A 96,752-nucleotide genomic window follows, 5' to 3' on the forward strand; every position below is an offset into this window, starting at 1 on the left:
ACCGGACGGCCTCGGCCGGCCGCCCAACCCGGCCCGCCGACCGGAGCGCGCGGGCGGCCTTCCCGTTCCGGCTCACCGTGCTCGCCGATCGCGGCCGGCCCGCTGCCGGGTCGGCGTCACCCGCGCCACCCGATGACGTTGGGGCCCGGGTCGTGTCCGGCGGTGTCCGCCCCGGGTGCGATCACCGGGTCGACCCCCTCCGCGACCTGCCACGGGTTGTCCGGGTCATAGGTCTGCTCACCGTCGCGCGCACGGCGATCGCCACGCGCGCCGCCGGCCAGGCCGGGCAGGCCGGGGTTGCCCGCCGCGCGGCCCGCCCCGACCGGCTCGTCCGGCAGCCAGGACGGCCGAGGCGGCCGGACCGGCTCGTTCCCCCGCCCCTGACCAGCCGTCCGGCCGATCATGCCGCGCCCTTCGAAGCCGCCCGGACCGCCGCCCCGGCCCGCGCCACCGCGGCCGCCGCCTGCGCCGCCGCCCCGACCCGCAGCACCATGATCAAAACCTGCGCCGCCACCCCGGCCCACGCCCCCACGATCGGCGCCTGCGCCGCCCCGGCCCGCACCGCCACGACCGGCGACACCACCCGGACCACCCGGACCGGCCCCGCCACGCCCGGCGGCCGCGCCGCCACGCCCCGCGACACCACCCGGACCGCCCACGCCGGGCCCGCCCACGCCGGCACTGCCACGCCCCGGACCACCGGGCCCGCCCCGGCCCCCACCGGCCACCGACTCCCCGATGACCGCGCCGGACGGCAGCGCCTGACGGCCGGCAGCACCGGGACGCGCACCGGGTCGCGCACCCCGGCCGACCCCGCCGAGGCCTCCCGCGCCCAGCCCACCAGCACCCGAACCGCCCGCGCCGGCGCCGGCTGTCCCGCCACCACCGCCGACGCCCAGCCCCGGCTCACCGCCCACGCCGGGCCCCCGTACCCCCGGAACCCGGCCGCGCGGCCCGCCCGGCCCGGCGCCACCGGCCCCGGGGCCGACGATCGGCGGAACAGGCGGCACCAACCCTGGCCCGCCCCCGCCTCCGGGCGGAAGCACGCCACCCCCGGGCGGTGCGGCGACCGGCGGCGGGCCGGCCACCGGCGGATTGATGACCCCGGCCAGGCCCGGACCGCCGCCGACGATGCCGGCGCCCGCCGGACCCTCCGGGACGGTTGGCTCATGGCCGGGCAGCGGCGGCACCGGATCGTGCGGCACGGGCACGGTCACCCCGCCGCCCGCCCGGGCGCCGGCCGCCGCGCCCGCGCCCACGGCTCCCGCCGGCGCGCCGCCCCGGCCGTCGTCGTCGGAGAACGGGACCGGCTGGTAGCGCGGGTCCGTCGGCTCGAGGGCGTACGGGTCCGGGACCCGCAGCCGGGCCACGTTGTCCTGCACGATCTGCTCGGCCGTGATCATGTGCGCGCGGGCCTGCTCGTCCAGCTCGTCCTCGGCGTTGTCCCACCACGCCGGGACCAGGTCGTCGCTCTTCTGCCGGTACTGCTGCCAGAGCGGCTCGATGTGCTGCTTCGCCTGGCGCAGCGCCTCCAGGATGTTGGCCAGGCCGGTCGCCGTGTCGTCGGCCTCGGTGCGGGCCGCGTCCATCCGGGCGATCAGCTTGTCGACCTCGCCGACGAAGGCGGCCGCCGACTCGTTCTGCTCCGGCGGCCACGCGGCCGCCAGGTCGTCGCGGGCCTTGAGCAGCAGGGCCCGCTGGTCCTTCATCGCGCCCGAGATGGCGCCCCAGGCCGCGACCTGGCGCCAGGCCTCCGGATCGTCCTCGTCCTTGACCATCGCCCACAGCCGGGGCGTGTTGTACGACCCCCAGGCCGTGCACCAGCTGCTGGTCGGCACCGGCTCACTCACAGCGCCACCGCCCGGCCGCCCGGGTGGCTCGGGTGGGCCGCCTGCTCGGCGGCGAGCCGGGCCAGCCGCGCCTCCTCGGCCGCCGCGAACATGGCCTGCTCGACCCGCTTGGTGCCCGCGGCCGAGCGGGCGTCGCTGGCGTCGAGTTCGGCGGCCACCTTCGCCGCGGCGGCGGCGAGCAACCGGGCGGCGGCCAGGAAGTTGCCGAGGTTCTCGGTCGACGCGCTCAGGCTGCGGGCGTACCGCTGCTTGGCGGCGTGCACGCCGCCGCCGGCGTTCCGCGCGCCGAACGGCACGCTGTCGAGCGGCATCGTGGCCCGACCCACGGCCGGCCCGGTGATGAAGTCGACGTCCGCGCGGACGTCGGCGGCGAACTTCGTCAGCCCGCCGGTCTCCACATTGATGCCTGGTTCGCCCACGACAAACCTCCCCGTAGCCGCGCCGTCACAACGCCACGAGCGTAGCGACCACGAGCGATACGTGGGGGGCCGAGCGACCGGCGACGGTCAGGCGGTGAGGCGGGCGACCGCCGCCGCGACGCGCTCGTCGGTGGCGGTCAGCGCGACCCGTACGTGCCGGGCCGCGGCCGGGCCGTAGAAGGCGCCCGGCGCCGCCAGGATGCCGCGCTGGGCCAGCCAGTCCACGGTCGTCCAGCACTCCTCGCCGCGGGTCGCCCAGAGGTAGAGCCCGGCCGCCGAGTGCTCGATCTCGAAACCGGCCTTGAGCAGGGCCTCCCGCAGCGACTCCCGGCGGGCCGCGTAGAGCGCCCGCTGGGCCGTCACGTGCGACTCGTCGCCCAGGGCGGCCACCATCGCCGCCTGCACGGGAGCGGGCACGATCATGCCGGCGTGCTTGCGGACCGCCAGCAGCTCGCCGACCAGGGCCGGGTCGCCGCCGACGAAGCCGGCCCGGTAGCCGGCCAGGTTGGAGCGCTTGGAGAGCGAGTGCACGGAGACGATGCCCGTGTAGTCGCCGCCGCAGACCTCGTCGGAGAGCACCGACACCGGCGTCTCGTCCCAGCCCAGCGTCAGGTAGCACTCGTCGCTGACCACGACCGCGCCGCGCTCGCGGGCCCAGTCGACCACCTTGCGAAGGTGGTCGACCGGCAGCACGCGGCCGGTCGGGTTGGACGGCGAGTTGATCCAGACGAGCTTCACCCGGGGGTCGGGCCCGAGGGCGACCAGCGAGTCCGAGCGGACCACCTCGGCGCCGGCCAGCCGCACCCCGACCTCGTACGTGGGGTAGCAGACGGCCGGGATGACCACGACGTCACCGCGGCCGACCCCGAGCAGCGTCGGCAGCCAGGCGACCAGCTCCTTGGACCCGATCGTGGGCAGCACGCCGGGCCGGCCGGTGGCGCCGCAGGTGCGGGCCAGCCAGCCGGCGATCGCCGCGCGCAGCGCCGGCGTGCCGGCGGTGAGCGGATAGCCGGGCGCGTCGGCCGCGCCGGCCAGCGCTGCCTGGATGACCGGCGGGACCGGGTCGACCGGGGTGCCGATCGACAGGTCCACGATGCCGTCCGGGTGCGCCGCCGCAACCTGCTTGGCGGGCTGCAGCAGATCCCACGGGAAGTCGGGCAGCGAGGCCGACAGCACGGTCAGTGCGCGTCCCCGCGCGGCGGCTGCGCCGTCACGAACGGGGTGTCCTTGTCGATCTTGCCGACCTTGGAGGCGCCACCGGGCGAACCGAGATCCTCGAAGAACTCGTAGTTCGCGTTGGTGTACTCCTTCCACTGCTCCGGGACGTCATCCTCGTAGAAGATGGCCTCCACCGGGCAGACCGGCTCACAGGCTCCGCAGTCGACACACTCATCGGGGTGGATGTAGAGCATCCGGTTGCCCTCGTAGATGCAGTCGACCGGGCACTCTTCGATGCATGCCTTGTCGAGCACATCGACGCAGGGCTCAGCGATGATGTAGGTCACGGTCTTTCCCTTCCAGAGCCACGCCGCGGGACACCGCGGCGTTACGGGCAGAGCCTAGTATCTCGCCGGGAGGAGGTGGCACGTGCTCCGACGGCAGGATGTGGGACACCGGGTGGTGGTCCGCCGAATTGTAGGCGTTTCCCAGGATCGCCCACTTTTCACGGACGCGCTCGGCGAGCTCGTCGAGTTGACCGAGACGGAACTCACTCTCGCCACCGCCCAGGGCACTCTGCGCGTACCGCTGCGGGAGGTGCACCGGGCCAAGCGGGTGCCGCCCGCCCGCCGCCCGCCCGCCGCCGACGTGATCGCCCTCGAGCTGGCCGCGAACGACGCCTGGCCGGCCCCCACGCAGGCCCGCCTGGGCGGTTGGATCCTGCGCGCGGCGGAGAACTGGACCGGCCGGGCCAACGCCGCCCTCGCGGTCGGCGACCCGGACCGCACGCTCGAGGCCGCCATCGACGCCGTCGAGCAGTGGTACGCGACCAAGGGCCAGCAGCCCATGATCAACACGCCGATGCCGCTGGCCGCCCCGGTCAACGCCGCCCTCGACGCCCGCGGCTGGACCGCGCGCCCCCTGGTGCTGGTGCAGACCGGCGCCGTGCAGTCGCTGATCACCGACGTCGGCGCCCGCCGCGACCTGCCCCCGGTGGAGCTCGCCGACTCCCCCACGGACGCCTGGCTGGCGATGGTCTCGGCGCACAAGGGTCAGCTGCCCGCCGCGGCCCGGCACGTTCTCACCGCCGTACCGGACGTGGTCTTCGCCTCCGTCCAGGACGAGCACGGCGACCTGCTCGCCGTCGCCCGCGGCGCGGTGACCGGCCCCGCCCCCGGGCGCTGGCTCGGCGTCTCGCTGGTGCAGACCGCGCCGGCGGCCCGCCGGCGCGGCCTGGGCCGGCACCTGATGCGCGCGGTGGCGCAGTGGGCCGTCCAGCGCGGCGGCGTGCGGGCCTACCTGCAGGTGGAGGAGCGCAACACCGCCGCCGTCGCGCTCTACCAGGGGCTCGGCTTCGCCACCCACCACACCTACCTGACCCGCGAGGCGCCGGTCTAGCGGCGGACGACCCGGCGCGGCTTGGTCAGCTTGGCCTTGGCGAAGGCGGCCAGCGACTTGGAGCGGTAGTCCCGGCCGAGCATCGTGGCGATCCAGTAGCCGAGCAGCGTGCCCACGATGGCGAAGCCGCCGTAGAGCCACACCTGCGAGAAGAAGTTGCCGGCGCCGGCCGCGAACGGGCTGTCACCGCTGACGAACGGCCCGACCAGGATGGTCAGCAGCATGCCGCCGATCGCCGCGGCGGCCAGGTCGGGCAGCCAGCTGCTGGGCGGGACCCGCTGGGCGCGGACGAAGGTGACCACCGCCAGCACGATGCCGATCACCGCGAACATGACGAGCGAGACCCTGTTCTGGGCCGTGTCGTCGTCGTTGAACCAGATGCGGCTCACCACCCGCGCGATCACGTTGATCGCGAACAGAGCCGCGGCCAACAGAGCGATCCGCACCCAACGCTGCCTCATGCGTCCTCCCCGGACGTGCCCGGACTGCTACGGCTTCGCGCCGCAGATGAATCTAGGCTCGGGATCGTAGCGCCAGGTGAACTTCTCGCGCGCCACCTCCTTGCCGTCCTTGCGGATGACGCGCCACGCGTCCTGGGTGAAACCGGGAAGTCCGCTGCTGGTGATGCACTTCGGGCCGGGCTCGCGGTAGACGGTCGGCGGCGAGGTGATGGTGCGGCGCGGGCTGCGGACGGTCCTGACGCTGTCGTAGACCTTGGTGCTCCACATCGACACGGTCACCGACCTGCTGGTGTACGACGTGTCGATCAGGATCCCGTACGGCGTGGTGTTCCGGAACTTGAGATCGAGGGTCGGGTAGAAGATCGTCGACTCGATGACCGCCGGATAGCGGGAGAAGTAGAACGAGTGCGGCTTGTGCTCGACGTCCTCCAGGCCCGCGTAGTAGGCGGCGTTGAACAGCGTGGTGGTGAACTGCGAGGCCCCGCCGCCGACGCCGGGCTCCAGCCGGCCGCCCACGATGACCGGCGCGTCCCGGTAGCCGGCCGCGTAGTTCCGCTCGCCGGTGTGCCCGTTGAGCGAGAACGTCGCGCCGGGCCGCACCACGGCGCCGTCCACCGCCCGGGCCACGGTCATGATGTTCTGGCTCCGCGGCGACCGGCTGCCGCCGGTGAAGTAGGTGGTGAAGGTCGACACCTTCTCCTTGACGCCCAGCTCGGCCAGGTCGTCCTCGGTGGTCGCGCCCTCCTGCCGGGAGAGCACCGCCGCGACCGTGCGGGGCGCCGGGTCGGGCAGCACGGCGAGCAGGGCCGGCCCCAGCCGGGCCAGGTCGACCATGTCGCCGGGGGTGCCGGCCAGGATCTTCGGCCGGCCGCCGGCCACCGTGATCGTCGCCTGCTCCGGTTCCCGCTCCACCGCCGCGAACTCCCGGGCCGCCGCGGCGTGCAGTTTCCCGCCGTCGATGGCCGGGGTGAGCAGGCCGTTGTCGTCGGCCCGGAAGACCAGGCCCCGGGCGATGGCCCGCGGGCTCAGCGTCAGCGACTTGTCCCCCACCGTCACGGTGACCGGGGCCGCGACGGCCGGGGTGGCCAGGTCGGCGACCAGGGCGTCGACCTGCTCCCGGCTGGTGGCGGGCGGCCGGGACACCAGGGTGACGGTGGCGGTGCCGCCGGCGAGCCAGGCCCGCCGGACCGCGGTCGCGGCGGCCGCCACGTCCAGGTTCCGCCCGGTCGCCGGGTACGTGGGCTTCGGCGTCAGCCCGGCGAAGACGATGCCCGGCTTCTTCAGCGTGATCCGGGCCGGGTCGAGCCGCGCGCGCAGCGCCTCCTCGAGCCTCGCCTCGTCCAGCTCGATCACCGGCGGCACCGTGCGCTCGCCGGTCAGCCGTGGACGGCCCTTGATCGCCCGGCCGACGCTGAGGTCGACGTCGAGCCGCAGCGCCAGGTCGGCGGCCTCGATCGAGAACTTCTCCCCGTCCAGGTCGACGGCCACCGGGTCGCCGGTGCGCGGGCCGATCGCCTCGGTCAGTGCCCGTTCGGCCTCGCTGCGGGACTTGCCGCCCAGGTCGACGCCGAGGATGCGGGTGCCGCGGGGGACGTCGCCGGCGTAGGCCCACGCGGCCGCGCCGGCGCCGGCCAGCAGGACGGCGGCCGCCGCGCCCACCGCGACGATCCGCTTGCGGCTGACCGGGCTCTCCGCGGCCGGCCCGGCCGGCGGAATCACCGTCGTGGGGGGCTGGCCGGTCGGGGTCTCAGAGGCGAACACGGCGCAAGTGTGCAGGCCACGGCCGGACACCGACAATCGACACGAGCGGCCGTCACTGCTTTGTGACAGGCGGGCGCCGCAATATCAACTTGTAGGTGTACGCGGCGAAGGTCAGGCTCCCGACCAGGATCATCACCAGCGCCACCCAGTCCTCGCCGCTGATCAGATAGTCGCCCTCGGTGGTCCGCGTCCCGGCGGCGAAGAACATGATCAGGGTCCAGACCGTCCACGGCGGCGCCAGCGCCCAGCGCCGGCCCACCGTGGTCACGGCGAACCAGGAGATCGCCACGTTGGCCACCGCGGCCAGCAGGATGGCCGCACCGACCGGCACCCCGCCCAGCCGCAGCGGGGACAGGAAGATCTCCAGGGCCGCGGTGAGCACCGTCGCCAGCACGGCGAGGGCCAGGCCGGCCGCGCGGACCACGACCTCCAGCGCCCGGCTCGGCGGCGCGGGCGGCAGCTCGTCGGCGGGCGCGGACACCGCGGGCGCCTCGGTCGTCATCGTCCCACCACGTTGCTGAACAGGTCGTCCTCCCACTTGTGGGGGCCGCTCACCTCGCCGCGCTCGCCCTTGACCAGGGTGAAGTACTCCACGCCCATGAACTCGCCGCCGAAGTCGCCGGCGATGCCGTACAGCCAGGAGTTGTCCGGGATCTGGGTGGCGTGCGCGCGCATCGCGGCCACCTTGCGCTCGTGGAAGTCCGTGCCGTCGATACGGGCGGCGATCTCGTCGTCCGGGTGCCCGAACGGCAGGTCCTCGACGTTCTGCACGTCGGCGAACGGGTTGTCGTCCATGCCCTGGAAGGCCTCCATCCCGCCCTCCAGCACGCTCAGCGGCATGGCGGTCCAGTAGATCTTCTCCGGCCCGAACCCCTCGGCCTCGGCCAGCTCCGCCGCGCGCATCGCCACCCGGTGCGCCTGGATGTGGTCCGGGTGGCCGTAGAAGCCGTTCTCGTCGTACGTGATCAGCACCTGCGGGCGTACCTCCCGCATGATCTCCAGGCAGTGCCCGGCCGCCTCGTCGAGGTTCGCCCGCCAGAAGGCCCGGGGGTGGTTGTTGGTCTCCAGCCCCATCATCCCGGAGTCGCGATAGCGGCCCGCGCCGCCGAGGAAGCGGTGATCGGTGACGCCGAGCGCGGCGCACGCCCGCCGCAGCTCGGCGATCCGCCAGCCGCCGAGCTGGTCGGCCTGGCGCGCCTCCAGCTGCGCGAGCTCGGGCACGTGGATCTCGCCCTCCTCACCGAGCGTGCAGGTCACCAGGGTCACCCCGGCGCCCTCGGCGGCGTACCGGGCCATCGTGGCGCCGGTGCCGGTCACCTCGTCGTCGGGATGGGCGTGCACGAGCATGAGGCGGCGTGCGGGCAGGGCGTTCGTCACGCGCGCAACTCTACGCGGGAGCGCTCCGCGGCTCCGCGTGTGCGGTTTGCCGGGCGCGAGGGGCCGTCGATCAGCGATGCTGGTCAGCGTGGAGTATCCCGAACTCTCCGACCGCACCGGCCGGTTCCGCTTCGGCGCCCCGCACGCCCTGACGGTCGGTGACGACGGCGCGCGGGTGGCCTTCCTGCGCTCCGCCGGCCCGTACGACCCCGCGGCGGCGTTGTGGGTGCTCAACGTGGCCACCGGCGCCCTCACCGAGATCGCGCCGGGGCCGGTCGACTCGTACGCCGGGTCGGCCACGCTCGACGTGCTGGCCTGGGCGTACGAGGGACAGCTGCACTCCTCCACCGCCGGCCGGATCGCCACCGCGGAGCCGGTGCGGGACCCGCGCCCCGACCCGGCCGGGCGGCACATCGGCTACGTCACCGCCGACGGCTGCCTGCGAGTGGTCACCGACGGTGACGATCAGCTGCTGGCCGGGGAGCCGGGCAGCGGCGTGTCCTGGGGCGTGGCGGGGCCGGTGGCCGCCGAGTTCGGCCGCGATCGCGGCTGGTGGTGGGCCCCGGACGGGAGCCGGATCCTGGCCGTACGCGGCGCCGGCCGGTCGTCGAGCCTGCACCTGCTCGACCTGTACGGCGGCTGGGTCGACGTGCACTGGGACCGCGAGACGTACCCGTACCTGGTCGACGTGCACTGGCGCGGCCCGGGCAACGCCCTGATCACCGTGCTGCGCCGGACCCAGCAGCACGGCCTGGTGCTCTCCGTCGACCCGCGTACCGGCGAGACCCAGGTGCACGCCGAGCTGGCCGACGCGCGGTGGGTGGAGCCCGTGCCCGGCACGCCCCGGCAGCTGCCCGACGGCCGCGTCCTGGTCGGCGGCGAGCTGGCCCACGACGGCTTCGACGCCCGCTGCCTGTTCGCCGACGGCAGCCTGATCACCCCGCCGGGCCTGTACGTCCGCCGGGTCGTCGGGGTGCTGCCCCGCCCGTCCGGCGGCCCCGAGCTGATCGTCGAGGGCACCGACGGCGAACCGTCCGAGCAGCACGTCTTCGCCGTCCGCACGGCGCTGGCCGGAGGCGGCGCGAGCGCCCGCCGGCTGACCACGGCGCCGGGCCGGCACACCGCGGCCGTCGGCGGCGACGTGCTGGTCCTCGACCTGACGGTCATCCGCGGCGCGGCCGAAGTGCTGACCCTGCCGTCGCTGGCCGCGCCGCTGCCCTACGAGCCCCGGCCGGTGCTGGCCCGGGTCACCGACCGCCGGCTGCCCTCGGCGGTGCTCCATCCGAGCGGCCACGTCACCGGCACGCGGCTGCCGGTCCTGCTGGAGCTCGGCCCGGGACCGGGCCACCAGCAGGTGGTCACCGACCCGGCGGCGTGGCAGGACCGGCAATGGTGGGCCGACGCCGGCTTCGCCGTGGTCAGCGTCGACACCCGGGGTACGCCCGGAGTCGCGCCCAGCTTCGAGAAGGTGGTCTACCGCCGGCTGGCCGACGTGGCCCTGACCGACCAGATCGACGCGCTGCACGCCCTCACCGGCAAGCACCCCGACCTGGACCTGAGCCGGGTCGCCGTACGCGGCCGCGGGCTCGGCGGCTGGCTGGCGGCGCTGGCCCTGACCCGCCGCCCCGACCTGTTCCGCTGCGGCGTGGCCCGCGACCCGGTCACCGACTGGACCGCGCTGCCGCCCGCGTACGCCGAGCGCTACCTGGGCACCCGCGCCGACAACTCCGACGTGTACGACCACCACAGCGTCACGCCGCCGGCGACGCTGCTGATCTCCCCCCACGGGGACCTGTCCGCAGAACTCGCATTCGTGACCCGGGAGTGTGCATGACGTCAGCCCTGATCGGCCGCAGCCTGCCCATGGAAGCCCTGGCGACGACCGAGTCCGACTACCTCCAGCTGGGCGAGACCTCGGCGCGCACGGAACTGTGGGACGGCGGGGTCCTGACCTGCCCCCGGGACACCCCACGGCACCAGCTGATCCTGAACGCGCTGGCCAACGCGCTGCGGGCCAACCGCACGGACCTGAACGTGATCTCCGGGGTGCCGGTGCGGCTGGGCCCGGGCCGGATCGCGGTCCCGGACCTGATCATCGCGGGCACCATCGACCTGGACCAGCCGCTGGTCGAGGCCCAGTCGGTCCGGCTGGTCTGCGAGATCACCTCCGCGGCGAGCGCGACGGTGGACTGGACGCTGAAGATGCACGCGTACGCCCAGGCGCGGATTCCGTGCTACCTGGTGGCGGAGCCGGAGCGGGGGCTGCTGCACAGCAACATGCTGTCGGCCCAGGGGTACGTGGAGCAGTCGGTGATGCAGCTCGTCCGGGTCACGGGCCTTGACCTGTGACTAGCCTGATCATGAATTGATGTGGGAAACTCGCACCATGATGCCCGCCATCCTGGACCGGGGAACACCGGTGACAGAGGAGGAGTTCTTCGCGCTCGGCGAGACATCCAAGCGCATCGAACTTTTCGACGGGAGCCTGTACGTGACCCCCGCCCCCACACCCCAGCACCAGCACATCGCCAGCGAGATCAAGTTCGCGCTCCGGAACGCGGCCCGCGATGCCGGCCTCCACATCCATGAGGCAGTCAACGTTCGGCTGCAGCCCGGACGGATCCCGATCCCGGATCTGGTGATCACCAGGAAGATCAACTTCAAGGAGTTGGTCATCGACGCGGAGGCCGTGGTGTTGATCTGCGAGATCGTCTCGCCGTCGAACGCCTCCGCCGACAAGGTTCTCAAGATGCATTACTACGCCGCTGCCGGCATTCCGTGGTATCTGCTGGTGGAGCAGGACAGCGCCACCCTGCACCTCTATCAGCTGGCCGGTAACCACTACGTCGAGCGTTCCGTCACCAGGCCCGGCGAGGTGCTGCATCTGGCCGCCCCTCTGACTGCCGACCTCGTCCCCGACGAATTGCTGCCGCCGGACTAGGCAGCGGCCAGCTGGTTGCGGCCGGCTCGTTTCGCCGTGTAGAGGCGGGCGTCCGCCCGGTCGTAGAGATCACGCCCCGGCTCCCCGCTCCGGCACGCCGCCAGGCCCATGCTCAGCGTCACCGTCAGCCCCGGCGCGACCGTGCTCCAGTCCCGGGCCGAGATCACCCGCCGGATGCGCTCGGCGATCTGCCGGGCCTGGTCCTCGCCGGTGGTCAGGAACAGCGCGAACTCGTCGCCGCCGAAGCGGATCGCCACCTTGTCGTGCCGGCAGTGCGCGCGCAGCACCGCCGCGATCTCGCCCAGCACCCGGTCGCCCACGCCGTGCGAGAAGTGGTCGTTGATGTCCTTGAAGCGGTCCACGTCGATCAGCAGCAGGCAGCCGCCGTCGGCCACCGTGTCGATCCGGCGGTCGAACATCCGGCGGTTGCCGAGCCCGGTGAGCGCGTCCGAGGTGGCCGCGAGGTCCGCCGTGGTCCGCGCCGCCTCCAGCTCCACCCGCCGGTACGCCTGCCGCAGCATCGTGCGCCGGTCCAGGCGCAGCTGCCAGAGCGCCTCGACGTGGCTGCGCAGCGACTCGAGCACCGCCTGCGTCGCGTCGCCGGGGAATTCCAGGACGGCGGTCATCGCCAGCTCGTACTGGAACAGCAGCCGCTGGGACCGCAGGACCGCGAGTTCGAGTCCGGCCCGGAACTCCCGGCGGGCCGCCCGCCACTCGCCGGTGGCCCGCAGGGCCATGCCGTGCGCGAGATGCAGCAGGCGGGCCTCGTGCTGCTGGCCGGCGTCGCGCATCCTGGGCAGCAGCTCCGCGACGAGCCCGAGAGCCTCCGCGAGCCGGCCGGTCCGGGCGTGACAGACCGCCAGCACCGCCACCCCGACCGGGGAGTCGATGCCCTGGTCGATCCAGAACTCGAGCACCGCGACGCTCTTGTCGATCAGCGCCGCCGCCTCCTCGCCGCGACCCACCTGGGCCAGCCGCAGCGCCCACTCCACCCACAGCTCCGCCTGGGTCAGCTCGGCAGCGGACCGGTACAGGTCGTCCGGGGACTCGAACGACTCCAGACCGCGGCGCATGGCGTCGTCGGCGAGCTCGAACAGCTCCGCGCCCCGGGCGGCCTCGCCCAGCGACGACATGGCCGAGAAGTACCGCAGGCCCTTGCGCGGCGCCACGTCGAGCAGGGCCATCGCCCGGGCGACGTAGTGCAGCCCGTCGTCGATGCGGCCCAGGTTGATCAGCACCTCGGCGGTGTCGGCCAGGATCTTCGCGTCGGTGGCCCGGGGACCACGCACTGCGGTCCGTTCGCCGGTCAGCTCCTCGGCGATCACCAGGGCCTCGTCCAGCCGGCCCAGGGCGCTGAGCGCGTACATCCGGCCCAGCCGGCTGACCCGGTGGGTCCGGCGGTCGCCGAGCACCAGCGTGATCGCCTCCGCCTCGTCGGCGGCGAGCAGGGTCTCGGTGTGGTGGCCCCGGATGGTCAGGTCGTGCACGTGCAGGGCCAGGTTCGCGAAGGCGCCGTACGGCGACACCAGCACCGGCAGGCGGTTCATCGGCATCGTCGGTGTCCCATGGCCCTATGGTCGGCGGCGGCGTCCCCGATGTGAGGCGTTGCCCGGCGCACGGGCAGAGAATGTCGGTGGGGTCGCCTAGGGTCTCGGGCATGAGCGTGGATCACTTCGACGAGGCCGGCACGGCGGTCCAGGCCGCCCTGGACGCCGGCGCCCGTTATGCGGACGCCCGGGTGATGCTGCGGCGCACCGAGACCATGAGCGCCCGCGACGGCGAGGTCGAGGACCTCAGCTCCGACGAGAGCGCCGGCATCGGGGTGCGGGCCCTGGTCGGCTCCAGCTGGGGCTTCTACGCCGTGCCCGACCTGTCCGGCGCCGCCGCCCGCGCCGCCGGCCGCCGGGCCGCCGAGATCGCCGCCGCCAGCGCCCGCGTCCCCGGCCCGGCGATCGATCTGGTCCCGGCCGGCGCCGGCACGGCCAGCTGGGCCAGCCGGTGCGAGATCGACCCGCTCTCGGTGCCGCTGTCGGTCAAGGGCGACCTGCTGGTCGCCGCCACCGCGGCGGCCCGCGACGCGGGCGCCGACCTGGCCGAGGGCATCTACCAGATCTGGGACACCCGCAAGTGGTTCGCCTCCAGCGACGGTCACCGCATCGACCAGCACATCCGCGAGTGCGGCGCGGGCATCACCGCGAGCGCGTACGGCGACGGCGAGATCCAGCGCCGCTCCTGGCCCTCGCACCGCGGCCAGTACGGCACCCGCGGCTGGGAGCTGGTCGACGAGCTGGCCCTGACCGACAACGCCGCCCGGATGGCCGACGAGGCGCGGGCGCTGCTGACCGCCCCGCTCTGCCCGTCCGGCGAGACCACGCTGATCCTCGGCGGCGAGCAGCTCGCCCTGCAGATCCACGAGTCGGTCGGGCACGCCATCGAGCTCGACCGCATCCTCGGCTGGGAGGCCGCGTTCGCCGGCACCTCCTGGCTCGACCTGGACCAGCTCGGCACCCTGCGGTACGGCTCCGACCTGATGAACATCACCATCGACCCGACGATCCCGGGCGCGCTGGGCAGCTTCGGCTACGACGACGAGGGCTCGCCCGCGGTCAAGCGTGACGCCGTCCGCAACGGCCGCTGGGTGGGCGTGCTGGCCGGCCGGGACTCCGCCGCGATGGCCGGGCTCGACTACGCCGGCAGCGTGCGCGCCGACGGCTGGGCGCGGCTGCCGATGGTCCGGATGACCAACGTGGGCCTGGAGCCGGGCCCGCACACCCTGGAGGAGATCATCGCGGCGACCGACGACGGCGTCATGATGGACATCAACCGCTCCTGGTCGATCGACGACCGCCGGCTCAACTTCCAGTTCGGCTGCGAGATCGGCTGGGAGGTCAAGAACGGCCGGCGCGGACGGATGCTGCGCAACCCCACGTACACCGGGATCGGCCCGAAGTTCTGGCAGTCGATGGACATGCTGTCCTCGGAGTCGGTCGCCTGGGGCACGCCGAACTGCGGCAAGGGCCAGCCCGGCCAGATCGGGCACACCGGGCACCCGGCCGCGCCGGCCCGGTTCACCGGGGTCCGCGTGGGGGTGCGGGGATGAGCCGGCACGAGCAACTGCCCGACCAGCGATGCGGAGGATCCCGATGAGCGCCGAGCTCGACCTTGCGGCCCGGGTCATCGAGCTGATCCGGCGACTGGCCGGCGCGGGGGCGCAGGCCGAGGTCGTCGCCGCCCATTCCGCCGAGGCGCTGACCCGCTTCGCGAACTCGGCGATCCACCAGAACGTCGCCGACGCCACCACGACCGTCCGGCTGCGGCTGCACCTCGACGGGCGTACGGCCGGCGGCTCCACCACCGTGACCGGCCCGGCCGGCCTGCAGGCGCTGGTGGAACGCACGATCGCCGCCTCCCGCCTCTCCCCGCCCGACCAGGCGTGGCCCGGCCTCACCCCGCCCACCGCGCTGCGCGCCGCGCCGGCCTTCGACGAGGCCACCGCCGCCGCGGGCCCCCACGAGCGCGCCGACCGCGTCCGTGACTTCGTCCGGGCGGCCGACGGGCTGGAGACCGCCGGCTTCTGCCGCACCTCGTATCACTCCGCCGGCTTCGCCAACACCGCCGGCCAGGCCGTCGAGGGCCGGTCGGCCGACGCCGCGATGGACGGCATCGCCCGTCTCGACGGCGCGGACGGCGTCGCCCGCCGCGCCGGCAGCCGGCTGTCCGAGCTGGACGGCGCGGCCCTGGGCACCCGGGCGGCCGCCAAGGCGCGGGCGGGCGGCCGGCCGGTCGAGCTCCCGCCGGGCCGCTACGAGGTGGTGCTGGAGCCCACCGCGGTCGCCGACATCCTCGACAACCTGGCGACCTTCGGCTTCAACGGCAAGGCGTACGCCCAGCACCAGTCGTTCGCGGAGCTGGGCGTCCCGCAGTTCGACCCGGCGGTGACCATCCGCGACGAGCCGCTGGGCGCGACCCTGCCGTTCGACCAGGAGGGCACCCCCCGCGACACCCTGGTCCTGGTCGACCGCGGCACGACGACGGCAGTCAGCCACGACCGCACCTCGGCGGCCGAGGCGGGCGCGGCGTCCACCGGCCACGCCGGCGCGGCCTCCCGCTCCTGGGGCCCGATTGCCTCCAACCTGGGTCTGGCGCCCGAGCCCGGCGGGCACGCCGCCCCGGAGACCGGCGAGGGCCCAACGGCAGCGTCGGCCCGCACCCTGGTCGGCGGTGTGCGCCGGGGCCTGCTGATCACGGACTTCTGGTACACCCGGGTGCTCGACCAGAAGAGCCTGGTCATCACCGGCCTGACCCGCAACGGCGTCTGGCTGGTCGAGGACGGCGAGGTGACGGCGGCGGTGGGCAACATGCGCTTCACCCAGTCCTACCCGCAGGCCCTAGGCCCGGGCGCGGTGCTGGGCGTGGGAGCCGAGGCGATCGCCCTGCCCGACCGCTGGTCCGGGGTCCGCTACACGGCGCCGGCCCTGCACCTGAAGTCCTGGAACCTGACCGGCAACGCCTCGGGCTGACCGGCCGGCAACGAGCACCGAGCAGCCCGGCTTAGGTGGGCCGCCACCATCGCTCGGTGGCGGCCCCAGCCCGAACTCATGGCGGAGTCAGGCTGGGCGCGTCGCCCCGGTGCAGGACCAGCCGATCTTCTCTCCGGGCCTCAACCGCTGGTTCAGCATCAAGATCGCTCGTGAGGGGAACGAACCCGCTGAAGGCGCCGGCTACCTGGCCCCTGCGAGTCGTGGCGCACCAACCCTACGGAGCTGCCGGTCGCCTTCGGCGCGCCACCGACGTGCGCGGACGACAATGGCCTCGACGCTGCTGCCATGATGGCGCGATGCCGCTGTTCGAGATGACCTCCGATGTGCTGGAGCCCGTGCCGTCGACCACGTTCGCGGCGGAGCAGGTGTTGGAGCGGGCCGACTTACAACGGCTGCTGCGCTCGCGAATCGACATGATCGTCGACGGCGTGATGGTCGTCGCCGAGGAGTTCGGCGCCTTCACCGATGCACGCCGGCGAATCGACCTGCTCGGTGTCGACCGCGACGGCCGGCTGGTGGTCATCGAGCTCAAGCGCACCACAGACGGCGGGCACCTGGAGCTGCAGGCGCTGCGGTACGCCGCAATGGTGTCCGTCATTACCTTCGACGACCTCGTCGAGCATCACGAGCACTACCTGGCCCAGGTCGAGCCGGAGGCGATCGACGAGGCGCGCAGCCGCCTGGCGGACTTCCTGGAGGACGTCGGTGGGGAGGACGCGGTACTGAGCCGGGAGGTTCGCTTGGTCCTCGTAGCCGCCGGCTTCGACCGCGAAATCACCACCACGGTGCTATGGCTCACCGATGTGTACGGAGTGGACATCCGGTGCGTCAAGCTCACTCCCTACAAGATTGGCGAGCGCCTGCTCCTGGACGTCCAGCAGATCATCCCGCTGCCCGAGGCCAGCGAGCTCACCGTGCAGATCCGCCGCAAGCAGACCCAGGCGCGGACCGTCGGCGCGGACGGCCGCGACTGGACCCAGTACGAGGTGGTCACCCCCGAAGGCCGCAGCGGTCCGCTGCGCAAGCGGTGGGCGGTGCTCACCATGGCAACCGCCCTGCACCGGGCTGGTATCACCGCGCACCAGCTCACCACGGCCTTGCCGCGCTCGCGGTTCCTCCCGGTCGAGGGCACGTTGACGGGCGAGGAACTGGCCGCGGCCTTCCTGGCGAGATACCCCGGATCGACAAAACGCCTCGGTCGCTGGTTTCTCGACTCACCCCTGCACGACCAGGGACGCACCTGGGTGGTCTCCAAGATGTGGGGCACCAACACGGAGCCGGTCCTTGACCGGCTCGTCGCCCTGGCGGGGACTTCGGACTTCGGCTACGAGCCAGTGGACGCCGAGGCGTGACGCCGGCCGCACGCGCCGGCCCAGGGAGCGGCCCGGAATCCTCGATATGATCTTGGAATGTTCGTGGTGACCCTGACCTACGTCGCCGACCTGGCCCAGGTCGACGACGCCCTTCCCGACCACATCGCCTGGCTGGACCGCCAGTACGCCGACGGCGTCTTCGCCGCCTCCGGCCCCCGGATCCCCCGGGTCGGCGGCGTGATCCTGGCCCGTGACCTCACCCGCGAGGACCTGGACCGCCGCCTCGCCGCGGACCCCTTCCACCAGCGGGGCATCGCCGAGTACGCCGTGACCGAGTTCGCCCCCTCCCGCGCCGCCGAGGGCCTGGAGCCTCTCCTGCCGCGACCTTGAGCCCTTCCCGGCGGGCGCGGCATTGACCGGCGTGTTTCACTGGGCCGGTGAGCGCTGGATCGATGAGTGACGGACCGCGTGACCACGCACCCGACGACTACTCGGCGGCGGACGAGCCGACCACCGGCCCGCCGGCCGGCGCTGTCTCCGCGGGCAGCTACGGCACCGGGGCCGATCCCGGCACCACAGCCGACCTCGGCCGCACCACGCCCTCCCGCCCGGACACCGGCGCCGGCGCCGGCTTCAGCTCCGGCTCCGGCTCCACGACCGACCCGAGCCTCACGACCGACCCCGGCTCCGCGACCGGCTCCGGCTCCGCGACCGGCTCAAGCCTCACAACCGGCTCCGGCTCCGGCTCCGCGACCGGCTCAAGCCTCCCAACCGGCTCAAGCTTCACCACAGGCTCCGGCCCGACGGCCCGCTCCGGGTCCACGACCGGCTCCGGCCCAACGGCCCGGCTCGGTTCGCCGGCCCGCTCCGGCCGCGCCAGGGACTCCCGTCCCACCGAAGGCGCCACCTCCGCAGCCGGCACCAAGACCGCCGGCGTCCCGGGCCGCCGCGACGCCGAACCCGCCCGGCCGGATCCGGAAGCCCGTAAGCGCCGCAAGCGCCGCCTCCTGGTAGCCGGCATCTCCGTGGCCGCCGCGCTCGTCGTCATCGCCCTCTGCGCCGGCGGGCTGGCCGTCCTGCGCGCCGTCTCCGGCTTCCGGGACGACGCCTCCGACGCCCGGGACAGCAGGCAGCTCCGGGACGGCGCGTGCCTGGAGCTCGAAGGCCGGCTCAACAAGCTCGTGCCGCCCGGCGCCACCGCCACCCCGCAGGCCCGGGCCACCGCGGTGCGGGACGAGAACGCCGCCACCCGGGTCTACGTCGGCCGGCTGGAGAACCGGCGGGTGTCCGACGGGTGGCGGGAGCTGCTGGACGCGCGTACCGCGTTCGCCGAGGCGCTCGACGTTCAGGCGAAGTCCCGTACCCCCGCGTTTTATGTCGCTCCCGCGCCCCGCGACGGGGTCTCTCTCGCCGATCAGCTGGCCCGTTGGTCCCCCGCGACCTGCGCCGGTCCGATCCGCCGGCTGGCCGCCCCGGACCTGTAGCGCGGTAAGCCTTCCCTTACACGGCGCGAAGCTGACCTTCGTTGTAACGTGTGCCACACATTGCGGACGCACACCCCCAGCAGGCGCGCCCGCCGGCAGATGCAGGTCACCGTCAGGGAGACGTCAATGACGACGACGGCAACGAAGCCGGATCCGGGGCGCTCACGCGCCTCGATCGCGGCCAGGACGTTGCGCACGGACCGGTGGTGGTTTCCACCACTGATCACCTTCGTGGGGTTGTCCGCGTGGGTCATCTACGCGACCGTCCGCGTGTTCATGCACAAGTGGTATTTCGTCGAGGAGCACCACTATCTGACCCCGTTCTACTCACCGTGTCTGACCGACCGGTGCGTCGAGGGGTCCGACCTGTTCGGCACCCCGCTACCCAAGTTCTGGTTGATTCCGGAAGCGGCCCTCACGCTGCCGTTCCTGTTGCTCTTCCGCCTCACCTGTTACTACTACCGCAAGGCGTACTACCGCGCCTTCTGGCTGTCGCCGCCGGCCTGTGCCGTGCCCGACGCGCACGAGAAGTACACGGGTGAGACGCGGTTCCCGCTGATCTTCCAGAACCTGCACCGGTACGCGTTCTACGCCGCGGCCATCATCTCGGTGATCAACACGTACGACGCCATCATCGCGTTCCGCTCCGGTGACGAGTTCGGCTTCGGGCTGGGCAACGTGATCCTGCTGATCAACGTGATCATGCTGTGGGCGTACACGTTGTCCTGTCACTCCTGCCGGCACATCGTCGCCGGGCGGTTGAAGCACTTCTCCAAGCACCCGGTGCGGTACCGCTTCTGGCTCTTCGTGTCGAAGCTCAACGCCCGGCACATGCAGCTCGCGTGGATCACGCTCGGCACCCTCGCCCTGACCGACTTCTACATCATGGCGGTCGCGGCGGACTGGTGGCCCGACCTGCGATTCATCAACTAGAGGGCCCCCAATGACGACTCGAATCGAACGACACCACTACGACGTGGTCGTGATCGGCGCCGGCGGCGCCGGGCTGCGGGCGGCCATCGAGGCCCGGCTCGCGGGCAAGCGCACCGCGATCATCAGCAAGTCGCTGTTCGGCAAGGCCCACACGGTCATGGCCGAGGGCGGCGCGGCCGCCGCCATGGGCAACGTGAACAGCCGCGACAACTGGATGGTGCACTTCCGCGACACCATGCGCGGCGGGAAGTTCCTCAACAACTTCCGGATGGCCGAGCTGCACGCCAAGGAGGCGCCGGAGCGCATCTGGGAGCTGGAGACCTACGGCGCGCTGTTCGACCGCACCAAGGACGGCAAGATCTCCCAGCGCAACTTCGGCGGCCACGAGTACCCGCGGCTGGCGCACGTCGGCGACCGGACCGGCCTGGAGCTGATCCGCACCCTGCAGCAGAAGATCGTCTCGCTGCAGCAGGAGGACTTCGCGGAGACCGGCAGCTACGACGCCAAGATCCGGGTGTTCTCCGAGACCACGATCACCGAGCTGCTGCTCGACGGGGACAAGGTCGCCGGGGCGTTCGGCTACTACCGCGAGTCCGGCGAGTTCATCCTGCTCGAGGCGCCCGCGGTCGTGCTGGCCACCGGCGGCGTCGGCCGCTCCTACAAGGTCACCTCGAACTCGTGGGAGTACACCGGCGACGGCCACGCGCTCGCCCTGCGGGCCGGCGCCACGCTGATCAACATGGAGTTCCTCCAGTTCCACCCGACCGGCATGGTCTGGCCGCCCAGCGTCAAGGGCATCCTGGTCACCGAGTCGGTGCGGGGCGACGGCGGCGTCCTGAAGAACACCGACGGCAAGCGGTTCATGTTCAACTACGTCCCCGACGTCTTCCGCAAGCAGTACGCGGAGACCGAGGAGGAGGCGGACCGCTGGTACAAGGACCCGGACAACAACCGGCGCCCGCCCGAGCTGCTGCCCCGCGACGAGGTCGCCCGGGCGATCAACAGCGAGGTCAAGGCCGGCCGGGGTACGAAGGCCGGCGGCGTCCTGCTCGACATCGCCAGCCGGCTGCCCGCCGAGGAGGTCCAGCGCCGGCTGCCCTCGATGTACCACCAGTTCAAGGAGCTGGCGGACGTCGACATCACCAAGGAGCCGATGGAGGTCGGTCCCACCTGTCACTACGTGATGGGCGGCGTCGAGGTCGACCCGGACACGGCGGCGGCCTTCGGCCACGTCGAGGGCCTGTTCGCGGCCGGCGAGGTGTCCGGCGGCATGCACGGCTCCAACCGGCTCGGCGGCAACTCGCTGTCCGACCTGCTGGTGTTCGGCAAGCGGGCGGGCGAGCACGCGGCGGCCTACGTCGACGCCGTCGGCAAGCGGCCCAAGGTGACCACCGGCGACGTGGAGTCGGCCGTGGACGCCGCGCTGGCCCCGCTGAGCCGCGAGGGCGGCGAGAACCCGTACACGCTGCAGCAGGACCTGCAGGCGGTCATGGGCGACCTGGTCGGCATCATCCGCCGCGAGGGCGAGCTGACCGACGCGCTCAAGCGGCTGCAGGAGCTCAAGCTGCGGGTGGCGAACGTCGGCGCGGCCGGCGGGCGCCGGTACAACCCGGGCTGGCACCTGGCGCTGGACCTGCGCAACATGCTGATCGTCTCGGAGTGCACCGCGAAGGCGGCGCTGGAGCGCGAGGAGTCGCGCGGCGGGCACACCCGGGAGGACTTCCCGAAGATGAGCCCGCAGTGGCGGCTGATCAACCTGGTCTGCTCGCTGGACGAGGCCGGCGACGTGCTGCTGGAACGCAAGCCGGTGCCGACGATGCGCCCCGAGCTGCTGGGCCTGTTCGAGCGGACCGAGCTGAGCAAGTACATGACCGACGAAGAGCTCACGGAGGTGAAGTGATGAAGCGTCACTTTCGGGTGTGGCGGGGCGACGCGTCGGGCGGCGAGATCCAGGACTTCGACGTCGAGGTGAACGAGGGCGAGGTCGTCCTCGACATCATCCACCGGCTCCAGGCGACCGAGACGCCGGACCTGGCCTGCCGGTGGAACTGCAAGGCGGGCAAGTGCGGCTCCTGCTCGATGGAGATCAACGGCAAGCCGCGGCTGGGCTGCATGACGCGGATGTCGACCTTCGAAGAGGACGAGACGGTCACGATCACGCCGCTGCGCACGTTCCCGATCATCCGGGACCTGGTCACCGACGTCTCGTTCAACTACGAGAAGGCCCGGGAGACGCCGGCGTTCGCGCCGCCGCCGGGGGTCAAGCCGGGCGACTACCGGATGCAGCAGGTCGACGTGGAGCGCTCGCAGGAGTTCCGCAAGTGCATCGAGTGCTTCCTGTGCCAGAACACCTGCCACGTGGTCCGCGACCACGAGGAGAACAAGCCGGCGTTCTCCGGGCCGCGGTACTTCATCCGCGCCGCCGAGCTGGACATGCACCCGCTCGACGACCGGACGGACCGCAAGGACTACTCCCAGCAGCACCAGGGCCTGGGCTACTGCAACATCACCAAGTGCTGCACCGAGGTCTGCCCCGAGCACATCAAGATCACTGACAACGCGATCATCCCGATGAAGGAGCGCGTGGTCGACAACCGCTACGACCCGCTGGTCTGGCTCGGCCGCAAGATCTTCCGGCGGGACCAGCTGAACGGCAACGGCTCGGGCAACGGCTCCGGCGGCGAGAACATGGCGCCCAGCAGCTCCGAGGGCGTCACCGGCGTCGCGGCCGGCCTGGGCGGCGCGGGCACCCGGCCGCCGGAGGCCCCGGCGGTGAACGCCGACGGCCGGCTGGACGTGGCCGAGTTGCTGTCGCATCAGGCGGGCGGGCCGTCACCGTTCGGCGACGACCAGGAGTTCCCGCTCCGCGACGGGATCACGTACCGGCATCCGGCGCCGGACAAGGACTGAGCAGCATCACGAACGGCCCGCCTCGGCGGGCCGTTCTGCTTGTCCGCCCGGGGTCGCGGAGCCGGCGGCGTCGGCGAGCGCGGCGGCGAGCAGCGCCCGGGCCGTCCAGCGCATCCGCTCGGGGATCTCGGACCGCGGCACCCCGGCCACGTCGGTGAGCCAGACCAGCGCCTCGATGCCGGTGGCGGCCCTGATGGTGCCGGCCAGCCGGGGCACGTCGAGGCCGGGGTGGGTGGCGCGCAGCGGGTCGAGCGCGTCCTCGATCCAGCCGATGGCCCGGCCCTGCCGCAGCGCGGGCCCGTCGCTGTCGGGCCCGGGGGTCAGCGACAGCCGCAGCGCGGCCCGGAGCTGGGGCTCCCATTCGAGGATGATGCGGGCGAACTCGGCCATGGTCAGGTCGAGGCGGGCGAACGGGTCCGCGGGGGCGCCGGCGGGCAGCAGCGAGCGCTGCCGGGTCTCGGGATGGGCCGCCAGCACGAGGGACCGCTGGTTCGGGAAGTAGCGGTACGCCGTCGTGCGGGAGATGCCGGCGGCCTGCGCGACCTCCTCCACGGTCGGTTCCGGGCCCCCTCCGCGCAGCAGCTCACGCGCGGCCAGCAGCAGCGCCTCGCGGGTCCGGAGCTTCTGCCGGGCTCGTCCCGTCGACTCATATGGTACTGGCATACCGTAATGGTACTGTGGTCCCACGAAGCCCGCCGAACCCGTCGAGGTGTGCCATGAGCGATGACCCAGCCGTCAGCAACCCGGACCTCTACCGCGTGGTGATGGAGAACGACCGCGTGCGCGTCCTTGCGTACGCCGACAAGCCCGGCGACCGCACCACCCCGCACCGGCACCCCGACAGCGTGATGGTGACGATGAGCGGCTTCCGGCGGAAGCTGTCCTCCGGCGGCCGGGAGACGGAGGTCGAGCTGGCCGCCGGCGAGGTGCGCTGGCTGGCCGCGCAGGAGCACTCCGGGGAGAACATCGGCGACACCGAGTGCCGGAGCCTGTTCATCGAGCTCAAGGAGCCGGCGCCGACCGCGGCGGCGGACGGCGAGCAGCCCCTCGGGCCCAGCCCCGCCTGAGCACCGCTTCAGGCCGTCCGCAGGAAGCCCGCCACCGTGGTCACGAACCGGTCCGGGTCGTCGAGCCACGGCTGGTGACCGGCCCGCGGCTGGACGACCAGGGTCGCGTCCCCGAACAGCGCGGCGATACCGGCCACGGCGGCGGGCGGGCTGTTCAAGTCGTACTCGCCGGCGAGCAGCAGCACCGGCGTCGGGAAGGAGGCCAGCGCCGCCCGCGTCGCATCCGGCGTGAAGCCCTCGACGTACCGGTCGGCGGCCTCGGCGTTGACCTGGGCCTCGTGCTCGGCGTCCAGCTGCCGCGCGGCGTCGTCCCACCGCCCGTGCCGCAACGGCGCGATCGCGTCCCAGTCGGCCGCCCCGGCCCGGCCCTCGGCGATCCTGGTCAGCGCGGCGGACGCGGCCGGATACCAGGGCTCGTCCCGCCGCAGGTCGGCGACCGCCCGCCGATCGGCCGCGGTGACCGGCACGCCGACGCCGGCGACGCTCGGCGTGATCAGCAGGAGCCGGGCCACGGCGTCCGGGTGCCGGGCGGCGTACTGGGCCACGAGGTTGGTGCCGGCGGAGTGGCCGAGCAGGTCGATCCGGCGCAGGCCCAGGTGCGCCCGCAGCGCGTCGAGGTCCTCGACCAGGCGGTCGCACCGGTACGAGGTGGGGTCCGCCGGCCGGGCGGAGCGCCCGGTGCCGCGCAGGTCGAGCCGGATCAGGCGGCGCCGGGCCGACAAGCCGCCCAGGTCGCCGAGGTAGGCGGCATCCCGCATCGGGCCGCCCGGCACGCAGATCACCGGGTCACCCTCCCCGAGCGAGCGGTACGCGAGCCTGGTGCCGTCCGGCGCGGAGAAGATGGGCATGGCGGGCAGCCTGACAGCCCGGCGCACCACCCGGCAGTCATTTAGCACGCACGTACGAAGGGGCGGTAGAGTGGCGGCGTGACCGCCTATCAGCCGTCGATGCTCGACCTCATGGCCGGCCCGTCCGCCGCCCTGACGCCGCTGCCCGGCCGCCTGGTCCGGCACCGGCTGACCGCGGGCGCCTGGGTCGACGTCTTCCCGGGCTGGGTGCAGGGCTCCGACGCGGTCTTCGAGACGCTGCTGAGCGAGGTCGACTGGCGCGCCGAACGCCGCCCGATGTACGACGGCGTGGTCGACGTCCCCCGCCTGCTGCGCTGGTACGCCGGCAGCGAGACCCTCCCGCACCCGCTGCTGACGCGGGCCCGCGACCAGCTCTCCGCGCACTACGAGCCGGAGCTGGGCGAGGGTTTCGTGACCGCGGGCATGTGCCTCTACCGCGACGGCCGCGACAGCGTCGCCTGGCACGGCGACACGCTGGGCCGCTCGTCCCGCGAGGACACGATGGTGGCGATCGTGTCGTTCGGCTCGCCGCGCAACCTGCTGCTGCGCCCCCGCGCGGGCGGCGCCGAGACGCTGCGCTTCCCGCTGGGCCACGGCGATCTGATCGTGATGGGCGGCTCCTGCCAGCGCACGTGGGAGCACGCGATCCCGAAGACGGCCCGGCCGGTCGGGCCGCGGGTCAGCGTGCAGTTCCGCCCGGTCAACGTCGCCTGACCGGGCCCACGCCGGCCGGATCCCAAACGATCAAGAGCACGGACCGTTGCCAAATGATCGACCTTCGGTAATGTTTCGGGGGCATTGACAAGGCGTCTCAAGAATCTACACTCCAAGTGTAATAACTGCCGCCGACTCATCCTCCATCCCGGACGGTGCGGCGCCCCTCAGTGCCGAGGTGACGATGACCCGACCCGCGCCCGCCACCGACCCCGCCCCCGACGAAGGCCTTTCCCTGCACCGGATCGGCGTCCGGTTCGGCGGGCTCGTCGCCCTCGACGACGTCTCGCTGCGGGTGCCGCCCGGCCGCACGGTCGGGGTCATCGGGCCCAACGGCGCCGGCAAGACCACCCTGTTCAACGTGGTGTGCGGCTTCGTCACGCCGACCTCCGGCCGCATCACGCTCGACGGGCGCCCGCTGCGCCCCCGCCCGCACCGGCTGGCCCGCCTGGGCATCGCCCGCACGCTGCAGGGCGTCGGCCTCTTCGCCGGCCTGACGGTCCTGGAGAACGTCATGGTCGGCGCCGAGCACGCGGGCCACCGACCGGAGAGCGCGTGGGAGGCGCTCGAGCGCTGCGGGGTCGCCCCGCACGCGCACGCCCATCCCGGCGGGCTGCCGTACGCGGTCCGCAAGCGGGTCGCGCTGGCCCGCGCCCTCGTCGCCCAACCGCGCCTGCTGCTGCTGGACGAGCCGGCCGGCGGCCTCGGCGCCGACGAGATCGGGGAGCTGGGCGAGCTGATCACCGGTCTGTCCTGCGCGGTGCTGCTGGTGGAGCACCACATGGACCTGGTCATGGCGGTCTGCGACGAGATCCTGGTGCTGGACTTCGGCAAGCCCGTCGCGCACGGCACGCCGGCCCAGATCCGCACCGACGAGGCAGTGGTCGACGCCTACCTCGGTGCTGCGGCATGAGCGACTGCACCGCAGCGAAGCAAGGGCCAGGAGCGCATGCCCAGGCAGGCCCAGCATGAGCGACCGAACCGCGGCCCGGTCGGGGTCGCTGCTGGAGGCCGAGCAGCTCACCGTCGGGTACGGAGCCGCGCCGGTGCTGCGGGACGTCGGCCTGACCGTGGCCCAGGGGTCGATCACGGCGGTCCTGGGCGCCAACGGGGCCGGCAAGACGACGCTGCTGCGTACCCTCTCGGGCCTGCTCCGGCCGACCGCCGGCCGGGTCGTGCTCGACGGGCAGGACCTGCGCGGGGTCAAGGTCGAGCAGATGGTGCGTCGCGGCGTGGCGCACGTGCCCGAGGGCCGCGGCGTCGTCACCGAGCTGACCGTGGACGAGAACCTGCGGCTGGGCGGCCTGTGGCGCCACGACCGCGCGGACGCCAAGCGCGCCCTGGACGAGGTGTACGAGCTCTTCGAACCGCTCGCCCGGCGCCGGCGCTTCCCCGGCCACCAGCTCTCCGGGGGTGAGCGGCAGATGCTCGCGCTCGGCCGGGCCCTGGTCGGCCGGCCGCGGCTGCTGCTGCTGGACGAGCCGTCGCTGGGCCTGGCGCCCCGGGTGACCGCCCAGATCATGGGCCTGCTGCGCACCCTGCGGGACCGGACCGGGCTGACCGTCCTGCTCGTGGAGCAGAACGTGCGCAGCGCCCTCTCGGTGGCCGACACCGGGATCGTCATGTCGCTGGGCCGGGTCGTCGCCAACGCGGACGCCGCCACCCTGCGCGACGACGAAGACATGCGGCACGCATACCTCGGTTTCTAGCGGAAGGAGGGCGATGGACCGGTTCGTGTTCCTCACGTTCGACGGCCTGAGCCGGGGTGCGGTGTACGCCGCGTTCGCCCTGGCCCTGGTCCTCATCTGGCGAGCCACCCGGATCGTCAACTTCGCCCAGGGCGCGATGGCGGTCGCCACGGCGTACGTGGGCTATTCGGTGTCCGCCGCGACCGGCTCGTACTGGCTCGGCTTCGTCGTCGCGGTGCTCGGCGGGCTGGCCCTGGGCGCGGTGACCGAGCGGGTGGTGATGCGCTTCGTCGACCACTCGTCGCACCTCAACGGGGTGGTCGTGGCGCTCGGCCTGGTGCTGGTCATCCAGGGTGTGCTCGGCATGATCTACGGCAACGAGTTCCGCCCGGCCGAGGCGCCGTTCAGCCGGGACGCCTTCACCGTGGGCGGGATCGCGCTGCTGTCCCGCTTCGACCTGTTCGTCTTCGGCGCCGTCTTCGTCGTGGTGGCGCTGCTCGCCGCGCTGTTCACCCGGACGTCCGTGGGCCTGCGGATGCGCGCCTCGGCGTTCGCGCCCGACGTGTCGCGCCTGCTCGGGGTCAACGTCGGCGGGATGCTGACGCTGGGCTGGGCGCTGGCCGCGGGGGTCGGCTCGCTGGCCGGCATGCTGGTGCTGCCGACCGAGCTGGGCCTGCACCCCAACGCGATGGACATCGTCTTCGTGTCGTCGTTCACCGCGGCCGTGGTGGGCGGGCTGGACAGCACGATCGGGGCGGTCGCCGGCGGGCTGATCGTGGGGCTGCTGCTCTCCTACGTCAGCGGTTACCTGGGCGCCACCGTGGCCCCCATCGCCGTCCTGATCCTGCTGGTCGTGGTGCTGCTGGGCCGGCCCGGCGGGCTGTTCTCCCGATCGGCGGCGAGGGCCGTATGAGCGTGACGCTGGCTCCGAAGGTCTCCGCCGCCCCCCGGCTCACCAGGCAGGCGCGCAAACACCGTCACCTGTTGTGGACGGTGGCCGCCGCCGTGCTCATCCTCGCGCTGACCTATGTCCTGCCGCCGTTCCGCAACTACCAGCTCGCGACCGTCGGGGCCTACCTGTGCGTCACCGCGGGGCTGACCGTCCTCACCGGACTCAACGGGCAGCTCTCGCTCGGGCACGGCGCGCTGATGGCCACCGGGGCCTACACGGTGGCGATGGTGCAGGAGAAGCTGTCCGGCCGGGGTCAGTGGACGCTGCTGGTCGCGGTGCTGGCCGGGATCGCCGTGGCGACGCTCGCCGGCGGGATCGTCGGGCTGGCGGCGGCCCGGCTGCGCGGGCCGTACCTGGCCGGGCTCACGCTGGCGGTGGCGGTGGTGGTGCCGGCCGTGGCCAGCACCTTCGACAAGACCTTCAACAGCGACCAGGGCCTGTCGGTGTACGTCGATCCGCCGCCGCTGGCGCTGGGCGCGACCTTCCCGTACGAGCGCTGGCAGGCGTGGCTGGCCTGGGCGGGCGCGCTGATCACCGTGTTCGGCCTGGCGACGCTGGTCAGCGGCCGGTTCGGCCGGTCGCTGCGGGCCGTACGCGACGACGAGGCCGCCGCCCGCATCGCGGGGGTGAACGTGGCCCGTACCCAGGTCCTGGCCTTCGTGGTCAGCGCGGCCTGCGCCGGGCTCGGCGGCGGGCTGTTCGCCGTGCTGGCCCAGAGCGTCTCCCCCGGCGCGTTCCCGCTGTCGCTGTCGCTGTTCCTGGTGATGGCGATCGTGATCGGCGGGCTGGGCCGGCTGGCCGGCGCGGTCTGGGGCGCGGTGCTGCTGGTGGCCCTGCCGGCCCTGACCCACTCGGTCACCGACTCGATCGACGTCTCGCCCGCGGTCGCCCAGCGCCTGGAGGGCAATCTGCCGCTGGCCCTGTTCGGCATCACTCTGATCATCGTCATGCTCGCCGCGCCCGGCGGTATCGCCTCACTACGACCCAGAAGGAGAAAGGCATGAGACGCATATGGTCCGCGCTCGCCGCGGTCGCCCTGGTCGCCGCCGCCGCCGGTTGCAGCGGTGACGACGGCGGAGGCGGCAGCGGGGGCGGCAACGTGCCCGGTGTGACCGACACCGAGATCCTGGTCGGCACGCACATGCCGCTGACCGGCCCGGCCGCCGCCGGCTACTCGAAGATCGCCCCGGCCACCAAGGCCTACTTCGACTACGTCAACGCCAACGGCGGCGTGCACGGCCGGAAGATCAGCTACAAGATCATGGACGACACCTACAACCCGGCGACCACCCAGCAGGTGGTCCGCGAGCTGGTGCTGCAGGACAAGGTCTTCGCGATCCTGAACGGCCTGGGCACCCCGACCCACACCGGCGTGCTGGACTTCCTCAAGACCAACCGCGTCCCCGACCTGTTCGTGGCGTCCGGCAGCCGCAGCTGGAACCAGCCGGACAAGTACCCGGGCACCTTCGGCTTCAACGTGGACTACACCGTCGAGGGCAAGATCCTGGCCACCCACGTCAAGCAGACCCAGGCCGGCAAGAAGGTCTGCTTCCTGGGCCAGGACGACGACTTCGGGCGGGACGCGCTGGCCGGCATCGAGAAGGTGCTCGGCCCGGTCGCGGCGAAGCAGTCGTACGTGACCAGCAACCCGAACGTCGGCCCGCAGATGGGCGCGCTCAAGCAGGCCGGCTGCCAGGTCGTCATGCTGGCCACCGTGCCCGGCTTCACCGCGCTGAGCCTGGGCACCGCGGCCAAGATCGCCTTCAAGCCGCAGTTCGTGGTCTCGCAGGTCGGCGCCGACCTGGGCACGCTGAGCAAGCAGCTGGGCGCCGCCGCCCCGCTGACCGAGGGCCTGATCTCGGACAACTACCTGCCGCTGAGCAACGACGAGGCCAACCCCTGGATCCAGCTCTACAAGAAGGTCAACGCGGCGCACAACGGCAACGCCGAGTTCGACAACAACATCGTCTACGGCATGTCCGTGGGCTACCTCTTCGTGCAGAGCCTGCAGGCGGCGGGCAAGGATCTGACCCGGGAGGGCCTGATCGCGGCGATCGAGAAGGGCGGCTTCCAGGGACCGGGCCTCGCGCCGCTGCGCTACTCGGCCGACAACCATGCCGGGTACGGCGGCATGCGGCTCTCCAAGGTCGCCGGGGGCAAGCAGACCTATTTCGGCGAGACGTTCGAGACCGACGACGCCGACGGCCCGGTGGCGCCGTACAGCACCCCACCGGCGGCCCCGCCGGCCAACGGCATCCCGGCCGCCTCATAGCACACGGGCCACGCCGGCGAAACGGTTGCGACTCGCCGCCAACCGATGCAGGGTTGGCGGCGAGAGGGTTACTCACTAGTAGGAGGTTCTGACCGGATGACGAAGCTCAGCGGTGCCGTGGCCATCGTGACCGGGGCCAGCCGGGGGATCGGATTCGCCATCGCCCAGCGCTTCGTCGCCGAGGGCGCCCGGGTCTGCATCACCGGACGGGACGCCGGCGCGCTGGAGACGGCGGCCAAGGACCTGGGCGGCCCCGAGGTGGCGATCGGCGTCGCCGGCAAGGGCGACGACCCGGACCACCGCGCCGCCGTCGTCGACACCGTGCTCGGCGCCTTCGGGCCGGTCACCGTGCTGGTCAACAACATCGGCATCAACCCGGCGTACGGGCCGCTGAGCACCCTGGACCTCGGCGCCGCCCGCAAGATGATCGACGTCAACGTGCTGGGCACGCTGGGCTGGGTGCAGGAGGCGCTGCGCGGCGGCCTGGCCGAGCAGGGCGGCTCGATCGTCACCATCTCCTCCATCTCCGGCATCCGGCCCGCCCCCGGCATCGCGTTCTACGGCACCACCAAGGCCGCGCTGATCCACCTCACCGAGGAGCTGGCCGTGGAGCTGGCCCCGCGGATCCGGGTCAACGCGGTCGCCCCGGCCGTGGTCAAGACCCGCTTCGCCACCGCGCTCTACGAGGGGCGCGAGGAGCAGGTCGCGGCGACGTACCCGCTGGGCCGGCTCGGCGTGCCCGAGGACGTGGCCGGCACGGTCGCGTTCCTGTGCTCGGCCGACGCCGCCTGGATCACCGGCCAGACCGTGGTCATCGACGGCGGCGTCACCCTGACCGGCGGGGCCCAGTGAGCGGCCCGGCCCGGGTGGTCGTCACCGGCGCCGGCGGCGGCATCGGCGCGGCCCTGGCCCGCCGGTTCGCGGCCGACGGCGCCCGGGTGGTCGTCAACGACCGGGACCCGGCCGCCGCCGAGGCCGTGGCCGCGGAGATCGGCGGCCTGGCCGTGCCGGGCGACGCCGCGAACGAGGCGGACACGCGCCGGCTCGTCGACACGGCCTGGGCCGAGTTCGGCGGCGTCGACCTGTTCTGCGCCAACGCGGGCGTCCTCACCGCCGGGTCGGCCGACGCGACCGACGCCGCGTGGGAGCGGGCCTGGCAGGTCAACGTCATGTCCCACGTGTACGTGGCCCGCGCGGTGCTGCCCCGCTGGCTGGCCGGGGGCGGCGGGCGACTGCTGTTCACCGTCTCGGCGGCCGGGCTGCTGACGCTGCTGGGCAGCGCGCCGTACTCGGTCACCAAGCACGCGGCGCTGGGCTTCGCGGAGTGGCTGCGGGCCACGTACGCCCACCGCGGCATCACCGTCCAGGCGCTCTGCCCGCAGGGCGTGCGTACCGACATGCTGCTCGGCAGCGGCTCGGACAGCGCCAGCAAGGCCCAGCTCGCCGCCACCGCGATGGAGCCCGCCGACGTGGCGGGCGTGGTGGCCGAGGCCCTCAAGGGCGACAACTTCCTCATCCTGCCGCACCCCGAGGTCGCCGAGTACTACCAGCGCCGGGCCACCGACCCCGACCGCTGGCTGGCCGGGATGAACAAGATCCAGCGCGGCTTCGACGCGGCGGCCCCGGCATGACCGGGCCGCGGGGACTCGACCTGGAGCGGCTCCGGGCCCACCTGGGCTCCGGCCCGCTGACGGCCACCATGTTCGCCGGCGGCCGGTCCAACCTCACGTACGCGGTCACCGACGGCACCCAGCGCTGGGTGCTGCGCCGCCCGCCGCTCGGCCACGTGCTGCCGACCGCGCACGACATGGTCCGCGAGCACAAGGTGCTCACCGCGCTCTCGACGGCCGGCTTCCCGGCGCCGCAGCCGGTGCTGCTCTGCACCGACGTGGACGTGATCGGCGCGCCGTTCTACCTGATGGAGCACGTCGACGGCACGATCTACCGGGACGTCGCCGACCTGGACGCCCTCGGCCCGGCCGCGATGCATTCCCTCGTGCTGGCGCTGGTGGACACGCTGGCCGACCTGCACGCGCTGGACCCGGCCGCGATCGGCCTGGCCGACTTCGGCCGGCCGGAAGGCTTCAACGAGCGCCAGGTGCGCCGCTGGAAGAAGCAGCTCGACGCGTCCCGCAGCCGCGAGGTGCCGGGCATCGAGGAGCTGCACGCCCGGCTGGCCGCGGACATCCCGGACGGCGCCGGCGCGGTGGTGCACGGCGACTACCGGCTGGACAACGTGCTGATCGGGCCGCGGCTGGAGATCAGCGCGGTGCTGGACTGGGAGATGTCGACGCTGGGCGACCCGCTCAGCGACGTGGCCCTGATGCTGGTGTACGCGGGCCGGCCGTTGCTCCTCGAGGGCCGCTCGTCGATCTCCGTACCGGGGCATCCGAGCCTGTCCGAGATGGCCGACCACTACGCCAAGCGCTCCGGCCGGGACGTATCCGACCTGCACTGGTACGTGGGCTTCGCCGCGTTCAAGCTGGCGGTGATCCTGGAGGGCGTGCACTACCGCTACGTTCAGGGTCAGACCGTCGGTGCGGGGTTCGACACCGTTGGCGCGCTCGTCGCGCCGCTGGTGGCTCAGGGACACGAGTCGCTCGACGGCACGCTGGAAGGGAACTGATGGACTTCGCGTTCGACGCGCACACCGAGGACTACCGCAAGCGGCTGCTCGCCTTCCTCGACGAGCACGTCTACCCCGCCGAGGCGACCTTCGACGAGGACTACGCCGGCGACTGGTCCCCGCCGCCGGTCATCGCGCGGTTGCAGGCCGAGGCCCGCGCCGCCGGCCTGTGGAACCTCTTCCTGCCCGGCGAGCACGGCGCCGGCCTGAGCAACCTGCAGTACGCCCCGCTGGCCGAGCTGACCGGCCGCAGCCCGGCGATCGCCCCGCCCGCCCTCAACTGCGCCGCGCCGGACACCGGCAACATGGAGGTGCTGGCCCAGTTCGGCAGCCCGGCCCAGCGGGAGCGCTGGCTGCGGCCGCTGCTGGACGGCTCGATCCGGTCCGCCTTCGCCATGACCGAGCCGCAGGTGGCCTCCTCGGACGCCACCAACATCGGCACCCGGATCACCCGCGACGGCGACGACTACGTGATCAACGGTCGCAAGTTCTACATCTCCGGCGCGATGAACCCGAACTGCCGGATCTTCATCGTGATGGGCAAGACCGATCCGGAGGCCGCCCGGCACGTGCAGCAGAGCATGATCCTGGTGCCCCGGGACACGCCCGGCCTGACCGTGCGGCGCGGCATGACCGTGTTCGGCTACGACGACGGCGACCACGGCGGCCACGCCGAGATGATCTTCGACGACGTCCGGGTGCCGGCGGAGAACCTGATCGGCGAGGAGGGCTCGGGCTTCGCCATCTCGCAGGCCCGGCTGGGCCCGGGCCGGATCCACCACTGCATGCGGCTGATCGGGATGGCCGAGCGGGCCCTGGAGCTGATGTGCCGGCGGGCGCTGGACCGCACCGCGTTCGGCAAGACGCTGGCCGAGCAGGGCGTGGTGCAGGACTGGATCGCCGAGTCGCGGGTCCGCATCGAGCAGGCCCGGCTGCTGGTCCTCAAGGCGGCCTGGCTGATGGACACGGTCGGCAACAAGGGCGCGCACACCGAGATCCAGGCCATCAAGATCATCGTGCCGCGGACCACCGAGTGGATCGTCGACAAGGCCATCCAGGCCCACGGCGCCGCCGGTGTCGGCCAGGACACCCCGCTGGCCCGGCTCTGGTCGCAGGCCCGCACGCTGCGCCTGGCGGACGGCCCGGACGAGGTGCACAAGCGCTCGCTGGCCCGCCGCGAGCTCAACCGCTACCGGGGCGCCTGATGCCGGCCGCCTCACCCCGTCCACCCCAACGCATCGACGGCCGCACGGCCCGCTCGGAACGCACCCGCAACGCCATCGTCGACGCCCACGTGGCGCTGATCCTGGGCGGCGACCTGCGCCCGACGGCGGACCGCATCGCCAAGCAGGCCGGGGTGTCCCTGCGCGCCCTGTGGAGCCACTTCGCCGACATGGAGGCGCTCTTCGCGGCCAGCGGCGAGCGGATCCTGGAACAGCGCGACCAGGCCCACGAGGCGATCCCGCCGGACCTGCCGCTGGCGGCGCGCATCGACGCGTACTGCCACCAGCGGGCCCGGCTGCTGGAGCACATCGCGCCGGCGGCCAAGGCGTCGGCCCTGAAGGAGCCGTTCTCCCCCGCGTTGCAGAGCTACCGTCGCAGCCACACCGACCGGGTCCGGAGCGAGCTCAGGGTCCTGTTCGGCCGGGAGATCAACGGCGACGAGACCCTGCTGGCCGCCCTGACCGCGACCAGCATGTGGCCGACCTGGGGCACGATGCGCGACGCCCTGGAACTCGACCCGGACGCCGCCCGGCTGGTGCTGACCCGCGCCGTCACGGCCCTGCTGACCGGCCGCTGACCGGGGTCCCGGGCGACACGCCAGAAAATCTATCCGTGGAGGACTAGATTTTCTTCGGGGAGTCGGCTAACGTTTCTCTGGTCGAACAAGGAACAAAAAGACGCGGACGTACCGCCCGGCCGTGAGGTCACGACGGGCATGAGCAAGACAGCGGCACCCACGCCTAAGCGGCGGGGTGTTGTGGATCCGCCGCACGTGGCAGGGCCGAGAAGTTGGCGTGGGGCTCTACCACCGGCGGGGAAGTACGCACGTCGTCAGAGCAAGTGGAAGACAGAGGAAAGGGAGGGTTCACGCACCGTTGGATCGCCCGCTTGGACCGCTGTACCGGGTCAGAGCGGACACCGCAGTTTCCATCGAACGAGAGGTGGTCTCCGGTCACGCTTACGCGATCCCTGCACCCGAAACCGTTACACACGGCTGGTGCGGATGACTCAAACCGACGCGACTGTCGGCAAATGGTGTTCTAAAACCCGATAACCCTGGGCCCCGGCGCGATCTGCGCCGGGGCCCTCGACACGGAGGTGACATGGCCCAACCCGACGACATGTTCGGTGACGAGGACTATCCGGCCTACACGATGGGCCGCGCCGCGGAGATCGTCGGAGTCTCGCAGGACTTCCTGCGGCGGCTCGGCGACGCGAAACTGATCGACCCGTTCCGCTCCCCCGGCGGACACCGGCGCTACTCCCGCTACCAGCTGCGACTCGCGGCCCGGGCCAAGGAGATGGTGGACGAGGGCACCGCCCTGGAGGCGGCGTGCCGGATCATCATCCTGCAGGACCAGCTCGACGAGGCCCTGCGGGTGAACGAGACCCTCCGACGCAACGAGAACAGCACCGCAGACTGACCACTCGCCCCCGGCACGCGGTCCCGCCCCTGATCCGGGCCGGGGCCGTTCGTCATTTCCGGCCCGGCGCCGGGCCGGGCCCGCCGAGCCACCCCGGGCCGCGCTGCCGGCGCGAAGGCGCAGCGGGAAGCCGTCGTCTGCACGGTGAACTACCGCGACACCTACGAGCTCGGCTGAGGCGCGCCGCCGGGGAAGACCACCACCGAGCGGGCCCCCTCGCCGCGGGCCATCCGGTCGAAGGCCGCCGGCACCTCGGCCAGCGTGATCCGGTCGGTGATCAGGTGGTCCAGCCGCAGCGCGCCGGACAGCACGTCCTGGGCCAGGGCCGGCACCTCCACGTCCGGATCGGCCGAGCCGTAGACCGAGGCCCGCAGCGTACGGGCGCTGGAGAAGATGTCCAGCGCGCTGAGTTCCACCATGTCGTCCGAGCGGCCCATGCCGACCACGGTCACCTGGCCGCCGCGGCGGGTGGCCCGCCACGCCGCCCGGATGGTCGACGCCCGGCCCACGCACTCGAAGGCGTGGTCCGCGCCGAGGCGCTGGGTGCGGGACCGGATGTCCTTGGACAGGTTGTCCGAGGAGACCACGAAGTCGGTCGCGCCGGCCGCCTCGGCCAGCGCCTTCTTCGCCTCGGTCAGGTCCACCGCGATGACCGCGGCGGCGCCGGCGGCCCGGGCCGCCGCAACCACGGACAGGCCCACGCCGCCCAGGCCGATCACCACGACCGTGTCGCCCGCCGCGACCCGGGCGGTGTTGCGCACGGCCCCGGTGCCGGTCAGCACCGCGCAGCCCAGCAGGGCCGCGTTCTCCCAGGACAGCTCGTCCGGTACGGCGATGACGGCCTTCTCCGGCACCACGACCTGCTCGGCGAAGGCGCCCAGCCCCAGCGTCACGTGCACCGGCGCGCCGTCCAGCGTGCTGCCGTTCTCCAGCGCCGCCACGTTCGCCGCGGCGCACAGCCACGGCTCGCCGTGGGTGCAGAACCAGCACTCGCGGCAGGCCGGCGACCAGTTCAGCGCCACGTGCGTGCCGGGGCGGACCCGGGTCACGCCCGCGCCCGCCTCCAGCACCTCGCCGGCCGCCTCGTGGCCGAGCACCAGGGGGTGCGGCGGGCTGAGGGTGCCGTTGACCATCGACAGGTCCGAGTGGCACACGCCGGCCGCCCGGATGCCGACCCGGACCTGACCGGGACCGACCTCGGGCAGCCGCAGCTCCTCGACCGCCGGGGCCGTGCCGGCCGCCCGGACGACCAGGCCCTTGATGTAAGCGCTCACCGCTGAATCGCCTTCGTCTGCTGGAATTCCGCCAGGCCGTACGGGCCGAGCTCCCGGCCGATGCCGGACTGCTTGTAGCCGCCGAACGGGGCCACCGGGTTGAAGGCGCCGCCGTTCACGTCGACCGCGCCCGTACGCAGCCGCCGGGCCACGGCCAGCGCCCGCTCCGGTGTGCCCCAGACGCCGCCGGCCAGGCCGTACCGGGAGTTGTTGGCGATCTCGACCGCGTGGTCGTCGTCGGTGAACGGGATGATCGACAGCACCGGGCCGAAGATCTCCTCCTGGGCGAGCTCGCTGTCCGGGTCGACGTCCGCGAAGACGGTCGGGGCGACGAAGTAGCCCTTGTCCGGCACCGCCGCGTCGCCGGCCACCCGCCGGGCGTCCGCGCGCTCGATGAAGCCACGCACCCGGTCGCGCTGGGCCGCGGACACCAGCGGCCCGAGCCGGGTGCCCTCGTCGAACGGGTCGCCGGTGGTGTACGCCGCGGCGGCGGCCGCGGCCAGTTCCACCGCGGTGTCGTAGTGGCTGCGGTGCACCAGCATCCGGGTCCACGCCGTACAGGTCTGGCCGGAGTTGAGGAAGGCGTTGCCCACGCCCACCTTGACCGCCTTGGTCAGGTCGGCGTCCGCCAGGATCACGTTGGCGGACTTGCCGCCCAGCTCGAGCGCCACCCGGGCGATCCGGTCGGCGGCGGCGTGCGAGACCGCCCGCCCGGTCGCCGTCGAGCCGGTGAACGAGACCATGTCCACGTCCGGGTGGCCGGCGATCGCCGCGCCCACCACCGGTCCGGTGCCGGGCACCAGGTTGAGCACGCCCGGCGGCAGCCCGGCCTCGTCGGCCGCGTCGAGCAGCAGGTACGCCACCAGCGGCGTCAGCTCGCTGGGCTTGAGCACCACGGTGCACCCGGCGGCCAGCGCGGCGGCCACCTTGGCGACGACCTGGTGCAGCGGGTAGTTCCACGGGGTGATCGCGCCGACCACGCCCACCGGCTCGTGCACCACCAGCGAGTTGCCGATGGTCTCCTCCGGCGCCGGCCGGCCGGCCAGGTCGGCGTACCCCCGCAGCACCGCCAGCGGCAGCCCGGCCTGGACGGCCTTGGCCACCTTGAGCGGCGTGCCCAGCTCGAGCCCGACGGTGCGGGCGATGTCGCCGGCGCGGGCCGCGAGCGCCTCGTGCAGCTTGCCCAGCGCGGCCCCCCGTTCGGCCATCGGCGTGTCCGCCCAGCCCGGGAAGGCCGCCCGGGCCGCGGCCACCGCCCGGTCCACGTCGGCGGCCGTGCCCGCGGGCACGTGGCCGAGGATCTCCTCGGTCGCCGGGTTCTCGACCGGGATCGTCGCGCCGGACGACGGCGCCACCCAGGCCCCGTCGAGGTAGATCTTGTCGCGGGAGAGGGTCATGTGCGGCTCCCTTTCAGCGGGTCCAGGCGCGCTTTGAGCGCCTCCAGGCCGGTGAGGACGGTTTCCAGGCCGAGGGCGAACGCGCCCTCGTCGACGCTGCGCCGGTGCTCGGCGAGCAGGTGGGCGTCGCGCAGGTGCGGGTACTGCTCGGCGTACAGCTCGGGGTCCTCGTCGAAGCCTAGGGCGAACGAGCCGAGCGCCGCACCGGTGACCAGATAACGCATCACCGCGCCGATGTGGGTGGCCCGGGCCGGCGGCCAGCCGGCGGCGATGAGGCCGCCGTAGACGGCGTCGGCCATGGCCAGCGCGGCGGGCCGCCGGCCGGGGCCGTGGGCCAGGACGGGCACGATGTTCGGGTGGGCGGCCAGCTCCGCGTGGTACGAGTACGCCCAGAGCCGCAGCGCCTCCCGCCAGTCGTGCGTGCCGAAGAACGACGCGTCGACCCGGGCCACCACCGCGTCGGCGACCGCGTCCAGGATCTCGGCCTTGGTCGGGAAGTGGTTGTACAGGGAGGGCCCCGCGACCCCCAGCTCGGTGGCGAGCCGGCGCACCGAGACCGCCTCCAGCCCCTCGGCGTCGACCAGGGCGCCGGCCACCTCGACGATCCGTTCCCGGCTGAGCAGGGTGTGCCGGGGCCGGGCCATTTAACGCTCCTGAAACTCTGGACGGCACAAAACTTACACCGCTAGTTTTATCACGTGGACTTTCAACTCAGCGACGAGGAGCGGGCCGTTCGCGACACCGCCCGCCAATTCATCACCCGCGAGGTCATGCCGCTGGAGCAGGAAGCTCTGCGGCGCGAGCGCAACCACCAACCCGGGCTGGAGCGCAGCGAGCTGCGCGAGCTCCAGCTCAAGGCGAAGAAGTTCGGCTTCTGGGGCCTGTCGACCCCGGAGGAGTACGGCGGCATGGACCTCCCCGCGGTCCTGCAGTCGCTGATCTGGACCGAGGTCGGCCGCACGTTCGTGCAGTTCAAGTTCGGCGGCGAGGCCGACAACATCCTGTATTACGCCAACGACGCGCAAAAGGCCGAGTACCTGGTGCCGACCATCGAGGGCGACCGGATCTCCTGCTTCGCGATCACCGAGCCGGGCGCCGGCTCGGACGCGGCCAACATCAAGCTCAGCGCCCGCCGGGACGGCGACGACTGGGTCCTCAACGGCGAGAAGACGTTCATCACCAACGGCAACGACGCGGACTTCGTCATCGTCGTGGCGGTCACCGACAAGGAGAAGGGCGTGCGCGGCGGCGGCACGACCGCCTTCCTGGTCGACCGGGAGATGGGCTGGCGCTCGGAGTTCATCCAGACCATGGGCGAAGGCGGCCCGGCCGCGCTGGTCTTCGACAACGTGCGGGTGCCCTCGCGCAACATCCTGGGCGAGATCGGCCAGGGCTTCGAGCTGGGCATGAAGTGGATCGGCAAGGGCCGCTACCTGATCCCGTCGAACGCCCTCGGCATCGCCGAGCGCGCCCTGGGCATGGCCGTCGACTACGCCAACACCCGCGAGACCTTCGGCGCCACCATCGGCACCAACCAGGCCATCCAGTGGATGATCGCCGACTCCGAGGTCGAGCTGGAGGCGGCCCGCTGGCTCATCCTCAAGGCCGCCTGGACGGTGGACCAGGGCTGGGACCCGCGGCACGCGTCCTCGATGGCCAAGCTGTACGGCGCCACCATGGTCAACAATGTGGTCGACCGGGTCATGCAGATCCACGGCGGCATGGGCTACACCCGCGAGCTGCCCATCGAGCGCTGGTACCGCCAGGTCCGGCTGATGCGCATCTACGAGGGCACCGACGAGATGCAGCGCCTGATCATCTCCCGCGACCTGCTGCGCGGCTACACCAAGATCGGGGGGCACCTCTCATGACGATGTTGTCGCTGGCGGCCGTGCTGGCCGAGGCCGCCCGGCGGTATCCGGAGAGAGTCGCGATCGTCGACCACGCGGAGCGGATCAGCTACCGCGATCTCTGGGCGCAGTCCCGCGCGTACGCCGCCGGGCTGCGGGAGCTGGGTGTCGGGGCCGGCGACACGGTCGCCGTGCTGGTGCCCAACGTGGCCGACTTCCCCCGGGCCTACTACGGCGCGCTCGCGGTGGGCGCCCGGATCGTGCCGGTCCACCTGCTGCTCACCCCGCAGGAGATGGCGTACGTGCTGCGCGACAGCGGCACCGACCTGCTTGTGGCCCACTCCAGCCAGCTGGAGAACGCGCTGGCCGCGGCCCGCATCGCCGGCACCAGGGTGGCCAGCGTCGGGCCGATGCCGCCCGGGATCCCCGACGCCCCGCCCCGGCTGGAGGAGGTCGCGGCCTCGGTGGCGCCGCTGCCGACGTACGTGAGCCGGGAGGCCGAGGACGTCGCGGTGATCTTCTACACCAGCGGCACCACCGGGGAGCCCAAGGGCGCCCTGCTCACCCACCTCAACCTGGTCATGAACGCGACCGTGAACGTCTTCGACGCCAACGAGGTGCGCGCCGACGACGTGGTCATGGGCTGCCTGCCGCTGTTCCACACGTTCGGCCAGACCGTCGGCATGAACGGCACCTTCCGGCTGGGCGGGACGCTGGTGCTGCTCGCCCGCTTCACCGGCGAGGCGGCGATCGACCTGATGGTCCGCGAGCACGTGACCGTCTTCCACGGCGTGCCGACGATGTACATCGGCCTGCTGGAGGCGGCGGCGAAGGCCGACAAGCTGCCCGAGCTGCGGATCTGCGTGTCGGGCGGGGCGTCGCTGCCGGTCGCGGTGCTGGAGCGCTTCAGCGCGGTGTTCGGCTCGACCGTGTTCGAGGGGTACGGGCTCTCCGAGACCTCACCCACGGCGACCACCAACCAGCCCGCCTTCGGCACCCGCGCCGGCACGATCGGACACCCGATCTGGGGCGTCGAGGTGGAGATCGCCCGGGCGGAGGTCGACGAGCGCATCGAGCTGCTGCCGACCGGCGAGCTCGGGGAGATCGTGATCCGCGGGCACAACGTCTTCGCGGGCTACCTGAACCGGCCCGAGGCGACCGCCGAGGCGATGGTCGACGGCTGGTTCCGCAGCGGCGACCTGGGCACCAAGGACGCCGACGGCTTCATCACGATCGTCGACCGCAAGAAGGACCTGGTGATCCGGGGCGGCTTCAACGTCTACCCGCGCGAGGTCGAGGAGGCCCTGGCCCGGCACCCGTCCGTGGTGCAGGTCGCGGTGATCGGCGTGCCCGATCCCGTGCTCGGCGAGGAGATCTGCGCCGTGGTGGTGCCCGACCCGGGCGGCCTCACCGAGCAGGAGCTCATCGACTGGTCCCGGGAGAAGCTCGGCAAGCACAAGTACCCGCGGCAGATCCGCTTCGTCGAGGCGCTGCCGATGGGCCCCAGCTTCAAGGTCCTCAAGCGGGAGCTACGCCGCACCTTCGGCCAGTAGCACCGGCAGCTCCGCGACGATCGGCTGGTCCGCCGGCAGCCAGGGCACGCTGTCCAGCTCGTCGGCGGCCAGCCAGCGCATCGCCGCGTGTTCCAGGGCCCGCGGCTCGTCGCCGTTCAGCAGCGTCACCGTGAAGACGCGCAGGACGGCGCGGCCGTGGGCCAGCGGCACGTCCGGGCCGATCCGGGCCCCGACCCTCACCCGTACGCCCAGCTCCTCCGCGCACTCGCGGGCCAGCGCCTGAGCGTCGGTCTCCCCCGGCTCCACCTTGCCGCCCGGGAACTCCCAGCGCCCGGCGACCTCGGGCGGCGCGGAGCGCTCGCAGGCGAGCACCCGGCCCGCCGTCACGATCACTGCCGCCACAATCACCCTGGGTGACGGGCGGCCGCTGACGTGGTGTTCATGGGACATGAGCCAAGAGCGTGCCACAAAACTTGACCGATCAGGTTGCCCGAGGCGTCCCGATCGTCACGCAAACACGGATATGTGGGCGTGGACATAGTTGACGGGGAAGACAAGACTGTGGGCACCGACCATGACGACACGGCGACAGTTTGGCCACAAGCCGGCAACGACGCCAGGGAGGTGCGGCCATGCGGGGCAGGAAACTACGGGGTACCCGCTCCGACTACTTGAGTGACGCGCTGGCGGTGCTGGGCGGGTGGACCCAGGACGGCGTGCAGCTCAAACGCGTGCTCGCGTGCGACGACAGCCAGCATGCCGCGCTCACCGAGCGGATCAAGGTCGCCGCCGACACGTTGCGCCTGCGGCCCAGCATCCGGCGCATGGACGGTCACACGCAGATCCTGCTCGGCGCGTCCGACGGCCAGACCATCACCGACGGTGAGGTCACCCTCGCGGCCCGGATCGAGGACGCGTACCGCACAGTGGTGGGCCCTCAGTAGCCTCGGCATCATGACGGCGCCGATTTACGACAGCAAGGGCCAGCTCCAGCAGATCCAGAGCGGCCTGCTCGAGGGCGAACAGATCATCGCGGTGTACGACGCGGTCGGCGCCGGCACCGGCTTCATCGGGCTCACCACCCGCCGGGTGATCATCCAGGACAAGTCCTTCGTCGGGAAGCGCGTGGCCATCACCAGCATCCCGTACGCCAAGGTGAGCAGCGTGAGCGTGGTCAGCAACAAGAGCTGGGCCGGGCAGTTCTTCTCCACCGGCACGATCGCGATCAGCGTCGGCACGCACACCTACGAGGTCGAGTTCCGCGGCTCGGAGAAGACCCAGCACGTGCACAACGTGATCCTGCACTACGCGTCCTGACCGGCCGGTCGCCGGCGCCGTCCCCACCCGGGGACGGCGCCTCTTTTTTTGGCACAGTCAAAAGTCCATGCTGGACCGTGAAAAGTATGGACACCTGCGCGAGAAGTTACTAACGTTTGCTCACTGTTACACGTTGGTAACACGCGGCGCGGTCGTCCCGGGGCCTCGGCGCTGGCCAGGGCTCGGCGTATCGGCGCAAGGTAGCCCAACCTGGCAACTCCCCTACGTCAGGAAAGGGACCACTCACCCATGGCCGCAAGACATCGACACATGGCAAGACTTCGATACGGCTCGGGCGCGGCGCTGCTCGTCGCCGCTCTGCTGGTCGCCACCCCCGCCCCCGCCTCGGCCCACGACATCAACCCGGCCGACTTCCAGCAGGTCACCCTGGCCAAGGGGGTCGCCGAGGTGGGTGAGCCGATGGCCATCGCCGTGCTGCCCGACTCGTCGGTGCTGCACACCGCCCGCAACGGCACCCTGCGGCGCACCGACAAGGACGGCGCCACCACCGTCGTCGGCACCCTCGCCGTCTACAGCCACGACGAGGAGGGGCTGCAGGGCGTCGGCGTGGACCCCGGCTTCGCCACCAACCGGCAGATCTACCTCTACTACGCCCCGCCGCTGAGCACCCCGGCCGGCGACGCCCCCACCACCGGTTCCGACTTCTCCGCCTGGACCGGCGTCAACCGGCTGTCCCGCTACACGCTCAACGCCGACTTCACCCTCAACACCGCCAGCAAGGTCGACGTCCTCGACGTGCCGGCCACCCGCGGCCTGTGCTGCCACGTCGGCGGCGACATCGACTTCGACGCGGCGGGCAACCTCTACCTGTCCACAGGGGACGACAGCAACCCGTTCGACTCGGCCGGATACTCGCCGCTGGACGAGCGCACCGACCGCAACCCCGGCTACGACGCCCAGCGCACCGCCGGCAACACCAACGACCTGCGCGGCAAGGTGCTGCGGATCAAGGTCAACGCGAACGGCACGTACAGCGTGCCGGCGGGCAACCTGTTCGCCCCCGGCACCGCGAACACCCGCCCCGAGATCTACGCCATGGGCTTCCGCAACCCGTTCCGGATGAGCGTGGACAAGGCCACCGGCGTGGTCTACCTCGGCGACTACGGCCCCGACGCCGGCTCCACCGACCCCAACCGCGGGCCCAGCGGCCAGGTCGAGTTCAACCGGATCACCAGCGCGGGCAACTACGGCTGGCCGTACTGCACGGGCGCCAACACCAGCACCGAGACCTACAACGAGTGGAACTTCGCCACCGGCACCACCGGCGCCAAGTACGACTGCGCCGGCGGACCCACCAACAACTCGTTCCGCAACACCGGCCAGACCAAGCTGCCGCCGGCCCGGCCGGCCTGGATCCGGTACGCGGGCGACGCCGGCAGCCCGCCCGAGTTCGGCAGCGGCTCGGAGTCCCCGATGGGCGGCCCGGTCTACCGCTACAACGCGGGCCTGAACTCCCCCACCAAGTTCCCCGCCGCCCTCGACGGCCACTTCTTCGCCGGCGAGCTGGGCCGCGGCTGGATCAAGCCGATCCACGTCGGCATGGACGGCTCGGTCGGCACCATCTCGAACTTCCCGTGGGCCGGCAAGCAGGTGATGGACATGGCCTTCGGGCCGGAGGGCTCGCTGTACGTGCTGGACTACGGCACCGGCTACTTCAACGGCGACGCCAACTCGGCGCTGTACCGCTTCGACTACCTGGCCGGCTCCAACCGGGCGCCGACCGCGGTGGCCGGCGCGAACAAGACCTCCGGGCAGGCCCCGCTGGCCGTGACGTTCTCCTCGGCGGGCTCGTCCGATCCGGAGGGCGGCGCGCTCACCTACTCGTGGAACTTCGGCGACGGCACCACCTCGACCGCGGCCAACCCCACCAAGACGTACACGGCCAACGGGACGTACCAGGTGACGCTGACCGCGAAGGACCCCGAAGGGCTGACCGGCACGGCCAACGTGACCATCACGGTCGGCAACACCGCCCCGACGGTGACGATCAACAGCCCGGCCAACGGCTCGCTGTTCTCCTACGGCGACACCGTCCCGTTCTCCATCACGGTCACCGACCCCGAGGACAGCTCGATCAACTGCGCCGCGGTGAAGATGACCTACGTGCTCGGGCACGACAGCCACGGCCACCAGATCACCTCGCAGAACGGCTGCACCGGCGCGATCACCATCCCGGCCGACGGTGAGCACGACTCCGCGGCGAACATCTTCGCGGTCTTCGACGCCGAGTACACCGACGCCGGCGGCCTGACCACGCACACCCAGCACACCCTGCAGCCGCGGCGCCGGCAGGCCGAGCACTTCAAGACCTCGTCCGGGGTGGACCGGATCACCAAGACCGCGGCCGAGGGCGGCCAGACCGTCGGCAACATCAACAACGGGGACTGGGTCGCGTTCGAGCCGTACCGGCTCAGCGGGGTCACCTCCTTCACCGCCCGGGTCTCCTCCGGCGGCGTGGGCGGCACGCTCCAGCTGCGGACCGGCTCGGCGACCGGCACGGTGGTCGGCTCGGCCACGGTGCCGGTCACCGGCGGCTGGGAGACCTTCACGGACGTCACCGGTACGGTCACCGGCGCGCCGGCCACCACCGGCCCGCTGTACCTGACGTTCTCCGGTGGCGCGGGCGCACTGTTCGATGTGGACGCGTTCACGCTGAACGGCGCCGGCGCCCGGGTCGGCCCGATCGTCGGGCTGGCCGGCAAGTGCCTGGACGTGGCCGGGGCCGCCACCGCCGACGGCACGAAGATCCAGCTCTACACCTGCAACGGCACCGCCGCGCAGACCTGGACCGTCACCGCGAACAGCACGGTGAAGGCGCTCGGCAAGTGCCTCGACGTGGCCGGCGGCGCCACCGCCAACGGCACCAAGGCGCAGCTCTGGACGTGCAACGACACCGCGGCGCAGAACTGGGCCGCGAACGCCGACGGCAGCCTGCGCAATCCCCAGTCGGGCCGATGCCTCGACGTCAGCCAGAACAGCTCGGCCGACGGCCAGCAGATCCACATCTGGGACTGCCTGGGCGCCGCCAACCAGAAGTGGGTGCTGCCATGATCGGCAAGTTGCTGACCGCGCTGCTGATGATCCCGGCCTCGGTCGCCGTCGCCTCCCCCGCCCTCGCCGCCGACGACCCGTACGACGTGCTGGTCTTCTCCCGCACGGCCGGCTTCCGCCACGACGCCATCCCGGCCGGCATCCAGGCCATCCGGGACCTGGGCGCGGCCAACGGATTCTCGGTCACCGCAACCGAGGACCCGGCGGCGTTCACCACGGCCGGGTTGTCCGGCTACGAGGCCGTGGTCTTCCTCAACACCACCGGCGACGTGCTGAACGCCACCCAGCAGACCGCCTTCGAGGGCTACATCCGCGCCGGCGGCGGATACGTCGGTGTGCACGCCGCCGCCGACACCGAGTACGACTGGCCGTTCTACGGGCAGCTGGTCGGCGCGTACTTCGCGTCGCACCCGGCGATCCAGCCGGCCACCGTGGTGACCGAGGACCGCGCCCACGCCGCGACGGCGCACCTGCCGCAGCGCTGGAACCGCACCGACGAGTGGTACAACTACCGCACCAACCCCCGGTCCAGTGCCCACGTGCTGGCCAGCCTGGACGAGGGCTCGTACTCCGGTGGCGCGATGGGCGCCGACCATCCGCACGTCTGGTGCAAGACCTACGAGGGCGGCCGGTCCTTCTACACCGGCGGCGGCCACACCATCGAGTCGTACGCGGACCCGGCCTTCCGGGCCCACCTGCTCGGCGGCATCCGGTACGCGGCGAAGGCGGCCAACGCCGACTGCCGCCCGGAGACCGGTTACACCGCCCTCTACAACGGCTCCACCACCGGCTGGTCGCAGGCCGGGCCGGGCTCGTTCACCAACACCGACGCGACGCTGACCTCGACCGGCGGGATGGGCCTGTTCTGGTACAGCCAGAAGCAGTTCACCAACTACTCGCTGAAGCTGGACTGGAAGCTGGCCGGCGACGACAACACCGGCGTCTTCATCGGCTTCCCGCCGTCGAGCGACCCGTGGTCGGCGGTGAACAACGGCTACGAGGTGCAGATCGACGCGACGGACGCGGCGGACCGCACCACCGGCGCGGTCTACACGTTCAAGTCGGCCGACCTCGCGGCCCGCGACGCCGCGCTCAACCCGCCGGGCGAGTGGAACACCTACGAGCTGCTCGTCGAGGGTGAGCGGCTGCAGGTCTTCCTCAACGGCACCCGGATCAACGATTTCACCAACACCGACCCGGCCCGCTCCCTGGCCGGCCACATCGGACTGCAGAACCACGGCGACGGCGACGACGCCTCGTTCCGCAACGTGCGGATCAAGGAGCTCGGCGGCACCCCGCCGCCGGCCGTCGGCACCGGCCCGATCGTCGGGCTGGCCGGCAAGTGCCTGGACGTGGCCGGCGCCGGCACCGCCGACGGCACGAAGATCCAGCTCTACACCTGCAACGGCACCAACGCCCAGAAGTGGACGGTGACCGCCAACGGCCCGGTCAAGGCGCTCGGCAAGTGCCTCGACGTGGCCGGCGGCGGCACCGCCAACGGCACCAAGGCCCAGCTCTGGACCTGCAACGGCACGGGCGCGCAGGTCTGGTCGGCCCAGCCCGACAACACCCTGCGCAACCCGCAGTCGGGCCGCTGCCTGGACGTGAGCCAGAACAGCTCGGCCGACGGCCAGCAGATCCACATCTGGGACTGCCTGGGCGCGGCCAACCAGAAGTGGACGCTGCCCTAGTAGCTCAGCACCCGGGTGGGCAGCGGCGTCTCGGTCACCGAGCCGTCCGCTGCCCGCTTGAGCTCGTACCCCCGGGGGCCCTCCTTGTCGGCCACGACCTCGGCCAGCCGGGTGCCGCGGTAGAGCAGACCGGCCCCGTCGTCGGTCGCGTAGCCGTCGCCGAGGGTGCCGTCGGCGATGAGCTTGTGCATGAGCGGCCGGCGCTGCTCCTCGGCGTCGTAGTGCACCCCGTTGCTGTACGGCAGCCAACCCAGCCCGCCGGTGAACGCGCGCAGCTCGAGCCCGAAACTGTCGGTGCTGCCGCCCTGGTGCCAGCAGATCGAGCCGGCCGAGACGCCGCCGAGCACCACCCCGGACTGCCAGGCCTCGTGCAGGATCTCGGCCAGGCCGTGCACCCGCCACACCGCGACCAGGTTGGCCACGCTGCCGCCGTTGACCCAGATCACGTCCTGCGCGAGCAGGTGCGCGCGGATGTCCTCGTGGTTGGGCATCGGGAAGAGCTGGAGGTGGGACGCGCGGTAGCCGGTCCGGGCGAAGGCCGCGTAGGTCGCGCCGATCCAGTTCTCGGGATCACCGACGGCCTGGTGCAGGAAGCAGAACTTCGCGGTGTCACCGGCGTTGGCCAGCTCGGCGGCGAAGCGGTGCACGGGCCCGGGCCGCATGTCGAACAGGCCGTGCCGGCCGCGGGCGAATCCGGCGCTCGTGGCGAGGATGGTGGGCTGATCAGCGGTCATCGCGTCATCATGGCGCACGCGTCGGCCGTCTCCAGAACGAGGTCGGCCGCCGCGTCCAGCACCGCGGTCAGGTGCACCGGATCGCCGTCGACCGCGGTGAAGACGGCCTCGACCTGCTCGCGGAACCGGGGCGGCGCGCCGGGCAGGGCGGCGGCCGCGGCCACCGCGCCCTTCTCGTTGACCAGCCACCGGCCGGCGGCGCCGTGCAGCGCGTGCACACACACCCCGACCAGGCGGAACAGGCAACCGGCGACATAGGCGGCGTCGCCGCGCGTGACCGCCTTGCGGGCCAGGCCGACCAGGAAGTCCGCCTCCCACAGCCCGGCCACGAGCGCCTCGGCCAGCGCGGGCGGATAGGCGCCCATCCGGTCGCGCAGGGCCGCCAGCTCACCGGCCGGATCGGCCAGGACCACGCCGAGCGCGACCTCGCCCGCGTACGCGAAGTCGGGCACGCCCAGCGGGTGGCCGGTCTGCGCGTGGAACGCGTACCGGCCCTGCTCGGCGTCGGTCCAGGCCCGGCCGACCCGGTCGAGGTCCCGGTAGATCCAGTCGACGGCCGCGCCGTCCACGGTCAGCCACCCGCCGCCGTCCACCCACGGTCCCCACTCGCCGACCGCGGTGACCCGCGCGGCCGGGCCGCCGACCAGCCGGGCCAGCTCGCCGAGGGCCGCCACGTCGAGCGGGCGGTGGTAGTACACGCCCAGGTCGGTGTCGGAGTCCGGGGTGTGCGTGCCGCGGGCCCGGCTGCCGCCCAGCAGCACGGCCGTCACTCCCGGCACCTCGACCAGCAGGGCGGCCAGCTCCGCCAGCCGCTCGTCACTCAACGCCACGCCGACCATCCTCGCGCATGTCGCCGGGTTTGCGGGCCTCGATCAGCACCCGCCGGGCGTACGACACGAACGGGCCCTCGGCCTCGATCCGGTCGTGCACGGCCCGCAACTGCGGCAGGTACTTCTCCACGGTGAAGCCGGGCACCGTCCACACGACCTTGCGCAGGAAGTGGGCGACCGCGGCGACGTCGAAGAACTCGGCCCGCAGCGTCTCCGCACGCAGGTCCAGCACGGTCAGGCCGGCGTCCCGGGCGGCGGCCGCGAGCCGCTGCGGGTGCCGCGGGTCCGGCGGCGGCAGCGGGCCCAGCATGGCCTCGGAGAGCTCGCGGTTGGTGCCGGCGCCGATCTGCTGGGACAGAAAGACCCCGCCGGGCGCGAGCACCCGGGCGATCTCGGGCCACAGCGTACGGACCGGGTGCCGGCTCACCACGAGGTCGAACACACCGTCGCGGAACGGCAGCGTCGGCGCGTCGGCGGCCTCGACGACCGACGCGCCCAGCGGCCGCAGGTGCCGCGCGGCCACCGGCAGGTTCGGCCGCCACGAGTCGGTGGCCACCAGCAGGGCGGGCGGATCCGGGACCGTGGCGAGCACCTCCCCGCCCCCGGTCTGCACGTCCAGCGCCGCGGTCGCCCCGGCCATCCGGTCGGCCACCAGCCGGGCGTACCCCCAGGACGGCCGCTGCTCGGTGGCCCGCCCGGCGAACCAGGAGAAGTCCCAGCCCGTCACCGGCACGGCCACCGCCTCGGCGATCAACTCCTCGAACGACGCGCCCATCGGGGCAGTGTCCGCCCGTCCGGCGGGGCGCGGCCAGCGGTTTACTCCCCGGCCGGCCAGTCGTCCGGGTCGTCCGGGTCCAGCTGGTCGTCCGGGTCGGGCTGGTCGTCCGGGTCGCCCTCGCAGGGCAGGACGAGGTCCAGCTCGTCGATGTCCGACGGGTCGAGCAGGCTCAGATCGCCGTCGATGACGCCCTCCCCCGGCGCGCCGGTCCCGTCGTCCGGGCAATCCCGGTCGCGGCCCAGCCAGACGCACGACTTGAGCGGCCGGCACTCCCGATGGCCCCGGCCGCCCTGGTGCTTGCCCCCGCCGGGCCGGTCGCCGCGTTGCCGGTCGCCGAAGGCCACGATCCGGTCCTGCGGCTCGCGGGTGACCTTCGAGTCCAGCAGCCGCCGGCTCGTCTCCCGGTTCCCGGTGTAGGTCACCTCGTAGCGCAGCAGCCGCTCGCCGGGCACGCCGGGGGTCTCGATCTCCCGGGCGCCCGGTGGCAGCGACGGGTCCGGGACCAGCTTGGTGCCGAACGGGATGGCCTCGGTCTCGGAGACCTGCTCCGTGCGTACCTGCGGCGCGGCGGGGGCACCGGCGGCGGGCGGAACAGCCACGGCGGCGGCGCCGGGCACGGGCACGACGGCACCGCCCTTGACCGGGCCGGCCTTGACCGGGCCGCCCGCCACCGGGCCGGGAGCAGTCGGGCCGCCCGCCACCGGGCCGGGAGCAGTCGGGCGGCGCGGCGAACGGGTGGCCGTCCGGTCGGCCTGGCCGGGCGCCGAGCGTGTCTCGTCGGCCTCCCGCTCGGCCTGCGTGTGACCGGGCGCGCCGTGGTCGGGGGCGACGGCCCCGTTGCCCAGCCCGGTGGCGCCGGCCGGCAACGACGGGGGCACCTCCGCGGCGGGCCGGCCGGCGACCGGCGCACCCTGCCCCGCGGTCGTGACGACACGAGTGTCCTCACTGGTCAGGGCGGCGATCCCGGCTGCGGTGCCGGCCACGAGGGCGAGCACCCCGAGCCCGGCAGTGGCCATCCGTACCCCGAACGGCAGCCGCGCCCACGGCGACTTATGCGGCATTTCGAGGAGATGCTGCCAGGAATCACTAGATGTCTGGTTTAGCACTAAAACATTGTGCTGCCCCGACGCTCCCGAAGCACCATCAGAGCCGCACCCGAAAGGATGACGCGGTTTTGCCCGTCGGTTGTCCGACACCTCCGACAGGTGATCGGTTTCGGACCGCCACGCCGCACCGGGTGTGCTCGGCCCCGCCGCGGAACCGGCCGACAATGCTCGGACTCACCCAGAAAACTGGAGGTACGGTGCGCAGAACGGTCAGCATCCTCGCCGCGGCGGCGATGGCCCTCGCCGGCACCCTCGCGGTCGGCGCCCCCGCGTCGGCAGCCACGCCCAGCCTGCGCTTCCACGGCGCCCAGTACGACTCGCCGGGCAAGGACACCCGCAGCAACGCCAGCCTCAACGCCGAGTGGATCTCGCTCGTCAACAGCGGCGGCAAGGCCGTCAACCTGAAGGGCTACACGATCCGCGACGCGTCCCGCCACGTCTACACGTTCGGCAGCGTCTCGATCGCGGCCAACGGCGGCCGGATCTGGCTGCACACCGGCAAGGCGGCCAAGTCGGGCCGCAACGTCTACTGGGGCAGCGGCAACTACATCTGGAACAACACCGGCGACACCGCGACGCTGCGCAACGCCTCGGGCAAGACGCTCGACACCTGCTCCTGGAAGTACAAGGCGAACCGCACCTGGGTGGCCTGCTGACCGGCACCAGCGACGGGAACGGGCCGCCGGGGTGCTCTGCTCACCCCGGCGGCCCGTCGTCTGCCGGCCCGGCGTCAGACGGTGACGGCGGCCGCCCGCAGCGGGGCGAGGGCGGTGCTCCAGGCCACGACCTGGTCCAGCACGGTGGTCAGCGCGCCGGCCTGGTGGGCGCCCGGGGTGAACTGGCTGTAGTTGACGAAGTCGGTGGCCAGCGACAGGGTGACCGCCGCCCGGACGTCCGCCATCATCAGCTCGCCGGCGATGAGGCGCAGCGACTCCACCGCGCGGGCCCCGCCGACCGAGCCGTAGCCGACGAAGCCGACGGCCTTGTTGTTCCACTCGGCGAAGAGGAAGTCGATGGCGTTCTTGAGCACGCCGGAGGTGGCGTGGTTGTACTCCGGGGTGACCATCACGAAGCCGTCGAACGACGCGATCTTGGCAGCCCATTCGAGGGTGTGGGCCTGGCTGTACTGCGCCAGCGACGGCGGGACCGGCTCGTCGAGGTGCGGCAGCTTGTAGTCGAGCAGGTCGACCAGCTCGAACTCCGCGTCGGTGCGCTGCGACGCCAGCTCCAGGACCCACTTGGCCACGGCCTCGCCGTTACGGCCCGGGCGGGTGCTGCCGAGAATGATGCCGATCTTGGTCATGACCAGGACTCCGTTGCTCGATGGCACTTCTTTGCTTCGTCAAGCAAATAGGTCGCCACGCCGTGGTGTCAAGGCCGTACGATCTTTGTCATGTCCGCCACACCTCCGGCCGGGTCGCCCGCGGTGCCGCCCCTGAGCCCCGAGGAAGAGGCCGTGATGCGGGCCCTGGGCCGGCTGCTGCTGGTCATGCCCCGCGTCCTCGACGCCGACCTCCAGCACGAGCAGCGCATGTCGCTGAGCGAGTATTCGGTGCTGCGGCACCTCTCGGAGTCCGAGCACGGGCGGATGCGGATGAATGAGCTCGCCGCCGCGTGCGACATGTCGATGAGCGGCATGACCCGGCTGGCCGCCAAGCTGGAAGCACAGGGCCACCTCCGGCGGATCCGCTGCGAGCGGGACGCGCGCGGACTCAACGCCGTGCTGACCGAGCGCGGCCTGGACCGGCTGCGCGAGGCGTGGCCGACCCACCTGGCCAGCGTGCGCCGGCACGTCGTGGGTCACCTGGAAGGCTTGGATCTGGGCCGGCTCGCGCAGGCACTCGAGGCGATGGCGGGCGGTGGCGGGGCGCCGTGCCAGAGTTCCCGGCATGACGACTGATTCCGGTCCGGCCGCATGACGTTCCACCCCGGCGAGCTCGTCGTCCGGCGCTTCCGGCACCCCGACCGGCGCCTCGCCGCGGTCCAGGCCGCCCGGGTGGTGTCCGACGACGACCGCGGGCTGCTGCTCTGGGTCGACATCGGCGCCGAGTCGATGCGGCGTACGGACCTGGCCGGCACGCCCACCCGGCACCTTTCCGTCGCCGCCGAGCTGGCCATGCCGACGATGCTGTCCCCGGTACGCCGCGAGAAGTTCCGCTCCCTGCTGCTGCTCCCGCCCGGCGCGCCGCACGCGGTCTCCTGGAGCTGGCTGGCCGACGGCACCTTCGCGGGCTGGTACGCCAACCTCGAGACCCCGGCCCGCCGCTGGGCCGGGGGCGTCGACTCGCACGACCAGACGCTGGACGTGCTCGTCGACGCCGACCGCTCCTGGCACCTCAAGGACGCCGACGACCTCGCGGCGCTGGACCCGGCGCAGGCGGCGACCGTCCACGCCGAGGGGGAACGGCTGGGCAAGCTGGCCGAGACCGCGACGTTCCCGTTCGACGAGACCTGGCTCGACTTCCGGCCGCCCCCGGACTGGACCCCTGCCACCCTGCCGCCCTGGTGGGACGCCCCGTGACGTATTCCGTTATGGGTATACGATGGGCCGATGGCACGAGCGGCGACGACGGCGGACGCGTTCAACGCGGTGGCCGAACCCCGGCGGCGGCAGATCCTCGACCTGCTGGCCGCCGGTGAGCTCCCGGTCAACGACCTCGCCGCGCTGCTCGGCGTGGCCCAGCCGCAGATCTCCAAACACCTGCGGGTGCTGCGCGTGGTCGGCCTGGTGCACGTCCGCGAGGTCGGCCGGCACCGGCTCTACCGGCTGAGCCCCGAGCCCCTCAAGCCCATCCACGACTGGCTCAGCCGCTACGACTTCGCGCCGGACGAGCTGGCACCGGCCGCCTGACCGGCCGGGCCGGCTGCGATCATGGGATGTGCCCGCTGCCGCCGCCGACCGGACCGCCCGGATCGCCTCCGAGGTCTTCGCCCCCGCCGTCCTGGTCGCGGGCCTGCTGCTGGTGGTCGGCTGGCACGCCGGTGACCAGCCCGGGGTCTCCCGCTGGTGGGGGCTGCCGGGCGCGGTGTTCGCCGCCGGCATCCCCCTGGCCTACGTGCTACGCGGCGTGCGGCAGGGCCGGCTGAGCAGCCACCACATCCCCGAGCGCGAGCACCGCCGGGTCCCGCTGCTGTTCGGCATCGCCTCGGTGGCCGCCGGCCTGGTCGTGCTGGTGCTGCTCGGCGCCCCGCGCGAGGTGCTGGCCCTGCTGGCCGCCGGCGGCGTCGGCCTGGTCGTGTTCACGGTGGTGACGCACTGGTGGAAGATGTCCATCCACGCGGGCGTGGCGGCGGGCACCGCGATGACGCTGACCGTCGTCTACGGCCCGCTCGCACTGATCGGCGTGCCGCTGGTGCTGCTCGCCGGCTGGGCCCGGGTCCGGCTGTCCGCGCACACGACGGCCCAGGTGATCGCCGGGGCCCTGGTCGGCGCGGTGATCGCCGGCACGGTCTTCCCCGCGCTGCGCTGACCGCTCAGCGGGCGGTCACCGCCACCCGCACGGCAATGAGGACGGTCACCACGCCGAGCAGCGTGGTGAAGACGAACGGCCCCGTGAACGGGGCGAGCGCGAAGAGCAGGCCGGCGACCGCGAGCGAGGCGCTGCCGCCCACCGCGTCCGTGATGCTCTTCGCCGCCGTGTTGAAGCCCTCCTCGCCCGGCGCCGACAGGGCCAGCACCAGCGTGCTGATCCGCGGGTAGAGCGTGCCCATGCCCGCGCCCGCCAGGAACCAGCCGGCCGCCGCCACGGCCGGGTGCAGGTGCAGCACCACCGTGGCCAGCTCCAGGGCCGCGCCGCCGGCCAGCAGCACGGCGCCCGCGCGCAGCGCCGTACCCGGATCGAGCCTGTCGCTCAGCCGGCCCTGCACCGCCGAGGCCAACGCCCACGCGACCGCGCCGGCGGTCAGCGTCACCCCCGAGAGCCAGGTGGGCAGGCCGTAACGGTCGTGCAGCAGCAACGGCAGGTAGACCTCCGTGCCGAAGAAGACCCCGCCGGCCGCGCCGCAGAGCACGACCGCCGCCGGCAGACCGGCCCGGATCCGGTACGTGCCCGGCGGCACCAGGTGTCGCAGCGCGATGCCGATCACCACGACCGCCGGCGGCGCCAGCAGCCAGGCCACCGCCCGGTCCAGCCCGCCCAGCGAGCTGAGCGCGACCACGCTGCCCGCGACGACCGCCGCCTCGACGACGCGGCGCGCGTCGGCGGCCGACGCCGGCACCCGGTCGGCGCGGGCCCGGTCACGACCGCGTACGGCCGGCAGCATCAGCCCGCCCGCCACGGCGACCAGCGCGACCACCCCGAGGAACACCCAGTGCCAGCTCAACGCCTCGGCGACGTAACCGGCGACGAACGGGCCGATCATCGACGGCAGCACCCAGGCGGACGCGAACGCGCCGAAGATCCGGATGTGCAGGGCGGCCGGATAGACCAGCGCGACCAGCACGTACAGCGCGACGGTGATCCCGCCCGCGCCGAGGCCCTGGAGGAACCGGGCCGCCACGAAGACCGGCATCGACACCGCCGTGCCCGCGACCGCGAGCCCCGTGGCGAACACGGCTATCGCGGCGAACAGCGGCACGGCCGGCCCGCGCCGGTCGGCCCACGAGCCGATCGCGACCATGCCGACGACGCCGGCGGCCAGCGTCGAGGAGAACGCGAGCGCGTACAGGCCGCGGCCGTTCAGGTCGCTGGTGACGACCGGCATGATCGTCGTCACCGCCAGCGACTCGAAGGCGGCCAGGAAGACCAGGCTCCACGCGCCGACGGTGGTCAGGGCGTACGGCCGGGCCAGGATGCCGGCCGGCCGGATCTCGCTCTCCACGCTCACCGCCAGAACCTAGAACCTCACCCGGGGTTGAGGTCAAAGTCTCGCGCGCGGGCGGCTACCGCACGTCGACGTAGTCCGTCGGACCGGTGGTGGCGGTGGAGGCCGCGTCGCCCGCGTAGGTCCAGCGGAACGAGCCGTCCGCCGAGGCCTTCACGGTCGTCTTGAGCTTGCCGGCGGAGTCGGTCTTGACGGACTTGACGGTCTTCCAGGCGGTCGTGCCCTTCTTCGAGTACTGGAGGGTGACGGTGCGCGAGCCGTACCCCTGGTAGGTCCAGCTCTCCCAGCCGGCGCGGGTCAGCGTGCCGGTCACGGTGATGGTCTTGCCCTTGGTGACCGGCTCCGGGGACGCGTCGACGGTCAGCTTGCTGACCCGCTTCATCGAGAAGGCGCCGGCGGCGTGCCGGTCGGCGAAACTCGTACCGTCCGCCGCGTGCGACCACGCGGCGACGGTCCAGGCGCCGGCCAGCGCGTTGCGCGCCGCATCCACCTTGACGTCCATGGCGAAGCGGGCCGTGCAGACGGCGGCGGTGTTGCTGGTCTTCTCGCAGTCGGCCGGCCCGGTGGCGAGGATGACGCCGTCCGGCGTGGCATACGCGCCGTGGTAGAGGTAGGCGTCGCCGCCGGCGATGCCGGCCGGATCCGACGCGGTGAAGGTGGCGGTGAACACCCGGCTGCCCGACACGCCGAACGTCAGGTCGGCGCCGCCGTTGACCACGACGTTGGAGATCCTGGTGGCGCCCGAGGTCTCGTCGGGCGCGGTGGCGGGCCCGGCGAAGGCGCGGATCACCGTACGCCGCAGCCGGCCGTCCCGGTCGTCGGTGGCGGTCACCCGCAGCGACACGAAGGCGGCCGTGGCCGGCACGGTCAGCGTGTCGCCGTCGAGCTCGGTCCACTCCGCACCGTCGTCGGTCGAATACTCCACCTTGCCGACCTCGGCCGTGCCGCCACCGCGGGCCGACGCCGACGCGGTGATCCCGACGGCGGCGGCGCCGGCGCGGTTGCGGGCGTCCAGCCCGGTCACGCCGACGCCCAGGTCGATCAGCGGCAGCGGACCCTGATCGGGCGCCCGGAAATCCCACTCGCTGCGGATCCGGGTGGACAGCTGGGACCACGCGACCCGCCGGGTGAACGTCTGGTCGTAGTGGTGGACGTCGCCCTCGGTGGTCAGCTTGGCGGTGACCGAGGCGCGCGCGTCGGAGCCGGCATTGCCGTCCGCGTCGGCGTACGCGGCGGGCTCGCTCATCCGCAGCTCGTCGCCGTCGCGGACCGAGGAACCAGCCGCCCGCGGCAGGAACGGCCCCGCGCCGACGGTCGTGCCGGGGGACTCGCCGGCCGGCAGCGCCCGGTCGGGCAGCACCACGGAGCTGTCCCCCGCGCCGAGGGTCAGCTTGCGGTGCACCGTCGGCCCGGGCGTGACGTACTCGGTGACCGTGCCGGGCAGCCGCACCGGCGACTCCAGGTAGGAGCCGCTCCACCTGTCCTTGAGCGACGAACCCAGCGCCGCGTTCGTGGTGACGCCCTGGGCGCGCAGGGTGGTGACGGTCTTGGCGAGCTGCGCGGTGGTCACCTTCGCGATCGGGGACGCGGGCACAGTGGACCAGGAACGCTGGAGGTCGTAGCGGTACGGGCTGGGCACGGCCGCGGACGAGCCGGCCTTGGTGAGCAACTCGTGCAGGCGCAGGGTCACCCCGGCGACGGCGAACGGTGTCACGTACGTCTTGGCCGGGCCGCCGCTGGTGAAGCCGACCTTGTCGCCACCACCCAGCTCCAGCCAGTACGCCGACGTGGCCCGCACGGCGGTGGCGTCGTCGGTGGCGAAGGCGGTCTCCCGGGCGCCGGACTCGGCGAAGGTGACCGAGACCGCGGCGCTGGTGACCGTGAAGGTCCGTACGAGCAGATAGTTGCGCTGGCGGAAGTATCCGTACCGGGCGACGGCCACGTAGTCGCCCGGCGGGAGCTGGGCGGTGCCGTTCGGGCTGTCGCGGTCACCCTGGACGACGTGGTACTGCCAGGTGCTGCGGTCCCAGACGTACATGAACCGGCCGGAGACGGCGGTGCTCGCGGTGATCGCGAACTTCACCTGGTACGTCGCCGCGGCCCGGGCGGGCGCCGGCGCGAGCACGAGGGCCAGGACGACCACCACCGCGGCCGCCGCGGTGCGCAAGATTCTCACCATCCGGCCACAGTAGAGCCAGCGGACGGCGCCGGGGGTCCCCCTAACGGCCCGTGCCCGTACTACAGGAAGGGCTCCGGGTCGAACGTGTCGACCGGGATGATCCGCACCCGGGGCAGGACGCTGGTGAAGCAGCCGGCGTCCAGCTCCAGATCGAAGAGGGTCAGCCCGCTGTCGACCAGGCCGGCGAAGCCGGCGTTGAAGAACTCCGGGAAGCCGACCACGCCCACCCGCCGGTCGTCGCCGGTGAGCAGCCGGCCGATGTGCGGCAGGAAGTCACCGTCGTGGCTGGCCAGCAGCACGTCGCCGCGGCGCCGGCCGATGGCGTCGAGCGTGCGCTGGATGCCGATGTCCACGACCTTCTGGCCGGGGCCGCCGGACAGCGGCACGGGCCGGTACCCCATGGACTGCAACGCGCGGATGAACGGGGTCGGCAGCGCCCCGGACGACGCGTTGAGGAAGAAGAGGGCCGTGACCGGCTGGCCCCACTGGTCCTCCGCGAACTGCCGCAGGCGTTCCCAGCGCGGCCGCTCCTCGGAGTTGGGCCGGCGCTCCAGGATCTGCTGCCCGAGCGTCGAGTCGATGTTCTCGCCGTCGATGATCAGGTAGGTGACCGCACCGGCCATGGAAGCGCCCACCTCAGAGAATATCGTCACCGTGCGTCATCAGGACGGCCGAGCGTAACATGCCGCGAAGCCCGTCCTCAGCGCCGCCAGAGGTACGGCGTCGTGGTCGACACCTTGATCAGGCCGGACCGCTCGAGGATCGGCCGGGAGTACTCCGTCGAGTCGCTGTGGATCAGTGTCTTCCCGCCGGCCAGGGCCGACCGGGCCCGGGCCGCCGTGAGGGCGCGGTAGATCCCGCGCTGCCGCCACTGCCGGAGCACGGCGCCGCCCCAGAGGCCGGCGAAGTCGCTGTCGGCCACCGGTTCCAGCCGGCCCGCCCCGACCATCCGGCCGGCGGCCTCGGCCACCCACAGTTCCATCCCCGTGCCGAGCCCGAGCCGGCGCAGCAGGGCATCGGCCATCTCCCGCGACTCCGGTTCACCGAACGCCTCGTCGGCCATCGCGCTCATCGCCCGGACGTCGGGCTCGCTGGTCACCCGGCGCAGCGTGACGTCGGCCGGCAGCGGCATGTCCGCGACCAGGGCGGCGGCCTCCCCCACCATGATCGATTCCGGTTCGTCCGGTACGAACCCGTTGTCGATCAGCGCCTCGTGCAGACCGGGGGCGTGATCGTGGCCGCGCGTCTTCCATTCCACCCGCACGATCGCCGGGTCGGCGCGGTAATGCTCCAGGGCCTCCGGAACCAGCCGGTCGACCGCCCCCGCGTCGGCGTCGCCGAGCCGGGGATAGGTGATGAAACCCCGCCCGCCGCTGTAGGTGGCCAGCCGCAGCGGACCGAGCCGGGCGACCGAGGCAGCGCTCGCCGTCTCGACCCGCAGTTGTTCGTCGTAGAGCTTGAGGAGGTGCGCCGCGTCTGTCATCGCCGATCAGGCTGACGACGACGCCACCCCGCCGCAAGCCATTTAGCGATCGGCGGACGCGGGACTACAGAATGTTACGGTGACGGCGTGACTGCGGTGCCCAAGTGGATGCGGCCGCCTCGCCCCGAGGGGTGGTACGCCGAACCGGGAGATCACGATCCGGCTCGACAGATGGAATCGTCCGGAGCCCGACCTCGTGGCCGCCGCGGCACCCTACGATCCGTCCCGGACCTTCTACACGCCGGAGGAGACTCTCCTGTTCGTCGAGGTGGTGTCGCCGGAGTCAGCCCACCGCGACCGCACGGTCAAGCTGCGAAAGTACGCGGAAGCCGGCATCGCCAATTACCGCGATTCATCGCCACGAGCTGCGCACCACAACGCCGTTCACGATCACGCTCGACCTGGACGGGCTGGTGCCGGGCCGCCAGAGCTGAGCCCGGCGCCACCCCCGCCAGATGGCGAACCGGAACGCCACTACACGTTGAAGCGGAACTCGACGACGTCGCCGTCCTTCATGACGTAGTCCTTGCCCTCCATGCGCACCTTGCCGGCCGCCTTCGCCGCCGCCATCGAGCCGGCCGCCATCAGGTCGTCGTAGCTGACGATCTCGGCCTTGATGAAGCCGCGCTGGAAGTCCGAGTGGATCACGCCCGCCGCCTCGGGCGCGGTGGCGCCGACCGGGATCACCCAGGCGCGGGCCTCCTTCGGCCCGGCGGTCAGGTACGTCTGCAGGCCGAGGGTGTCGAAGCCGACCCGGATGAGCTGGTTGAGGCCGGGCTCGGTCTGCCCGGTCGACTCCAGCAGCTCCATCGCCTCGTCCTCGGGCAGGTCGATGAGCTCGGACTCGATCTTCGCGTCCATGAACACCGCCTCGGCCGGGGCCACCAGGGCGCGCATCTCGTCGAGGAACGTCGCGTTGCCCAGCTCGGCCTCGTCGACGTTGAAGACGTACAGGAAGGGCTTGGTGGTCAGCAGGTGCAGCTCGGACAGCAGCTCCAGCTCGATGCCCGCGGCCTTGGCGCCGGTGTAGAGGGTCGTGCCCTCGTCGAGCAGCTTGAACGCGGCCTCGGCGGCGGCGACCGTCGGCAGCCGGTCCTTCTTGAGCTTGGCTTCCTTCTGCAGGCGCGGCAGCGCCTTCTCGACCGTCTGCAGGTCGGCCAGGATCAGCTCGGTGTTGATCGTCTCGATGTCGTCGGCCGGCGCGACCTTGCCGTCGACGTGCAGCACGTTGGGGTCGGAGAACGCGCGGACCACCTGGCAGATCGCCGAGGCGTCGCGGATGTTGGCCAGGAAGGCGTTGCCCCGGCCCTGCCCCTTGGAGGCGCCCCGGACCAGCCCGGCGATGTCGACGAACGAGACCGGCGCGGGCAGGATCTTCTCCGAGCCGAAGATCCCGGCCAGCTTGCCCAGGCGCTCGTCGGGCAGCCCGACCACCCCGACGTTGGGCTCGATCGTCGCGAACGGGTAGTTCGCGGCGAGCACGTCGTTCTTGGTCAGGGCGTTGAAGAGGGTGCTCTTGCCGACGTTGGGCAGGCCGACGATCCCGATGGTAAGGCTCACGACAGGCCAGTCTACGGGGCGGCCGGGGGCCCGTACGCGGTCACGTGGCCTTCGACCATTCGTGCAGCACGGTGCCGTCCCGCGTCCAGTCGGGCGTGATGACCTCGCCGGCGACCAGGACGGCCCGGGCCAGGATGCTGTACGTGTCGCCGGGGCCGTACCGCTGTTGCAGGTAGGCCCGGTTGCGGTCCGCGAAGAGCGGATCGGTCAGCGTGCGGACGGCGGCGTACGTGCCGCGGCCGTGGTTGCCGTTGCAGATGGTGACCGACCGCGTGCGGTTGAACGGGTTCGGCGCCCGGCAGAAGTGCGCGACGTCCTCCAGGAGCCGCTGATCCGGCGCCGCGCCCTCCAGCGTCGACCGGAATTCCGCCGGACGGCCGCTCCCCGCGGCCACCCGGAAGGCGCCGGCCGCCGGGTCCTGGAGCAACGGCAGGTTCAGCGCCTGCGTGACGCGGCGGGTCAGCGGGGTGCCGTCGACGCCGCCGAGCAGGACGAGATGGCCGGTGAGGTCGCTGCGGCTCAGCTCGTCGGCGAGCTTGTGGTGCACCGGCACGCCGGGGTTGGCTGCGTAGACGTGACCGTAGAGCTCCAGCAGCGCGTCGAGGTCGCGGTAGGCCGAGAGCTCGACGTAATCGGGGCTCTCGGGTGACGGGGAGACACCGGGGGCCCGCAGCCGCGGGGGCAGGCGCGCGCAGACCAGCGTGACCGGCGCCCGGTCCGCGAAGTGCCACGGACCCTCCCACGGGGCCCGGCCGGCCGGCTCCGCGGCGCCGCGGGGCTCGGCGGGTGACGCGGCCGTGGTGGCGGCCGCGCGGAGCTGGCACAGCTCGCGGAAGAGCTGCTCGAAGCGGTCCCGCTCGGCGCCGTGGAGGTCCTCCAGGGGCGGCAGCCGCGGATGCCCGCCGGCGGCCGGGCCGGGGCTCGCGAACAGCCTGGCGTACGCGTGCAGCCACTGCTCGGACGGGACCGCCTTGCCCTTCTCCCACGCGGAGATCAGCGGGACGCTCCGGGAGAAGGCCTGGGCGACGACTCCCTGGGTGACGGGCCGGCCGCCGAGGCCCACCTCGCGGAGGGCCCGCAGGCGGTCGCCGAGCTGCCGCTTACCGCCGTCCATCATCGCCGGCCCTTCAGCACACTTCAGTTATGCGGTGAACGGCCCGGCAATACCCACGAGAACCGCGTCCATGCCCCGCTGAAGTTCAGCGGTTGGTGAGTCCCAGCGGGTGGTCGGCCATCGTGCGCAGCTGCACCGCCATGCTGCGGGCGTCCTGGTCCGGGTTGCCGCCGAGCGCCTCCGCGAGCGCCCGCAGCTGCGGGCCGGGGAGCTGGGCCAGGCCCATCGCGTGCAGCGGGATCGTGATGCGGGTCCCGGTGGCGTCCGCGGCGATCAGCGCCGGCGCCTGCACCGTCGTCTCGCCGGCGGTGCCCCGGTTGCGGCGGTAGGTCGTCGCGCCGGGCGTCACCGTCGCGGTCGCCAGATCCACCGTACGGGTGCGCAGCGCCGTGCGGACCGTGGCCCGGCTGCCCTCCAGCCAGGCCGCCGTGCGCAGCGCGCCGGCCGCCAGGTACAGCCCGACCAGCATGAACGGGATGCCGAGCAGGCCGATCAGGCGCCACGGGCCGAACCCGTCGGCGCCGGCGAACCAGCTGCCGTCGGCGATGCACTCGCGGACCGACGGGGGCAGCAGCTCGGGCGGGATGCCCGAGACCTCCGCCGAGGTGGGACAGGACTCGTCCGCGCCGAACGCGTGCTGGAGCCAGCCGTCCACCACGAACGGCAACAGGGTGAACGCCGCGCCGGCGGCTGCGAAGAGAACACCGAACACCGCGCCGAGCGCCTTCTGCGCCGGCGGGGCGCCGATCGACAGCTGCTGCCTCTCACTGATCACGGCCGGAAGCATACGGCGCGCACCCTCATGTCCGAATCCCGCCAGCCGACCCGGCCCCGCGAGGGGCAGACTCGGTCGCATGGAGTTGGACTTCGAGCGGTGCTACCGGGCCGTCGACAGCCGTGACCAACGGTTCGACGGCTGGTTCTACACCGCTGTCCGTACCACCGGCATCTACTGCCGGCCGTCCTGCCCGGCCGTCACGCCGAAGCGGGAGAACGTCACCTTCTATCCCAGCGCCGCCGCCGCGCAGCGCGGCGGCTTCCGGGCCTGCCGCCGGTGCCGGCCGGACGCGGCGCCCGGTTCCCCCGAGTGGGACCTGCGGGCCGACCTGGTCGGCCGGGCCATGCGGCTGATCGCCGACGGCGTCGTCGACCGCGACGGCGTGCCCGGCCTGGCGAGCCGGCTGGGCTACACCGAGCGGCACCTCAACCGGCTGCTCAACGCCGAGCTGGGCGCCGGGCCGCTGGCCCTGGCCCGGGCCCAGCGGGCGCAGACCGCCCGGATCCTGATCGAGACCACCGATCTGGGCCTGGCCGAGATCGCGTTCGCGGCCGGCTTCGGCAGCGTGCGCCAGTTCAACGACACCATCCTCGAGGTGTACGCGCGGTCGCCGAGCGCGCTGCGGGAACGCCGCACCGCCCCGCAGCCGGAGGCGGGCACCATCACGCTGCGGCTCGCGTTCCGGGCGCCCCTGCACACCGGGGCCCTGCTCGGGTTCCTGGCCGCCCGGGCCCTGCCGGGCATCGAGGAGTGCGACGTCACGACGTACCGGAGGGGGTTGCGGCTGCCGCACGGGAGCGCGACCGTCGCGCTCACGCCGGCCGACCGGTGGGTCTCCGCGACGCTGCGGCTCGCGGACGTCCGCGACCTCGCGCCGGCGGTCGCCCGCTGCCGCCGGCTGTGCGACCTGGACGCCGATCCGGTCGCGGTGGACGGCACGCTGGGCGCCGATCCGGCGCTGACCGCGGCGGTCCGCGCCGAGCCGGGGGTACGGGTCCCGCGCGCGGTCGACGGCTTCGAGCTGGCGGTCCGCGCCGTCGTCGGCCAGCAGGTCTCCGTCGCCGGGGCGCGCCGGACGCTGAGCCGGATGCTGACCCCGGCCGCCCCCGGCGAGCTGCACGGCTTCCCGGCGGCGGAGACCGTGGCCGCGCTGCCCGACACCGCGTTCCGGATGCCGGCCGCGCGCCGGCAGACCATCCGGGCGCTCGCCGAGGCCGTCGCCGACGGCAAACTCGACCTCGAGCCCGGCGCCGACCGGGAGGAGTCCGTCGCCCGGCTGCTCGAACTGCCCGGCGTCGGCGCCTGGACCGCCGGCTACGTGGCCATGCGGGCCATCGGCGACCCCGACGTCCTGCTGCCCACCGACGTGGCGGTCCGGCGCGGCGCGCGAGCGCTCGGCCTGCCCGACTCCCCCCGGGCGCTGGCTGCGCACGCCGACCGCTGGCGGCCCTGGCGCTCGTACGCCCTGATGAGACTCTGGAGATCAGCATGATGCGCTACGCGACCCTCGACACCCCCGCCGGACCGTTCACCTACGTCGTCGGCCCGGCCGGCGCGGTACGGGCCAGCGGGTTCACCACCGACGTGGCGGCCCTGCTCGCCCTCGTCCACCCGGCGTTGCGGGAGGACGTGCGGCCCGCCGCCGACCCGGGCGGGATCGGGACAGTCGTCAGCTCCTATCTGGACGGTGACCTCGGCGCGCTCGACGCCGTGCCGGTCGAGCAGCGCACCGGCGGGCCGTTCATGACCCACGCCTGGCAGGTGCTGCGGGAGATCAAGCCCGGCGCGCCGCTGACCTACGCCGGGTACGCCGAGCTGGCCGGGCGGCCGGCCGCGATCCGCGCCGCCGCGACGGCCTGCGCACGCAACGCGGTCGCGCTGTTCGTGCCGTGCCACCGGGTCATCGGCACCGACGGGAGCCTGCGCGGCTACCGCTGGGGGCTGGACGTGAAGACGTGGCTGCTGGCCCACGAAAGCAACCGGGTGTAGGCGCGGAACTGGCTGTTCGGCCGTACCGGTCGCGATGATCCCTTTGGTTGGGTCGGACGTCCTCTGTCGTCCGGCCCCGAAAAGGTGCACATGCGCAAGCGAGTCGTCCGTGCGGTCTTCGCTGTCACGGTCCTCCTGCTCTCGACGCTGACGCTGGCCCAGGCGGACGCGACGATGACCGCGAGCGCCGCGCCGACCGTGCAGCCGGGCACCTTCGCGGGCCAGGCGTTCGACGCCTGCACGGCCCCGTCGAACGCGAGCATGGCCGCGTGGCGCAAGGCGTCGCCGTACCGGGGCATCGGCATCTACATCGGCGGCAACAACCGGGGCTGCACGCAGAAGGAGCTCACCGCCGGCTGGGTGCACACCCAGGTCGCCGCGGGCTGGCACCTGATCCCGCTCTACGTCGGCCCGCAGGCGTCGTGCACCATCGCCACCAAGAAGAAGAACCTGATCAGCAACGCCCAAGCGGCCGCGCAGGGCGCCGCCGCCGCGCAGGACGCCGCCGGCCAGGCCCGGGCGCTCGGCCTGGCCGCGCAGAGCGTGCTCGTCTACGACATGGAGGCGTACCGGACCGACGACGCCGCCTGCCGCCAGGGCGTCCTGGCGTTCATGGGCGCCTGGACGGCGAAGCTGCACGACCTCGGCTACCTGTCCGGCTTCTACAGCAGCATGGGTTCCGGCGTGGCCGACCAGGTCGCCCACTACGCCACCGCCGGCTACGTCCGCCCCGACTACGTCGACTTCGCCCGCTGGGACAAGGTCGCCACGCTCAACGACACCGGCCTCCCGGCCGGGCACTGGGCGCCGCACCGCCGGATGAAGCAGTACCAGGGCGACCACCAGGAGACCTGGGGCGGCGTCACCATCACCATCGACAGCAACCTGGTCGACTTCGCCCCGCTGCCGGCCGCGAAGCTCGCCGACTACAACCGCAACGGCTGGTCCGACGTGCTGGCGCGCACCTCCAGCACCGGCAACCTGTTCCTCTACCCGGGCAACGGCGCGTACCCGGACGAGAAGACCCGCAAGAAGATCGGCAGCGGCTGGGGCGGGATGAACGCGATCGAACGGATCGGCGACCTCAACCGCGACGGCTACCCCGACGTGGTCGCCCGCGTGCGCTCGACCGGCTACCTGTACTTCTACCCCGGCCGCAGCAACGGCACGCTGGGTTCGCGCACGCTGCTGTCGAAGAGCTTCAAGGCGATGCGCGAGATCACCGCGATCGGCGACCTCACCCGGGACGGCTACCCGGACCTGGTCGCGGCCCAGACCAGCAACCACAACCTGTACCTCTACCCGGGCGCGAAAGGCGCCAAGCTGGGCGCCCGCCGGCTGATCGCCAAGGGCGGCTGGGACCAGCGCAACGAACTGGCCGGCGTCGGCGACCTCACCCGCGACGGCTACCCCGACCTGCTCGTCCGGCAGGGCACGGCGGGCCAGCTGTTCCTGTACCCGGGACGCAAGGGCGCCCTGGGGGCCCGCAAGGTGATCGGGACGGGGTGGAATAACAAGCGGGACCTGATCGGGGTCGGCGACTTCGACCGGGACGGGTACGTGGACCTGGCCGCGGTGCTCAAGACGCCGGGGAGCCTGATGCTCTATCGCGGGACCGGCAGCGGGCTGCGGCCGGGGGTGCGGCTGGCGACCGGCTACGGGGGACGCTCGCCGCTGTTCTGATCCACCCGGCTATACCGCTCGTCCCCGGCCCGCCGCGCCCCTACGCTGGCCGCATGACGGAGCCTGCAAGCGGCCGGATGCCCGACCGCCCGACCCTGGACGGACTGGAAGACAAGTGGGCCTCCCGCTGGGAGGCGGAGGGGACCTACCGGTTCGACCGGTCGGTAACCGAGCGGGCCGCCGTGTACTCGATCGACACCCCGCCGCCGACCGTGTCCGGCGAGCTGCACATGGGGCACGTCTTCTCCTACACGCACACCGACACCGTCGCGCGGTTCCAGCGGATGCGGGGCAAGGCCGTCTTCTACCCGATGGGGTGGGACGACAACGGGCTGCCGACCGAGCGGCGCGTGCAGAACGTGTACGGCGTCTACTGCGACCCGTCGCTGCCGTACGACCCGCAGTGGCAGCCGCCCGCCCAGCCGCCCAAGCAGCCGCTGCCGGTGTCCCGGCGCAACTTCGTCGAGCTGTGCGGCCGGCTGACCGTCGAGGACGAGAAGGTGTTCGAGGCGCTGTGGCGGCGGCTCGGGCTGTCGGTCGACTGGTCGCTGACGTACACGACCATCGGGGCGCGGGCGCAGGCCGTGTCGCAGCGGGCGTTCCTGGACAACCTGGCGCGCGGGGAGGCGTACACGTCGGAGGCGCCGACGCTGTGGGACGTCGGGTTCCGTACCGCCGTCGCGCAGGCCGAGATCGAGGACCGGGAGCGGCCCGGGGCGTACCACCGGTTGCGTTTCCACGGCCCGGACGGGCCGGTCGAGGTCGACACGACCCGGCCCGAGCTGCTGCCCGCCTGCGTCGCGCTGGTGTGCCCGCCGGAGCACCCGCTGGCCGGCGCCACCGTGCGTACGCCGTTGTTCGACGTCGAGGTGCCGGTGCACGCGCACCCGCTGGCCGAGGCCGACAAGGGCACCGGCATCGCGATGGTCTGCACCTTCGGCGACCTGACCGACGTCATCTGGTGGCGGGACCTGCGGCTGGAGACGCGGGTGGTCCTCGGCCGCGACGGGCGCTTCCTGGCCGACCGCCCGGCGGGTGTCCCGGCCGCGGCGTACGCGCAGTTCGCCGGGCTGACCGTCAACGCCGCCCGGCGGGAGATCGTCCGGCTGCTCACCGAGACCGGGGACCTGCTGGGCGAGCCGCGGCCGATCACCCACCCGGTCAAGTTCTACGAGCGCGGCGACTCGCCGCTGGAGATCGTCACCAGCCGGCAGTGGTTCATCCGCAACGGCGGGCGCGACGCCGGCCTGCGCGCCGAGCTGCAGGGCCGCGGGAACGAGCTGACCTGGATCCCGACGCACATGCGGCACCGCTACGAGCACTGGGTCGACGGCCTGACCGGGGACTGGCTGATCAGCCGGCAGCGGTTCTTCGGCGTGCCCGTCCCGGTCTGGTACCGGCTCGACGACGCTGGCGAGCCGGACTACGGTCAGCTTCTCATACCGGACGTTTCGGCGCTGCCGGTCGACCCCTCCTCGGAGTGTCCGCCCGGCTTCGACGAGACCCGGCGGGACGTCCCGGGCGGCTTCACCGCCGACCCGGACGTCATGGACACCTGGGCCACGTCGTCGCTGACGCCGCAGATCGTCGGCGGCTGGGGCAGCGACGACCTGTTCGGCAAGGTGTTCCCGATGGATCTGCGGCCGCAGGGCCAGGAGATCATCCGGACCTGGCTGTTCTACTCGATCGTCCGGTCCCACTTCGCGCACGGCACGCTGCCGTGGCGCACGGCCGTGCTGTCCGGCTGGATCCTCGACCCGGACCGCAAGAAGATGTCCAAGTCCAAGGGCAACGTGGTCACGCCGATGGACCTGCTGGTGCAGCACGGCGCGGACGCGGTGCGGTACTGGGCCGCCAACGGCCGCCCGGGCGCCGACCTGGCCTTCGACCCGGCACAGATCAAGGTCGGCCGGCGGCTCGCCACCAAACTGCTCAACGCCTCGAAGTTCGCCCTCGGGCTGGGCGCCGCCGACGCGCTGCGGCGACCGGTGACGGCGGCGCTGGACCGGGCGGCGCTCACCCGGCTGGCCGAGGTGGTGCAGGCGGCCACGGCGGCGTTCGACGCGTACGACCACACCACCGCGCTCCAGGTGTGCGAGGCGTACTTCTGGACGTTCTGCGACGACTACATCGAGCTGGTCAAGGAGCGGGCGTACGCCGAGGGGCCGGGCGGCGACTCGGCCCGGGCGGCGCTCGCAGCCGGGCTGTCCGTGCTGCTGCGGTTGTTCGCGCCGTTCCTGCCGTACGCGACGGAGGAGATCTGGTCGTGGTGGCGCTACGGCTCGGTCCACGCCGCGACGTGGCCGACGACGTACGAGCTGACCCGGGTCGCCCCGGACGGCGACGCCACCCTGCTCGACCTGGCCGGGGAGGCCCTGCGCCAGGTCCGCCGGGCCAAGTCGGACCGCAAGCTGTCGATGAAGGCCGACGTGCCGCTGGCCGAGGCGCTCGGGCCGGCGGCGGTGCTGGACCGGCTGGCCCTGGTGGAGGACGACCTCAGGGCGGCGGGCCGGATCGCCAAGCTGGACATGCTGCCGGACCGGACGACCGAGCTGGTCATCGCCAGCGCCTTCTGAGCGGGCGGGTGGACCTGAACGCCTGCTCGGGGTCGTCAGCGACTACGGTCGATCTCGCCCGGCTGCGCTGATGCCGTGCAACCGAGAGGCAACCGTGGGAATGAACGTGGCGAGGAGAGCCAGAATCGCGAGGCTCAACACCACCAGCCCCGGGTCCACCGGCGCCGCCACGATCGTGGTTCCGGCGTCTTGCAGCGCGTGGATGCCGATGACCAGGAACAAGTTCCCGGTGCGCAGGTAGAGCGCCGCGAACACCATCCCGATGGCGAAGAGGCGACCGAGGTCGAGGACGATGTCCGGCCAGGCCATGCCGGCCCCGGACGAGCCGCCGAGCACGTCACCGGGAAGGTGATAGAGCGCGAACATCGACTGGGAGACAACGAGCGCTGCGCCCACCGCCACCGCCGGGGCCATCCGAGAGAACTTGAGCGCCAGTTGGGGCAACAGCAACCCCCGGAAGAAGGTCTCCTCCGCCGGAGCGATGCCCAGCGCATAACCGGCCAGGACACCCACCGCCGTTGCCCAGCCGGCACCGGTCCAGGCTGTGGCGAGCTGCGGCTGGTCGCCGTGGGCGACGGTCACCACGATCTGAATGACCTGCATGGCCACGAAGATCGCGGCCGTGGCCGCCAAACCACGACCCACCCTGGATCGCTGCCAGCCCAGATCGCGTGGCCTGAGTCCCGCGTACCGGGCGGCGACGAAGGCCACCGCCAGCAGGGCGAGCCCGCCGATCAAAGCCGGCCTGACCAGGTGTCCGGTGTCGGACGAGACAGTGGTGTAGAACCCTCGGCCGGCGCGGAAGCTGACGTTGAGAGCCGCGGCCACCGCCACCACAGCCGCCGTGGCCAGCAGCAGAGACCGCCACGAGGGCTCCGGAACATCGGGGGACGGCCGAATCTGACCGGCTCGTTCACGCCCGGCGTGATTCAGCAACGACGCCATGACGGCTCACCCCTCCCCGTCCTCTCGTCCCACCGTGTCCGCCTCGGCGACGACCGGCATAGGGCCGAGCGGACAGCGAGCGCTGGACCATCGCCCCGACTCCCGCGTCACCCCGTCGCGGTCCACCCGATCCCCTGCGGCAGCCCGATGCAGAAGCCGTGGCCGAGCACTGGGCCGGCGAAGGGTCTAGACCCGTTCGTCCGATTTGTCGGGCAGGACACTGTGGACGGTCGGGAGCGTCTAGCGTTCAGGTCAATGCGAGTCGGGATTTCGCACACGGGTGCCGGGCCAGCCCCGTGACGACCGCAGAGGGCCGGCGTCGACGCGTTTCGGCGGAGGGGAACCCTTCGCTCTCCGACCACGTCTGAACCGACGAACTACGGGGTGCTTGATGTCCAAGATCATTCCCAGTCCCGATCGATCGAAGCAGGGAACAGTCCGGGTGCTCACCGTTCTCAGCGTGGCAGCGGTCGTCACCGGTGTCGGCGGTCAGCCGGCCGGGGCGAACCCGTTCGGCTCGACCGCTTGCGTCGACCCGGCCGGCGCCGTGCCGCTGAACTGCGTGAACCTCGCGAACAACAACGATCACGCGATGAACTACGTGAACCTCGACCAGACCACCCAGGCGATTCCCGGGATGGGCGCTGCGATGACAGCTGCGATCTCCGACCTGAACGGCACGGACCTGCACGCCTACCGCGACGAGAACGACTCGCTGCCCGATGTCTGGGTGCACGACTACAACTACGGCGCGCTCGACGGCATCACCGCCTGGGTCGTGTGCCCGTCGGACAACACCGGCGAGGGCGGCTCGAACCCGAACCGCTGGTGCCGCGGGCAGGACCTGAACTTCAACGTCTACTACTGGGTCAGCGACAACGGCTTCTACGACACCGCCGCGCAGCGGCAGAACATCGCCTGCCACGAGCTCGGCCACACGGTCGGCCTGCAGCACCGCACCGACACCCGGGCCAGTTGCATGTGGACCTACGCCGGCGACGGCGGGGCGAGCCGGTACGACGCGCACGACCGTGGCCACGTCAACTCCCGATACTGAGCGCACAGACATGGGGGACACCATCATGAGAAGAGCCCAGCTGGGATTCGTCGGGCTGGCAGCCGGCGTCCTGCTCGTCTCCGGCTGCTCGCAGGCACCCGATCCGGTCGCGCCCGATGCCGCGGCGGCGGTCCGTTCGGGGACGCCGGCGGCCGAGCTGAACACGTACCACGCGCGGGACGCGAAGTTCTACGACTCGATGCGGGGGAAGACCGCGGGCGCCCTGCTCGCCCCGCCACCGGCGACCGTCAAGGCGGCCGCCGACAAGGCCACCGTCGTGGTGTCCGCCAAGATCGGCGAGGTCGCCGCGCAGCGGGTCATCGGGGACGTCCAGACGATGCGGGTCGTCCTGACCGACATCGACGTGCTGCACGGCAAGCTCGAGCCCAGCCTGGGCGACAAGGTGCCGGTGGAACTGTTCCTGGGCGAGCCGGTGAACGTCGACAGCCAGATCAAGGCGTTCCAGTCGGCGCTGCCGGAGGGGTACAGCATCTGGTTCCTGCGGTGGCAGGGCGACAAGGCCGCGATCACCAAGCCGGGGGCGAATCCCGCCGAGGACCCCGCCGACCCCAGCCTGTACGCGGTGGTCCACCGGCACGCGGTCTTCGCGCAGGGGCCGAAGGGCGTGATCAACGCGATCGCCGAGCGCGCCCCGGACGGCCGGGCGATGCCGGGTCTGCAGGCCGAGGGGGAAAAGCAGACCAAGCTCAGCGACCTGGCGGATCAGATCCGCAAATTCTGAGCAGCGGCCGGCGGGAGCGGCCGGGACCGATGGTCCCGGCCCGCTTCTCCGCCGGACACCTGGGCTGGAGCGTGAGGGATGACCGGTGCGGTTCTGCGCCGACAGCGTGAGCTCAACCTCGGATCGGCCGGGCTGTGGGACGGCTTCGCCGAACATCGGCGCCGGGTCACCGGGCTGATCCTCGCGCACCGCACCGGGCGGCCGGCCAGCCGGCTGGTCGTGCTGGGCGCCGGCAACGGCAACGATCTCGAGCTCGGGCGGCTGCTGACCGCCTTCGCCGCGGTCGATCTGGTCGACATCGACGCGGACGCCCTGGCCGGCGCCGTGGCCCGGCAGCGGATCACGCCCGGCGCCCGGCTCAGGCTGCACGGTGGCGTCGACCTCACCGAAGCCACGCCGGAGCAGCTCCGACGGCTGTCGCAGGCCGACGTCGTCGTCTCCACGACCCTGCTCACGCAGCTGATCGACTTCGCCGCCGCAGACGGCGCCACCGGCCCAGAGCTGCTGGCCGTACGCGACCGCCACCTGCGGCTCATCAGCGACCTGGTGATGCCGCGCGGCACCGGTGTGCTCGTCACCGACGTGGTGTCCTCCGACACCTGCCCACCGTTGCGCGGCACCGGCATCGACGGTCTCGGACCGCTGCTCGCCGAGTGCGTCAACGCCGGGAACTTCTTCACCGGGGCCAACCCGTTCGCCATCGAACGGCGGCTCCGGGCCGATCCGGAGCTGCCGCTCGACCGGATCGGCATGGCGCCGCCATGGCGGTGGGACCTCGGGGAACGCAGCTATCTCGTGTCCGCGCTGGCCTTCCGGAAGCAGGCCGAATGGCGCCGGATCGACATCGCCGGGTGAGGCCGGGGACCGGCCGGCCCCCGGCCCGGATCGGAGCGAGGGGACGCACCGGTCCCCGAGCCGGGCCGAGCTGATTCGGCAAGGCAGCCCGGGAACGACTCCCGGACGGCACCATGGAGGACATGTCGATCCCGCCCGACGAGGTCGAGGCCCCGGCCGACGACGCGGTGCTCTTCCGGTCGTCCCCGTGGCGGACGTTCGCCCTGCTCGCCGGCGCCCTGCTGGCCGCCTATGCGATCGTGTCCCCGCTGGTCGCGCTCGTCCTGGGCGCCCCGGACGACCCCTGGTGGTCCACCCTCGCCCAGGGCGCGGTGGTCGCCGTCGTGGTGGCCGGGGCGTACGCCGTGTCCTCCCGGGCCGCCCTGAGCACCTGGGTGCGGGCGTCCTCGGGCGGGCTGGAGCTGGCCGCCCAGGGCAGCGACCCGGTGCTGCTGGCCTGGCCGGACATCGACCACGTGGTGGTACGCCGGGACGGCCTGCGCACGGTGCTCGACGTGACCCCGGTCGACCTGGACCGGGTGCACCCGGTGTCGGAGGAGGACGAGGGCTGGCCGGCGATCCGGGACGACGAGACGGATCCGCAGGGCCGGCCCGCCTTCACCGCCGACCTGACGCAGGTCTGGCCGGGCCCGCGGGCGCTGCGCCGGGAGCTGGCCCGCCGGATGCGCTGAACCGGCTTCCTCAGATGTCCCCGCCGCCGAAGTCCCCGCCCCCGAAGTCGCCGCCACCCCAGTCGCCGCCGCCGCCGAAGTCGCCGGCCTGGCTGGTGTCGCCCGGACCGTCGCCGCCGAAGTCGCCGCCCGCCGCGTCCTGGAAGCCGTCCTGGTAGCCGTCGCCGTAGCCCATGTCGCCGAAGCCCGGCGAGAGCAGCGCGTCGAAGATCAGCATGCCGCCGAGCACGCCCACCCCCGCGCCCAGCGCCGTCTTCCACACCGGCGTCGAATACCAGCCCGCCGGCACCGGCCGGCCCTGCACCCGGCCGCCCGGGTAGTAGTACGGGGTTTCCGGGCCGGGCTGCGGGCCCGCCTTGTACTGGTGGCCCTGCACGTTGACCTCACGCTCGCGGGTGAGCTGCCCGGCGCCCTGCGCGCTGGTCAGCGGGGGCAGCTCCGGGCCCGGGTCGATGCCCATCGCCGTCCGGGCCGCCCGCACGTACGCCAGCCCCTCCAGGGCGGACTCGCGGGCCAGCTCGAACTGCCGCACCGTGCGCGCCTGCTGCAACTGCCCGCCGGCCGCGTTGTACCGCTCGCTGGCGTCGGCCAGCGCCTGCCGGGCGGCCGGGTCGTCGCCGTGCAGGTTCATCACCTGGCCGCCGAGCCGCTCGTACCAGCGCTGGGCCTCGGCGCGGGCGTCCTCCAGCCGGGTCTGCTCGCGGGCGGCTCCGCTGCGCCGGGTCAATGCCACGATCACGACGACGGCGACGATGATCAGGAAGAGCAGCAGAAACACCTTCATGTCATCGACGGTACCCGCGCCGATCTCGTCGTACCCCTCTGGCAAGCTCCCAGGGTGACCTTCTCGACGCTCGCCGTGGTGCTGCTCTGTCTGGGGGTCGGTGCCGCGCTGGGCTGGCTGGCCGCGCGGCTGCGCGCCGCCACCGACATCGCCCGGCTCGAGGCCACCCTGCAGGCCGGCCGCGACGGCGAGGCCCGGCTGGAGCAGTCGCTGCGGTCACTGTCCTACGAGGCGACCGCCCAGTCGCAGGAGGCGGTGGCCCGCGCTGTCGCGCCGCTGCACGAGACCCTGCGCCGCTACGAGCAGCGGGTGACCGAGCTGGAACGGGACAGGGTGGACGCCTACGCCGAGCTGCGCGAGCAGGTGCGCTCGATGGGCGCGGTCTCCGGCGAGCTCCGCACGGAGACGAAACAGCTGGTGGCCGCGCTGCGGGCGCCCCAGGTGCGGGGCCGCTGGGGTGAGCACCAGCTGCGCCGCATCGTCGAGGCGGCCGGGCTGCTGGAGCACTGCGACTTCGCCGAGCAGGTCACCGGCAGCACCGACCACCAGGGCGTACGCCCCGACATGCTGGTGCGGCTGCACGGCGGGCGGTCGGTGGTGGTCGACGCCAAGGCGCCCTTCGACTCGTACCTGTCGGCCATGGAGGCCCGCGACGAGCGCACCCGCGACTCGCACCTGGACCAGCACGCCAGAGTGCTGCGCGGGCACGTGGACGCGCTGTCGGCCAAGGCGTACTGGACGGCCTTCGACCAGACCCCGGATTTCGTGGTGCTGTTCGTGCCGGCCGACCCGTTCCTGGACGCGGCCCTGCAGCGCGACGCCACGCTGATGGAGCACGCGTTCAGCCGCAACGTGGTGCTGGCGACCCCGGCCACGCTGGTCGCGCTGCTGCGCACGGTGGCCTATTCGTGGCGGCAGGAGGCGCTGGCCCGCAACGCCCTGGCAGTGCACAGCCTGGCCCGCGAGCTGTACGGCCGGCTGGCGACGCTGGGTGAGCACGTCGGCAAGTTGGGCAGCTCACTGGGCGGGGCGGTGACGGCGTACAACAAGGCGGTCGGCTCGCTGGAGTCCCGGGTGCTGGTGAGCGCCCGCAAGCTGGCCGAGATGGGGGTCTCCGACGACGAGCTGACTGTTCCCGCTCAGGTGGAGCTGACCCCGCGCCAGCCGCAGGCGCCGGAGCTGCTCCACGAGAGCCTCGAACCGCGCCCCACGCAGCGGAGTTAGCCCCGCGAAGCGGCGGCGGCCTTCATGTCGCGCCGCAGCTCCTGCGGCAGCGAGAAGGTCAGCCGCTCCTCGGCGGTGGTGTATTCGGTCACCTCGCCGAAGCCGCGCTCGGCCAGGTGCGCGAGCACCTCCATGACCAGGTCCTCGGGCACGCTCGCGCCGGAGCTGACGCCCACGGTGGTCGCGCCGTCGAGCCACTCGTCCCGGATCTCGCTGGCGTAGTCGACCAGGTGGCCCGCCCGCGCGCCGGCGCCGAGCGCCACCTCGACCAGACGCACCGAGTTCGACGAGTTGGTCGAGCCGACCACGATCACCACGTCGCACTCCGGGGCGATCTCCTTGATCACGTGCTGGCGGTTGGACGTCGCGTAGCAGATGTCGTCGCTGGGCGGCGACTGCAGCAGCGGGAGCCGGGTCTTGAGCCGGGCCACGGTCTCCATCGTCTCGTCCACCGACAGCGTGGTCTGCGACAGCCAGACCACCTTGGCCGGGTCCCGGATCACGACGTTGTCCACGTCGTCGGGGCCGTCGACGAGCTGGATGTGCGCCGGGGCCTCGCCCGCGGTGCCGATGACCTCCTCGTGGCCCTCGTGGCCGATCAGCAGGATGTCGTAGTCGTCGGCGGCGAACCGCTTGGCCTCGTGGTGCACCTTGGTGACCAGCGGGCAGGTGGCGTCGATGGCCTTGAGGTTGCGCTCGCGGGCCTGCTCGTGCACCTCGGGCGCGACGCCGTGGGCGGAGAACACGACGGTCGACCCCTCGGGGACCTCCTCGTTCTCCTCCACGAAGATCGCGCCGCGGCTCTCCAGCGTGGTGACCACGTGCTTGTTGTGCACGATCTGCTTGCGCACGTAGACCGGGGCGCCGTAGAGCTTGAGCGCCTCCTCGACCGTCTGCACGGCGCGGTCGACACCGGCGCAGTAGCCCCGCGGCTTGGCGAGGAGCACACGCTTGCGAACTGGGCTGGTCTGGTCGGCAGTCACCCGGCCATGGTACGTGCCCGCGGCGGCGGTCAGCAGAGCTGCGACGGGCGCCACAGCGGGCCGCCGGGATCGCCGCCGGGCCGTCATGATCCTCCGGCCCGGCATACTCGGGCGGTGGATGCGACAACACGCACGATGCGGGGCCGGGCCGGCGCCGCCGTACGGGGTGTGCTCGGCGCGGTGAGCCTGGTCGGCGGCCTGACCTGGATCCTGCTCAACCTGGCGGCGCCCCGGCCGGTGACCGACATGATCGTCGGCCTGGTGCTGACCGCGGGCGGCCTGGTGCTGCTCATGCCGCACCGGGTGCCGCTGCCGGGGCGGGCCACCGCGGCGGCGACGCTCGTGGCCGGGGTGGGCGGCACCCTCGCCGGCCTCGTCGCGCAGGGCGCCCAGCTCGGGGGGATGTGGGTGTACCTGGTGACCCGGGGCTGGCCGTCGGCCTGGCTGTCCCGGGCCGGGCTCGGCGGCGATCCGGCGACCGCGCGGCAGGTCGCCGAGCAGTCGGGCTGGCAGGTCGACGTGGTCAACCTCGCCGCCGACCTGTACTTCTGGGCGGTCGCCGGCCTGCTGGTGGTCGCGGCGGCCGGGGTGGCCCGGCGGGCCGCCCGGATCCCGCAGGCCACCCTCCAGCCATGATCGACAAGGGGCGTTTCCGCACGTAGCGAGGGCGCCGGGCGGGATACTCGGGCGATGAGCGCCGTGGGCGACCTGGGACCGGCCACCGGCCGGGCGGCGGCGGGCAGCGACGAGGAGCCCGGGCTGTGGCGCTCGTTCGGCGCCGGGCTGCGGCTGCTGGTCGGCTGGTTCAGCGTGGCCATCGCGCTGCTCAACCTCCTGGTCGAGCTGGACCGGGTGCCCGACCGGGCGTACCTGCTGTTCCACGCCGTGCTCCTGGCCGGCGGGGCGCTGCTGGTCTCGCTGGGCCCGTTCGCCGCCGGCGCCGGGCCGGCCGGCTGGTCGGCCGGCGGGGCGGTGCTGGCCGGCGGGATGATCGCCGGCGCGCTGCCGCTGTCCGGCGCGGTGTGCTGCATGACCACGTACGCGGTACGCCACGGCTACCCGTTCACGTTCCTGGCCCGCCACGACGGCGGCGGCTGGCACGTCGACAGCCAGCACCTGCTGGCCGATCTGCTGTTCTGGGGGTACGCCGGCCTGATCGTGCTGGTGCTGGCGGCGGCGGCGCGCCGGGCGGTGCGGCACCACGGCGCGGCCCGGGGGTGACCCGCCCGTAGGCTGGCCGGGTGAGCCAGCCCGAGCAGCCGAGTGCGGCGGCGAAGTCGAGCGCCGACGAGCCCTGGCCGGTCCGCGTCGTCAGCCAGAAGGTCGGCGCCTGGATCGCGAAGCTGGGCTGGGTGTGGGTGGACGGCCAGGTCGCGCAGATCAGCCGCCGGCCGGGCGCCAGCGTGGTGTTCCTGACCCTGCGCGACCCGTCGGCCGACCTCAGCCTCACCGTCACGGCGCACCGCGACGTGCTCGACGCCGGTGCGCCGGAGCTGGCCGAGGGCGCCCGGGTCACGCTGCACGCCAAGCCCGAGTTCTATCCGGCCCGCGGCTCGCTCAGCCTGCGCGCCGACGAGATCCGCCAGGTCGGCCTGGGCGAGCTGCTGGCCCGGCTGGAACGGCTGAAGAAGCTGCTCGGCGCCGAGGGCCTGTTCGCCCGCGAGCGCAAGCGCCGGCTGCCGTTCCTGCCGCAGCGGGTGGGCCTGATCACCGGCCGGGCCTCGGCGGCCGAGCGCGACGTGCTGATGAACACCCGCCGGCGCTGGCCGTCGGTCGACTTCCGGGTGATCAACGTGCCCGTGCAGGGGCCCACGGCGGTGCCCCAGATCATCGACGCGCTCAAGGTGCTCGACAACGACGACACGGTGGACGTGATCGTGCTGGCCCGCGGCGGTGGCAGCGTCGAGGACCTGCTGCCGTTCTCGGACGAGGCGCTGTGCCGGGCGGTGTTCGGCTGTCGCACCCCGGTGGTCAGCGCGATCGGCCACGAGACGGACGCGCCGCTGGTCGACTACGTGGCCGACGCGCGGGCGTCCACCCCGACCGACGCGGCCAAGCGGATCGTGCCCGACCTGGGCGAGGAGACGGCCCTGATCCAGCAGGCCCGCCGCCGGCTGGACCGGGCGGTCGGCGCCCTGCTCGACCGGGAGACCCACCGGCTGGAGGCCTGGCGCTCGCGGCCGGTGCTGGCCCGCCCGGAGGTCCTGGTGGACCAGCGCGCCGGCGAGGTGACCGCGCTGCGGGACCGCGCCACGCGCAGCCTCGACCAGCGGCTGCGCCGCGCCGACGACGAGCTGCGGCACACCCTGGCCCGGCTGCGGGCGCTGTCGCCGCGGGCCACGCTGGAACGCGGGTACGCGATCGTGCAACGAGCCGACGGCCACGTGGTCCGGGCCGCCGGCGAGGTGGGGACGGGCGACGTTCTCCGGGTACGGCTGGCCGACGGCGAGCTCCGAGCGGAAGTGCGGGAATGACGGACGAGAAACTCAGTTATGAGCAGGCCCGTACCGAGCTGGCCTCGGTGGTGGAACGGCTGGAGCAGGGCGGCAGCTCGCTGGAGGAGTCGCTGGCCCTGTGGGAACGCGGCGAGAAGCTGGCGGACGTCTGCCAGCGCTGGCTCGACGGCGCCCGGGAACGCATCGAGGCGGCCCGCGCCGCCCGTACCGACGGCTGAGGCTCACCGCAGCGACGCGGCGAAGGTCTCCAGGTTCTCGGACCCTTCCAGGCCGACCACGATGATGGTGCGCCCCTTCTCCAGCAGGATGAGGGCGTTCTCGCCGTCCCGGGCGTCGTAGCGCTGCCAGGTGCGGGCGCCGTCGCTGAAGGTGCTGACCGCCTTGGGGTCGTCGCCCAGCTCCACCGGGAGCAGCTCGGCCGTGGGGACGCTGCTCTCGACCAGCTGGACGGGGTCGTTGTCCGGGTCGACCCAGCCGAGCCGCAGCGTGGCCCCGCCGGTGTCGCGCTTGAAGGTGGCGCTCACCGCGTGCCAGTCGTCGCCCAGCCCCTGCGGCACCACCACCGGGAAGACGGCCGCGCTGCGCGCCTGCTGGATCGTGGCGGCCGGGTCGATGCCGATCGGCTTGTCGCCGTTCAGCACGACCCGGTAGAAGATCAGCAGCAGCGCGATCGGCACCAGCAGGATGCCGAGCGACAACGCCATGTCGCGCGGGGAACGGCCGCCGCGCTTGCCGGTGGTGACGGGCTCGGCGGCCGCCTCGGGCGCCGGTGCTGCTTCGGGGGTGGTCACCTCTCCATTGTTAACCATGTCGCGGACGCGGGACTTCGCGCACAGCCGCGTGTGAGGATCGGTGCACCACACCCGCACCGTCGCGAGGAGGCCCCCATGCCCGTAGCGCAGAACCCGCAGGATCTCGACCGCAACATCGCCCTCGACCTGGTCCGTGTCACCGAGGCCGCCGCCATGGCCGCCGGCCGCTGGGTCGGCCGGGGCGACAAGGAGGGCGGCGACGGCGCCGCCGTCGACGCCATGCGCAAGCTCATCAACTCGATCCAGATGCGCGGCGTCGTCGTGATCGGCGAGGGCGAGAAGGACAACGCCCCGATGCTGTACAACGGCGAGGAGGTCGGTGACGGCACCGGGCCGGAGGTGGACGTGGCCGTCGACCCGGTCGACGGCACGACGCTGATGAGCAAGGGGATGCCGGGCGCGGTCGCCGTGCTGGCCGTCGCCGAGCGCGGCGCGATGTTCGATCCGAGCGCCGTCTTCTACATGGAGAAGATCGCCGTCGGGCCGGACTGCGCCGACGTCATCGACATCAACGCGGGCGCGACCGAGAACCTGCGCCGCATCGCCAAGGCCAAGCGCTCCAGCGTCTCCGACGTGACCGTGTGCATCCTGGACCGGCCCCGGCACCAGAAGCTGGTCGAGGAGGTACGCGCGGCCGGCGCGAACATCAAGTTCATCTCCGACGGCGACATCGCCGGCGCCATCTCGGCGGCCCGCACCGAGTCGGACGTCGACGTGCTGATGGGCATCGGCGGCACGCCCGAGGGCATCACCGCGGCGTGCGCGCTGAAGTGCCTCGGCGGGGAGATCCAGGCCAAGCTCTGGCCGCTGGACGACTCCGAACGCGAGAAGGCCCGCGCCGGCGGGCACGACCTGGACCGGGTGCTGACCACCGACGACCTGGTCACCGGGGACAACTGCTTCTTCGTGGCCACCGGCGTGACCTCGGGCGACCTGCTCAAGGGCGTGCGGTACCGGGCCGGCGGGGCGCACACCCAGTCCATCGTGATGCGGAGCAAGAGCGGCACGATCCGGGTCATCGACTCGTACCACCGGCTGGAGAAGCTCGCGCTGTACTCGGCGGTCGACTTCGACGGGCACCTGCCGACGGTGCGTGAGTGACCCAGACCTCGACTGAGCGGCTCACCGTCTCCACGGGGCGCAAGGCCGCCGGGGTGGGTCTCGCGGTGGTCGCGGGGGTTGCGCTCGCCGTGCAGTCGAGGATCAACGGCGAGCTCGCCGTACGCCTGAACGACCCGATCGGCGCCGCCACCTTCTCGTTCGGCTCCGGTCTGCTGGTGCTGGCGGTGCTCGTGCCGCTGCTGCCGGCCGGCCGGGCCGGGCTGGGCCACCTGCGCACCGCCCTGCGCGAGGGACGGATCCGGGGCCGGCAGTGCGTCGGCGGCATGTGCGGCGGTTTCCTGGTCGCCACCCAGGGCCTGACCGTGCCCACGCTCGGCGTGGCGGTGTTCATCGTCGCCCTGGTCGCCGGCCAGTCGTCGAGCAGCCTGCTGGTGGACCGGGCCGGCGCCGGGCCGGGCGGCGCGCAGCCGGTGACCACGCCGCGGCTGGCCGGCGCGGTCCTGACGGTCTGCGCCGTGCTGTTGGCTGTCGGCGACCGGATCGGGCATCCGGGCGCCCTGGTGCTGGCCGTGCTGCCGCTGGTGGCGGGCATCGGCATCGCCTGGCAGCAGGCCGTGAACGGCCACGTCCGGGTGGTCTCCGGCAGCGCGATGGTCGCCGGCCTGGTCAACTTCGCCGCGGGCACGGCGGTGCTGCTGGTCGCGTTCGCGGTGTCGGTGGCCGTGCGCGGCCGGCCGGACCACCTGCCGCCCGGCCCGTGGTGGCTGTACGTCGGCGGCACCCTGGGCATCGTCTTCATCGCGGTGGGCGCCGTCGTGGTCCGCTGGACGGGGGTGCTGCTGCTCGGGCTGGGAATGATCTCCGGGCAGGTCACCGGCGCGCTGCTGCTGGACGTGATCGTGCCCGGCGACGCGGGCCGCCCGGGCTGGAACACGGTGCTCGGCGCGGCCCTGACGCTGGTCGCGGTGGCCGTCGCGGTCGGGCCGGGCCGGCGGGGACCCCGGCCGGCTCAGAGGTCGGTGAGGGTGCTGCCCGGGCCGTAGAGCGCCGGGGTCGGGCGTGGCCGGCGCCGGCGGAAGAGGATCGCCGACACCACGCCGCCGAGCAGGCCCAGCAGGTGCCCCTGCCAGGAGATGGGCTGGTCGGTCGGGAGCACGTTGTAGAGCTGGTACCAGTACAGCAGGCCGATGAACGCCGCCACGCCCAGGTTCCACCAGCTGCGCTCCACGAAGCCGCGGGCGAACAGCAGGCCGAGGTAGCCGAAGACCACCCCGCTGGCCCCGACCACGACGCTGCTGGGATCCCCGATGATCCACACGCCGAAGCCGCTGACCAGCACGATCACCAGCGTCGACCAGAGGAAGCGGCGGGTGCCGCCGGCCAGGGCGAACGTGCCGACCAGGATCAGCGGGATGCTGTTGCCGTAGAGGTGGTCCCAGCCGGCGTGCAGGAACGGGCTGAAGATGATCCCGTCGAGCCCGTCGATGCGGTGCGGGATGATGCCGCCCGCCACGTCGAGGCGGCCGGCCCCGAGGCCGACGTCGATGGCCTCGATCAGGAAGAGCACCGGGATGACCGCGCACATGGCCACGAAGGCGCGGCCGATGGACGCGAAGAAGGCCTCCGTGCCGAATCTCGCGGCCTGGTCCTCGCGCTCTCCGGGATAGCTCATCCCCCGATGGTTGCCGATCGGCGCCAGTGACGCCAACCAGGTGTGGCGGATCGGACGCGTTCAGCTCAGTTTCCGCACGGCCGCCCGGATGTCGGCCTGGAACCGGGACACCTGCGTGTAGACCCCGGGGTACGCGCGACGGGCGCAGCCGAGGCCGAAGCTGACGATGCCGACCTGCACCCAGCGGCGGTCGGCCGTCCGGTGCACCATCGGGCCGCCGGAGTCGCCCTGGCAGGTGTCGACGCCCCGCCCGCCGGCACAGATCGCCTCGTCCAGGACGAGGTCCACACCGACCTTGCGGTACGCCTTCGCGCACTGCTTGTCGCCGACGACGCCGACCGTGCCGTAGCGCAGTCTGTGCTGCTGGCGTACGGACTTCTCGCTGGTCTGACCCCAGCCGAGGATGGTCATAGGCCCGGTCTCGTCGGCGCCGCCGCGGCTGAGCTCCAGCACCGGCAGGTCGAGCGGGCGGTCGAGTCGGACCAGGGCCCAGTCGTCGCCGCGGGTCTCGTCGCGGAAGCCGCGCGCCCGCACGACCGCGACCGAGCGCGCGGTGACGGCGGCGTCGGACTTGAGGTCGGTGGTGCCGGCGATGACGCCGATGGTGGTGTCCTTGCCGGAGCCGGTCACGCAGTGACCAGCGGTGAGCACGACGCGGGGCGCGGTCAGCACGCCGCCGCACCCCATGGACAGGCGCACCATCCACGGGAACAGTCCGGGTGGCGCCAGGGTGCCGCCGACGACTTCGCGGACGGGTTCGCCGAGGTCAGAGGCCCGGGCCGCGGTCTGGCCGGAGAGCAAACCGGCGAGAACCCCGACCACGACCAGCGACGCGACTTTCCGGACCATCCAGACATTTGACCACGGCACCCGACGCCAGCGGGGGTACGCGCCGAAGCGCGTACCCCCGCTTTTGTCACGCCGGGATCAGTACCAGCCCGTGTTCTGCGAGTGCGACCACGCGTTGCACGGGGTGTTGTAGCGGCCCTTGATGTAGCCGAGGCCCCACTTGATCTGGGTGGCCGGGTTGGTCTTCCAGTCGCCCCCCTCGGACGCCATCTTGCTGCCCGGCAGGGCCTGCGGGATGCCGTACGCGCCGGAGCTGGCGTTGGAGGCGCGGTGGTTCCAGCCGCTCTCCTTCTTCCACAGCTTGTCCAGGCACGGGAACTGGTCGATCTTGAAGCCCTCGCTGAGCATGATGGCGCAGCCGGTGGCCCGGTTGCCGCTGTACTCGTCGCAGGAGGACGGGATGTCGCCGGTGTAGGGCACCGTGCCGCCGGAGCCGGAGGAGGATTCGGCCTTCTTCTTGGCCTCGGCCGCCTTCTTCTCGGCGGCCTTCTTCTCGATCAGCTTCTTCTCGACGGTGCGGGCCTTGCCGGCGGCGACCTTGGCCTCGGCGGCGGCCTTGGTGGCCGCCTCGCCCTCGGCCTGCCGCTGATACGCACGAGCTGCCGCATGCCGGCCGTGCCGCTCCTTGAGGAGCTGCATCTCGGCCGCGTCCGCCTGGACGACGACACTGGCCTGGGCGCTTCGCGCCTGGACTTCCTGGTCCTTGCCGAGGTAGACCCCGCCGATCACGCCTGCGACGAGCAGGCCCACCGAGGCCACACGGATTCCGACCCGGCTCCAGAGCCGATTCACGAAGTGTCCCTTCGTTGGGGGCAATGACGCGGCAGGCATTCACCGGGACGAATCCCGGCGACGGTTCCCGCCGCGAGCATCGTCGGCCCCTCGGGCCGCATGACGAATCGGCTTGCGCTCGCCATCGTGGCCCGTCAGTCGATCTCCGACCGGGCGGGCCACGCGAATGATGCTCGCCAGCCACCATGGCGCACCGTGAAGGGGATGTGAAATGACGACGCCCACCTGTGAAATGAATCACAGGGCGTTTAGGCACTATTCCGGGCAAACGGCCGCCATTTCGCGCACTTTCGAGGTAGCCATTCCGTCACTTTATGTAGTTGACCTTCTTCATAGCGTGAGGCGGGGATCCACCGGATCCCCGCCTCGGCCGACAGCGGAGCGTTACTGCGGAATGTCCTCCAGCAGATCGGTGACGACCTCTGCGATGGGCGAGCGCTCGGACCTCGTCAGAGTGACGTGGGCGAAGATGGGATGACCCTTCAGCGCCTCGATCACGGCGGTGACGCCGTCGTGCCGGCCCACCCGCAGGTTGTCGCGCTGGGCGACGTCGTGGGTCAGCACCACCCGGGAGCCCTGCCCGATCCGGGACAGGACCGTGAGCAGCACGTTGCGCTCCAGCGACTGCGCCTCGTCCACGATCACGAAGGAGTCGTGCAGGCTGCGGCCCCGGATGTGGGTCAGCGGCAGCACCTCCAGCAGACCCCGGGCCAGCACCTCCTCCATCACGTTCGCGTGCACCACCGCGCCCAGGGTGTCGAAGACGGCCTGCGCCCAGGGCGACATCTTCTCCGACTCGCTGCCGGGCAGGTAGCCCAGCTCCTGGCCGCCGACGGCGTACAGCGGGCGGAAGACGACCACCTTCTTGTGGCGGTTGCGCTCCATGGTCGCCTCGAGGCCCGCGCACAGCGCCAGCGCCGACTTGCCGGTGCCGGCCCGGCCGCCCAGCGAGACGATCCCGATCGACTCGTCCAGCAGCAGGTCCAGGGCGATCCGCTGCTCCGCCGAGCGGCCCCGCAGCCCGAAGGCCTCCCGGTCGCCGCGGACCAGCCGTACCGTCTTGTCCGGGTTGACCCGGGCCAGCGCCGAGCCGCGGGTCGAGTGGATCACCAGTCCGGTGTGGCAGGGCAAGGCGCCGGCGTCGTCCAGCTCCAGCTCGTCACCCGCGTACAGCCGGCCCACCTCGTCCTCGGAGAGCTCGAGATCGGCCATGCCCACCCAGGTCGGGTCGCTCGCCTGGCCGTGCCGGTACTCGTCGGCCGTCAGGCCGACCGACGCGGCCTTGACCCGCAGCGGCATGTCCTTGCTGACCAGCGTGACGTCGCGGCCCTCGGCGGCCAGCCCGAGCGCCACCGACAGGATCCGGGTGTCGTTCGCGTCGTTGCGGAAGCCGTGCGGCAGCACGCTCTGGTCGGCGTGGTTGAGCTCCACCCGCAGCGTGCCGCCCTCGTCGTTGCAGAGCACGGGCTGGTCCAGCCGGCCGAACTTGATGCGCAGCTCGTCGAGCATGCGCAGCGACTGCCGGGCGAACCAGCCGAGCTCGGGATGGTGGCGCTTGCCCTCCAGCTCGGAGATGACCACGAGGGGAATGATCACCTCATGGTCGGTGAACCGGCGGAACGCCGCCGGGTCGGACAGCAGGACCGAGGTGTCCAGGACGAAGACCCGGCCGGCTGGGGCGGGCTCCGCGTCGGCGTGCCGGTCGCGGGACGACCTGCGTCCCGTGCCGGCGCGGCTGCTGGAGACGGTGGCGGCCGGGTCGTGCGAAGCCCCGGCGTCAGTACGGCGAGATGTCACAGGCCTGCTCCAGCGGGCGTGCAACCCGGTCCGCCCGCGGTCCGCCACGTCCGGCGCCCGTGCCTGGCACGGAGCCGGGATGCGGGGCCCCGTGGCGCTCTTGTCGCAGGTCCGGGCCGACCGGTTGGCCCGGGATGACCCCGTGCCATGACTAGAACGCTAGCGGTCAAGAGCCACCGGCGGTAGTACCCGCGTGATCCGCCAATTCCGGGCCGTCACGGCGACGTGCGGCCCGTCCACGGGCAGGTAGGCTGGTACCCGTGCCCGAGTTCGAGCCGCACCACGCGCGCCCCTCTCACCCGTTGAGCGCGGCCGAGGCCTGGCAGTTCACTGCCTCGCGGGCCGCGGACACCACGCTCTTCTTCGACTTCGACGGTGTGCTGTCCCCCGTCACGGACGATCCCGACGCCTCCCAGCCCGTGCCGTCCGTGCTGGGCGTGCTCGAGGAGCTGGCCGGCGCGGTCGGCCGGGTCGCCATCGTCTCGGCGCGTCCGGTGAGCTTCCTGCGCTCCCGCTTCGAGTCGCTGGCCCACGTCGACCTCTACGGCCTGTACGGCCTGGAGGTGTGGCACGACGGCGAGGTGGTCACCGAGCCGGCCGCGCTGCCCTGGGTCCCCGCGATGGCGGAGCTGGCCGAGCGGGCCAGGGCCGAGCTGCCCGGGCAGATCCTGGTGGAATACAAGCGCCTCTCCGTGGCCCTCCACTACCGCACCGCCCCGCAGCTCGCCCGGACCGTCGAACGCTGGGGCCACGAGCAGGCCGAGCGGGTGGGCCTGCGGATCCAGGGTGGCCGGATGGTGGTCGAGCTCAAGCCGCCGGTCGACCAGGACAAGGGCATGGTGATCGGCGAAGGTGTGCTGAACGCCCGCTGCGCCTGGTATTTCGGCGACGACATGTCCGACATCAAGGCGTTCGACGCGCTGCGCGCCCGCGAGGCGGTCGACCCGGGCTTCTTCGGCATGTGCGTGGCGGTGGCCAACCCGGAGACCGGCGCGGAGGTCTCCAGCGCCGCCGACCTGACCCTGGAGTCACCCGAGGCGGTAGCCGGCTTCCTGGCCGACGCCCTGTCCGCGTTCAAGCGCTGAGCCCGGCCCGCTCTCAGGCGCCGTAGCGGCGCTGCCGTCCCGCGTACGAGCGCAGCGCCCGGAGGAAGTCGGTCCGGCGGAAGTCCGGCCAGTTGGCGTCGTGGAAGTAGAACTCCGAGTGCGCCGACTGCCACAGCAGGAAGCCCGACAGCCGCTGCTCCCCGCTCGTGCGGATGACCAGGTCGGGATCGGGCTGGCCCTTGGTGTAGAGGTGCTCGGCGATGTGCTCGACGTCGAGCATCTCGGCCAGCTCCTCCAGCGTGCGCCCGGCCGCGGAGTGCTCGTAGAGCAGCGAGCGGACCGCGTCGGTGATCTCCCGCCGGCCGCCGTAGCCGACCGCCAGGTTGACCTCCACGCCCTCGGTGCGGGTCGCCGTGCGCTCCTGCGCCGCCTTCAGCACGGTGGCCGTCGGGGCGGGCAGCACGTCGAGCGCGCCGACGATGCGCAGCCGCCACGGGTTGCCGTCCTCGGCCAGCTCGGTCGCCAGATCCTCGATGATCTTGACCAGGGGGTCCAGCTCGGCGGCGGGCCGCTGCAGGTTGTCGGTGGCCAAAAGGTACAGCGTGACGTGCTTGATGCCGGCCTGGTCGCACCAGCCGAGCAGCTCCTTGATCCGCACCGCGCCGACCCGGTGGCCGTCGTTGGGGTCGACGTAGCCCATCTCGCGGGCCCAGCGACGGTTGCCGTCGCACATGACCCCGACATGCTGCGGCACCGGCTTGCCGGCGAGCTTGCCGGCGAGCCGTCGTTCGTACAGTGAATAGACCAGCGACCGCAGACTCATCCCGGCAAGCCTATCGACTCTCACCGGCGCAGCATCGCGACCCCGATGCGCCCGATCGTGCGAAGGTCGAAGACCCCGTCACCCAGGCCCAGATCCACCATCCGGTGGAAGACCGCGCCGTCCCGGCGGGCGGCCCGCACCGCGGCGTCGACGACCGAGGGCCGCCGGGTCAGCAACGCGGCGAGACCCGAGTGACGCAGGTGGCGGCCGAGCCGGTCGCGGAAGGCCGCGGTGTAGCGCGCGGCGGCCCGTTCCGGCCCCGCCGCCGCGGCCGCGCCGGCCAGCGCCCCGGACAGCACGGCGTAGAAGATGCCCTCGCCGGTGAACGGGTTGATCAGCGATAACGCGTCGCCGGCCAGCAGCACCGGGCCGCGGGCCGGCGGCGGCCGGTGGGTGGACAACGGCAGGTGGTGCGCGCGCAGGCCGGCCGGCGGGCCGCCGGGCAGCAGCTCGGCCAGCCGGTCCAGCAGGTACGCCTTCGTCAGCGGCGTCCCCCGCAGGGTCTCGCCGTAGCCGACGTTGGCGCTGCCGTCGCCGATCGGGAACGACCACGCGTACGCCGGCCAGCGGGCGCTCGTGGTGCGGATGAGCTGCTCGGCGCCGACCGCCGGGGCGTACCCGCGGATCGCGATGGCCAGGTGGCCACCCGGGTTGACCGGGTGGCCCAGCGCGCGCCGCACCACCGACCCGGCCCCGTCGGCCCCGATCACCACCGCGGCCCGGATCCGCCCGTCGAGGGTGACGCCGTCGCGCCGGATCTCGACCTGACGCACGACGTGCCGGCGCAGCTCGGCGCCGCGCGCGACGGCCGAGCGCACCAGCCGCTCGTCGAACACCCGGCGCGGCACGGTGTGGGCTGGCCGGGGCAGGGGCCGGGCCACCTCGTCGCCACCGGGCGCGACCAGCCGCAGCCGGGTCACCGCCGGATAGCCGTCGGTCACGCCGGTGGCGCCCAGTTCGGCGAGCACGTCCACGGCGTCGGCGGCGATGCCGTCGCCGCACGGTTTGTCGCGGGGGAAATCCGCCTTGTCCAGCAGCAGCACCGACGCGCCGGCCCGGCGGGCGGCCAGCGCGGCGGCCGCCCCGGCCGGCCCGGCCCCGACCACCGCGACGTCGACCAGCTCGGCCCTCATGCCGGCGCGGCGGTGGCGGCGGGCTCCGGGGCGGCCACGCGGCCCGCGCGCCAGACCGCGTAGCAGGCCAGCACCGCCGCGGCCACCAGCGGGGCGCCGTCACGGATCAGCCCGTCCGTGCCGAGCAGCAGGTAGCACAGCGGCAGGTCGATCACGAGCACGCCCAGGCTGACCCAGACCATCAGCCGCCGGGCCCAGGCCTTGCCCCGTTGCAGGAAGAACGTGGTGAGCAGCACCGCGTAGCTGGCCCCGATGCCGACGAAGATCCAGAACACCACGGCCAGGATGTACTCCGGCCGGCGGCCCAGCTCGCCGACCGCGATCACGGCGGGCACCAGGATGAGCGGGCTGTAGGTGAAGGCGGCGACCCGGGCGGTGATGACCCACGCGGCCACCGGGGGGCGCCGCGGCGCCGACTCGCGCCACTCCAGCCCTTGGCGGGTCGCGACCAGCTTGACCGGATAGCGGACCAGGTGCCCGCGCACGGTGGGATGGCGGTAGAGCAGCACCACCACGGTCAGGCACAGCACGGTCAGCACGCCGAAGCCCACCACGCCGGGCAGCGGCGGCACGCCGTCGCGCGGCACGATCAGGCGGCCGACGGCGAAGACGGTGGTGACGGCCAGGATCAGGCCCAGCGGGCGGGACACCGCGCGGCTGCGCCGCACGTGCCAGACCAGGACCAGCCAGCCGACGGTACGCAGCAACGCCCAGAAGGTGCGGACGCCGAGCCCGAAACCGTGCTCCGGCGCGTACCAGAAATTGAGCAGCTCGACCCCCGCCGTGGCCGCCGCCGTGGCGACCAGCAGCCAGGTCAGCACGCGGACCGCGGGCGGGCGGATGTCGAGGGAGCTCACGGGCCGAAGGTACCCAGGCCGCGCCCGCCTCACTCCCGGAGGCGGGCGCGGGGAATCACGTGCGAATTTGCGTGGGTTCTCCGCCGCGGTCCGGCTCGGCGTTGAGGCGGGACTTCAGCGCGTCGAGTTCGGACCAGAGCACGGCCGGCAGCTTGTCGCCGAACTTGGCGAACCACTCCTCGACCTGCGGGATCTCGGCCCGCCACTCGTCGACGTCGACGCGCAGCACGGCCTCGAGCTGCTCGCGGCTGAGGTCCAGGCCGCTGACGTCCAGGGCGTCCGGGGTGGGCACGTGACCGATCGGCGTCTCGACCGCGGCGGCGGTGCCGTCCAGCCGCTCGACGATCCACTTGAGCACCCGGGAATTCTCCCCGAAGCCGGGCCACAGGAAGCCGCCGTCGGCGTCCCGGCGGAACCAGTTCACGTAGAAGACCTTCGGCAGCTTCGCGGCGTCGCCGGACGCGGCCTTGCCCATCTCGATCCAGTGGTTGAAGTAGTCACCGGCGTGGTAGCCGATGAACGGCAGCATCGCCATCGGGTCGCGGCGCACCACGCCGACCTGGCCCACCGCGGCCGCGGTGGTCTCCGAGGACAGTGTCGCGCCGAAGTACACGCCGTGCACCCAGTCGCGGGCCTCGGTGACCAGCGGGACGGTGGTCTTGCGCCGGCCGCCGAAGAGGATCGCGTCGATCGGTACGCCCCGCGGGTCGTCGTATTCCGGCGCGAGGATCGGGCACTGGCTGATGGGCGTGCAGAACCGGCTGTTCGGGTGGCTGGACGGCTCGGTGGACTCCGGCGTCCAGTCGTTGCCCTTCCAGTCGATGAGGTGCGCGGGCGGCTCGCCCATGCCCTCCCACCAGATGTCGCCGTCGTCGGTGCGGGCCACGTTGGTGAAGATCGAGTTGCCCCGGGCCAGGGTGCGCATCGCGTTGGGGTTGGTGTGCTCGTCGGTGCCGGGCGCGACGCCGAACAGGCCGTACTCGGGGTTGGTGGCCCAGAGCCGGCCGTCCTCGCCGAACCGCATCCAGGCGATGTCGTCGCCGACGGTCTCGACCTTCCAGCCGGGCAGCGTCGGCTCGAGCATGGCCAGGTTGGTCTTGCCGCACGCCGACGGGAACGCGCCGGCGATGTAGCGGACCTGCCCGGCGGGCGAGGTCAGCTTCATGATCAGCATGTGCTCGGCCAGCCAGCCCTCGTCGCGGGCGGCGACGCTGGCGATCCGCAGCGCGAAGCACTTCTTGCCGAGCAGCGAGTTGCCGCCGTAGCCGGAGCCGAACGACCAGATCTCGCGGGTCTCCGGGAAGTGCGAGATGTACTTGGTCTCGTTGCAGGGCCACGGCACGTCGGCCTCGCCGTCGGCCAGCGGCTTGCCGACCGAGTGCAGGGCCGGCACGAAGTCGGCGTCGTCACCCATCGCGGCCAGCACGGCGGAGCCCATCCGGGTCATGATCTTCATCGAGGCCACCACGTACGCGCTGTCGGTGATCTCGACGCCGAACATCGGGTGGGCCGCGTCGATCGGGCCCATGCTGAACGGGACGACGTACATGGTGCGACCGCGCATGCAGCCGCGGTAGAGCTCCGTCATCGTCGCCTTCATCTCGGCGGGCGCGGTCCAGTTGTTGGTCGGACCGGCGTCGGCGGGATCCACCGAGCAGATGAAGGTGCGCTCCTCGACCCGGGCGACGTCCCCGGGATCGGTACGCGCCCAGAAGGAGTTGGGCCGCTTCCCGGCGTCGAGGCGGACCAGCGAGCCGGCCTCGACGAGCTCGTCGGTGAGCCGGTTCCATTCCTCGTCCGAGCCGTCGCACCAGACGACGCGGTCCGGCGTGGTCAGGGCGGCGACGTCGGCCACCCAGGTGGCGAGCTTGGTGTGGGCAGTGGGGGGCACTGACATGTGATTCCCTTCGGTCGGCACTGACCTGTGACAAATCCGGCCGGGAAGGCCGGCCCATGTCACGGGAGTCACATCAGCGTAGGCCGAGGGAACGTTCAGTTCATCGGCGAATCCTGTGGACAACCGCACAAACTTCGGCGACGGTGCGCGATAACGATTGATCCTTCGCCACTTGGCGCACAAGTGCGCAACCTCACCGCGCCAATGCATCGTCCGCCCCGCATGCGCCCGCTTTCACAAAACGGACTAAACGGCCTAAGCTTGCCGCTACTCGGGCTTTCCTCCCACTCCCGGCTACAGGAGGCAGGAATGACGATCCCGGCCGGCGACGGCGACGACGAAGCCGACTCGGACCTGCTGGCCGCCGTCCGCGCGGGCGACACCGCGGCGTACGGCGTCCTGTACCAGCGCCACCGGTCCGCCGCCCGGACCCTGGCGTACGGCCTCGTGCACGATCCGGCCGACGCCGACGACCTGGTCGCCGAGACGTTCGCCAAGGTGTTCGCCAGCCTGCGGGCCGGCCGGGGACCGCTGGTGGCGTTCCGGGCCTACCTGCTCACGACCCTCCGGCACGTCTGCTACCACCGGGCCCGCCGGGACCGCCGGCTGGAGTTCACCGACGACCTGACCCGCTACGACGAGGGCGAGCCGTTCCTGGACCCGGCCCTCGAGCGGCTGGAACGCACCTACGCGGCCCGGGCCTTCCGGGCCCTGCCGGACCGCTGGCGCGACGTACTGTGGCGCACGGAGGTCGAGGGGGCCAGCCCCGCCGAGGTGGCGCCCCACCTCGGCCTCACCCCCAACGCCGTCGCGGTGCTGGCCCACCGGGCCCGCGAGGGGCTGCGGCGGCTGTACCTGCAACAGCACGTGGCCGACGCCGACCCGCCCGAGTGCCGGTGGACCGGCGACCGGCTCGGCGGGCACGTCCGGGGCCGGGTGACCCCGCGGGTCGCCGTGCGGGTGGAGGCCCACCTGGCCTACTGCGCCGGCTGCCGGGGCCGGTACGCCGAGATCACCGAGATCAATCAGCGTGGTCACCGACCGTACAAGCAGCGGGAGCGCGCGGCGGTGGACGGGTTAAGAGTCGCTCACGAAAACGGCGGTCAGTGACCGCCGCCGGTACTCTCGGATCGTGCCTGCCGCATTCCTGCCCGCGCTGCGGGCACGCTTCGGGGCACTCGTGCGCGAACTGAGCAAGTTCGGCACGGTCGGCGGCATCGCCTTCGCGATCGATCTCGCCATCTTCAACGTGCTGCTGCAGCTGGGCATGGAGTCGCTGCTCGCCAAGACCTGCTCGACCGTGCTGGCCACCACGGTGGCGTTCGCCGGCAACCGGTTCTGGACCTGGCGGCACCGCGAACACACCCACATGGCCCGGCAGTACACCCTGTTCTTCCTGCTCAACGCGGTGGGCCTGGGCATCGGGCTGACCTGCCTGGCGATCAGCCACTACGGGCTGGGCACCATCTGGCCCGAGTTCCAGACGCCGCTGGCGGACAACATCTCCGGCCAGTTCATCGGCACCGCCGTGGGCACGTTGTTCCGCTTCTGGTCGTACCGCCGGTTCGTGTTCGGCGGCGCCGTGGTCCCGGAGCCGGCGCCGCCCGCGCCGCCGGTGACGGCGCCGGTCGTGGCGCCCGGCACCGCGCCGCAGTCCGCGCCGCCGACCGCCCCGCGCGCCGTCCCGCGCATGTGACGTCGCCGTCACCCGCACCGCGCGCGCCGCCGTCCCTGCCCTTCCGCCCCGTAAGGTTGCCGAATGCCTTCAGCTCTCCCGCTGGCCGAACGCCTGCGCCACCTCGCGCCCGAGGCCCTCGCCTTCGGCGCGATCGGCGCCGCCAACACGCTGCTCTACATGGCCATCACCTGGGCCCTGCTGCCCATCGGTGCGGTCAAGGCGAGCGTCGTGGCCACCGTCGTCACCACGACCCTGGCATACCTGGCGAACCGGTACTGGACCTACCGCAAGCACACGCGCAGCGCGCTGCGCCGCGAGTACACGCTGTTCTTCGGCTTCAACCTGGTCGGCATGATCATCCAGTCCGGCGCGGTCACCATCGGCAAGTACGGCTTCGGCCTCACCGAGGAACACGACGAGATGCTGTTCATGGGGGTCACCCTGCTCGGCATCGCGGTCGCGACGGTCTTCCGCTTCTGGGCGTACCGCACGTTCGTCTTCCTCAAGCCCCCCGTCGACCACCACGAGGCCGCGGTCGTCGACCTGGACGCGGTGGCCGGGCTGGCCGAGCTCAGCGCCGAGGCCGACGGCAGCCTGGACGAGGAGCTGGCCCACGAGATCGAGGCGCAGCGGCGCGCCGTCTGACGCTCACCGCCGCCGGTCGCGCACCGGCGCCGGCTCGTCGTCCTCGTCCTCGCCGTCGCCGCGCAACTCGCGGTCGGTCTCGATGAGCTGGTAGAGCAGCGTCTGCACGTGCTGCACCCCGGGCACCGCGGCGAGCACCGCGCCGCGGTCCCCGATCGAGTCGATCCGCAGCGTGCCGCAGCCGAGCAGCCGGTCCAGCAGCGACTGGCTCATCGCGTGGTCGTTCACCCGGTTCAGCGGCAGGTCCCGGCGCTCGCGGGCGATCACCCCGTCCTGCAGCAGGATCCGCTCGTCGGTGAACACGTAGTGGGTGCTGCGCCAGACCAGCAACGGCCACACCCCGCGGGTCAGCGCCAGGAACAGCGCCACGGCGCCGACCACCGAGACCCCGATCAGGCCGCCGGTGGTCGGCGGCAACATGATCCAGACCAGGAGCACGGCGGCCAGGGCGGCCAGCAGGACCAGGATCGGGCGTACGGCCGCCCGCGCGTGCGGGTGCAGGTGGAGGACGAGCTCCTCCTCGTCGGTCAGGACCTCGTCCGGGAAAGCCACGCGCTCAGCGTACGTGCAGGACGTCCCCCGCCGAGACGCGCCGCTCGCCGTCAGCCGTACGGACCACGAGCTGGCCGTCACCGTCCACCGTGGTCGCCGTACCGGTGAACTCCTCGCGGTTGGGCAGTAGCACCCGCACGTCCCGCCCGATCGTCGCGCAGTCCCGCTGGTACGCCGCCAGCAGCCCGCACATCTCCGCGTCGCCGCCGGCCTCGCGCCAGCCGGCGTACCACCGGGCGACGCCGCGCAGCAGCGCCCGCAGCAGCGGGTCCCGATCGGTGGCCTCCGCCCCGGCGAGCCGCAACGAGGTGGCCGGCAGCCCGGTGGTCTCGGGCAGCTCGTCGGCGCGGGTGGTGACGTTCAGGCCGATGCCGACCACCACCGCGTCCCCGCTGACCTCGGCCAGGATGCCGGCCGCCTTGGCCTCCGCCGGCCCGGCGCCCAGCAGCAGGTCGTTCGGCCACTTCAGCGCGGCGTCGACCTCGGCCAGGCGCTGCACCGCCTCCCGCAACGCCACCCCGGCGAGCAGCGGCAGCCAGCCCCAGCTGCGCTGCGGCGCCGGCGCCCAGCCCCGCTCGGCGTCGGCCGTACCCGGCCGCAGCAGGAAGCTCAGCGTCAGCCCGGCCCGCGCCGGCGACACCCACTGCCGGTCCCGCCGCCCCCGGCCGGCGACCTGGCGCTCGGCCACGACGACCAGCCCTTCGGCGGCGCCGGCCAGGCCGGCGGCCGCGGCGTCGGCGTTGGTCGACCCGGTCTCGCCACGGATCTCGAGACGCCGCCAGAAGCCGCCGGGCACGATGAGCGCCCGCTGCAGGGCCCGCTCACCCAGCGGCGGCCGGTCCAGGTCCGTGTAGGGCGAGGAAGCCATCCGCCCAGCCTAGACGGGGCGTGATCAGCTCGGCTCGGCCGCGTGCCGGCTCACGTAGACGGTGCTGCGCGGCTCGGGCTGACCGCTGCCGGGACGCGGGCGCGGCCGGGGGCGCGACCGGGGCTGCTCCGGATGGGGATCCATCGGCGGCAGCGCCTGGGTGGCGTCGTCACCGCCGTAGCCACCGGACGAGCCACGGCGGCGGCGCGTCATGACGGCCGGCCGGCGGGCCGTGCGGGCGGCGCCGTCCTCGGCGGAACCCGGCGGCGACCACGTGAGGTCCGGCATGGCCGCCTCGGGCAGGTCCGGGACGCTCCAGACCGGGCCCTCCAGGCTCTCCTCCCGGGCGGCGTAGGGGCCGGCCGGGCGGTTGTTCGAGCCGCGCCGGACGGGCACCCGGCTCGCACCGGGCGGGCCGGCGGGCCGGATGCCGGGAAGGGCGGCCCGGCTGCGGGTGCGCTGCGGAAGCTCGGCCGGGGGCCCGCTGTCGTCGGCCGGCGGCGCGGCCTTCTCCGGCGGAGCGAGGGGGGCGGCGGCCAGGTCGAGGCCGTCGGCACCGAGGAACACCCGGTCGTCGCCGGGCGCCGGCGCGTCGAAGCGCCGACGGCCGGCCCCGCTCGGCTCGGCCGGACCGGTGTCCCCACCGAAGCGTCCGGTCCCGGCGGCGGGGACGGGACCCGGCGCGCCCGGGCGGGCCGGCTCGTCGCGTTCCACGGCGGTGCGGAAGGCCGGACCGGTCGGGCGGTGGCCGGACCACGACCGCGGCGAACCCACCCGGTCGTCCGGACGCGCCGGCGGCCACTGCAGGACGGGACGCGTCGGTTCCGCGTCGACCGCCGCCGGGACGTCGAAGCCGGAGGACGGCGGGTAGGGCGGGATCTCGGGGAGCCGCTCCACCGGGGTCGGCCAGCCGTACTCGGTGTCGTAGGAACTCGCCGGCACCGGGGTCCAGTACTCGCCGGAGACGGCCCGGCTCTCGTCCCGGTACTGCGGCCGCACCCAGCCCTCGACCCTGTCCCCGTGGCGCAGGCCGCCGCGCTCCGCCCAGTCGGTGCCGACGACCTCCTCGGCCCCGAGGACGTAGCCGGTCTCGTCCATGTCTTCCAGCGCGGCGTCGGCGAAACCGGGGAACGCGCCGGTGCCGTCCGGCCCGGCTACCGCGTCGAAGGGCCCGGACAGGTCGGCTTCCCGGTCGGCTTCCCAATCGGCTTCACGACCGGCGGGCTCGTCGTCGTAGTGCGCGGCCGGGTGCAGGCCGTCCGGGTCCGATCCGACGGTTCCCGGACCGGGCCAGTCGAGTTCGGCCATCTCCCGGCCGGAGAGGTCGAAGCCGGCCGCGTCCCCGCCCGCAACCTCGAAGCCGGCCGCCTCCCCGCCGGCGATCTCGAAGTCGGCCGCCTCCCGGCCCGCGATCTCGAAGCCGGCCGATTCCCGGCCCGTGT

The 96,752-nt window shown here is 72.9% G+C and carries 97 protein-coding genes and 1 pseudogene; 56 read left to right on the forward strand and 42 right to left on the reverse strand.

Features of this window, described 5'->3' with window-relative positions:
* Positions 1–116: 116 nt before the first annotated feature.
* The 4 genes from Ani05nite_RS17670 to fdxA all read right to left on the reverse strand — a co-directional run bounded on the left by Ani05nite_RS17670 (position 117) and on the right by fdxA (position 3,774).
* Positions 117–1,850 (reverse strand): hypothetical protein, encoded by a 1,734-nt coding sequence (locus Ani05nite_RS17670; RefSeq protein ID WP_203769613.1) that lies wholly within the window; start codon positions 1,848–1,850, stop codon positions 117–119.
* Positions 1,847–2,269, reverse strand: coding sequence for a hypothetical protein (locus tag Ani05nite_RS17675; RefSeq protein WP_203769615.1), 423 nt, complete (start codon positions 2,267–2,269; stop codon positions 1,847–1,849). The genes Ani05nite_RS17670 and Ani05nite_RS17675 overlap by 4 nt, the downstream gene beginning before the upstream one ends.
* Before the next feature lie 87 nt (positions 2,270–2,356).
* A complete protein-coding gene (dapC, locus tag Ani05nite_RS17680) occupies positions 2,357–3,445 on the reverse strand; it encodes a succinyldiaminopimelate transaminase (protein WP_438845473.1) in 1,089 nt (362 codons plus the stop codon).
* A gap of 2 nt (positions 3,446–3,447) precedes the next feature.
* Positions 3,448–3,774 carry a ferredoxin gene (gene fdxA / locus Ani05nite_RS41150; protein WP_239130150.1) on the reverse strand — a complete coding sequence of 109 codons (327 nt, stop codon included), beginning with the start codon at positions 3,772–3,774 and terminating at the stop codon, positions 3,448–3,450.
* An 82-nt stretch (positions 3,775–3,856) separates the two neighbouring features.
* Here fdxA and Ani05nite_RS17685 point away from each other — a divergent pair, with 82 nt between their 5' ends.
* On the forward strand, positions 3,857–4,825 hold the full coding sequence (locus Ani05nite_RS17685; protein WP_203769619.1) for a GNAT family N-acetyltransferase: 969 nt from the start codon (positions 3,857–3,859) through the stop codon (positions 4,823–4,825).
* Here the strand turns inward: Ani05nite_RS17685 and Ani05nite_RS17690 are convergent.
* From Ani05nite_RS17690 to mshB, 4 genes are read right to left on the reverse strand one after another with little or no spacing between them, the layout of a single operon-like run.
* Positions 4,822–5,286 carry a hypothetical protein gene (locus Ani05nite_RS17690; protein ID WP_203769621.1) on the reverse strand — a complete coding sequence of 155 codons (465 nt, stop codon included), beginning with the start codon at positions 5,284–5,286 and terminating at the stop codon, positions 4,822–4,824. The two genes, Ani05nite_RS17685 and Ani05nite_RS17690, sit on opposite strands and share 4 nt — an antisense overlap.
* Before the next feature lie 27 nt (positions 5,287–5,313).
* The gene (locus Ani05nite_RS17695) at positions 5,314–7,047 is read right to left on the reverse strand and encodes a VanW family protein (protein ID WP_203769623.1); all 1,734 of its coding nucleotides are present in this window, start codon (positions 7,045–7,047) and stop codon (positions 5,314–5,316) included.
* 52 nt (positions 7,048–7,099) lie between these two features.
* Positions 7,100–7,549, reverse strand: a complete 450-nt coding sequence (locus Ani05nite_RS17700) for a hypothetical protein (protein WP_203769625.1) — start codon at positions 7,547–7,549, stop codon at positions 7,100–7,102.
* A complete protein-coding gene (mshB, locus tag Ani05nite_RS17705) occupies positions 7,546–8,394 on the reverse strand; it encodes an N-acetyl-1-D-myo-inositol-2-amino-2-deoxy-alpha-D-glucopyranoside deacetylase (protein ID WP_203769747.1) in 849 nt (282 codons plus the stop codon). The genes Ani05nite_RS17700 and mshB overlap by 4 nt, the downstream gene beginning before the upstream one ends.
* Before the next feature lie 106 nt (positions 8,395–8,500).
* Between mshB and Ani05nite_RS17710 the strand changes: the two genes are divergently transcribed.
* From Ani05nite_RS17710 to Ani05nite_RS17720, 3 genes are read left to right on the forward strand one after another with little or no spacing between them, the layout of a single operon-like run.
* Positions 8,501–10,258: a prolyl oligopeptidase family serine peptidase gene (locus Ani05nite_RS17710; protein ID WP_377880736.1), complete on the forward strand. Its 1,758-nt coding sequence runs from the start codon at positions 8,501–8,503 to the stop codon at positions 10,256–10,258.
* Complete coding sequence (locus tag Ani05nite_RS17715) at positions 10,255–10,773, forward strand: Uma2 family endonuclease (RefSeq protein WP_203769629.1); 519 nt, start codon at positions 10,255–10,257, stop codon at positions 10,771–10,773. Before Ani05nite_RS17710 ends, Ani05nite_RS17715 begins: the two co-directional genes overlap by 4 nt.
* 37 nt (positions 10,774–10,810) lie before the next feature.
* Entirely contained in the window at positions 10,811–11,365 is a 555-nt protein-coding gene (locus tag Ani05nite_RS17720; protein WP_203769630.1) for a Uma2 family endonuclease, read from the forward strand.
* Here the strand turns inward: Ani05nite_RS17720 and Ani05nite_RS17725 are convergent.
* On the reverse strand, positions 11,362–12,912 hold the full coding sequence (locus tag Ani05nite_RS17725) for a GGDEF domain-containing protein (protein ID WP_239130151.1): 1,551 nt from the start codon (positions 12,910–12,912) through the stop codon (positions 11,362–11,364). The genes Ani05nite_RS17720 and Ani05nite_RS17725 overlap by 4 nt on opposite strands.
* A 116-nt stretch (positions 12,913–13,028) precedes the next feature.
* Here Ani05nite_RS17725 and Ani05nite_RS17730 point away from each other — a divergent pair, with 116 nt between their 5' ends.
* From Ani05nite_RS17730 to Ani05nite_RS17765, 8 genes are all read left to right on the forward strand, one after another.
* On the forward strand, positions 13,029–14,465 hold the full coding sequence (locus tag Ani05nite_RS17730) for a TldD/PmbA family protein (RefSeq protein ID WP_377880759.1): 1,437 nt from the start codon (positions 13,029–13,031) through the stop codon (positions 14,463–14,465).
* Positions 14,466–14,508: 43 nt separating this feature from the next.
* On the forward strand, positions 14,509–15,885 hold the full coding sequence (locus Ani05nite_RS17735; protein ID WP_239130153.1) for a TldD/PmbA family protein: 1,377 nt from the start codon (positions 14,509–14,511) through the stop codon (positions 15,883–15,885).
* A gap of 317 nt (positions 15,886–16,202) precedes the next feature.
* Positions 16,203–17,258, forward strand: coding sequence for an endonuclease NucS domain-containing protein (locus tag Ani05nite_RS17740; protein WP_203769638.1), 1,056 nt, complete (start codon positions 16,203–16,205; stop codon positions 17,256–17,258).
* 57 nt (positions 17,259–17,315) lie between these two features.
* Entirely contained in the window at positions 17,316–17,609 is a 294-nt protein-coding gene (locus Ani05nite_RS17745; protein WP_203769640.1) for a YciI family protein, read from the forward strand.
* A gap of 62 nt (positions 17,610–17,671) precedes the next feature.
* Positions 17,672–18,703 (forward strand): hypothetical protein, encoded by a 1,032-nt coding sequence (locus tag Ani05nite_RS17750; RefSeq protein WP_203769641.1) that lies wholly within the window; start codon positions 17,672–17,674, stop codon positions 18,701–18,703.
* A gap of 126 nt (positions 18,704–18,829) precedes the next feature.
* Positions 18,830–19,636 (forward strand): succinate dehydrogenase subunit SdhC, encoded by an 807-nt coding sequence (sdhC, locus tag Ani05nite_RS17755; protein ID WP_203769643.1) that lies wholly within the window; start codon positions 18,830–18,832, stop codon positions 19,634–19,636.
* Positions 19,637–19,646: 10 nt separating this feature from the next.
* Entirely contained in the window at positions 19,647–21,536 is a 1,890-nt protein-coding gene (locus tag Ani05nite_RS17760) for a fumarate reductase/succinate dehydrogenase flavoprotein subunit (RefSeq protein WP_203769645.1), read from the forward strand.
* Complete coding sequence (locus Ani05nite_RS17765) at positions 21,536–22,546, forward strand: succinate dehydrogenase/fumarate reductase iron-sulfur subunit (RefSeq protein WP_203769647.1); 1,011 nt, start codon at positions 21,536–21,538, stop codon at positions 22,544–22,546. Before Ani05nite_RS17760 ends, Ani05nite_RS17765 begins: the two co-directional genes overlap by 1 nt.
* Positions 22,547–22,552: 6 nt before the next feature.
* On the opposite strand, the gene Ani05nite_RS17770 is transcribed toward Ani05nite_RS17765, so the two are convergent.
* A complete protein-coding gene (locus tag Ani05nite_RS17770; RefSeq protein ID WP_203769649.1) occupies positions 22,553–23,209 on the reverse strand; it encodes a TetR/AcrR family transcriptional regulator in 657 nt (218 codons plus the stop codon).
* Positions 23,210–23,262: 53 nt separating this feature from the next.
* On the opposite strand from Ani05nite_RS17770, the gene Ani05nite_RS17775 reads away from it, so the two are divergent.
* A complete protein-coding gene (locus Ani05nite_RS17775; RefSeq protein WP_203769651.1) occupies positions 23,263–23,613 on the forward strand; it encodes a cupin domain-containing protein in 351 nt (116 codons plus the stop codon).
* Between the two features lie 8 nt (positions 23,614–23,621).
* On the opposite strand, the gene Ani05nite_RS17780 is transcribed toward Ani05nite_RS17775, so the two are convergent.
* Positions 23,622–24,461, reverse strand: coding sequence for an alpha/beta fold hydrolase (locus Ani05nite_RS17780; protein WP_203769653.1), 840 nt, complete (start codon positions 24,459–24,461; stop codon positions 23,622–23,624).
* Between the two features lie 99 nt (positions 24,462–24,560).
* Here Ani05nite_RS17780 and Ani05nite_RS17785 point away from each other — a divergent pair, with 99 nt between their 5' ends.
* From Ani05nite_RS17785 to Ani05nite_RS17840, 12 genes are all read left to right on the forward strand, one after another.
* Positions 24,561–25,175, forward strand: a complete 615-nt coding sequence (locus Ani05nite_RS17785) for an alpha-ketoglutarate-dependent dioxygenase AlkB (protein WP_203769748.1) — start codon at positions 24,561–24,563, stop codon at positions 25,173–25,175.
* 184 nt (positions 25,176–25,359) lie between these two features.
* On the forward strand, positions 25,360–26,088 hold the full coding sequence (locus Ani05nite_RS17790; protein ID WP_203769655.1) for an ABC transporter ATP-binding protein: 729 nt from the start codon (positions 25,360–25,362) through the stop codon (positions 26,086–26,088).
* A 55-nt stretch (positions 26,089–26,143) separates the two neighbouring features.
* On the forward strand, positions 26,144–26,884 hold the full coding sequence (locus Ani05nite_RS17795; RefSeq protein WP_203769656.1) for an ABC transporter ATP-binding protein: 741 nt from the start codon (positions 26,144–26,146) through the stop codon (positions 26,882–26,884).
* A 13-nt stretch (positions 26,885–26,897) separates the two neighbouring features.
* A complete protein-coding gene (locus tag Ani05nite_RS17800; RefSeq protein WP_203769657.1) occupies positions 26,898–27,776 on the forward strand; it encodes a branched-chain amino acid ABC transporter permease in 879 nt (292 codons plus the stop codon).
* Entirely contained in the window at positions 27,773–28,819 is a 1,047-nt protein-coding gene (locus tag Ani05nite_RS17805) for a branched-chain amino acid ABC transporter permease (protein ID WP_203769658.1), read from the forward strand. The genes Ani05nite_RS17800 and Ani05nite_RS17805 overlap by 4 nt, the downstream gene beginning before the upstream one ends.
* Positions 28,816–30,087, forward strand: coding sequence for an ABC transporter substrate-binding protein (locus Ani05nite_RS17810; protein ID WP_203769659.1), 1,272 nt, complete (start codon positions 28,816–28,818; stop codon positions 30,085–30,087). Before Ani05nite_RS17805 ends, Ani05nite_RS17810 begins: the two co-directional genes overlap by 4 nt.
* A 96-nt stretch (positions 30,088–30,183) precedes the next feature.
* Positions 30,184–30,939: an SDR family oxidoreductase gene (locus Ani05nite_RS17815; protein ID WP_203769660.1), complete on the forward strand. Its 756-nt coding sequence runs from the start codon at positions 30,184–30,186 to the stop codon at positions 30,937–30,939.
* Entirely contained in the window at positions 30,936–31,718 is a 783-nt protein-coding gene (locus Ani05nite_RS17820) for an SDR family oxidoreductase (RefSeq protein WP_203769661.1), read from the forward strand. The genes Ani05nite_RS17815 and Ani05nite_RS17820 overlap by 4 nt, the downstream gene beginning before the upstream one ends.
* Entirely contained in the window at positions 31,715–32,713 is a 999-nt protein-coding gene (locus Ani05nite_RS17825; protein ID WP_203769662.1) for a phosphotransferase family protein, read from the forward strand. Before Ani05nite_RS17820 ends, Ani05nite_RS17825 begins: the two co-directional genes overlap by 4 nt.
* Positions 32,713–33,918, forward strand: a complete 1,206-nt coding sequence (locus Ani05nite_RS17830) for an acyl-CoA dehydrogenase family protein (RefSeq protein WP_203769664.1) — start codon at positions 32,713–32,715, stop codon at positions 33,916–33,918. Before Ani05nite_RS17825 ends, Ani05nite_RS17830 begins: the two co-directional genes overlap by 1 nt.
* Positions 33,918–34,514, forward strand: a complete 597-nt coding sequence (locus Ani05nite_RS17835) for a TetR/AcrR family transcriptional regulator (RefSeq protein WP_203769666.1) — start codon at positions 33,918–33,920, stop codon at positions 34,512–34,514. Before Ani05nite_RS17830 ends, Ani05nite_RS17835 begins: the two co-directional genes overlap by 1 nt.
* Positions 34,515–35,040: 526 nt before the next feature.
* On the forward strand, positions 35,041–35,361 hold the full coding sequence (locus Ani05nite_RS17840; RefSeq protein WP_203769667.1) for a MerR family transcriptional regulator: 321 nt from the start codon (positions 35,041–35,043) through the stop codon (positions 35,359–35,361).
* A gap of 161 nt (positions 35,362–35,522) precedes the next feature.
* Here the strand turns inward: Ani05nite_RS17840 and Ani05nite_RS17845 are convergent, their stop codons facing one another.
* From Ani05nite_RS17845 to Ani05nite_RS17855, 3 genes are read right to left on the reverse strand one after another with little or no spacing between them, the layout of a single operon-like run.
* Positions 35,523–36,635 (reverse strand): alcohol dehydrogenase catalytic domain-containing protein, encoded by a 1,113-nt coding sequence (locus Ani05nite_RS17845; RefSeq protein WP_203769668.1) that lies wholly within the window; start codon positions 36,633–36,635, stop codon positions 35,523–35,525.
* Positions 36,632–38,032 carry an aldehyde dehydrogenase family protein gene (locus Ani05nite_RS17850; protein ID WP_203769669.1) on the reverse strand — a complete coding sequence of 467 codons (1,401 nt, stop codon included), beginning with the start codon at positions 38,030–38,032 and terminating at the stop codon, positions 36,632–36,634. Before Ani05nite_RS17850 ends, Ani05nite_RS17845 begins: the two co-directional genes overlap by 4 nt.
* On the reverse strand, positions 38,029–38,676 hold the full coding sequence (locus tag Ani05nite_RS17855) for a TetR/AcrR family transcriptional regulator (RefSeq protein WP_203769670.1): 648 nt from the start codon (positions 38,674–38,676) through the stop codon (positions 38,029–38,031). Before Ani05nite_RS17855 ends, Ani05nite_RS17850 begins: the two co-directional genes overlap by 4 nt.
* A gap of 54 nt (positions 38,677–38,730) precedes the next feature.
* Here Ani05nite_RS17855 and Ani05nite_RS17860 point away from each other — a divergent pair, with 54 nt between their 5' ends.
* Together Ani05nite_RS17860 and Ani05nite_RS17865 are read left to right on the forward strand one after the other, a co-directional pair.
* The gene (locus tag Ani05nite_RS17860) at positions 38,731–39,903 is read left to right on the forward strand and encodes an acyl-CoA dehydrogenase family protein (protein WP_203769671.1); all 1,173 of its coding nucleotides are present in this window, start codon (positions 38,731–38,733) and stop codon (positions 39,901–39,903) included.
* The gene (locus Ani05nite_RS17865; RefSeq protein ID WP_203769672.1) at positions 39,900–41,435 is read left to right on the forward strand and encodes a long-chain-fatty-acid--CoA ligase; all 1,536 of its coding nucleotides are present in this window, start codon (positions 39,900–39,902) and stop codon (positions 41,433–41,435) included. Before Ani05nite_RS17860 ends, Ani05nite_RS17865 begins: the two co-directional genes overlap by 4 nt.
* Here Ani05nite_RS17865 and Ani05nite_RS17870 read toward each other — a convergent pair.
* Positions 41,412–41,846 carry a (deoxy)nucleoside triphosphate pyrophosphohydrolase gene (locus Ani05nite_RS17870; protein ID WP_203769674.1) on the reverse strand — a complete coding sequence of 145 codons (435 nt, stop codon included), beginning with the start codon at positions 41,844–41,846 and terminating at the stop codon, positions 41,412–41,414. The two genes, Ani05nite_RS17865 and Ani05nite_RS17870, sit on opposite strands and share 24 nt — an antisense overlap.
* A gap of 182 nt (positions 41,847–42,028) precedes the next feature.
* Here Ani05nite_RS17870 and Ani05nite_RS17875 point away from each other — a divergent pair, with 182 nt between their 5' ends.
* From Ani05nite_RS17875 to Ani05nite_RS17890, 4 genes are all read left to right on the forward strand, one after another.
* Positions 42,029–42,340, forward strand: coding sequence for a 4a-hydroxytetrahydrobiopterin dehydratase (locus Ani05nite_RS17875; RefSeq protein WP_203769676.1), 312 nt, complete (start codon positions 42,029–42,031; stop codon positions 42,338–42,340).
* Between the two features lie 10 nt (positions 42,341–42,350).
* On the forward strand, positions 42,351–42,713 hold the full coding sequence (locus Ani05nite_RS17880) for a PH domain-containing protein (RefSeq protein WP_203769678.1): 363 nt from the start codon (positions 42,351–42,353) through the stop codon (positions 42,711–42,713).
* 270 nt (positions 42,714–42,983) lie between these two features.
* Positions 42,984–45,785, forward strand: a complete 2,802-nt coding sequence (locus Ani05nite_RS17885) for a PQQ-dependent sugar dehydrogenase (RefSeq protein WP_239130155.1) — start codon at positions 42,984–42,986, stop codon at positions 45,783–45,785.
* Positions 45,782–47,476, forward strand: coding sequence for a ThuA domain-containing protein (locus tag Ani05nite_RS17890; protein ID WP_203769682.1), 1,695 nt, complete (start codon positions 45,782–45,784; stop codon positions 47,474–47,476). The genes Ani05nite_RS17885 and Ani05nite_RS17890 overlap by 4 nt, the downstream gene beginning before the upstream one ends.
* On the opposite strand, the gene Ani05nite_RS17895 is transcribed toward Ani05nite_RS17890, so the two are convergent.
* From Ani05nite_RS17895 to Ani05nite_RS17910, 4 genes are read right to left on the reverse strand one after another with little or no spacing between them, the layout of a single operon-like run.
* Positions 47,473–48,210: a Type 1 glutamine amidotransferase-like domain-containing protein gene (locus Ani05nite_RS17895; RefSeq protein ID WP_203769684.1), complete on the reverse strand. Its 738-nt coding sequence runs from the start codon at positions 48,208–48,210 to the stop codon at positions 47,473–47,475. The genes Ani05nite_RS17890 and Ani05nite_RS17895 overlap by 4 nt on opposite strands.
* Positions 48,207–49,049, reverse strand: a complete 843-nt coding sequence (locus tag Ani05nite_RS17900; protein ID WP_203769685.1) for a nucleotidyltransferase domain-containing protein — start codon at positions 49,047–49,049, stop codon at positions 48,207–48,209. Before Ani05nite_RS17900 ends, Ani05nite_RS17895 begins: the two co-directional genes overlap by 4 nt.
* The gene (locus Ani05nite_RS17905; RefSeq protein ID WP_203769686.1) at positions 49,027–49,815 is read right to left on the reverse strand and encodes a class I SAM-dependent methyltransferase; all 789 of its coding nucleotides are present in this window, start codon (positions 49,813–49,815) and stop codon (positions 49,027–49,029) included. Before Ani05nite_RS17905 ends, Ani05nite_RS17900 begins: the two co-directional genes overlap by 23 nt.
* Positions 49,816–49,856: 41 nt before the next feature.
* Positions 49,857–50,879, reverse strand: coding sequence for a G5 domain-containing protein (locus Ani05nite_RS17910; RefSeq protein ID WP_203769687.1), 1,023 nt, complete (start codon positions 50,877–50,879; stop codon positions 49,857–49,859).
* Positions 50,880–51,121: 242 nt separating this feature from the next.
* Between Ani05nite_RS17910 and Ani05nite_RS17915 the strand changes: the two genes are divergently transcribed.
* Positions 51,122–51,580, forward strand: a complete 459-nt coding sequence (locus Ani05nite_RS17915; RefSeq protein ID WP_203769688.1) for a lamin tail domain-containing protein — start codon at positions 51,122–51,124, stop codon at positions 51,578–51,580.
* Positions 51,581–51,654: 74 nt separating this feature from the next.
* Here the strand turns inward: Ani05nite_RS17915 and Ani05nite_RS17920 are convergent, their stop codons facing one another.
* Positions 51,655–52,227 (reverse strand): NADPH-dependent FMN reductase, encoded by a 573-nt coding sequence (locus Ani05nite_RS17920; protein WP_203769689.1) that lies wholly within the window; start codon positions 52,225–52,227, stop codon positions 51,655–51,657.
* Between the two features lie 90 nt (positions 52,228–52,317).
* On the opposite strand from Ani05nite_RS17920, the gene Ani05nite_RS17925 reads away from it, so the two are divergent.
* The 4 genes from Ani05nite_RS17925 to Ani05nite_RS17940 are packed head-to-tail and all read left to right on the forward strand — an operon-like array spanning position 52,318 to position 54,394.
* The gene (locus Ani05nite_RS17925; RefSeq protein WP_203769690.1) at positions 52,318–52,824 is read left to right on the forward strand and encodes a MarR family winged helix-turn-helix transcriptional regulator; all 507 of its coding nucleotides are present in this window, start codon (positions 52,318–52,320) and stop codon (positions 52,822–52,824) included.
* A gap of 15 nt (positions 52,825–52,839) precedes the next feature.
* Complete coding sequence (locus Ani05nite_RS17930) at positions 52,840–53,445, forward strand: ribonuclease FAU-1 family protein (RefSeq protein WP_203769692.1); 606 nt, start codon at positions 52,840–52,842, stop codon at positions 53,443–53,445.
* Positions 53,446–53,475: 30 nt separating this feature from the next.
* A complete protein-coding gene (locus Ani05nite_RS17935; RefSeq protein WP_203769694.1) occupies positions 53,476–53,775 on the forward strand; it encodes an ArsR/SmtB family transcription factor in 300 nt (99 codons plus the stop codon).
* 28 nt (positions 53,776–53,803) lie between these two features.
* Positions 53,804–54,394 (forward strand): phosphoesterase PA-phosphatase, encoded by a 591-nt coding sequence (locus tag Ani05nite_RS17940; RefSeq protein WP_203769695.1) that lies wholly within the window; start codon positions 53,804–53,806, stop codon positions 54,392–54,394.
* A 4-nt stretch (positions 54,395–54,398) separates the two neighbouring features.
* Here Ani05nite_RS17940 and Ani05nite_RS17945 read toward each other — a convergent pair whose 3' ends face one another.
* The 4 genes from Ani05nite_RS17945 to Ani05nite_RS17960 form a co-directional block, all read right to left on the reverse strand.
* Positions 54,399–55,751: an MFS transporter gene (locus Ani05nite_RS17945; RefSeq protein ID WP_203769696.1), complete on the reverse strand. Its 1,353-nt coding sequence runs from the start codon at positions 55,749–55,751 to the stop codon at positions 54,399–54,401.
* A gap of 55 nt (positions 55,752–55,806) precedes the next feature.
* Entirely contained in the window at positions 55,807–57,927 is a 2,121-nt protein-coding gene (locus tag Ani05nite_RS17950; protein WP_203769697.1) for a hypothetical protein, read from the reverse strand.
* A 59-nt stretch (positions 57,928–57,986) separates the two neighbouring features.
* Positions 57,987–58,562 carry an NYN domain-containing protein gene (locus Ani05nite_RS17955; RefSeq protein WP_239130157.1) on the reverse strand — a complete coding sequence of 192 codons (576 nt, stop codon included), beginning with the start codon at positions 58,560–58,562 and terminating at the stop codon, positions 57,987–57,989.
* A 65-nt stretch (positions 58,563–58,627) separates the two neighbouring features.
* On the reverse strand, positions 58,628–59,410 hold the full coding sequence (locus tag Ani05nite_RS17960; protein ID WP_203769698.1) for a GNAT family N-acetyltransferase: 783 nt from the start codon (positions 59,408–59,410) through the stop codon (positions 58,628–58,630).
* A gap of 196 nt (positions 59,411–59,606) precedes the next feature.
* Here Ani05nite_RS17960 and Ani05nite_RS17965 point away from each other — a divergent pair, with 196 nt between their 5' ends.
* The gene (locus Ani05nite_RS17965) at positions 59,607–59,933 is read left to right on the forward strand and encodes a Uma2 family endonuclease (protein ID WP_239130159.1); all 327 of its coding nucleotides are present in this window, start codon (positions 59,607–59,609) and stop codon (positions 59,931–59,933) included.
* Here the strand turns inward: Ani05nite_RS17965 and ychF are convergent.
* From ychF to Ani05nite_RS17980, 3 genes are all read right to left on the reverse strand, one after another.
* Complete coding sequence (gene ychF / locus Ani05nite_RS17970; protein WP_203769699.1) at positions 59,885–60,970, reverse strand: redox-regulated ATPase YchF; 1,086 nt, start codon at positions 60,968–60,970, stop codon at positions 59,885–59,887. The two genes, Ani05nite_RS17965 and ychF, sit on opposite strands and share 49 nt — an antisense overlap.
* Positions 60,971–61,010: 40 nt before the next feature.
* A complete protein-coding gene (locus tag Ani05nite_RS17975; RefSeq protein ID WP_203769700.1) occupies positions 61,011–62,087 on the reverse strand; it encodes a helix-turn-helix domain-containing protein in 1,077 nt (358 codons plus the stop codon).
* Between the two features lie 82 nt (positions 62,088–62,169).
* The gene (locus Ani05nite_RS17980; protein ID WP_203769702.1) at positions 62,170–62,859 is read right to left on the reverse strand and encodes a hypothetical protein; all 690 of its coding nucleotides are present in this window, start codon (positions 62,857–62,859) and stop codon (positions 62,170–62,172) included.
* A gap of 79 nt (positions 62,860–62,938) precedes the next feature.
* Here Ani05nite_RS17980 and Ani05nite_RS17985 point away from each other — a divergent pair, with 79 nt between their 5' ends.
* The 4 genes from Ani05nite_RS17985 (at position 62,939) to valS (ending at position 69,110) form a co-directional block, all read left to right on the forward strand.
* The gene (locus Ani05nite_RS17985) at positions 62,939–64,354 is read left to right on the forward strand and encodes a DNA-3-methyladenine glycosylase 2 family protein (protein ID WP_203769703.1); all 1,416 of its coding nucleotides are present in this window, start codon (positions 62,939–62,941) and stop codon (positions 64,352–64,354) included.
* The gene (locus Ani05nite_RS17990) at positions 64,345–64,851 is read left to right on the forward strand and encodes a methylated-DNA--[protein]-cysteine S-methyltransferase (protein ID WP_377880756.1); all 507 of its coding nucleotides are present in this window, start codon (positions 64,345–64,347) and stop codon (positions 64,849–64,851) included. The genes Ani05nite_RS17985 and Ani05nite_RS17990 overlap by 10 nt, the downstream gene beginning before the upstream one ends.
* Before the next feature lie 90 nt (positions 64,852–64,941).
* Positions 64,942–66,534, forward strand: coding sequence for a glycoside hydrolase domain-containing protein (locus Ani05nite_RS17995; RefSeq protein WP_203769705.1), 1,593 nt, complete (start codon positions 64,942–64,944; stop codon positions 66,532–66,534).
* Between the two features lie 53 nt (positions 66,535–66,587).
* Positions 66,588–69,110: a valine--tRNA ligase gene (valS, locus tag Ani05nite_RS18000; RefSeq protein WP_203769706.1), complete on the forward strand. Its 2,523-nt coding sequence runs from the start codon at positions 66,588–66,590 to the stop codon at positions 69,108–69,110.
* A 42-nt stretch (positions 69,111–69,152) separates the two neighbouring features.
* Here valS and Ani05nite_RS18005 read toward each other — a convergent pair whose 3' ends face one another.
* The gene (locus Ani05nite_RS18005; protein WP_203769707.1) at positions 69,153–70,055 is read right to left on the reverse strand and encodes a CPBP family intramembrane glutamic endopeptidase; all 903 of its coding nucleotides are present in this window, start codon (positions 70,053–70,055) and stop codon (positions 69,153–69,155) included.
* A gap of 460 nt (positions 70,056–70,515) precedes the next feature.
* Here Ani05nite_RS18005 and Ani05nite_RS18010 point away from each other — a divergent pair, with 460 nt between their 5' ends.
* From Ani05nite_RS18010 to Ani05nite_RS41885, 4 genes are all read left to right on the forward strand, one after another.
* Entirely contained in the window at positions 70,516–71,112 is a 597-nt protein-coding gene (locus tag Ani05nite_RS18010; protein WP_203769708.1) for a matrixin family metalloprotease, read from the forward strand.
* A gap of 25 nt (positions 71,113–71,137) precedes the next feature.
* A complete protein-coding gene (locus Ani05nite_RS18015; protein WP_203769709.1) occupies positions 71,138–71,854 on the forward strand; it encodes a hypothetical protein in 717 nt (238 codons plus the stop codon).
* A 78-nt stretch (positions 71,855–71,932) separates the two neighbouring features.
* On the forward strand, positions 71,933–72,709 hold the full coding sequence (locus Ani05nite_RS18020; RefSeq protein WP_203769711.1) for a hypothetical protein: 777 nt from the start codon (positions 71,933–71,935) through the stop codon (positions 72,707–72,709).
* A 122-nt stretch (positions 72,710–72,831) separates the two neighbouring features.
* Positions 72,832–73,380 carry a hypothetical protein gene (locus Ani05nite_RS41885; protein WP_203769713.1) on the forward strand — a complete coding sequence of 183 codons (549 nt, stop codon included), beginning with the start codon at positions 72,832–72,834 and terminating at the stop codon, positions 73,378–73,380.
* Between the two features lie 10 nt (positions 73,381–73,390).
* On the opposite strand, the gene Ani05nite_RS18030 is transcribed toward Ani05nite_RS41885, so the two are convergent.
* Positions 73,391–74,164: a hypothetical protein gene (locus Ani05nite_RS18030; RefSeq protein WP_203769715.1), complete on the reverse strand. Its 774-nt coding sequence runs from the start codon at positions 74,162–74,164 to the stop codon at positions 73,391–73,393.
* A 54-nt stretch (positions 74,165–74,218) separates the two neighbouring features.
* Between Ani05nite_RS18030 and Ani05nite_RS18035 the strand changes: the two genes are divergently transcribed.
* Positions 74,219–75,388, forward strand: coding sequence for a DNA recombination protein RmuC (locus Ani05nite_RS18035; protein ID WP_203769717.1), 1,170 nt, complete (start codon positions 74,219–74,221; stop codon positions 75,386–75,388).
* Here the strand turns inward: Ani05nite_RS18035 and Ani05nite_RS18040 are convergent.
* Entirely contained in the window at positions 75,385–76,407 is a 1,023-nt protein-coding gene (locus Ani05nite_RS18040) for a 4-hydroxy-3-methylbut-2-enyl diphosphate reductase (RefSeq protein ID WP_377880754.1), read from the reverse strand. The two genes, Ani05nite_RS18035 and Ani05nite_RS18040, sit on opposite strands and share 4 nt — an antisense overlap.
* Positions 76,408–76,485: 78 nt before the next feature.
* On the opposite strand from Ani05nite_RS18040, the gene Ani05nite_RS18045 reads away from it, so the two are divergent.
* From Ani05nite_RS18045 to Ani05nite_RS18060, 4 genes are read left to right on the forward strand one after another with little or no spacing between them, the layout of a single operon-like run.
* Positions 76,486–77,007 carry a hypothetical protein gene (locus tag Ani05nite_RS18045; protein WP_203769721.1) on the forward strand — a complete coding sequence of 174 codons (522 nt, stop codon included), beginning with the start codon at positions 76,486–76,488 and terminating at the stop codon, positions 77,005–77,007.
* A gap of 54 nt (positions 77,008–77,061) precedes the next feature.
* Positions 77,062–77,592 carry a hypothetical protein gene (locus Ani05nite_RS18050; RefSeq protein ID WP_203769723.1) on the forward strand — a complete coding sequence of 177 codons (531 nt, stop codon included), beginning with the start codon at positions 77,062–77,064 and terminating at the stop codon, positions 77,590–77,592.
* Between the two features lie 20 nt (positions 77,593–77,612).
* Positions 77,613–78,845 (forward strand): exodeoxyribonuclease VII large subunit, encoded by a 1,233-nt coding sequence (gene xseA, locus Ani05nite_RS18055; RefSeq protein ID WP_203769724.1) that lies wholly within the window; start codon positions 77,613–77,615, stop codon positions 78,843–78,845.
* Positions 78,842–79,045: an exodeoxyribonuclease VII small subunit gene (locus tag Ani05nite_RS18060; RefSeq protein ID WP_203769725.1), complete on the forward strand. Its 204-nt coding sequence runs from the start codon at positions 78,842–78,844 to the stop codon at positions 79,043–79,045. The genes xseA and Ani05nite_RS18060 overlap by 4 nt, the downstream gene beginning before the upstream one ends.
* Positions 79,046–79,048: 3 nt before the next feature.
* Here Ani05nite_RS18060 and Ani05nite_RS18065 read toward each other — a convergent pair whose 3' ends face one another.
* Positions 79,049–79,618: a DUF4245 domain-containing protein gene (locus Ani05nite_RS18065; protein ID WP_239130163.1), complete on the reverse strand. Its 570-nt coding sequence runs from the start codon at positions 79,616–79,618 to the stop codon at positions 79,049–79,051.
* A gap of 96 nt (positions 79,619–79,714) precedes the next feature.
* Here Ani05nite_RS18065 and glpX point away from each other — a divergent pair, with 96 nt between their 5' ends.
* Both glpX and Ani05nite_RS18075 read left to right on the forward strand, forming a co-directional pair.
* Entirely contained in the window at positions 79,715–80,740 is a 1,026-nt protein-coding gene (gene glpX, locus Ani05nite_RS18070; RefSeq protein WP_203769727.1) for a class II fructose-bisphosphatase, read from the forward strand.
* Positions 80,737–81,744 (forward strand): DMT family transporter, encoded by a 1,008-nt coding sequence (locus tag Ani05nite_RS18075; RefSeq protein ID WP_239130165.1) that lies wholly within the window; start codon positions 80,737–80,739, stop codon positions 81,742–81,744. The genes glpX and Ani05nite_RS18075 overlap by 4 nt, the downstream gene beginning before the upstream one ends.
* Here the strand turns inward: Ani05nite_RS18075 and Ani05nite_RS18080 are convergent.
* The 4 genes from Ani05nite_RS18080 to phoH2 all read right to left on the reverse strand — a co-directional run bounded on the left by Ani05nite_RS18080 (position 81,711) and on the right by phoH2 (position 85,811).
* Positions 81,711–82,373 carry a rhomboid family intramembrane serine protease gene (locus tag Ani05nite_RS18080; RefSeq protein WP_203769728.1) on the reverse strand — a complete coding sequence of 221 codons (663 nt, stop codon included), beginning with the start codon at positions 82,371–82,373 and terminating at the stop codon, positions 81,711–81,713. The genes Ani05nite_RS18075 and Ani05nite_RS18080 overlap by 34 nt on opposite strands.
* Before the next feature lie 60 nt (positions 82,374–82,433).
* Positions 82,434–83,222: a S1 family peptidase gene (locus Ani05nite_RS18085; protein WP_203769729.1), complete on the reverse strand. Its 789-nt coding sequence runs from the start codon at positions 83,220–83,222 to the stop codon at positions 82,434–82,436.
* A 78-nt stretch (positions 83,223–83,300) separates the two neighbouring features.
* Entirely contained in the window at positions 83,301–84,014 is a 714-nt protein-coding gene (locus tag Ani05nite_RS18090) for an aggregation-promoting factor C-terminal-like domain-containing protein (protein ID WP_203769731.1), read from the reverse strand.
* A 384-nt stretch (positions 84,015–84,398) separates the two neighbouring features.
* On the reverse strand, positions 84,399–85,811 hold the full coding sequence (gene phoH2 / locus Ani05nite_RS18095; RefSeq protein ID WP_203769733.1) for an RNA 5'-3' helicase PhoH2: 1,413 nt from the start codon (positions 85,809–85,811) through the stop codon (positions 84,399–84,401).
* A gap of 260 nt (positions 85,812–86,071) precedes the next feature.
* Between phoH2 and otsB the strand changes: the two genes are divergently transcribed.
* Positions 86,072–86,896 (forward strand): trehalose-phosphatase, encoded by an 825-nt coding sequence (otsB, locus tag Ani05nite_RS18100; RefSeq protein ID WP_203769735.1) that lies wholly within the window; start codon positions 86,072–86,074, stop codon positions 86,894–86,896.
* 13 nt (positions 86,897–86,909) lie between these two features.
* Here otsB and Ani05nite_RS18105 read toward each other — a convergent pair whose 3' ends face one another.
* From Ani05nite_RS18105 to Ani05nite_RS18120, 4 genes are read right to left on the reverse strand one after another with little or no spacing between them, the layout of a single operon-like run.
* Positions 86,910–87,680, reverse strand: a complete 771-nt coding sequence (locus Ani05nite_RS18105; RefSeq protein WP_203769737.1) for an isoprenyl transferase — start codon at positions 87,678–87,680, stop codon at positions 86,910–86,912.
* A 20-nt stretch (positions 87,681–87,700) separates the two neighbouring features.
* A complete protein-coding gene (locus tag Ani05nite_RS18110) occupies positions 87,701–88,813 on the reverse strand; it encodes an NAD(P)/FAD-dependent oxidoreductase (protein WP_203769739.1) in 1,113 nt (370 codons plus the stop codon).
* Positions 88,810–89,670 carry a hypothetical protein gene (locus Ani05nite_RS18115; RefSeq protein WP_239130167.1) on the reverse strand — a complete coding sequence of 287 codons (861 nt, stop codon included), beginning with the start codon at positions 89,668–89,670 and terminating at the stop codon, positions 88,810–88,812. The genes Ani05nite_RS18110 and Ani05nite_RS18115 overlap by 4 nt, the downstream gene beginning before the upstream one ends.
* A gap of 55 nt (positions 89,671–89,725) precedes the next feature.
* Positions 89,726–91,567, reverse strand: coding sequence for a phosphoenolpyruvate carboxykinase (GTP) (locus Ani05nite_RS18120; protein ID WP_203769741.1), 1,842 nt, complete (start codon positions 91,565–91,567; stop codon positions 89,726–89,728).
* A 309-nt stretch (positions 91,568–91,876) separates the two neighbouring features.
* On the opposite strand from Ani05nite_RS18120, the gene Ani05nite_RS18125 reads away from it, so the two are divergent.
* From Ani05nite_RS18125 to Ani05nite_RS18135, 3 genes are all read left to right on the forward strand, one after another.
* A complete protein-coding gene (locus Ani05nite_RS18125; protein ID WP_203769742.1) occupies positions 91,877–92,677 on the forward strand; it encodes a sigma-70 family RNA polymerase sigma factor in 801 nt (266 codons plus the stop codon).
* A gap of 22 nt (positions 92,678–92,699) precedes the next feature.
* Positions 92,700–93,263, forward strand: coding sequence for a GtrA family protein (locus Ani05nite_RS18130; protein ID WP_239130170.1), 564 nt, complete (start codon positions 92,700–92,702; stop codon positions 93,261–93,263).
* A 63-nt stretch (positions 93,264–93,326) separates the two neighbouring features.
* Positions 93,327–93,890, forward strand: a complete 564-nt coding sequence (locus tag Ani05nite_RS18135; RefSeq protein WP_203769743.1) for a GtrA family protein — start codon at positions 93,327–93,329, stop codon at positions 93,888–93,890.
* Positions 93,891–93,893: 3 nt separating this feature from the next.
* Here the strand turns inward: Ani05nite_RS18135 and Ani05nite_RS18140 are convergent, their stop codons facing one another.
* From Ani05nite_RS18140 to Ani05nite_RS18150, 3 genes and pseudogenes are all read right to left on the reverse strand, one after another.
* The gene (locus tag Ani05nite_RS18140; RefSeq protein ID WP_203769744.1) at positions 93,894–94,442 is read right to left on the reverse strand and encodes a PH domain-containing protein; all 549 of its coding nucleotides are present in this window, start codon (positions 94,440–94,442) and stop codon (positions 93,894–93,896) included.
* A gap of 4 nt (positions 94,443–94,446) precedes the next feature.
* On the reverse strand, positions 94,447–95,310 hold the full coding sequence (locus Ani05nite_RS18145; protein WP_203769745.1) for a biotin--[acetyl-CoA-carboxylase] ligase: 864 nt from the start codon (positions 95,308–95,310) through the stop codon (positions 94,447–94,449).
* A 24-nt stretch (positions 95,311–95,334) separates the two neighbouring features.
* Positions 95,335–96,752, reverse strand: a pseudogene (locus Ani05nite_RS18150) (hypothetical protein); the annotation flags it as partial.

Source organism: Actinoplanes nipponensis, assembly GCF_016862275.1.
Taxonomy (GTDB): Bacteria; Actinomycetota; Actinomycetes; order Mycobacteriales; family Micromonosporaceae; genus Actinoplanes; species Actinoplanes nipponensis.

Coding starts and splice junctions, on each gene's coding strand:
- Ani05nite_RS18020 (WP_203769711.1), top strand. CDS start 71,933: ATGACCGGTGCGGTTCTGCGCCGACAGCGTGAGCTCAACCTCGGATCG.
- Ani05nite_RS17900 (WP_203769685.1), bottom strand. CDS start 49,049: ATGGTCGGCGTGGCGTTGAGTGACGAGCGGCTGGCGGAGCTGGCCGCC.
- Ani05nite_RS18110 (WP_203769739.1), bottom strand. CDS start 88,813: ATGAGGGCCGAGCTGGTCGACGTCGCGGTGGTCGGGGCCGGGCCGGCC.
- Ani05nite_RS17950 (WP_203769697.1), bottom strand. CDS start 57,927: ATGGTGAGAATCTTGCGCACCGCGGCGGCCGCGGTGGTGGTCGTCCTG.
- Ani05nite_RS18050 (WP_203769723.1), top strand. CDS start 77,062: ATGAGCGCCGTGGGCGACCTGGGACCGGCCACCGGCCGGGCGGCGGCG.
- Ani05nite_RS18030 (WP_203769715.1), bottom strand. CDS start 74,164: ATGAAGGTGTTTCTGCTGCTCTTCCTGATCATCGTCGCCGTCGTCGTG.
- Ani05nite_RS17825 (WP_203769662.1), top strand. CDS start 31,715: ATGACCGGGCCGCGGGGACTCGACCTGGAGCGGCTCCGGGCCCACCTG.
- Ani05nite_RS17870 (WP_203769674.1), bottom strand. CDS start 41,846: ATGTCCCATGAACACCACGTCAGCGGCCGCCCGTCACCCAGGGTGATT.
- Ani05nite_RS17775 (WP_203769651.1), top strand. CDS start 23,263: ATGAGCGATGACCCAGCCGTCAGCAACCCGGACCTCTACCGCGTGGTG.
- Ani05nite_RS17760 (WP_203769645.1), top strand. CDS start 19,647: ATGACGACTCGAATCGAACGACACCACTACGACGTGGTCGTGATCGGC.
- Ani05nite_RS17995 (WP_203769705.1), top strand. CDS start 64,942: ATGCGCAAGCGAGTCGTCCGTGCGGTCTTCGCTGTCACGGTCCTCCTG.
- Ani05nite_RS17880 (WP_203769678.1), top strand. CDS start 42,351: ATGACGGCGCCGATTTACGACAGCAAGGGCCAGCTCCAGCAGATCCAG.
- Ani05nite_RS17935 (WP_203769694.1), top strand. CDS start 53,476: ATGGCACGAGCGGCGACGACGGCGGACGCGTTCAACGCGGTGGCCGAA.
- Ani05nite_RS17745 (WP_203769640.1), top strand. CDS start 17,316: ATGTTCGTGGTGACCCTGACCTACGTCGCCGACCTGGCCCAGGTCGAC.
- Ani05nite_RS18015 (WP_203769709.1), top strand. CDS start 71,138: ATGAGAAGAGCCCAGCTGGGATTCGTCGGGCTGGCAGCCGGCGTCCTG.
- Ani05nite_RS17805 (WP_203769658.1), top strand. CDS start 27,773: ATGAGCGTGACGCTGGCTCCGAAGGTCTCCGCCGCCCCCCGGCTCACC.
- Ani05nite_RS17700 (WP_203769625.1), bottom strand. CDS start 7,549: ATGACGACCGAGGCGCCCGCGGTGTCCGCGCCCGCCGACGAGCTGCCG.
- Ani05nite_RS17975 (WP_203769700.1), bottom strand. CDS start 62,087: ATGATGGACGGCGGTAAGCGGCAGCTCGGCGACCGCCTGCGGGCCCTC.
- Ani05nite_RS17840 (WP_203769667.1), top strand. CDS start 35,041: ATGGCCCAACCCGACGACATGTTCGGTGACGAGGACTATCCGGCCTAC.
- Ani05nite_RS17740 (WP_203769638.1), top strand. CDS start 16,203: ATGCCGCTGTTCGAGATGACCTCCGATGTGCTGGAGCCCGTGCCGTCG.
- Ani05nite_RS17725 (WP_239130151.1), bottom strand. CDS start 12,912: ATGAACCGCCTGCCGGTGCTGGTGTCGCCGTACGGCGCCTTCGCGAAC.
- Ani05nite_RS17720 (WP_203769630.1), top strand. CDS start 10,811: ATGATGCCCGCCATCCTGGACCGGGGAACACCGGTGACAGAGGAGGAG.
- Ani05nite_RS17815 (WP_203769660.1), top strand. CDS start 30,184: ATGACGAAGCTCAGCGGTGCCGTGGCCATCGTGACCGGGGCCAGCCGG.
- Ani05nite_RS17850 (WP_203769669.1), bottom strand. CDS start 38,032: ATGACCCTCTCCCGCGACAAGATCTACCTCGACGGGGCCTGGGTGGCG.
- Ani05nite_RS18005 (WP_203769707.1), bottom strand. CDS start 70,055: ATGGCGTCGTTGCTGAATCACGCCGGGCGTGAACGAGCCGGTCAGATT.
- Ani05nite_RS17735 (WP_239130153.1), top strand. CDS start 14,509: ATGAGCGCCGAGCTCGACCTTGCGGCCCGGGTCATCGAGCTGATCCGG.
- Ani05nite_RS17895 (WP_203769684.1), bottom strand. CDS start 48,210: ATGACCGCTGATCAGCCCACCATCCTCGCCACGAGCGCCGGATTCGCC.
- Ani05nite_RS17890 (WP_203769682.1), top strand. CDS start 45,782: ATGATCGGCAAGTTGCTGACCGCGCTGCTGATGATCCCGGCCTCGGTC.
- Ani05nite_RS17925 (WP_203769690.1), top strand. CDS start 52,318: ATGTCCGCCACACCTCCGGCCGGGTCGCCCGCGGTGCCGCCCCTGAGC.
- valS (WP_203769706.1), top strand. CDS start 66,588: ATGACGGAGCCTGCAAGCGGCCGGATGCCCGACCGCCCGACCCTGGAC.
- Ani05nite_RS18105 (WP_203769737.1), bottom strand. CDS start 87,680: ATGAGTCTGCGGTCGCTGGTCTATTCACTGTACGAACGACGGCTCGCC.
- Ani05nite_RS41885 (WP_203769713.1), top strand. CDS start 72,832: ATGTCGATCCCGCCCGACGAGGTCGAGGCCCCGGCCGACGACGCGGTG.
- Ani05nite_RS17800 (WP_203769657.1), top strand. CDS start 26,898: ATGGACCGGTTCGTGTTCCTCACGTTCGACGGCCTGAGCCGGGGTGCG.
- Ani05nite_RS17795 (WP_203769656.1), top strand. CDS start 26,144: ATGAGCGACCGAACCGCGGCCCGGTCGGGGTCGCTGCTGGAGGCCGAG.
- Ani05nite_RS17710 (WP_377880736.1), top strand. CDS start 8,501: ATGCTGGTCAGCGTGGAGTATCCCGAACTCTCCGACCGCACCGGCCGG.
- Ani05nite_RS17865 (WP_203769672.1), top strand. CDS start 39,900: ATGACGATGTTGTCGCTGGCGGCCGTGCTGGCCGAGGCCGCCCGGCGG.
- Ani05nite_RS18060 (WP_203769725.1), top strand. CDS start 78,842: ATGACGGACGAGAAACTCAGTTATGAGCAGGCCCGTACCGAGCTGGCC.
- Ani05nite_RS17875 (WP_203769676.1), top strand. CDS start 42,029: ATGCGGGGCAGGAAACTACGGGGTACCCGCTCCGACTACTTGAGTGAC.
- Ani05nite_RS17785 (WP_203769748.1), top strand. CDS start 24,561: ATGCTCGACCTCATGGCCGGCCCGTCCGCCGCCCTGACGCCGCTGCCC.
- glpX (WP_203769727.1), top strand. CDS start 79,715: ATGCCCGTAGCGCAGAACCCGCAGGATCTCGACCGCAACATCGCCCTC.
- Ani05nite_RS17790 (WP_203769655.1), top strand. CDS start 25,360: ATGACCCGACCCGCGCCCGCCACCGACCCCGCCCCCGACGAAGGCCTT.
- Ani05nite_RS17985 (WP_203769703.1), top strand. CDS start 62,939: ATGGAGTTGGACTTCGAGCGGTGCTACCGGGCCGTCGACAGCCGTGAC.
- Ani05nite_RS17690 (WP_203769621.1), bottom strand. CDS start 5,286: ATGAGGCAGCGTTGGGTGCGGATCGCTCTGTTGGCCGCGGCTCTGTTC.
- Ani05nite_RS18085 (WP_203769729.1), bottom strand. CDS start 83,222: ATGGTCCGGAAAGTCGCGTCGCTGGTCGTGGTCGGGGTTCTCGCCGGT.
- mshB (WP_203769747.1), bottom strand. CDS start 8,394: ATGCTCGTGCACGCCCATCCCGACGACGAGGTGACCGGCACCGGCGCC.
- Ani05nite_RS17920 (WP_203769689.1), bottom strand. CDS start 52,227: ATGACCAAGATCGGCATCATTCTCGGCAGCACCCGCCCGGGCCGTAAC.
- Ani05nite_RS17750 (WP_203769641.1), top strand. CDS start 17,672: ATGAGTGACGGACCGCGTGACCACGCACCCGACGACTACTCGGCGGCG.
- Ani05nite_RS17910 (WP_203769687.1), bottom strand. CDS start 50,879: ATGCCGCATAAGTCGCCGTGGGCGCGGCTGCCGTTCGGGGTACGGATG.
- Ani05nite_RS18080 (WP_203769728.1), bottom strand. CDS start 82,373: ATGAGCTATCCCGGAGAGCGCGAGGACCAGGCCGCGAGATTCGGCACG.
- Ani05nite_RS17770 (WP_203769649.1), bottom strand. CDS start 23,209: ATGCCAGTACCATATGAGTCGACGGGACGAGCCCGGCAGAAGCTCCGG.
- Ani05nite_RS17930 (WP_203769692.1), top strand. CDS start 52,840: ATGACGTTCCACCCCGGCGAGCTCGTCGTCCGGCGCTTCCGGCACCCC.
- Ani05nite_RS18145 (WP_203769745.1), bottom strand. CDS start 95,310: ATGGCTTCCTCGCCCTACACGGACCTGGACCGGCCGCCGCTGGGTGAG.
- Ani05nite_RS17765 (WP_203769647.1), top strand. CDS start 21,536: ATGAAGCGTCACTTTCGGGTGTGGCGGGGCGACGCGTCGGGCGGCGAG.
- Ani05nite_RS18120 (WP_203769741.1), bottom strand. CDS start 91,567: ATGTCAGTGCCCCCCACTGCCCACACCAAGCTCGCCACCTGGGTGGCC.
- Ani05nite_RS17830 (WP_203769664.1), top strand. CDS start 32,713: ATGGACTTCGCGTTCGACGCGCACACCGAGGACTACCGCAAGCGGCTG.
- Ani05nite_RS17905 (WP_203769686.1), bottom strand. CDS start 49,815: ATGGGCGCGTCGTTCGAGGAGTTGATCGCCGAGGCGGTGGCCGTGCCG.
- Ani05nite_RS17885 (WP_239130155.1), top strand. CDS start 42,984: ATGGCAAGACTTCGATACGGCTCGGGCGCGGCGCTGCTCGTCGCCGCT.
- Ani05nite_RS17835 (WP_203769666.1), top strand. CDS start 33,918: ATGCCGGCCGCCTCACCCCGTCCACCCCAACGCATCGACGGCCGCACG.
- Ani05nite_RS17855 (WP_203769670.1), bottom strand. CDS start 38,676: ATGGCCCGGCCCCGGCACACCCTGCTCAGCCGGGAACGGATCGTCGAG.
- Ani05nite_RS17960 (WP_203769698.1), bottom strand. CDS start 59,410: ATGACAGACGCGGCGCACCTCCTCAAGCTCTACGACGAACAACTGCGG.
- Ani05nite_RS17715 (WP_203769629.1), top strand. CDS start 10,255: ATGACGTCAGCCCTGATCGGCCGCAGCCTGCCCATGGAAGCCCTGGCG.
- Ani05nite_RS18125 (WP_203769742.1), top strand. CDS start 91,877: ATGACGATCCCGGCCGGCGACGGCGACGACGAAGCCGACTCGGACCTG.
- Ani05nite_RS17810 (WP_203769659.1), top strand. CDS start 28,816: ATGAGACGCATATGGTCCGCGCTCGCCGCGGTCGCCCTGGTCGCCGCC.
- Ani05nite_RS18135 (WP_203769743.1), top strand. CDS start 93,327: ATGCCTTCAGCTCTCCCGCTGGCCGAACGCCTGCGCCACCTCGCGCCC.
- Ani05nite_RS17780 (WP_203769653.1), bottom strand. CDS start 24,461: ATGCCCATCTTCTCCGCGCCGGACGGCACCAGGCTCGCGTACCGCTCG.
- sdhC (WP_203769643.1), top strand. CDS start 18,830: ATGACGACGACGGCAACGAAGCCGGATCCGGGGCGCTCACGCGCCTCG.